Annotated in this window: 92 protein-coding genes, 1 pseudogene and 1 riboswitch; of the genes and pseudogenes, 33 read left to right on the top strand and 60 right to left on the bottom strand. The window is 67.2% G+C overall.

Annotation, left to right across the window (positions count from 1 at the left end; translation table 11 throughout):
• The 3 genes and pseudogenes from CFB82_RS25165 to otsA form a co-directional block, all read left to right on the top strand.
• Positions 1 to 193 (top strand): annotated as a pseudogene (locus CFB82_RS25165) (transposase); the annotation flags it as partial.
• Between the two features lie 513 nt (positions 194 to 706).
• Positions 707 to 2,326, top strand: coding sequence for a methyl-accepting chemotaxis protein (locus CFB82_RS25160; protein ID WP_089485733.1), 1,620 nt, complete (start codon positions 707 to 709; stop codon positions 2,324 to 2,326).
• 661 nt (positions 2,327 to 2,987) lie between these two features.
• On the top strand, positions 2,988 to 4,394 hold the full coding sequence (gene otsA, locus CFB82_RS25150; protein WP_069251635.1) for an alpha,alpha-trehalose-phosphate synthase (UDP-forming): 1,407 nt from the start codon (positions 2,988 to 2,990) through the stop codon (positions 4,392 to 4,394).
• Between the two features lie 16 nt (positions 4,395 to 4,410).
• Here the strand turns inward: otsA and CFB82_RS25145 are convergent, their stop codons facing one another.
• Positions 4,411 to 4,878, bottom strand: a complete 468-nt coding sequence (locus tag CFB82_RS25145; RefSeq protein ID WP_069251636.1) for an OsmC family protein — start codon at positions 4,876 to 4,878, stop codon at positions 4,411 to 4,413.
• Between the two features lie 87 nt (positions 4,879 to 4,965).
• Complete coding sequence (ftsH, locus tag CFB82_RS25140) at positions 4,966 to 6,948, bottom strand: ATP-dependent zinc metalloprotease FtsH (RefSeq protein ID WP_089485731.1); 1,983 nt, start codon at positions 6,946 to 6,948, stop codon at positions 4,966 to 4,968.
• 481 nt (positions 6,949 to 7,429) lie between these two features.
• On the opposite strand from ftsH, the gene CFB82_RS25130 reads away from it, so the two are divergent.
• Positions 7,430 to 9,094: an acid phosphatase gene (locus CFB82_RS25130; protein WP_089485730.1), complete on the top strand. Its 1,665-nt coding sequence runs from the start codon at positions 7,430 to 7,432 to the stop codon at positions 9,092 to 9,094.
• 109 nt (positions 9,095 to 9,203) lie between these two features.
• On the opposite strand, the gene CFB82_RS25125 is transcribed toward CFB82_RS25130, so the two are convergent.
• A complete protein-coding gene (locus CFB82_RS25125; protein WP_089485729.1) occupies positions 9,204 to 10,700 on the bottom strand; it encodes an FAD-dependent oxidoreductase in 1,497 nt (498 codons plus the stop codon).
• 319 nt (positions 10,701 to 11,019) lie between these two features.
• Positions 11,020 to 11,229 (bottom strand): hypothetical protein, encoded by a 210-nt coding sequence (locus CFB82_RS25120; RefSeq protein ID WP_089485728.1) that lies wholly within the window; start codon positions 11,227 to 11,229, stop codon positions 11,020 to 11,022.
• A 461-nt stretch (positions 11,230 to 11,690) separates the two neighbouring features.
• Between CFB82_RS25120 and CFB82_RS25115 the strand changes: the two genes are divergently transcribed.
• Genes CFB82_RS25115 through CFB82_RS25095 form a run of 5 tightly spaced genes read left to right on the top strand, consistent with a single transcriptional unit; the run spans position 11,691 to position 15,608 of the window.
• Positions 11,691 to 12,107 carry a nuclear transport factor 2 family protein gene (locus CFB82_RS25115; protein ID WP_089485736.1) on the top strand — a complete coding sequence of 139 codons (417 nt, stop codon included), beginning with the start codon at positions 11,691 to 11,693 and terminating at the stop codon, positions 12,105 to 12,107.
• A gap of 3 nt (positions 12,108 to 12,110) precedes the next feature.
• A complete protein-coding gene (locus CFB82_RS25110) occupies positions 12,111 to 12,968 on the top strand; it encodes an SDR family NAD(P)-dependent oxidoreductase (RefSeq protein WP_089485727.1) in 858 nt (285 codons plus the stop codon).
• A 40-nt stretch (positions 12,969 to 13,008) separates the two neighbouring features.
• Positions 13,009 to 13,767 (top strand): SDR family oxidoreductase, encoded by a 759-nt coding sequence (locus CFB82_RS25105; protein ID WP_089485726.1) that lies wholly within the window; start codon positions 13,009 to 13,011, stop codon positions 13,765 to 13,767.
• Between the two features lie 40 nt (positions 13,768 to 13,807).
• Complete coding sequence (locus CFB82_RS25100; RefSeq protein ID WP_373558846.1) at positions 13,808 to 14,641, top strand: SDR family NAD(P)-dependent oxidoreductase; 834 nt, start codon at positions 13,808 to 13,810, stop codon at positions 14,639 to 14,641.
• A gap of 58 nt (positions 14,642 to 14,699) precedes the next feature.
• Entirely contained in the window at positions 14,700 to 15,608 is a 909-nt protein-coding gene (locus tag CFB82_RS25095) for an NAD-dependent epimerase/dehydratase family protein (protein ID WP_089485724.1), read from the top strand.
• A 96-nt stretch (positions 15,609 to 15,704) separates the two neighbouring features.
• On the opposite strand, the gene CFB82_RS25090 is transcribed toward CFB82_RS25095, so the two are convergent.
• The 5 genes from CFB82_RS25090 to CFB82_RS25065 form a co-directional block, all read right to left on the bottom strand.
• Positions 15,705 to 17,570, bottom strand: coding sequence for a phosphoenolpyruvate carboxykinase (GTP) (locus tag CFB82_RS25090; RefSeq protein ID WP_089485723.1), 1,866 nt, complete (start codon positions 17,568 to 17,570; stop codon positions 15,705 to 15,707).
• Between the two features lie 525 nt (positions 17,571 to 18,095).
• Positions 18,096 to 18,872, bottom strand: a complete 777-nt coding sequence (locus tag CFB82_RS25080; protein WP_069251645.1) for a glucose 1-dehydrogenase — start codon at positions 18,870 to 18,872, stop codon at positions 18,096 to 18,098.
• 111 nt (positions 18,873 to 18,983) lie between these two features.
• The gene (locus CFB82_RS25075) at positions 18,984 to 19,739 is read right to left on the bottom strand and encodes an SDR family NAD(P)-dependent oxidoreductase (protein WP_089485722.1); all 756 of its coding nucleotides are present in this window, start codon (positions 19,737 to 19,739) and stop codon (positions 18,984 to 18,986) included.
• A gap of 9 nt (positions 19,740 to 19,748) precedes the next feature.
• Positions 19,749 to 20,615 carry an SDR family NAD(P)-dependent oxidoreductase gene (locus tag CFB82_RS25070; protein WP_089485721.1) on the bottom strand — a complete coding sequence of 289 codons (867 nt, stop codon included), beginning with the start codon at positions 20,613 to 20,615 and terminating at the stop codon, positions 19,749 to 19,751.
• A gap of 55 nt (positions 20,616 to 20,670) precedes the next feature.
• A complete protein-coding gene (locus CFB82_RS25065; RefSeq protein WP_069252944.1) occupies positions 20,671 to 21,171 on the bottom strand; it encodes a nuclear transport factor 2 family protein in 501 nt (166 codons plus the stop codon).
• 212 nt (positions 21,172 to 21,383) lie between these two features.
• On the opposite strand from CFB82_RS25065, the gene CFB82_RS25060 reads away from it, so the two are divergent.
• Positions 21,384 to 21,896, top strand: coding sequence for a nuclear transport factor 2 family protein (locus CFB82_RS25060; protein ID WP_089485720.1), 513 nt, complete (start codon positions 21,384 to 21,386; stop codon positions 21,894 to 21,896).
• Positions 21,897 to 21,946: 50 nt separating this feature from the next.
• A complete protein-coding gene (locus tag CFB82_RS25055; RefSeq protein WP_046547904.1) occupies positions 21,947 to 22,663 on the top strand; it encodes an EthD domain-containing protein in 717 nt (238 codons plus the stop codon).
• A gap of 211 nt (positions 22,664 to 22,874) precedes the next feature.
• On the opposite strand, the gene CFB82_RS25050 is transcribed toward CFB82_RS25055, so the two are convergent.
• The 5 genes from CFB82_RS25050 to CFB82_RS25030 form a co-directional block, all read right to left on the bottom strand.
• Positions 22,875 to 23,240, bottom strand: coding sequence for a hypothetical protein (locus CFB82_RS25050; RefSeq protein WP_089485719.1), 366 nt, complete (start codon positions 23,238 to 23,240; stop codon positions 22,875 to 22,877).
• A 53-nt stretch (positions 23,241 to 23,293) separates the two neighbouring features.
• The gene (locus CFB82_RS25045) at positions 23,294 to 23,683 is read right to left on the bottom strand and encodes a lysozyme inhibitor LprI family protein (protein ID WP_089485718.1); all 390 of its coding nucleotides are present in this window, start codon (positions 23,681 to 23,683) and stop codon (positions 23,294 to 23,296) included.
• Between the two features lie 77 nt (positions 23,684 to 23,760).
• Complete coding sequence (locus CFB82_RS25040) at positions 23,761 to 24,687, bottom strand: alpha/beta hydrolase (protein ID WP_089485717.1); 927 nt, start codon at positions 24,685 to 24,687, stop codon at positions 23,761 to 23,763.
• Positions 24,688 to 24,935: 248 nt separating this feature from the next.
• Positions 24,936 to 25,787 (bottom strand): hypothetical protein, encoded by an 852-nt coding sequence (locus CFB82_RS25035; RefSeq protein ID WP_089485716.1) that lies wholly within the window; start codon positions 25,785 to 25,787, stop codon positions 24,936 to 24,938.
• A gap of 239 nt (positions 25,788 to 26,026) precedes the next feature.
• Positions 26,027 to 26,614, bottom strand: a complete 588-nt coding sequence (locus CFB82_RS25030) for a TetR/AcrR family transcriptional regulator (RefSeq protein WP_143750964.1) — start codon at positions 26,612 to 26,614, stop codon at positions 26,027 to 26,029.
• A gap of 513 nt (positions 26,615 to 27,127) precedes the next feature.
• Here CFB82_RS25030 and CFB82_RS25025 point away from each other — a divergent pair.
• From CFB82_RS25025 to CFB82_RS25010, 4 genes are all read left to right on the top strand, one after another.
• Positions 27,128 to 27,631, top strand: coding sequence for a YbaK/prolyl-tRNA synthetase associated domain-containing protein (locus tag CFB82_RS25025; protein ID WP_069251653.1), 504 nt, complete (start codon positions 27,128 to 27,130; stop codon positions 27,629 to 27,631).
• 63 nt (positions 27,632 to 27,694) lie between these two features.
• Positions 27,695 to 28,333, top strand: coding sequence for a helix-turn-helix transcriptional regulator (locus tag CFB82_RS25020; RefSeq protein ID WP_069251654.1), 639 nt, complete (start codon positions 27,695 to 27,697; stop codon positions 28,331 to 28,333).
• A gap of 61 nt (positions 28,334 to 28,394) precedes the next feature.
• A complete protein-coding gene (locus tag CFB82_RS25015) occupies positions 28,395 to 29,369 on the top strand; it encodes a threo-3-hydroxy-L-aspartate ammonia-lyase (protein WP_089485715.1) in 975 nt (324 codons plus the stop codon).
• A gap of 117 nt (positions 29,370 to 29,486) precedes the next feature.
• On the top strand, positions 29,487 to 29,735 hold the full coding sequence (locus CFB82_RS25010) for a hypothetical protein (protein WP_089485714.1): 249 nt from the start codon (positions 29,487 to 29,489) through the stop codon (positions 29,733 to 29,735).
• Between the two features lie 35 nt (positions 29,736 to 29,770).
• Here CFB82_RS25010 and CFB82_RS25005 read toward each other — a convergent pair whose 3' ends face one another.
• Genes CFB82_RS25005 through CFB82_RS24985 form a run of 5 tightly spaced genes read right to left on the bottom strand, consistent with a single transcriptional unit; the run spans position 29,771 to position 33,516 of the window.
• Positions 29,771 to 30,595, bottom strand: coding sequence for an SDR family NAD(P)-dependent oxidoreductase (locus CFB82_RS25005; RefSeq protein ID WP_089485713.1), 825 nt, complete (start codon positions 30,593 to 30,595; stop codon positions 29,771 to 29,773).
• A gap of 5 nt (positions 30,596 to 30,600) precedes the next feature.
• Positions 30,601 to 31,476 carry an SDR family NAD(P)-dependent oxidoreductase gene (locus CFB82_RS25000; protein WP_089485712.1) on the bottom strand — a complete coding sequence of 292 codons (876 nt, stop codon included), beginning with the start codon at positions 31,474 to 31,476 and terminating at the stop codon, positions 30,601 to 30,603.
• Between the two features lie 31 nt (positions 31,477 to 31,507).
• Entirely contained in the window at positions 31,508 to 32,500 is a 993-nt protein-coding gene (locus CFB82_RS24995; protein WP_089485711.1) for an NADP-dependent oxidoreductase, read from the bottom strand.
• Positions 32,501 to 32,549: 49 nt separating this feature from the next.
• The gene (locus tag CFB82_RS24990; protein WP_089485710.1) at positions 32,550 to 33,182 is read right to left on the bottom strand and encodes a Dabb family protein; all 633 of its coding nucleotides are present in this window, start codon (positions 33,180 to 33,182) and stop codon (positions 32,550 to 32,552) included.
• Positions 33,172 to 33,516, bottom strand: a complete 345-nt coding sequence (locus CFB82_RS24985) for a hypothetical protein (RefSeq protein ID WP_089485709.1) — start codon at positions 33,514 to 33,516, stop codon at positions 33,172 to 33,174. Before CFB82_RS24985 ends, CFB82_RS24990 begins: the two co-directional genes overlap by 11 nt.
• Before the next feature lie 167 nt (positions 33,517 to 33,683).
• Between CFB82_RS24985 and CFB82_RS24980 the strand changes: the two genes are divergently transcribed.
• From CFB82_RS24980 to CFB82_RS24960, 5 genes are all read left to right on the top strand, one after another.
• Positions 33,684 to 34,742, top strand: a complete 1,059-nt coding sequence (locus tag CFB82_RS24980; protein ID WP_089485708.1) for a helix-turn-helix domain-containing protein — start codon at positions 33,684 to 33,686, stop codon at positions 34,740 to 34,742.
• A gap of 89 nt (positions 34,743 to 34,831) precedes the next feature.
• Positions 34,832 to 35,024: riboswitch (cobalamin riboswitch) on the top strand.
• Between the two features lie 342 nt (positions 35,025 to 35,366).
• On the top strand, positions 35,367 to 37,295 hold the full coding sequence (locus CFB82_RS24975) for a TonB-dependent receptor domain-containing protein (protein WP_089485707.1): 1,929 nt from the start codon (positions 35,367 to 35,369) through the stop codon (positions 37,293 to 37,295).
• Positions 37,296 to 37,531: 236 nt separating this feature from the next.
• A complete protein-coding gene (locus CFB82_RS24970; protein WP_089485706.1) occupies positions 37,532 to 38,101 on the top strand; it encodes a YdeI/OmpD-associated family protein in 570 nt (189 codons plus the stop codon).
• A 114-nt stretch (positions 38,102 to 38,215) separates the two neighbouring features.
• On the top strand, positions 38,216 to 39,061 hold the full coding sequence (locus tag CFB82_RS24965) for a GNAT family N-acetyltransferase (protein ID WP_089485705.1): 846 nt from the start codon (positions 38,216 to 38,218) through the stop codon (positions 39,059 to 39,061).
• Between the two features lie 35 nt (positions 39,062 to 39,096).
• Positions 39,097 to 39,522, top strand: a complete 426-nt coding sequence (locus tag CFB82_RS24960) for a DUF6331 family protein (protein WP_089485704.1) — start codon at positions 39,097 to 39,099, stop codon at positions 39,520 to 39,522.
• Here the strand turns inward: CFB82_RS24960 and CFB82_RS24955 are convergent.
• Positions 39,519 to 40,151: a LysE family translocator gene (locus CFB82_RS24955; RefSeq protein ID WP_089485703.1), complete on the bottom strand. Its 633-nt coding sequence runs from the start codon at positions 40,149 to 40,151 to the stop codon at positions 39,519 to 39,521. The two genes, CFB82_RS24960 and CFB82_RS24955, sit on opposite strands and share 4 nt — an antisense overlap.
• 116 nt (positions 40,152 to 40,267) lie before the next feature.
• On the opposite strand from CFB82_RS24955, the gene CFB82_RS24950 reads away from it, so the two are divergent.
• Complete coding sequence (locus CFB82_RS24950) at positions 40,268 to 40,729, top strand: Lrp/AsnC family transcriptional regulator (protein WP_069251667.1); 462 nt, start codon at positions 40,268 to 40,270, stop codon at positions 40,727 to 40,729.
• Positions 40,730 to 40,851: 122 nt separating this feature from the next.
• Here CFB82_RS24950 and CFB82_RS24945 read toward each other — a convergent pair whose 3' ends face one another.
• Positions 40,852 to 42,183 (bottom strand): collagen-like triple helix repeat-containing protein, encoded by a 1,332-nt coding sequence (locus CFB82_RS24945; RefSeq protein ID WP_089485702.1) that lies wholly within the window; start codon positions 42,181 to 42,183, stop codon positions 40,852 to 40,854.
• 396 nt (positions 42,184 to 42,579) lie between these two features.
• Here CFB82_RS24945 and CFB82_RS24940 point away from each other — a divergent pair, with 396 nt between their 5' ends.
• Positions 42,580 to 42,999: a cupin domain-containing protein gene (locus CFB82_RS24940; RefSeq protein ID WP_089485735.1), complete on the top strand. Its 420-nt coding sequence runs from the start codon at positions 42,580 to 42,582 to the stop codon at positions 42,997 to 42,999.
• Positions 43,000 to 43,095: 96 nt separating this feature from the next.
• Here CFB82_RS24940 and CFB82_RS24935 read toward each other — a convergent pair whose 3' ends face one another.
• The 9 genes from CFB82_RS24935 to CFB82_RS24895 form a co-directional block, all read right to left on the bottom strand.
• Entirely contained in the window at positions 43,096 to 43,887 is a 792-nt protein-coding gene (locus CFB82_RS24935; protein WP_089485701.1) for a DUF2182 domain-containing protein, read from the bottom strand.
• Positions 43,884 to 44,528 (bottom strand): DUF1326 domain-containing protein, encoded by a 645-nt coding sequence (locus CFB82_RS24930; RefSeq protein WP_089485700.1) that lies wholly within the window; start codon positions 44,526 to 44,528, stop codon positions 43,884 to 43,886. Before CFB82_RS24930 ends, CFB82_RS24935 begins: the two co-directional genes overlap by 4 nt.
• A gap of 188 nt (positions 44,529 to 44,716) precedes the next feature.
• Entirely contained in the window at positions 44,717 to 45,016 is a 300-nt protein-coding gene (locus CFB82_RS24925) for a hypothetical protein (RefSeq protein WP_043186617.1), read from the bottom strand.
• A 277-nt stretch (positions 45,017 to 45,293) separates the two neighbouring features.
• Positions 45,294 to 45,542: a hypothetical protein gene (locus tag CFB82_RS24920; RefSeq protein WP_069251672.1), complete on the bottom strand. Its 249-nt coding sequence runs from the start codon at positions 45,540 to 45,542 to the stop codon at positions 45,294 to 45,296.
• 95 nt (positions 45,543 to 45,637) lie between these two features.
• Positions 45,638 to 46,165 (bottom strand): acyltransferase, encoded by a 528-nt coding sequence (locus CFB82_RS24915; RefSeq protein ID WP_089485699.1) that lies wholly within the window; start codon positions 46,163 to 46,165, stop codon positions 45,638 to 45,640.
• 3 nt (positions 46,166 to 46,168) lie between these two features.
• Entirely contained in the window at positions 46,169 to 47,170 is a 1,002-nt protein-coding gene (locus CFB82_RS24910) for an electron transfer flavoprotein subunit alpha/FixB family protein (protein WP_089485698.1), read from the bottom strand.
• Positions 47,171 to 47,186: 16 nt separating this feature from the next.
• Positions 47,187 to 47,936, bottom strand: a complete 750-nt coding sequence (locus CFB82_RS24905) for an electron transfer flavoprotein subunit beta/FixA family protein (RefSeq protein WP_089485697.1) — start codon at positions 47,934 to 47,936, stop codon at positions 47,187 to 47,189.
• A 38-nt stretch (positions 47,937 to 47,974) separates the two neighbouring features.
• Complete coding sequence (locus CFB82_RS24900) at positions 47,975 to 48,763, bottom strand: SDR family NAD(P)-dependent oxidoreductase (RefSeq protein ID WP_039350771.1); 789 nt, start codon at positions 48,761 to 48,763, stop codon at positions 47,975 to 47,977.
• A gap of 66 nt (positions 48,764 to 48,829) precedes the next feature.
• Entirely contained in the window at positions 48,830 to 49,666 is an 837-nt protein-coding gene (locus CFB82_RS24895; protein ID WP_089485696.1) for an alpha/beta fold hydrolase, read from the bottom strand.
• 137 nt (positions 49,667 to 49,803) lie between these two features.
• Here CFB82_RS24895 and CFB82_RS24890 point away from each other — a divergent pair, with 137 nt between their 5' ends.
• The 6 genes from CFB82_RS24890 to dmpG all read left to right on the top strand — a co-directional run bounded on the left by CFB82_RS24890 (position 49,804) and on the right by dmpG (position 56,582).
• The gene (locus tag CFB82_RS24890) at positions 49,804 to 50,583 is read left to right on the top strand and encodes an SDR family oxidoreductase (protein ID WP_089485734.1); all 780 of its coding nucleotides are present in this window, start codon (positions 49,804 to 49,806) and stop codon (positions 50,581 to 50,583) included.
• A 157-nt stretch (positions 50,584 to 50,740) separates the two neighbouring features.
• Positions 50,741 to 52,306: a DUF1302 domain-containing protein gene (locus tag CFB82_RS24885; protein ID WP_089447746.1), complete on the top strand. Its 1,566-nt coding sequence runs from the start codon at positions 50,741 to 50,743 to the stop codon at positions 52,304 to 52,306.
• 40 nt (positions 52,307 to 52,346) lie between these two features.
• Positions 52,347 to 53,729, top strand: a complete 1,383-nt coding sequence (locus tag CFB82_RS24880; RefSeq protein ID WP_089485695.1) for a DUF1329 domain-containing protein — start codon at positions 52,347 to 52,349, stop codon at positions 53,727 to 53,729.
• A 109-nt stretch (positions 53,730 to 53,838) separates the two neighbouring features.
• Complete coding sequence (gene dmpE / locus CFB82_RS24875; protein ID WP_089485694.1) at positions 53,839 to 54,621, top strand: 2-oxopent-4-enoate hydratase; 783 nt, start codon at positions 53,839 to 53,841, stop codon at positions 54,619 to 54,621.
• A gap of 13 nt (positions 54,622 to 54,634) precedes the next feature.
• Entirely contained in the window at positions 54,635 to 55,534 is a 900-nt protein-coding gene (locus CFB82_RS24870; RefSeq protein WP_069251681.1) for an acetaldehyde dehydrogenase (acetylating), read from the top strand.
• 16 nt (positions 55,535 to 55,550) lie between these two features.
• Positions 55,551 to 56,582: a 4-hydroxy-2-oxovalerate aldolase gene (gene dmpG / locus CFB82_RS24865; protein ID WP_089485693.1), complete on the top strand. Its 1,032-nt coding sequence runs from the start codon at positions 55,551 to 55,553 to the stop codon at positions 56,580 to 56,582.
• A 223-nt stretch (positions 56,583 to 56,805) separates the two neighbouring features.
• On the opposite strand, the gene CFB82_RS24860 is transcribed toward dmpG, so the two are convergent.
• The 3 genes from CFB82_RS24860 to CFB82_RS24850 form a co-directional block, all read right to left on the bottom strand.
• Entirely contained in the window at positions 56,806 to 57,054 is a 249-nt protein-coding gene (locus CFB82_RS24860; protein ID WP_089485692.1) for a hypothetical protein, read from the bottom strand.
• The gene (locus CFB82_RS24855; RefSeq protein WP_089485691.1) at positions 57,051 to 58,298 is read right to left on the bottom strand and encodes an alkaline phosphatase family protein; all 1,248 of its coding nucleotides are present in this window, start codon (positions 58,296 to 58,298) and stop codon (positions 57,051 to 57,053) included. Before CFB82_RS24855 ends, CFB82_RS24860 begins: the two co-directional genes overlap by 4 nt.
• Positions 58,299 to 58,467: 169 nt before the next feature.
• Positions 58,468 to 59,367, bottom strand: coding sequence for an AraC family transcriptional regulator (locus CFB82_RS24850; protein ID WP_089485690.1), 900 nt, complete (start codon positions 59,365 to 59,367; stop codon positions 58,468 to 58,470).
• 166 nt (positions 59,368 to 59,533) lie between these two features.
• Here CFB82_RS24850 and CFB82_RS24845 point away from each other — a divergent pair, with 166 nt between their 5' ends.
• Together CFB82_RS24845 and CFB82_RS24840 are read left to right on the top strand one after the other, a co-directional pair.
• Complete coding sequence (locus CFB82_RS24845; protein WP_089485689.1) at positions 59,534 to 60,313, top strand: SDR family NAD(P)-dependent oxidoreductase; 780 nt, start codon at positions 59,534 to 59,536, stop codon at positions 60,311 to 60,313.
• Positions 60,314 to 60,427: 114 nt separating this feature from the next.
• Positions 60,428 to 61,225, top strand: coding sequence for an alpha/beta fold hydrolase (locus tag CFB82_RS24840; RefSeq protein WP_089485688.1), 798 nt, complete (start codon positions 60,428 to 60,430; stop codon positions 61,223 to 61,225).
• Between the two features lie 176 nt (positions 61,226 to 61,401).
• Here CFB82_RS24840 and infA read toward each other — a convergent pair whose 3' ends face one another.
• From infA to CFB82_RS24725, 22 genes are all read right to left on the bottom strand, one after another.
• On the bottom strand, positions 61,402 to 61,665 hold the full coding sequence (gene infA, locus CFB82_RS24835; RefSeq protein ID WP_006483034.1) for a translation initiation factor IF-1: 264 nt from the start codon (positions 61,663 to 61,665) through the stop codon (positions 61,402 to 61,404).
• Positions 61,666 to 62,134: 469 nt separating this feature from the next.
• Positions 62,135 to 62,338, bottom strand: a complete 204-nt coding sequence (locus CFB82_RS24825; protein WP_006483056.1) for a cold-shock protein — start codon at positions 62,336 to 62,338, stop codon at positions 62,135 to 62,137.
• A 288-nt stretch (positions 62,339 to 62,626) separates the two neighbouring features.
• Positions 62,627 to 63,706 carry a Rieske 2Fe-2S domain-containing protein gene (locus CFB82_RS24820; RefSeq protein ID WP_089485687.1) on the bottom strand — a complete coding sequence of 360 codons (1,080 nt, stop codon included), beginning with the start codon at positions 63,704 to 63,706 and terminating at the stop codon, positions 62,627 to 62,629.
• Between the two features lie 68 nt (positions 63,707 to 63,774).
• Entirely contained in the window at positions 63,775 to 66,234 is a 2,460-nt protein-coding gene (locus CFB82_RS24815; protein ID WP_089485686.1) for an efflux RND transporter permease subunit, read from the bottom strand.
• Between the two features lie 55 nt (positions 66,235 to 66,289).
• Positions 66,290 to 67,261: a WD40/YVTN/BNR-like repeat-containing protein gene (locus tag CFB82_RS24810; RefSeq protein WP_089485685.1), complete on the bottom strand. Its 972-nt coding sequence runs from the start codon at positions 67,259 to 67,261 to the stop codon at positions 66,290 to 66,292.
• Between the two features lie 150 nt (positions 67,262 to 67,411).
• On the bottom strand, positions 67,412 to 68,617 hold the full coding sequence (locus tag CFB82_RS24805) for an acetyl-CoA C-acyltransferase (protein WP_089485684.1): 1,206 nt from the start codon (positions 68,615 to 68,617) through the stop codon (positions 67,412 to 67,414).
• Positions 68,618 to 68,634: 17 nt separating this feature from the next.
• Complete coding sequence (locus CFB82_RS24800) at positions 68,635 to 69,120, bottom strand: MaoC family dehydratase (protein ID WP_089485683.1); 486 nt, start codon at positions 69,118 to 69,120, stop codon at positions 68,635 to 68,637.
• Entirely contained in the window at positions 69,120 to 69,920 is an 801-nt protein-coding gene (locus CFB82_RS24795) for an SDR family oxidoreductase (protein WP_089485682.1), read from the bottom strand. Before CFB82_RS24795 ends, CFB82_RS24800 begins: the two co-directional genes overlap by 1 nt.
• Positions 69,917 to 71,119: an acyl-CoA dehydrogenase family protein gene (locus tag CFB82_RS24790; RefSeq protein ID WP_089485681.1), complete on the bottom strand. Its 1,203-nt coding sequence runs from the start codon at positions 71,117 to 71,119 to the stop codon at positions 69,917 to 69,919. Before CFB82_RS24790 ends, CFB82_RS24795 begins: the two co-directional genes overlap by 4 nt.
• Positions 71,116 to 72,354, bottom strand: coding sequence for an acyl-CoA dehydrogenase family protein (locus CFB82_RS24785; RefSeq protein WP_089485680.1), 1,239 nt, complete (start codon positions 72,352 to 72,354; stop codon positions 71,116 to 71,118). Before CFB82_RS24785 ends, CFB82_RS24790 begins: the two co-directional genes overlap by 4 nt.
• A gap of 3 nt (positions 72,355 to 72,357) precedes the next feature.
• Complete coding sequence (locus CFB82_RS24780) at positions 72,358 to 73,236, bottom strand: SDR family oxidoreductase (RefSeq protein ID WP_089485679.1); 879 nt, start codon at positions 73,234 to 73,236, stop codon at positions 72,358 to 72,360.
• A 33-nt stretch (positions 73,237 to 73,269) separates the two neighbouring features.
• Positions 73,270 to 74,421, bottom strand: a complete 1,152-nt coding sequence (locus tag CFB82_RS24775) for an acetyl-CoA C-acetyltransferase (protein WP_089485678.1) — start codon at positions 74,419 to 74,421, stop codon at positions 73,270 to 73,272.
• On the bottom strand, positions 74,421 to 75,488 hold the full coding sequence (locus CFB82_RS24770) for an acyl-CoA dehydrogenase family protein (RefSeq protein WP_089485677.1): 1,068 nt from the start codon (positions 75,486 to 75,488) through the stop codon (positions 74,421 to 74,423). The genes CFB82_RS24775 and CFB82_RS24770 overlap by 1 nt, the downstream gene beginning before the upstream one ends.
• A gap of 35 nt (positions 75,489 to 75,523) precedes the next feature.
• A complete protein-coding gene (locus tag CFB82_RS24765) occupies positions 75,524 to 76,693 on the bottom strand; it encodes an acyl-CoA dehydrogenase family protein (RefSeq protein WP_021159434.1) in 1,170 nt (389 codons plus the stop codon).
• The gene (locus tag CFB82_RS24760; RefSeq protein WP_089485676.1) at positions 76,690 to 77,499 is read right to left on the bottom strand and encodes an enoyl-CoA hydratase family protein; all 810 of its coding nucleotides are present in this window, start codon (positions 77,497 to 77,499) and stop codon (positions 76,690 to 76,692) included. The genes CFB82_RS24765 and CFB82_RS24760 overlap by 4 nt, the downstream gene beginning before the upstream one ends.
• A 24-nt stretch (positions 77,500 to 77,523) precedes the next feature.
• Complete coding sequence (locus CFB82_RS24755) at positions 77,524 to 78,612, bottom strand: NAD(P)H-dependent flavin oxidoreductase (protein WP_089485675.1); 1,089 nt, start codon at positions 78,610 to 78,612, stop codon at positions 77,524 to 77,526.
• Entirely contained in the window at positions 78,609 to 79,535 is a 927-nt protein-coding gene (locus CFB82_RS24750) for an enoyl-CoA hydratase (protein ID WP_089485674.1), read from the bottom strand. Before CFB82_RS24750 ends, CFB82_RS24755 begins: the two co-directional genes overlap by 4 nt.
• An 8-nt stretch (positions 79,536 to 79,543) precedes the next feature.
• Positions 79,544 to 80,341 (bottom strand): CoA-transferase subunit beta, encoded by a 798-nt coding sequence (locus CFB82_RS24745; protein WP_089485673.1) that lies wholly within the window; start codon positions 80,339 to 80,341, stop codon positions 79,544 to 79,546.
• A 10-nt stretch (positions 80,342 to 80,351) separates the two neighbouring features.
• Entirely contained in the window at positions 80,352 to 81,245 is an 894-nt protein-coding gene (locus CFB82_RS24740) for a CoA transferase subunit A (RefSeq protein WP_089485672.1), read from the bottom strand.
• Between the two features lie 9 nt (positions 81,246 to 81,254).
• Positions 81,255 to 82,151: a VOC family protein gene (locus CFB82_RS24735; RefSeq protein ID WP_089485671.1), complete on the bottom strand. Its 897-nt coding sequence runs from the start codon at positions 82,149 to 82,151 to the stop codon at positions 81,255 to 81,257.
• Between the two features lie 199 nt (positions 82,152 to 82,350).
• Positions 82,351 to 82,767, bottom strand: coding sequence for a type II toxin-antitoxin system VapC family toxin (locus CFB82_RS24730; protein WP_226203062.1), 417 nt, complete (start codon positions 82,765 to 82,767; stop codon positions 82,351 to 82,353).
• On the bottom strand, positions 82,754 to 82,990 hold the full coding sequence (locus CFB82_RS24725) for a FitA-like ribbon-helix-helix domain-containing protein (protein WP_039351245.1): 237 nt from the start codon (positions 82,988 to 82,990) through the stop codon (positions 82,754 to 82,756). The genes CFB82_RS24730 and CFB82_RS24725 overlap by 14 nt, the downstream gene beginning before the upstream one ends.
• A gap of 391 nt (positions 82,991 to 83,381) precedes the next feature.
• Between CFB82_RS24725 and CFB82_RS24720 the strand changes: the two genes are divergently transcribed.
• On the top strand, positions 83,382 to 84,608 hold the full coding sequence (locus CFB82_RS24720) for an acyltransferase family protein (RefSeq protein ID WP_089485670.1): 1,227 nt from the start codon (positions 83,382 to 83,384) through the stop codon (positions 84,606 to 84,608).
• 12 nt (positions 84,609 to 84,620) lie between these two features.
• Here CFB82_RS24720 and CFB82_RS24715 read toward each other — a convergent pair whose 3' ends face one another.
• Positions 84,621 to 85,304: a hypothetical protein gene (locus CFB82_RS24715; protein WP_089485669.1), complete on the bottom strand. Its 684-nt coding sequence runs from the start codon at positions 85,302 to 85,304 to the stop codon at positions 84,621 to 84,623.
• 732 nt (positions 85,305 to 86,036) lie between these two features.
• On the opposite strand from CFB82_RS24715, the gene CFB82_RS24710 reads away from it, so the two are divergent.
• Together CFB82_RS24710 and CFB82_RS24705 are read left to right on the top strand one after the other, a co-directional pair.
• Positions 86,037 to 86,702 (top strand): class I SAM-dependent methyltransferase, encoded by a 666-nt coding sequence (locus tag CFB82_RS24710; RefSeq protein WP_179254230.1) that lies wholly within the window; start codon positions 86,037 to 86,039, stop codon positions 86,700 to 86,702.
• 179 nt (positions 86,703 to 86,881) lie between these two features.
• Positions 86,882 to 88,237, top strand: a complete 1,356-nt coding sequence (locus tag CFB82_RS24705; RefSeq protein WP_089485668.1) for an acyltransferase family protein — start codon at positions 86,882 to 86,884, stop codon at positions 88,235 to 88,237.
• Between the two features lie 76 nt (positions 88,238 to 88,313).
• Here the strand turns inward: CFB82_RS24705 and CFB82_RS24700 are convergent, their stop codons facing one another.
• From CFB82_RS24700 to CFB82_RS24685, 4 genes are read right to left on the bottom strand one after another with little or no spacing between them, the layout of a single operon-like run.
• Positions 88,314 to 89,087 carry an SDR family NAD(P)-dependent oxidoreductase gene (locus CFB82_RS24700; protein WP_089485667.1) on the bottom strand — a complete coding sequence of 258 codons (774 nt, stop codon included), beginning with the start codon at positions 89,085 to 89,087 and terminating at the stop codon, positions 88,314 to 88,316.
• Positions 89,088 to 89,119: 32 nt separating this feature from the next.
• Positions 89,120 to 90,700, bottom strand: coding sequence for a FadD3 family acyl-CoA ligase (locus CFB82_RS24695; protein WP_089485666.1), 1,581 nt, complete (start codon positions 90,698 to 90,700; stop codon positions 89,120 to 89,122).
• Between the two features lie 45 nt (positions 90,701 to 90,745).
• Positions 90,746 to 91,801 carry a ferredoxin--NADP reductase gene (locus CFB82_RS24690; protein ID WP_089485665.1) on the bottom strand — a complete coding sequence of 352 codons (1,056 nt, stop codon included), beginning with the start codon at positions 91,799 to 91,801 and terminating at the stop codon, positions 90,746 to 90,748.
• Between the two features lie 15 nt (positions 91,802 to 91,816).
• Positions 91,817 to 92,335 carry a flavin reductase family protein gene (locus CFB82_RS24685; protein WP_089429085.1) on the bottom strand — a complete coding sequence of 173 codons (519 nt, stop codon included), beginning with the start codon at positions 92,333 to 92,335 and terminating at the stop codon, positions 91,817 to 91,819.
• Positions 92,336 to 92,495 lie beyond the last annotated feature (160 nt).

The following is a 92,495-nucleotide window of genomic DNA, read 5'->3' as shown; positions in this document are numbered from 1 at the left end:
CAAGACACTGAGCGAGAAGCAGCGCAAGTGGCTCAAGCGACGTCAGGCGGTCGAACCGATCATCGGCCACGTCAAACAGGATCACGGACTGCGGCGCTGCTGGCTCAAGGGTGCCACCGGCGATGCGTTGCATGCGGTGCTGTGCGCGACGGGCTTCAACCTGCGCTGGTTGCTGCGCGCGATTGCCCGACTGGGCATCGGGCCAGTCTCGTTGCGCTTGCTTCGGCACGTCAAAAGCGCGGCTTTCGCGCATTATTTCCTCACCATAACCCGGCAATTACGGGTTGGCGTACCCATGCACTTGCCATTTCGATGGGCGGCGGTGTTGACGCGCGCGATTCAACTCGCGACGAGGTCGCGTTGCGCGCAGCTCGAAACGACCGCCTGAATTTCGCATGTCCGACTAAATAACAAGCATTCATCAGACAATTATTAGCAAAACAACGGCTATTGTTTCATCGACGAAAACCGGTTTCAAATTCCACGTATAAACCTTTTAATTACGGGCACTCCGCCGATTCTTGATCGAAATCAGGAGCGCCCGCCTGGAAACGACTCCAGCGCTAAAAAAACTAATATCAGGGTTTTCGAAGGGTAAAGAATCATCCCGCATACCCGTTAATTCCGGCACGAGCCCGTATCTGGTCGAACAATAAATCCAATTCGTCAACCACACGCACAGAGGCACACTGTGAAAATCGCCAGAATGAGCATCAAAACAAAACTCCTTGGCGGCTTCGGCCTGCTCGCCGCGGTCGTCGTGATCGTGTCGGGCATGGCACTCAAGGCGCTATCCGATACCAACGCCGAGTTTTCCCGCTACATGAACGGCATCAATGCGCGGGCGGCCGTTTCCGCGCAAATCCGCACCGCGGTCGACCGGCGCGCGATCGCCGCGCGCAATCTCGTGCTCGTGACCAAACCGTCCGACCTCGAGCTCGAACTGGCCGAGGTGAACCAGGCGCACAAGGACGTGCAGGCGCACCTCGCGACGCTCAAGGACCTGATGGCGAACGCGACGGACACCTCCGATCGCGCGCGTGAACTGGTGGCCGACATCGTGCGCATCGAAACCGGCTACGGGCCCGTCGCGCTGCGCATCGTCGGGCTCGCGCAGGCCGGCAAGAAAGACGAGGCCACCGCCGACATCGACGACAACTGCCGGCCGCTGCTCGCGCAACTGGTGCGCGCAACCGACGCCTACGCCACCTATACGCATGAACGCGAACTCGCGATCGCGCAGCAATTCGCGGATCGCTATGCCATGGAACGCAACCTGCTGGCCGGCATCTGCCTGATCGCCGTCGCGCTCGCGGTATGCGGCGGCCTGTGGCTGACGCGCAAGATCACGGTGCCGATCGGCTCGGCCGTGGACGTCGCCCGCACGGTCGCGAACGGCGATCTCGGCAGCCGCATCAACGTGAGCGGCAACGACGAGACGCGCGATCTGCTCGACGCGCTGCGAACGATGAACGAGCGGCTGATCGGCATCGTCGGCCGCGTGCGCGATTCATCGAACAGCATCGCGCATGCGGTCAGCGAGATCGCGTCGGGCAACCTCGACCTGAGCCAGCGCACCGAGGAACAGGCCGCATCGCTGCAGGAAACCGCCGCGACGATGGAGGAATTCACGTCGACGGTGCGCTTGAACGCCGAGAACGCGCAACAGGCGAGTTCGCTCGCCGCGAATGCGTCGGACGTCGCGCAACGCGGCAGCTCGGTGGTCGGCCGCGTGGTCGACACGATGACGGAGATCGGCCAAAGCTCGTCGAAGATCGCGGACATCACGGGCATCATCGAAGGCATCGCGTTCCAGACCAACATCCTCGCGCTGAACGCGGCCGTCGAAGCCGCGCGTGCGGGCGAACAGGGCCGCGGCTTCGCGGTGGTCGCGAGCGAGGTGCGCAGCCTCGCGCAGCGCTCGTCGACGGCGGCGAAGGAGATCAAGGAGCTGATCTCCGCGTCGGTGCAGACGATCCGCGACGGTTCCGAACTCGCGGGCGAAGCCGGCAAGACGATGTCGGACGTCACGCAGGCCGTCGCGCGCGTGACGGACATCATGGGCGAGATCGCGGCCGCGTCGGCCGAGCAGAGCCGCGGCATCGACCAGGTGAACCTGACGATCACGCAGATGGACGAGACGACCCAGCAGAATGCGGCGCTCGTCGAGCAGGCCGCGGCCGCCTCGAAGTCGCTCGAGGCGCAAGGCCGCGAGCTGTCCGAAACGGTTGCCGCGTTCCGGATGCCGTCCGGCACGTACGTGGCGTCTCCGGGCACGTACGCGCAAGATCCCGCCGCACCTCACTGGCAACCGGCTACTGCGTAACCGCTGACCGCGTATAACCGATACCGCAAGGAGACGACGAAGCGCCTGCTGTTGCGCCGATCCGCGTGCGTCACGCTTGCGCGCACCGCGCGAAGCGCGGCCGCATGCGGCACACGGTGCTGCTGTGCATCGTCGCCGTCCGGCCCGGCCGGTTCGCATGCACGACGTCGCGCTGCACCGATTCGCGTCGCGCGTGCGCGGCACGCAGACGTGTCGCTCGGTGTCGCTCGCGCGTCGGCGCATCCGCGGCGGCGCCGGTCGCTTCTATCGACCGGCGCGGGCCTCGTGCACACGTCATGACATGCCCATCGTCACGCTCGATCGCGCGCGACGTCCCCGCTTCCGCATCACACGGCGCACGCTGAACGTGCAGCGTTGCGCAAGTTTCGATCCCGCTCGGGTTTCTCACGTTGCCATACCGGCGACATGGAGATCACGCTGCATTCGCACGCGCGTCGCTCGCCGACGCACACTTTTAAAACGAACGAATGACGAGTATGCTTAAAAAAGCACTCCCCGGTCGGACGGCGAATCGCGTGCCCTGACTCCCGTCCGATCGCAGTGCGGCCCTGTCGCCGCGCGCACCGCGCAACGACGGCGGCGTCTGCTTCTCGCGCCACGGCCGCACGAACCTTTCCCTCAACAATCGTCAGGAGAGCTGGTGAGCCGACTCGTCGTCGTATCCAATCGTATTGCAGATCCCCGTAAAGCCGCGGCCGGCGGGCTCGCCGTCGCCGTGAAGGACAGCCTGCAGGAATCCGGCGGCGTCTGGTTCGGCTGGAGCGGGAGGCTGCGCGGCAGCGACGACCAGCCTGCGCACGGCGACGAGGTGCAGATCCAGAACGTCGGCGGCATCCAGCTCGCGACGATCGATCTCGACCCGCAGGATTACGACGCGTACTACCTCGGTTATTCGAACAACGTGCTGTGGCCGGTGTTTCACTACCGGCTCGACCTCGCGCAGTTCGACCGCCGCTTCGCCGATGGCTACCGGCGCGTGAACCAGTTGTTCGCGCGCAAGCTGCGCACGCTGCTGCGCCCCGACGACACCATCTGGGTCCACGACTACCAGCTGATTCCGCTCGCCGCCGAGTTGCGCGCGATGGGCTGCACGAACCCGATCGGCTTCTTCCTGCACATCCCGATGCCGCCGCCGCCGATCATGGCCGCGATCCCGGAACACGAATGGCTGATGCGCTCGCTGTTCGCCTACGATCTCGTCGGCTTCCAGACCGAGTCGGATCTGCTTCACTTCGAGCATTACGTCGAAGCGGAAGCCGGCGCCGCGCGGCTGCCCGACGGCCGCCTGCGCGCGTTCGGCCGCACGCTGTCGGCCGGCGCATTCCCGATCGGCATCAACGTCGACGAGTTCGAATCGCTCGCGCGCGATCGCGACGGGCTCGACATGTTCGACCGGATGCGCGACGAATATTCGCGCCGCCAGCTGCTGGTCGGTGTCGACCGGCTCGACTACACGAAGGGGCTGCCGCAGCGTGTGCATGCGTTCCGCCAGCTGCTCGAACAATATCCGGAGAACCGCAATCGCGCGACGCTGATCCAGATCGCCGCGCCGAGCCGCGAGGATCTCGGCGCGTACGACGACTTGCGGCGCGAGATGGACAGCCTGTGCGGCGCGATCAACGGCGACTACGGCGAACTCGAATGGATGCCGATGCGCTACATCCACCGCACCGTCGCGCGCAAGCGCTTGCCGGGCCTCTATCGCGCGAGCCGCGTCGCACTCGTCACGCCGCTGCGTGACGGGATGAACCTCGTCGCGAAAGAATTTCTCGCCGCGCAGGACGCAGCAGACCCGGGCGTACTCGTGCTGTCGCGTTTCGCCGGCGCGGCCGAACAGTTGAAGCCTGCGCTGCTCGTCAATCCGTACGACACACAAGGCACCGCGCAGGCGATCCAGCGCGCACTCACGATGCCGCTCGAAGAGCGTCGCCAGCGTCACGCGGCGCTGATGGCGATCGTGCGCAAGACCGACGTGCACTGGTGGCGCACGCGCTTTCTCGACGCGCTCGCCGAGGCGGCCGAAGTCGCGGCCGCGGCTGAGTCCTGACCCACCTGACGCACGCTCACGCGTCCGTCGCCGCGTATTCGAGCGCCGCGCCGTTCACGTCGCGCAGGTCGACCGCAACCGGAATGCCTTCGCGCAGGCTCTCCGTCAGTACGCAATACGCGTCGAACTGATCGAGCACGCGCGTCGCGACCGCGAGATCGGCCCACGTCTTGCCGATCGACAGCCGTACCGACATCGCGCCCACGCGCACCCTGCCCGCTTCGTTCTGCACCATGTCGACGTCGATATGCGCGGCAATCGGCTGCGGATCGACATGCTGTTTTTCCAGCGCGAACTGCAGGCTCGCCGCGAGACAGGTTGCAACGGCCGCGGCCAATAACCGGATCGGGTTCGGCCCGCGTCCGCCGCCGTGCGGCGGCGGTTCGTCCGTGAGCACCGGCGCCAGCGTCGTGCCGGCAAATACCACTTCGAAACAGAAACGCGCCTGCTGCGCGACATCGACCGATACGTGCGCCTCGCTCATGGCGACTCCGTGGAGATCAACGGGGAAAGGAATGACGGCACGCCGTCGCTTCGACGCGCGCCGCTCGCAGGTTCATGGCGTCTTCATTCAGCGATCGGGTTCGCGTGGCGGCCCGTACGCGACGAAATCGCGCTCGACCGCGGACGCCTGCTCCGTTTCGACCGCGCCGCCGCGTGCGCCGGCTGTATCGTCCGGAGCCGACACCGACGCCGTTGCGGACGACGGTTCGGTACGCCCGTCGATCAGCGCCTGCAGCGCATCACGTTCGAGCACCTCGCATTGCAGCAGCCTGCGCGCGATGCGTTCGAGCGCCTCGCGGCGTTCGCCGAGCGTCGCCGCGACTCTTGCATGGGCGTCGGCCAGCAGCGTGCGCACCTCGTCGTCGATCATCCGCGCGGTGTGCTCGCTGCAGCGCCCGTCGCCCGCATGCCAGGCGCCCGGTATGCCCTGGCGCGCATCGCCGTCGTCGAACGTCGCGAGCCCGATCTTCTCGCTCATCCCGTACTGCATGACCATGTGGCGCGCCATCGCGGTCGCGCGCTCGAGATCGTTCTGCGCGCCCGTCGACACGTCGCCGAACACGAGTTCTTCGGCAGCGCGGCCCCCGAGCAGCGCATCGATCCGGTCGAGCAGCTCGCTTCGGCGCAATACGTAGCGATCCTCGGTCGGCACCTGCTGCGTATAGCCGAGCGCCGCGACACCGCGCGGAATGATCGACACCTTCTTCACCGGATCGCAATGCGCGCGGCTTTCCGCGACGAGCGCATGACCGGCCTCGTGATACGCGATGGTCAGCTTCTCCTGCGCGTTCATCACGCGGCTCTTGCGCTCGAGGCCCGTCAACGCGCGGTCGATCGCCTCGTCGAAATCGGCCATGCCGATCGCCGGCTTGCCGAGTTCGGCCGCATGCAGCGCCGCCTCGTTGACGACGTTCGCGAGATCCGCGCCGACGAAGCCCGGTGTGCGCGACGCGAGTTCGCCAAGATCGACTTCGGCCGCGAGTTTCACGCGCTTCACGTGCACGCCGAGGATCTGCCTTCGGCCATTCACGTCGGGACGGTCGATCGCGATGTGACGATCGAAGCGGCCTGGCCGCAGCAGCGCGGGATCGAGGATCTCGGGCCGGTTCGTCGCGGCCATGATGATCACGCCGGAGCCGGCCTGGAAGCCGTCCATCTCGACGAGCAACTGGTTGAGCGTCTGCTCGCGTTCGTCGTTGCCCGACATCGGGCCGACGCCGCGCACCTTGCCGAGCGCATCGAGTTCGTCGACGAACACGATGCACGGCGCCTTCTGCTGCGCCTGCTCGAACAGGTCGCGCACGCGCGCCGCGCCCACGCCGACGAACATCTCGACGAACGCCGAGCCGCTGATCGAGAAGAACGGCACGGCCGCCTCGCCGGCCACCGCGCGCGCGAGCAGCGTCTTGCCGGTGCCCGGCGCGCCGACCACGAGCACGCCCTTCGGAATCTTGCCGCCGAGCCGCTGGTAGCGGTCGGGGTTGCGCAGGAATGCGACGAGCTGCTGCAGTTCGGCCTTCGCTTCGTCGATGCCCGCGATATCGTCGAACGTGATGCCGGTTTCCTGCTGCACGTACACCCGCGCCCGGCTCTTGCCCATCCCGGTGAAATCCTGCAGCCCGCCGCGCCTGCGCAGCATCATGTTCCAGATGAACACGAACAGCACGAGCGGCAGCAGCCACGACGCAAGCGATGCGACCCAGCTCGTGTCGGGCGCACCGTGATAGCGGATGCCGGCGGCGGTCAGCGCGTCGGTCAGGTGCTCGTCGGTCACGCGGTTGGTCGTGAAGCGCCACGGCGCGCCGGCCTGCCGCACGGCCGCGGCTTCGGACGCCGGCAGCATCGTGCCGGCCTGCGGCATCTTCAGCGTGCCCGAGATCGAGACGGGGCCGACTTCGAGATCGTCGACGAGCCGTGCAGCGACGAGCTGGTGGAAATCGCTGTACGCGATCGGCGCCGACGTCGGACGCAGCATCAGCAACTGCGCGGCGAACAGCACGAAGAAGCCCGCCGCGATCAGCAATCCCGGGTAGTCGAATTTCTTGTCCATGGCATCGGGCCGGACGTGCGCGCTACGCTTGCGTTGTGCGGCACGGCGGACGGGTGCGGGCACGCGCGCAGCCGGCGCGCGCCATCGGCGGCCATGCGGACGCGGTATTCATGCGCGCCATCGTCGCCTCGCTTCATCGAGTCGTTCATCGCATCAATGGCACCGCGACGACGCCGTGAGCCGGCGCCGCCGGGCAATCCTCGCCCGGGCGGCACGCTGCGATGCGCCGCCCCTGATTCCAGTCTAGCTCTCGCGCGGGCGTCGCGCATCGCCCGAGGCGTGACTCGAATCGTCCGACAAACACCTTTCATTCGCCGCCGTTGGCGCGTTATAGTCGCGTTCGTGACATTTTTGTGACAGACGCATCGCGCCTGCCCGTATGCCACGCGGGCCGTTGCTTTCCATCCCGCGGCGCGGCAGCCGGTGCGACGCCGCCGCACATCACGCCCCCGTCCACCCGCCCATTCGAGGAACCCACGACGTGAACGACACCCCCGATCGCCCCGACGACCTTCCCGCCGATCCCGACCGCCGCCGAATGCTCGGCGGCCTCGCCGCGCTCGGTGCGGGTGTCGCGCTCAGCGGCTGTGAAACCACGGCGGGCAGCGCGCCGCGTTCGGCCACCGACCTGCGCATCGACGAAGCGTTGCGCCAGCGCGTGCGCCACATCGTCGTGATCTATGCGGAAAACCGCAGCTTCGCAAACCTGTACGGCGATTTCCCGGGCGTGCGCCATCCGCTGAGCGAGGTGCGCCCCGAGCATGCGCAGCAGCTCGATCGCGACGGCAAGACGCCGCTGCCCGTGCTGCCGAAGATCTGGGGCGGGCTCGTGCCGCAGGCACAGGAAGTGGACGGCAAACGCTACGCGATCGCCGAGCGCGACATCGACAAGCTGCCGAACGCGCCGTTCCTGATCAAGGACGCACAGGGCAACGCGCTGCCGAACGGCGTGATCACGCGCGACCTGTGGCACCGCTTCTACCAGAACCAGATGCAGATCGCGGCCGGCCGCAACAACCAGTTCGCCGCGTGGGCCGATTCGGGCGGCCTCGTGATGGGCCACTATCGCAACTCGGCCGACACGCTGCGGCTGTGGAATCTCGCGCGCCAATACACGCTGTGCGACAACTTCTTCATGGCGGCCTTCGGCGGGTCGTGGATGAACCACATGTTCCTGATCTCCGCGCAGCCGCCGCTGTATCCGGATGCGCACAAGCATCCGCATGCGGCGAAACTGCTGTCGAAGGTCGAAGGCGACGATCCGGCCGGTACGCGCCTGAAGCTCGCCGACGATTCGCCCGCGTCCGCGCTCGACGGCCCGCCGAAGTTCGTGGCCGACGGCCCGCTGACGCCGGACGGCTACGGCGTGAACACGATGGCGCCGCCGTACCAGCCGAGCTACGTGCCGCCGCCCGACCCGGGCAACGCCGCGTATGCGGATCCGGCCGACCATCGCGTGATGCCGCCGCAGGGCTATGCGACGATCGGCGATCGCCTGTCGGAGAAGAACGTCGACTGGGCGTGGTACAGCGGCGCCTGGCAGTACGCGCTCGAGCATCGCGACACGGGCACCGTGCCCGATTTCCAGTACCACCACCAGCCGTTCAACTATTTCGCGAACTACGCGCCCGGCACCGACGCGCGCAGCAAGCACCTGCGCGACGCGGGGCTCGGCGACACACCGTCGACCAACCACTTCATCGCCGACATCGACGCGGGCCGCCTGCCGGCCGTCACGTTCTACAAGCCGCAGGGCAACCTGAACATGCACGCGGGCTACGCGGACATCGAATCGGGCGACCGGCACATCGCAACCGTGATCGACCATATCCGGCGCGGGCCGCAATGGGACAACACCGTAATCGTGATGACGCACGACGAGAACGGCGGCTGGTGGGATCACGTCGCGCCGCCGGAAGGCGACCGCTGGGGCCCGGGTTCGCGGATTCCCGCGCTCGTGATCTCGCCGTTCGCGAAGAAGGGGTTCGTCGATCACACGCTGTACGACACGAACTCGATCCTGCGCTTCATCAGCCGCGTGCACGGGCTCGCGCCGCTCGACGGCGTGGTCGCGCGCAACAAGGCGTTCGCCGCGCGCGGCGCGACGCCGCCGGGTGATCTGACGAATGCGCTCGATCTCGGTTAAGGGTCGACTGGCCTGACTGGTTGGCTGCTTGGCCGCTCGGCTGCTTGAAACGACGACGCCCCGGGCGATGTGATTGCCCGGGGCGTCGTTCATTTCCGGCCTGAAAACGCTAGGCGGCGCGGCGCACTGCGTCGCGTCCCGCTTGCGCGGCGTGACGCCCGGCCTGCCGGCCGAAGAACGTCGCGTCCGCCAGCGACAGCCCCGAGCTGTACCCGGCGCCCCAGCGCGGCAGCCCGCAGGTCGTGCGGCCCGCCGCATAGAGCCCCGGCACCGGCGCGCGCGCCGCATCGACCACCTGCCCGGTCGGCAGCGTGTCGAGCCCGCCGAGCGTGAAGTGCGGATAGAACGCGTAGTCGATCCGGCAATCGAGCGCAACGAACGGCGGCTCGATCAGCGGCTGCAGCCACTTCTTCGCCTTGTGGAACAGCGGATCGACACCGTCGGCCGCATGGCGGTTGTAGACGTCGACGGTCGCCGTCAGCGTGCCGGCCGGCATCTGCAGGTCGCGTTCGACTTCCTCCCACGTTTCGCCGGCCGCCGCGATGCCGATTCGCGCGATCGCGGGCGGCTCCTGGTAGGTGGCCTGGTCAACGAGCAGGTAGATCCGGTCGTCGGCCTGGTGGAACGCGTGATGGCCCGTGCGGCCGTGATAACCGTCCTCGTTGATGAAGCGTTGCCCGCGCGCGTTCACGAAGATCCCCTTGATCAGCGATTCCGGCGCGTAGAACGGCAGGCTGACGAAGCCTTGATCCATGTGAATCGCCGCGCCGCCCGCGCTCTGGCCGAGCAGGATGCCCGAGCCGTCGTCGCCGGGGCTGCCGATCGGTTCGTCCGAGCGCAGGAACTGCGGCGCATGCCGGCGCACCATGTCGCGGTTCATCGCGAAGCCGCCCGCGCACAGGATCACCGCGCGACGCGCCCGTACGAATGCCGTCTCGCCATAGGCGCGCAGCACGACACCGCGCACCGCACCGCCGTCATCGACGATCAATGCAAGCGCGCGCGTGTCGTAGCGCGTCGCGACGCCGAGCGCCGCCACGCGTTCGGCCAGCACGCGCATCAGCATCTGCCCGCCGCCCCAGCCCGGCCATTGCGGCGTGTGCCCGCGCGGGCACGGCTTCGCGGCCTCGCTGAACGGCCAGGCTTCCTCGCTGCCCGACCAGATCAGGCAATCGTCGGTTTCCGGTTCGACGATCCGCTCGGCGATGAACGTGTTCTTGTACGTGAGGCCTTGCGCGACGAGCCAGTCGTGATGCGCCAGGCTTTCGTTCGCGTAGAGGCGCACTTTCGCCTCGTCGGCGTCGCGGCCGCCGGCCAGCATCAGGTAGCGGTACAGATCCTCGGTGTCGTCGGTAAAGCCGGCCTGCCGCTGCGCGGGCGTGCCGCCGCTGCCGCCGAGGTAGATCTCGCCGCCCGACAGCGCGCTCGTGCCGCCGTAGCTCGACGCGCGCTCGACGATCAGCGTGTCGGCGCCGGCGCTCGCGGCTTCGATCGCCGCGCAGGCGCCGGCCGCGCCGAAGCCGACGATCACGACATCGTGTTCGGCATCCCAGCGATGCACGTCGCGGGTATTCAGGGGGTGAGTCAGGGAATAGTCGGATGACATGAGGAATGGGTCAGCGTTTGGGAAATCTGCGGAAAGCGGTGGGTGTGGCGAGGGTTCGCGGCCCTGAAGCGGACGCCGCTGCGCCGTCACGTCACGATGGCGTTACCGCGATACCGCGTTGCCGGTACTGGCACGCGGCGGCGCCAATGCAGGTCGCGTGCCCTGCCGGACGCAACGGCAGTCGAATCGCGCGAAGCCGGACCCGCCGTGCCAGCCTGGCCAACGCACGACGACTGCGCGGCGATTTCGGCGAATGCGGGTAATGAACCGCCGCGCGACGACGTCCGGCCGGTTGGCGCGGCGCGCGGCCGCGCCGGCGTCACATGCCGCGCATCGCGGCGAAACCGAAGTGCGACGGATCGATCGGCACGCAACCGGTCGGCAAACCGTTCGCGTCGACCGAGCGGCATTGCAGGATGCCGGCCGCATACGGCGGCGACGGGACCTGATCGGCGCCGTATCGCGCCAGCGCCATGGCAGCGAACGTGCCTATCGCCAATACGCACAGCTTGCGAGTCGTCAGTCTCATGATCGTCGTCCCCTACGGTTGTCCGCTGGTGCGGTTCGTGTCCGGCGTGCATCGCATGCGGCACCGGATGACTGCACGGTAGCCAGCGCCCGGCCGTCGGCCATCGTCCGTTTCGACTAGGGGCAAACGCTGAGCGGACGATGCGCGGCCTGACGCATCGCAACATCACGTGCCACGGCTTCGCCCACGCGAATGAAACGCCGCACGTCGCGCGCCTGTCGCAGCCGGCCGCACGAATCGCCAGACGCATGTTCCGCACCGGCCGCTGCGCCGCACCATCCATGCGCCCTCGTGTGACACGTGGCGGCCTGTCCCGGTGTTTTCCCCGACCTTCGCCCTGCTCCGTATGGACGATGAACTCCGGCCTGCCCGATGCGAACCTGCGCGTCGACGTCGCAATGCCGCCGCGTCGCCCCGCCTCGCGCGGCCGACGCGTTCCGTTCTTCCACGGGAGCCCACGCATGACCGATTCCAATCCCCGCCACGTGCTGTACGAACTGGCGTGCCGCTACGCGCAAGCCGTTGACCGGCGCGACTGGCCACGACTCACCGCACTCTTCACCCCCGATGCCACGCTGGCCGGCCCCGGCTTCCGCTTCGGCGACCGCGACGCGATCGTCGCGGGCATGCGCGTGATCGAGCGCTACGAAGCGACCCAGCACCACGTGCACAACCAGCTCGTCACGCTCGACGGCGACGAGGCCGACGTCGAGACCTACGGCGTCGCCTGCCACGTCTACGTGCGCGACGGCGTGAAGCGCAAGCTCGACTGGGGGCTGCGCTATCGCGACCGCTGTGTGCTCGACGGCGACACGTGGCGCTTCGCCGCGCGCACGCTGCACGTCGACTGGGCGCAAGACCTGCCGCTGGAGGGCTGAACGATGCGCACCCCTGCTCCCCTCGACGGCCGCACTGCACTCGTGACGGGTGGCGCCGGCAGCATCGGCGCGGCCTGCGCGCACGCGCTCGTCGCCGACGGTGCGGCCGTCGTGCTGATGGGCCGCCGCCGCGACGCGCTCGAACGCACGCAGCGGCAACTGACCGACGCCGTGCCCGGCAGCCGCGTCGCGATCCATGCGGGCGACGCCTGCGACGAAGCCGACCTGCAGGCCGCGCTCGACTGCGCCTGGGCAATCGACCATCGCCTCGACATCGTCGTGCCGACGGTCGGCGGGGCGGGCTTCCGGCCGCTGCTGCTGCACGACGCCGACACGTTCCGCGCCGAAATCGACCTGAACCTGCACAGCGCGTTCGCCGCGATCCGTCATGCGGCGCCGCGGCTCGCCGACAGCGGCGGCGGTGCGATCGTCTGCATTTCGTCGACGGCCGCGCAGATCAATTTCCGCTGGCTATCCGCGTACTGCACCGCGAAGGCCGCGCTCGAAGCGCTCGTGCGCGGCGCGGCCGAGGAACTGGCCGGCGCGAAGATCCGCGTGAACGCGGTGCGCCCGGGCCTCACGCGCTCCGAAGCCACCGCGCCGATGTTCGACAACCGCGCACTCGTCGACAGCTTTCTCGAACAGATCCCGCTCGGCACACTCGGCGAACCCGAAGCGATCGCGCATGCGGTGCGCTATCTCGCCGGCCCCGAGTCGGGCTGGGTGACCGGCCAGAGCTTCGCGGTCGATGGCGGCCATGAACTGCGCACCAACCCGCGCGTCGACGACACGATCGCGCAGCTCTACGGCACGGCCGCGCTCGACGCGATCAAGGCCGGCCGCACGCCGGGCGCCGCATGAGCGCCTGCCCTTTTTCAACGTCAAAGGAATCCGACCGACCATGAATCGAGTCGCAAACAAGGTCGCGCTGGTCACCGGCGCGGCAAGCGGCGTCGGCCGCGCGGATGCGCTGCTGCTCGCCGCGGAAGGCGCGCGGGTCGTGCTGACCGACATTGACGAGGACGCAGGCCGTGCGCTCGCCCGCGAGATCGGCGACACGGCGCTGTTCGTTCGCCACGACATCGCCGACGAAGCAGGTTGGCAGCAAGCGATCGCATCGACGCTCGACCGCTTCGGCCACCTCGACGTGCTCGTCAACAACGCGGCGATCTGCCCGGTCGGCTCGATCGAGGACACGAGCCTCGACACGTGGCGGCGCGTGATGCGAACCAATGCCGATGGCTATTTCCTCGGCTGCAAATATGCGATCGGCGCGATGAAGGGCAACGACACGCCGGGCTCGATCGTGATGATGTCGTCGGTCGCCGCGCTCGGCGGGCTGCCGATGATGTGCGCGTACACCGGGTCGAAAGGCGCGGTGACGGCGCTCGCGCGCAGCGTCGCCGTGCACTGCAAGCGCACCGGCTACCGGATCCGCTGCAATTCGATCCATCCGGACGGGATCTGGACGCCGATGACACAGGCGCTGATGCCCGATCTCGACCCGGCCGCGCTCGGCATCGGCAGCGATCCGATGGCGCGCATGTGCGACCCGCAGGACGTCGCAAATCTCGTGCTGTTCCTCGCGTCCGACGAATCGCGCTTCGTGAACGGCGCGGAGCTACGGATCGACAACGCGCAACTGGTGTCGTCGCTGTGACGCGGCTCACGGCTTTCGCGTTCAAAGGAGTCCATCGATGATTTCATTCACCGGCAAGACCGTGCTGGTCACCGGCGGCGGCGCGGGCATCGGCCGTGCGTGCGCGGAAGCGTTCGGCGCGGCCGGCGCACGCGTCGCGGTGGCCGAGATCGATCCGGCCCGCGCGCAGGACGTGCGCCAGGCACTCGAAGCGGCGGGCGTCGATGCGCTCGTCGGCACCGTGGACGTCACGCGTCGCGACGAGGTCGATGCATTCGCGCGAACCGTCGACGCTCGCTTCGGCGGACTCGACGTGCTCGTCAACAATGTCGGCGATTTCCTGCAGATCGCGAAACCGTTCGACGACTGCACCGACGACGACATCGCGCGGCTGTTCGACGTGAACCTTCGCCAGGTCTTCATCGTCACGCGCGCGATGCTGCCGTTGCTGCGCACGCGCGGCGCGGGCAGCAGCATCGTCGGCGTGTCGTCGATCGAAGGCTTCCGCGCGATTCCAAACTGCACCGTGTACGCGTCGTTCAAGGCCGCGCTGACCGGTTTCACGAAGAGCCTTTCCGTCGAACTCGGCCCGGCCGGCATTCGCGTGAACCAGATCGCACCCGAAACCACCGAGACGCCGCAAGTGCCGGTCAGCGCGATGGTCGCGGCCGAGCATCACGGCCATATCCCGCGCTGGATCCCGCTCGGGCGCTTCGGCGCGGCCGGCGATGTCGCGGGCGCCGCGCTGTTCCTCGCGAGCCCGCTCGCCGCGTGGGTCACCGGCACGACGCTGCATGTCGATGGCGGCGCGCTCGCGGCGGCCGGCTGGTATCGCGACCCGAACGGCTTCTGGACCAACCTGCCCGTCGTCACGGGCAACGGCTTCAATTTCTGAGCGGCACCGCTCGCCTGTTCATTTCACGCGGCGCGGTTGCGCCGCTACGGGAGACATCATGAAGATCCTGATCGTCGGCGGCACCGGCCTCATCGGCGGCCATGCCGCCCTGCACCTGCACGCGCAGGGCAACCACGTCACGCTCGCCGCGCGCAAGCCGCCCGCGCCCGGCAGCGCGCTCGCGCAGTTCGACGTGCTGCTGCGCGACTACGTGGCCGGCAATTTCACGCGCGACGATCTCGCGTCGTTCGACGCTGTGGTGTTCGCGGCCGGCAACGACATCCGCCACCTGCCGCCCGGCACCGACGAAGCCGCGCACTGGGAACGCGCGAACGTCGACGCGGTGCCGCGCTTCTTCGCGCTTGCGCGCGACGCGGGCGTGAAGCGTGCGGTGCTGGTCGGCAGCTTCTATCCGCAGGTCGCGCCGGCGCTCGTCGACACGGTGCCGTACGTACGCTCGCGCCATCTCGCCGACGAACGCGTACGCGCGCTCGCGACGTCGTCGTTCGCCGTATGCAGCGTCAACGCGCCGTTCGTCGTCGGATCGGTACCGGGGCTGCGCAACGAGATGTTCGCGGCGTACACCGGCTATGCGCAGGGCCAGTTCGCGGGGCTGCCCGTGTTCGGGCCGGCCGGCGGCAGCAACTTCATCTCGACGCAATCGCTGTCGGAAGCGATCTGGGGGGCGCTGCAGCGCGGCGAAGCGGGCAAGGCCTACCTCGTCGGCGACGAGAATCTCAGCTTCGCCGATTACTTCGCGGCCTTCTTCCGCGCGGCCGGCAATCCGCAGGACGTACCGTCGCTCGACCAGGAGCATCCGCTGCTGCCCGACATGGCGATCTACACGGGGCGCGGCAATGTCGTGTCGTACGAGCCCGATCCGGCCGACAGCGCGCTGCTGCGCTACCGGCGCGGCGACGTGCAGCGTGCGGTGGACGAGGTTGTCGCGCATTGCCGCGCGCAGTAAGCGAACGGCGCGTGTGCAGAGCCGATGCAAAAACGTCCCGCCGCCGGCGATGCATGCCGGCGGCGGGACGTCGGGGGACGACGTCGATGCGAATCGTCAGGCGCCGATGCGCTGCTCGATCTTCTTCATCGTGTCGGTCATTTCGGCCGGCAGGCGCAGCTTCAGCGTATCGAACAGCTCCGCGTGCAGCTTCAACTCCTCGCGCCATTCATCGACGTTCATCGACGTTACCGCGTCGAACTGATCGCGCGTGAAATCGAGGCCATCCCAGTGCAGGTCCTCATACGCGGGCGACACGCCGAACGCATGCTCGCCGCCGCCACCGGTGCCTTCGAGCCGATCGAGCATCCACTTCAGCACGCGCATGTTCTCGCCGAAGCCCGGCCACACGAACTTGCCGTTCGCGTCCTTGCGGAACCAGTTCACGCAGTAGATCTTCGGCAGTTTCGCGCCCGCGCCTTCGAGCTGCTTGCCGAGCTTGAGCCAGTGCGCGAAATAATCGCTGACGTTGTAGCCACAGAACGGCAGCATCGCGAACGGATCGCGGCGCACGATACCCTGCTGGCCGACCGCCGCGGCGGTGGTTTCCGAGCCCATCGTCGCGGCCATGTACACGCCTTCGACCCAGTCGCGCGCCTCGGTCACCAGCGGCACCGTCGTCGAACGGCGGCCGCCGAAGATGAATGCGTCGATCGCCACGCCGGCCGGATTCTCCCAGTCGTCGTCGATCGATGGGCACTGCGCGGCCGGCGCCGTGAAGCGCGAATTCGGATGCGCGGCCTTGCGGCCCGTTTCCTTGCCGATTTCCGGCGTCCACGGGTTGCCCTGCCAGTCGGTCAGCTTCGCGGGCGGCGTGTCGGTCAGCCCTTCCCACCACACGTCGCCGTCTTCCGTCAGCGCAACGTTCGTGAAGATCACGTTTTCGGTGAGCGTCGAGATCGCGTTCGGGTTGGTCTTCACGCCGGTGCCCGGCGCGACGCCGAAGAAGCCGGCTTCCGGGTTGATCGCATACAGTCGGCCGTCGCGGCCCGGCTTCAGCCATGCGATGTCGTCGCCGATCGTCGTGACCTTCCAGCCGTCGAAGCCCTGCGGCGGAATCAGCATCGCGAAGTTGGTCTTGCCGCACGCGGACGGGAACGCAGCCGCGACGTGATACTTCTTGCCGGCCGGCGACGTCACGCCGAGGATCAGCATGTGCTCGGCGAGCCAGCCCTGGTCGCGGCCCATCGTCGACGCGATACGCAGCGCGAAACACTTCTTGCCGAGCAGCGCGTTGCCGCCGTAGCCCGAGCCGAAGCTCCAGATCTCACGCGTTTCGGGGAAATGCACGATGTACTTGACCGGGTTGCACGGCCACGGCACATCCTGCTGGCCGGCTTCGAGCGGATGGCCGACGCTGTGCACGCACGGCACGAACTCGCCGTCCTCGCCCAGCACGTCGTACACCTCACGACCCATGCGCGTCATGATCCGCATGTTCACGGCGACGTACGGGCTGTCGGACAGTTCGACGCCGACGTGCGCGATCGGCGAGCCGAGCGGGCCCATCGAAAACGGCACGACGTACAGCGTGCGGCCGCGCATCGCGCCGCGGAACAGGCCGTTGAGCGTCTCGCGCATTTCGGCGGGTTCGATCCAGTTGTTGGTCGGGCCGACGTCGTCGCGCGAGGCCGCGCAGATGAACGTGCGATCCTCGACGCGCGCGACGTCGGACGGATCGGATTGCGCGAGATACGAGTTCGGGCGCTTCGCCGGGTTCAGGCGCGTGAGCGTGCCCTGGTCGACCATCGCCTGGCACAGCGCGTCGTATTCTTCCTGCGAACCGTCACACCACACGACGCGCTCGGGCTCCGTCAGCGCCGCGATGCGCGACACCCAGTCGATCAGCTTGCGATGTTTGACGAAAGTCGGCGGAGCGATCAGTGGGCCGTGTGTTGCTTCGGCCAAAGTGTTTTGCGACATGAGGATGTCTCCAGATTATTGGGCGGGGATGGGGGTTGCGGGGCGAGCCCGCGAGATGGGGTATGCGATTGGAGCGCAGGGTGCGGCGGCACGCAGGACGGGACGCGCGAGCGGAGCGCGCGTCGATGCCGCGATGCATGCGAGAGAAGGTGATGTCTCTTTAGTTGGTGCGAACGCGAGTTTCGCCATACAAGCAACCTGCCGTACAACTCCATGATGGCCAGCATACCATCGCCGTTATTCGGCAAACGTTGCGTTGCAACAAGAAACAACTATGTCGGCAAGCCGGCACGCCGGTTGCCTGTGAGTCCTTTTTACAGCGGCATGGCGCGCGTTTTGGGGACGAATGGGCCGGAACGGCCGTCCGGCAAGGGTTTTGCGGGGGCGGCAAAATCGGCCTGCCGCTCCCACGCCTGGCAAACGCGAACGCACGCTGTGCGAATTCGCGTTTTCGCTACTGCGGGAAACCCCGAATTAGGTTGCGTACACAAACATCTGATGTGAGCGCGCGGCAAGCGCCCCTGCTCAAAACGGTGCGCCCGGCAATCCGGGGTAATACGCGCCCGCCGCCATCCCGCCGTCGACGGCCAGCTCGGCGCCGTTGCAGTACGACGCTTCGTCGCTCGCGAGGAACAGCGTCGCGCGCGCGATTTCGTCGGGCAGGCCGACGCGTTGCAGCGGCACGTTCGCATAGTGCTTGTTGATTTCCTCGAGCGGCGCGCCGGTCGGGTTCGACATCGCGGTGTTCACGCCGCCCGGATGGATCGAATTCACGCGCACGCCCTGATGGCCGAGTTCGAGCGCCGCGACCTTCGTCAACCCGCGCACGCCCCACTTGCTCGACACGTACGCGGCCAGTGCGTTCACGCCGCGCAGCCCGTCCACCGACGAGATGTTGACGATCGAACCGCTCTTCTGCGCGATCATGCGCGGCGCGATGGTCCGGATGCCGACGAACGTCCCGACGAGGTTGATCGACACCGCGCGCTCGAAATCGCGTTTCGACAGTTCGGTGATACCGCCAAAGGTCAGCACCGCTGCATTGTTGACCAGTACGTCGATCCGGCCGAACTGTTCCATCGTCGCTTCGGTCACGCGCACCCAGCTCGCTTCGTCGGCGACGTCGAGCCGCATGAAGCGCGCCGCGTCGCCGAGCTCGCGCGCGAGCGCTTCGCCTTCCGCGTCGAGCACGTCGCCGATCACGACGCGCGCGCCCTCCGCGACGAACAGCCTGCACGTCGCCGCGCCCATGCCACGCGCACCGCCCGTGACGATCGCTACCTTTCCTTCCAGTCGACCCATGTCGTCCTCGCTTCGATTCCCGTTTGCCGGCTGCCGCGCGCATGCGTGCGCGTGCTTGCCGGTTCATGATTGGCACGCCGCAGCAAGCGCCGCGCGCCGTCGGCCTTGCCGTCAGCCCCAGTAAGCCTGCCCGCCGTCGAGCGGCAGCGTCGCGCCCGTCAGGTATGCCGCGTCGCGGCTCGCCAGAAACACGATCGCGCGCCCGATGTCCTGCTCGCAGTCGCCGACGCGGCCGAGCGGAATCGTGCGGAAAAACGCCGCGGCTTCCTGCGGATTCGCGTCGACCCAGCCTTTCAGGCCCGGCGACAACGCGTGCGGCGCGACCGCGTTCACACGGATGCCGTCCACGCCCCATTCGCAGGCCGCCGCGCGCGTCAGCGCACGGATCGCCTCCTTGGTTGCCGCATACGCGCCGTAGCCGGACGCATCCCAGCGCACCGCGGCCGACGACGCGAAATTGACGATCACGCCGTCCCCCTTCAGATGCGGATGACACGCGCGCATCATGCGCAGCGTCGCGATCGGTCCCGATTCGAGCCCCGCCAGGAAACTCGCATCGGTCACGTCGAGCAAACGGCCGAGCGGTACGACCTGCGCGTTGTTGATCAGGATCTGCACGCCGCCGAACCGCGCGACGACGCTGTCGACGCATTGCTCGATCTGCTCCGCGTCCATCACGTCGCACATGAACGGCTCGGCCACGCCGCCGCGCGCGCGGATCGCCTCGCAGGTCGCGAGCAGTTTGTCGAGGGTGCGCCCGACCACCGCGACGTGCGCCCCTTCCGCCGCGAGCGCCTGCGCGACGCCCTGGCCGACGCCCTGCCCCGCGCCCGTCACCAGCGCGACCTTGCCTGTCAGGATGCCCATGCGTGCTCCTCAGGCGACGATCGCCGGATGCGCCTGCACGGGCCCGCCGAGCAGTTCGCGGTAGGACGGCGGCTGCTTGCCGTCGAGATCGGCGATGCCGTACCGCAGCGCGGCTTCCGCGCCGACGAGCACCTGCCCCGACAGCGCCATGCGCTGCGGATCGCCGTGAATCGCGTGAATCACGCGCCCCGTGAATTCGGGGCTTTCGGCGACGAGCGAGAATTCCTTGTACAGATCCGGGTGTTCTTCCCACACGCGCGTCGTGCGCTCGGTGCGCAGCGGGCCCATCCAGATCGACACGGCCGCGACGTCGAACGGCTTCAGGTCGACGGCCATGTCCTTTGCGAACTTGTCGACGCCGGACTTCTGCGCGCCGTACGCCGCGCCGTGCATATAGCAGCTCGCGCCGAACGACGACGTGAACGCGATCAGCCCGCTGCGGCGCTGCGCCATCAGCCGCGCCGCGTGCCAGCTCGCGACATAGGCCGAGCGCAGCCCGACATCGAGGATGTTGACGAGATCGAGCGACTTCTCCCAGAACGGGCCAGGCAGGATCAGCTGATCGTGCAGGTAGGTCGCGTTGTTGACGAGGATGTCGAGCCGCCCGCTTTCGCGTTCGACACGCTCGAACAGCGCCTTCACCTGTGCGTCGTTCGCGTGGTCGCAGGCCACCGCGATCCCGCGGCCGCCGAGCGCATCGATCTCGCATGCGGTCTCGTGGATCGTGCCGGGCAGCGGCGCATCGCCTTCGTTCTGCGAGCGGCCCGTCACATAAACGGTCATGCCGGCCGCGCCGAGCGCGCGCGCGATACCCTTGCCCGCGCCGCGCGATGCGCCCGTCACGACGGCGACCGGCGCATCGTGGTTCTGTGTCATGTTCGATGTCTCCTGTGGAATATGCTGGATGCCACGTCAATGGCGTTCGCGTGCGTCACGCGGCCGGCGGCTGTGCGCCGGCGAACAGCACGCCCGGTGCTTCGCCTTCGTAGCGGGCCGACAGCGTCGACGTGACGACGCAGCGCGTGCCCGCGATCCTCCATTCGCCGTCGACCTTCCGGTATTCGTCGTCGTAGTACGCGCCGAGCTGCGTGAGCGTGCGCGCGTTCGTGTCGATCATCTGGTAGTGCAGGCCCCACGTGCCGCGTGCATGCGTCGCGTCGAGCACATCGATCTCGGGATTCACGCCATGGTGCATCTCGACGATGTGCGGATGGCAGCCGAGTTGCGCGAAAACGTCGACGAGCGCGTCACGCGTGTCGAACGTGCCGATCCGGCCGTAGTCGATCTGCACGGGGCCGGGCGCGAAGCAGTCGCGCATCCCTTCCGGATCCTTGCGGTCGCAGCAGGTGAAGTAGCGCGCCTTCAGCCGGCGGATCGCGTCGGCGTCCTCGAGCCGGCGCACGCGCGCTTCCAGCGATTCGATGAGGGTCATCCTGTCTCCTTGTTCGGTGCCGGCGCGGTTCGAACGCCGCGTCGATGCCACGTTACCGCCGCGCGATGCGTCGGCCATCACCCGTTCGGATGAAACTGGCGATTCGTCTCGGCGGAGCCGGCCGCATGCGTGCGACGCGTTCGTCCGAACAGACGATGTGATGCAACGGGCTTCGTTCCTACCATCGAACGACACCACCACGAGACCCGGCGATGGACGACACGACCCGCACGCTCCATGAGTACGAGCAGATCCGACAATTGAAGTACCGGTATTTCCGCGCGGTCGACACGCACGACTGGGCGCTGCTCGCCGATTGCCTGAGCGAAGACTGCGAGGCGCGGCTGTATGGCGGCCGCTATGCGTACGACGGCCGCGACGCGTTCGTATCGAGCCTGCGCGCGCTGATCGGCAAGCCGACCTTCCTGACGATGCATCACGGCCATCACCCCGAGCTCACGCTGGTCTCGGCCGATCACGCATGCGGCGTGTGGTTTCTCGAGGATCACGCGATCAATCTCGAGGATAACTACCTGCTGCACGGCACTGCGTTCTACGACGACCAGTACGTGAAACGCGATGGCGTGTGGCGCATTCACGCGACGCGCCACGAACGGCTGTTCGAAACCGTCACGTCGCCGATTCCGCCGTCGTTCACGCTGACTGCGAACCGGTTCGCACCGGGCGCGCACCAGGCGGCCGGATCGCCTGAAACCGCTTCCTGAACCCCGGCGGCACCGCCGCCGATCCCGTCATTCCCCCTGGAGCCGGAGCAATGGAGAAAGTCATTTACGTGTTGTGGCGCGATACGCAGGCCGCGCCCGATCAGTGGAGCCGCACGGTGCGGGCGCAGCTTGCCGACAAGCTGCTGTCGCTCGGTGCGCACGGCGTGCAGGTGAACGTCGCCGATGCGGATGTCGCGCCGGCCGCCGGCCTGAAGCAGACCAACACGCACCCGGGCATCGACGGGATCGTCGCGGTGTGGGTCGATAGCGCGAATGCGATGTTCCGTCAGCCGTTTGACGACGCGGTGCGCGCCGTGGTCCCGCACATGGCGGCGTATCTCGTCACCGAGTCGCAGCCGATTCCGAATACGCGCTTTCCGGCACGGCCGGGTGAGCGGACGACGGGTTTTTCGCAGCTCGCGTTTTTGAAGCGGCCGCCGCGGCTGACGCACGAAGCGTGGCTAGACGTGTGGCACGGACATCACACGCGCGTCGCGATCGATACGCAAGACAACTTTCTGTACGTGCAGAACGTCGTCGTGCGTGCGCTCACGCATGCGGCGCCCGGTTACGACGCGATCGTCGAGGAGTGCTTTCCCGCTGCGGCGATGACCGATCCGCATGCGTTCTTCGATGCGGTCGGCGATGACGAGAAGTTTCAGCGGAACGTGGCGGAGATGATGGACAGCTGCGGGCGCTTCATCGATTTCGACAAGATCGATGTGGTACCGACGAGTCAGTATGTGGTGAAGGCTGTGCGGGGGTGAAGTCGGGCGATCGCGTGGTGCGGTCGCCTGCCTCTGGATTTATTGCGGTGTTACGTTGTGGGCCGGTGGAGCGCGTGTGCGAGTCGCCGGCTTGCTTTTTTCTGTTTCGCGGATTTCCGTCGTTGAGGTTGATCGACCTGGAGAGATCCTTGCGGGTTCCCGGGAGCAGTCGTTCGTCGCAGTTGTGCAAGCGTTCCCGGATTCTTTCAACTCACTGGAACCTGCTGAAATCCACGTCTTCCTTGACGAACTTTCCCGTCGACAGAAGTGCGTTTTCGACATCCGCGACGACACGCGCGTTGTCGAACGTCGGCGTGACGAACAATCCCCAGATATCGTCGTCTATTTCGTAGTTGCCCTGGGCATATGTCCAATAGCTGAAGAAACGGTCCTGGGACAAGGCGATCTCTGGCTCATCCAGGCCATCCGGATGCGGAACCTGGACCGAATGCAGCGCGTCTTTCAGGATCGCGGCGACGTCTGGAAAATCCGCTGCGCGATGGTCGTCGAGTACCTCGACCAGAAGATCGCTGCCGTGAAATACCGGTCGAACGCGGAATCGAATCAGGTTCGTCATGGTGAGTTTTTTGCGTTGACCGGTTGAATCTGCAACTCGACGCGGTCCTTCAACTAAGGCAGCCAAAGTGCTTTCAGCTCTTTCGTTCGTTGTTCTGTCAAGTTTTTCAGACACGACTCTACGATCGCCGCGCGTAATGTTCCATGTTGAAAGATGCGATCCTGAACCTGACAGTCAGCATCACGGAACTTGATCCATTGTCGTTGTGCCGCCACTAACGCAGCTCTCGCATCGGCCCGCTCGGTGTCGCCACCCAGGAGATCAAGGGCGGCCCGGTAAGCGTCGTTTAGCTGCGCGTCAGCTCTAACGAAACCTTGGTGCGCACAAACAGCACTATCGGCACCCGATCCGTCGTTGTGACAAACAGGCTCTTGCGAGTTTGCCGTTGCAGTGACGCTTGCGGCAGCGAGGCAAAGGATCATCGACAGCTTGCGTCTCTTCATTTGGGAGCCTCTGTTCCGTAACGGTGACCGAACGCGAATGACGTGCTTCTGTCATGCAAGCGAGCGAACCCCCAGCCTCACGATTTCGATGGCGTGGAGATTGTCGTCGCTGTCCGTGCGTGCACGAACGCTGAAATTGCCTCCACGACACCATCCGCGAGCGGCAGATCCGGATTCGAATAGGCGGCGAGGTTTTCTTGCAGATCCTCCGTGCGAACCGTCTTGAGTGCATGATTGGCGTCGGCAATCAGCGCCATTTCGGCCTGCGGATTTGCTCGCTGTAACAGTTCCGCGTCTTGTACGGTAACCTGGATATCGCGCGCTCCCTGCACGATGAGCACCGGCTTCCTATAACCGGCCAGCAGCGCTGCAGGATCGACGGTCAATTCGCTCATCAGGAATCGCTGGACTTGCGGCCTGAACAACGGCATGAGCACCGGATCGATGTGGGTCGCTTCGACCCGCTCCCCGGCTTCCAGGGATTCGAGAATCGACAATGCATTTTCCAGCACCGGAGCATTGGCCGGGTTCGATTGCAGTTGCTGCCTCAATACGGGCCCTAGCGGGCGTCCCGCCGCAGATACCAGGATCAGGCCGGCGATGTCGGCCGATTGCCGCGCCGCCAGCAACGCCACCAAGCCACCCTCGCTGTGCCCCAACACCCAGACGCTGGAAGCACCGGTCCGCGCCCGGATGGCGGCTACCCATGAATGGATGTCGGTCGCGTACTCGTCGATCGTGACGTCATTTGCATCCGGTACTGCCTGCGCGCTGCCGTACATGCCGCGCTTGTCGATTCGAACCGACGCGATACCTTGACCGAGCAATCCTTCCGCGAGCAATTGGTACGTCGATGCCTGAAGCCAGTTCGGCGCGTTGCCATTTCTGTCGGTCGCGCCCGAGCCCGGTACGATCAGTACCACCGGGACGTCGCCGGTGCCCGGTGACAAGAGCGTGCCTTCCAGCGGGCCGGCCGGGCCTGGCGCTTCGATTTCCGTCTGCATGGTTTGTAACAGACCTCCTTGGCAATGAGCCACTGACAACCGCTCCAACAGTGCATGAGACCGTCGATTTGGTTTAACGATGGAAGCAACCGCGTCGACACGCTGCACGGGGCCGACTCCTGCTCGATGCGATCGACCGAGCCCCTTCCCGCCGCCTGGTCGCGACCGGAACTGGCCGCCCCCTTTCACCTGCTGCGAGCCTTCACGAAACGGCAACCACCTCACCGCGCCCCACACCCATCCCGTCTTCAGTGCCAGTCACCGGCGAATCGACGCGGCTGATAAGTCTTCCCGTTCCAGGTAAACCGCGTGGATTTGCCCGACGCGGCCTTGCCCTTCGGACGCACAACGAGGTCGTAATGCCCGTTGGTCATGTGAGGGCTGAACGACAGCACGTAGTGAACCTCCGTCGTGTTTTCCGCATCACACGCGTCCTGCTGTGCGTCGCCCTGATTTTTGCCTTTGCCCGCCTTCTCCGCTACACACTCCGCAGCCGCGTCCCTGTCATAGGTCGACCAGTCGGTCATGGCGGTGAAGATCGGCGTCACACGAGCATCGGCGTAGCGATACAGGCTCAGCATCTCGGTCGAATCGCTATGTGAGGTCGATGTGTAGTTATTGTTGAAGCGAACACCAAAGGCGGTTTCCTGCGCACTGATTCGATAGGGAATGACGTCCATGGTCAGGAATACACTCCATAACATCGGTGACGTATCGACGCGCTCGCTTCGATCGCTCGCCAGCAGGCGGAACCGTTGCCCGTCACGGGTCAGGACACCCGTCCACAACTCCGCGTCGACGTTCTCGGTCGAGCGCTGCACCAATGCGGCCACGACCCACAGCGGCCCGGAAGCCGATGGCCCATGCGCCCACGGCGACAGCGCGACACCCTTGACACTATCCGACGGCGCCGGATCGTTGCCCATCAGGGTTCGCAACGCGGCTTGTTGCTGATCGCCGTCGTTCACGTCGCTTGCGGCAAACGCGCAATGTGCAACCAACGCCAATATGAACGCCAGCACCGTTTGTATACGGAAATAGCGTTTCTTGTCTTTTCGGATACCTTGATATCGTCGCATTTTCCGCATGCTGAACAACATTGCCTGTGTACTCCTCGTAAATCCACTGTGCAGCCAGTTGCAGGCAAGCCTCGTCGGATCGATGTCTCTGCACTCGACTGGATGAATTCCGGTCACTCGGGCACATACCGAATACGTCGAACCGCATCTCGTGGATCGGCGTGGAATGGCACAACGCCACGACCAGCCTTGGCCGTGGAGCGTTTCCGTCTTCTAAAGCGCCCCAATTCGCATCGACACCAAGCCTGCTGCAACTCGGCTCACGGCGCCTTGGCCAAAGCCAGAATGGCCATCACCGCATCGTCCTCGATTCCCTTGATATCCGACGGGAACCGATTCCTTTGCGGTATCAACACGATAAGCCCCTCGATCTGCGCCGTAACGAGTGCCGCGCGCCGGATGCGCACCGCTTGTGGCAGCGCCGGGTTCACGGCTTCGATGAGGCCGGCGATCACGCCGCGTTGAAATTCATACCCCTCCTCGAGCATCTTCCGCGCGAACTCCTGCGTTTGGGCCAGTGCCCAGAAGTTCACGAACAGGCTTTGAGTCCTGGGCTGCTTTCCGTCTTCGAGCAACAGTCGGACCACTTTCTCCAGCCGGCCCTCGGGTGTCAGCGACGTGTCCGCGTGCACGCCGTCGTACGTATTGGCGTATGCCTCCCTCGTCACGGTAAGGATGGCCGCGAAGATGTCTTCGCGCGTGGGAAAGTAGTGCTGCAGGTTCGACAGCGCCAATCCCGCCTTTGCCGCGACCTTTCGCATGGTCAGCCCGCCGTAGCCTTCGTCCACGAAGATCTCGATCGCACAGGCCATGATTTTGTTTACTGCGTTCTTGCCGCGTTCGGTCAAGACGCGTCCGTTATCGAGAGCCGCCCTCTTCAAGAATTCCTCCTGCTGCCCCGTGAGCGCATGCCCGGGGCGATGGTGCTGATGACGCTTCGGCGTCGCTCATGCCCGGTCGCATGCCGCCCCGCCGTTTCCGCTCGATAGACGTGGAGCGGAGATATAGGTTGGTCGACCGGATTGTGCAAAACATCGATACCTGTCATGGAGCCGTGCCGGTTCCACTACAGGGGCCAAAAGGCCGAACCTGACGGCCGACATTCTACGCAGGATTGGAAATCCGGGGAGAGGCGTCGATATCGATTGGCGGGCGCACACATGACTGGCTCGATACCCGTCACAAAACCGGTCGAGCGACATATTTTTGTCGAGGCGACCGAACGCCGTTCACTCCTCGCCCTCCGCCCCTTTGCCACGCCCATGACGAAACGTCTATACTTGGACGATCCATCGACCGGCACGCTGAAGCATGCGAACCCGCGCGCGCCTCGATCCCTGGCCTCACCTGCCCGGAGCGACATGAGCGACTATCCCGTTTTCGACACGCTTTGCGATCTGCTGAACACGTCCGGCGCGCGGTTCCGTGTGCTGGAGCATCCGGCCGAAGGGAAATCCGACGCCATCGCCGCGCTGCGCGGCACGCGCCCCGAACAGGGCGCGAAGGCGATGCTCTGCACGTTCAAGGATGGCGGCGACACCACCGCGCTCGCGGTGATTCCCGGCCACCTGAAGATCGATTTCCGCAAGGTCGCCGATGCGGTCGGCCGCCGCAAGGCCACCCTCGCGTCGCCCGACCTCGCGGCCACCGTCACGCGCTGCGTGATGGGCGCCGTGCCGCCGTTCGTGTTCGACGCCAGCGTGACGCTCGTCGTCGATCCCGCCCTGGTCGAGCGCAACACGGAGATCGCCTTCAACGCGGGCCGCCTCGATCGCTCCGTCGTGCTCGACGCGTCCGACTACGTGCGGATCGCACAGCCGCTGCTCGCCGACATCACCCGGCCGGAAGCGGCGGACGGCGAGTAACGCGCCGGTTGCCCCTTCCCCCGCTGCCGTCGCATCGATCCGAAACCTGACCGCGAAACCATCATGACCACCACCCAGAAACTCGTGCTGTCCGAACAGGCGTCGCTGATCGAACAGGTGCAGCGCATCGCTGAAGGGCTCGGTGCGATGTTCGCGCCGTTCACCGAAGTCGTGGTTCACGACCTGCGCACGCCGAAGCACGCGATCCTCGCGATCCACAACAACCTGTCGGGGCGCGCAGTCGGCGATCCCGCGACCGAGCTCGGCCTCGCCCGCATCGCGGACGACGATTTCCCGCCAGTGCTCGCGAACTACCCGAACCGCTTCGCCGACGGCCGCACCGCGAAAAGCACGTCGATCGGCATCAAGGATTCGACCGGCCGCTATGTGGCCGCGCTGTGCCTGAATGCCGACGTCACGCTGTTCCGCGGCTTCCAGGGCATGCTGAACCAGTTCTGCAGCACGGACGGCGAAGCCGTCGCGGAAACGCTCGACCCGGCCGGCGCGGACGCGATCCGCCAACGCATCGACGCGTTCGCGATGCGTCTCGCGACGACGCCGCGCGAACTGAAGACCGACCAGCGCCGCGAGTTGATGCAGACGCTGAAGGCCGACGGTTTCCTCGAAGTACGCCGCGCGATGGAGATCGTGTCGCAACATCTCGGCGTCTCGCGCGCGACCGTCTACAACGATGCGAAATGACGCAAGCGCGATACCCGCGCTGCTTTCCCGCTGACCGATTCCTAAGACCACCGGACCACCCATGAACGCTCCGACTCTCCCTACCTACGACGACGTTGCTGCCGCCGCCGCCCGGCTCGAAGGCCATGCGCACCGCACGCCGGTGATGACCTCGCGGACGATCGACGAAGCGCTCGGCGCGCAAGTGTTCTTCAAGTGCGAGAACCTGCAGCGCATGGGCGCATTCAAGTTCCGCGGCGCGTTCAACGCGCTGTCGCGCTTCGACGCGGCGCAGCGCCGCAACGGCGTCGTCGCGTTCTCGTCGGGCAACCATGCGCAGGCGATCGCGCTGTCGGCGCGCATGCTCGGCATTCCCGCGACGATCGTGATGCCGCAGGATGCGCCGGCCGCAAAGATGGCCGCGACGCGCGGCTACGGCGGCAAGGTCGTGACCTACGACCGCTACACCGAGGATCGCGAGCAGATCGGGCGCGAACTCGCGGCGCAGCACGGGCTCACGCTGATCCCGCCCTACGACCACCCGGACGTGATCGCCGGCCAGGGCACGGCGGCCAAGGAACTGTTCGACGAAGTCGGTCCGCTCGATGCGGTATTCACGCCGCTCGGCGGCGGCGGCCTGCTGTCGGGCACCGCGCTCGCCACGCGCGCGCTGTCGCCGCACGCGACGCTTTACGGCGTCGAGCCGGAAGCCGGCAACGACGGCCAGCAATCGTTCCGCTCCGGCGCGATCGTGCATATCGACACGCCGCGCACGATCGCCGACGGGGCACAGACGCAGCACCTCGGCAACCTGACGTTCCCGATCATCCGTCGCGACGTCGACGACATCCTGACCGCGACGGACGCGGAACTGATCGACTGCATGCGCTTCTTCGCCACGCGTATGAAGATGGTGGTCGAGCCGACCGGCTGCCTGTCGTTCGCCGCGGTGCGACGGATGAAGGACGCGCTGCAGGGCAAGCGCGTGGGCGTCGTGATCAGCGGCGGCAACGTCGATCTCGAGAACTTCTGCGCACTGGTGTCGGCACCGGCATGAACGTTGCGGCGCGCATGAACATTCCGTCATGCGCGCCGCATCACTCCTTCACGTCGCGTTAAGTTTCGCGCCCTAGACTGATTACGTTGTCCCGCAGTCAGTCGTGAAGGAGCCACCATGAATTCGCACGCGATCGTCGCCGCCGCCCTGGCGGCTGCTTCCCTTTCGGCGTTCGCTCAACCGGGCGTGACGTCAACCGGTTTCCCCCCCGCGTCGCCGCACGACGCCGTCGCGCAAGCGACGCACCGCTCGCCCGGCGCGTTGCCGCACGCCGGCTTCGTGCTCGCGAAGATCGATCAGAACAATACGCCGCCCGATCGCGGCGGCGACCCGAGCGGCCGCACGCATTCCGGCTCGCACATGTGACGGCACGCGCCGGGCGTGGCTGCCGCGCCCGGCCGTCAGAACGCTGGCAGCGACGGATCGCGTGCAGCGAGGATGTCGTCGGTGCGCCGCTGCAGCGCGCCGTCGATCGTCTCCGGTTGCGGAATCAGCCAGTAGCGCCCTGCCCGGATGCCGTCGAACACCCGCGCGGCGAACGCGTCGGGCGTGAGCCCGTGCGCGTTCAGCATCGAGCGCATCGTATCGACGAAGCCGCGCACCTCGGGCCGGTCGTGCGCCGCGCCGAACGGGTCGTTGAAGATGCCCGACTGCACGGGGCCCGGCGCGAGCAACGACACGCCGACCGGCGCGCCCAACATCTTCAGTTCTCCGTACAGCGATTCGGTCAGCGCGACCACCGCGAATTTCGTTGCCGAGTAAGGCGACATCAGCGGGCTCGGCAGGAACCCGCCGACCGACGCGGTATTCACGACACGCGCCGGCACGTTGCGTTCGAGCATCCGCGGCACGAAGCTGCGGATGCCGTTCAGCACGCCGTGCACGTTGATCGCGAAGCTACGCTCGAAGCGTTCCGGCGTGATTTCCCAGCTGAAGCCGGTCGCCATCACGCCCGCGTTGTTGAACAGCAAGTCGACGCCGCCAAAACGCTGCCAGGCCGCTTCCGCCAGCGCGTCGACGGCTTCCGGCCGGCTGACGTCGGTCGGCACGCACAGGACGTCGGTGTCGAGCGTCGCGGCGAATGCGTCGAGCTTCGCCGGGTCGAGATCGGCCAGCACGACGCGCATGCCGATCCCGGCGGCGTGGCGTGCGAGCCCGCTGCCGATGCCGCTGGCCGCGCCGGTGATCACGGCGGTGCCGCCGTCGAAGCGAATCGAATTCGTCATGTCAATCAAAGTCCTGTCGGGTCGATGTGGGGATGCGCATACGCGGGAATCACCGGCGGCGGCAGCACCGTGCGGCCGTCGAGCGAGCGCACCGCGAGTTGCTGCGCGAGCGGAAAATGCAGGCTGTGCGTGACGAGGCCCGTGCGTTCGCGCGCCGGCAGGCTGCACAGCGCGAGCGCGGTCTCGGCGAGATACGCGACGTCCTCGGTCGGATAGCCTTCGGGGATGTAGCGCGCGGCGCCCGGCGTGCGAATCGCCGTGCTCGGCGCGACGAGATTCACCGCGATGCCGTCGGCTTCGAGTTCGGCCGCGAGCCCCTGCGTGAAGCGCGACAGCGCCGCCTTCACCGCCGCATAGACGGTCGCGCCGCCCGCACGCGAGAAATCGTCGAACGGCCGCAGCGGCGGCAGCGCCGTCACCGAGCCGACGTTCACGATCCAGCCGGCGCCACGGGCGCGCATCGGCGGGATCGCGGCCTGTGCCAGCGCGAACGGGATGCGCAGATAGTGTTCGATCGTCGAGTCGAACATCGTCATCGGCATCGTGTCGACGCACGCGTAGTCGGCCACACCCGCGTTGTTGACGAGGATGTCGAGGCCGCCTGCGGCTTGCGCCGCGCGCCCGACGAGCGCATCGCGCTCGGCCGCGTTCGACAGGTCTGCCGCAAGCGCAATGGCGCGGCCGCCGGCCTGCTCGATCAGCGCAACGGTTTCGGCGAGCGTGCCGGCGGTCGTCGCCGATTGCGTGAGGCTGCGCGCCGTCACGACGACGGTCGCGCCTTCGGACGCGAGACGCTGGGCGATCGCACGGCCAATGCCGCGGCTTGCGCCCGTCACGAGCGCGCACTTGCCGGCCAGTACGCCGGTTCGGGTATTCGTCATCGTTGTCTCCTGTGATGTGCGTGCGGGCCGCTCAGCGGGCGATATCCGCAACATGAAGCACCAGCTTCGTTTTCGCCTCGCCCGTTTGAACGAGATCGAGTGCGCGGGCCGCCTGTTCGAGCGGGAAACGGTCGAAACGCGGCACGCGCAGCACGCGCTTTTCCAGTTGCGCCGCGATCCGGCCGAGCGTGCCGCCGCTCGGCATCCGGCTGTAGGTCATCGCGGTGCGCAGGCCGCGTCGTGCAGCTTCGGCCGCCGTCGCGGCGAGCCGCTCCGCATCGCCGGCCGCGAGCGTCATGATGTTCACCAGCGTGCCGCCCGGCGCCAGCAGGTCGAGCGCATCGGGCAGCGTGTCGCCGCCGACCGCGTCGAGCACCAGATCGACGCCGCCGGGCGCCCATGCGTGCAGGGCCGCGGCGATGTCCTGTTCGCGATAGTCGATGCTGGCCGCCGCGCCCAGCGATTCGACCGTCTCGCGGTTGCGTGCCGAACACGTCGCCGCGACGCGCGCACCGGCCTGCACGGCAAGCTGGATCGCGAACGTGCCGACCGCGCCCGCGCCGCCGTGCACCAGCACGGTCTGGCCCGCGCGCAGCCCGCCGTCGTCGAACAGGCCGGCCCATGCCGCGAGCGCGGGCGTCGGCACCGTGGCGGCTTCCGCCAGGCTCACCGCATCGGGCACGCGCACGACCGAGTCGTGACGCACCGCGACGTATTCCGCGTATGCACCCCAGCGCCCCGCGCCGACGTCGGTCTGCGCGAACACGCGCATGCCGGGTTCGAAACCGTCGACGCCGTCGCCGACCGCTTCGACCACACCCGCCGCGTCGAAGCCGATCACGAACGGAAACGTGTATTGCATGAAGGCGCCGAGGTAGCCTTCGCGGCATTTCCAGTCGGCGGGATTGATGCCCGCGTAGGCCACGCGGATCAGCACGTCGCCGGGGCCCGGCGTCGGTGCCGGCACGTCGGCCATCCGCAAGGCGTCGGAATGACCGACGCGGTCGATCAACAGGGCTCGCATCTTCGTGTCTCCAGGGCTTGTTTGATGTCGGCTTGATGTGGGCTGCGCGTCACGCCGCCGTGTCCGCCAGCAGGCTCGACGCGAGCGGACAGAACGCATGCGAGATCGCATCGACCGTCCAGTCGGGGCTTTCGGCGTCGAACCGGCGATCGACCCAGCCCCAGTGATAGGGATGCATCAGGTATTCGCCGAGCAGATCGCCGACGTGCGCGAATTCCTGCTGCCACACGTGCGTCCATGCGCCGGGCGTCTCGATCCGGCTCAGCCGCCAGTTGCGGATGCCGGGCATGAACGCGGGCATCTGCAGCAGTTCACGTTCGAGCGCGGCGATCTGCGCTGGGCTGGCCTGCGGCCGCACGCGCAGCATCAGCGTGCGCCACACGCCGTCGCGCAGCGCCGGTTCGCGCAGGCCGCCGCCGATCGCGCGGCATTCGGCGCCGTCGATGCGCTCGATGCCCGGCAGTTGAGCGAGCGCCGCAAAATCCGCCCTGCCGTCGGCCGCCGAAGCGTCACGCAGCACGTCGAGCGTGTAGTCTCCCGCGCCCCAGCTGCCGTCCAGATTGCGTGCCAATGCCACGCGTTTCGTGCCAGCCAGCGTGTGCGCGGCTTCGTGCAATGCATGCTCGATCGCGCCGGCATGGCAATCCGCGGACACGAATACCTGTGCCGTGTCATGCCGCATGATCGACCTCCGTCAGCGCGTGCAGCGGCGCATCGGCATCCGTCATCACATGGCGGCGGCGCACGTCGCACAGCGCGTCGACGGCCATCCAGAATCCGACCACGTCGGCATCCGTCAGCGCGCGCATCCGGTAATAGGCCGACGCGTCGGCTATCCGCCAGGTCAGCCACAGCGTGCTCGGCTGCCCCGGCACCGCGATGGGCGGCGACACCCAGCGGCCGGCCGCGCTCAGCCCGCGCGCCGCGTGGCTCGGCAGGTAACGGTCGCGCAGCAGTGCAAGCACGTCGGGAATGCGCTCGGGCGCGAGCGTGATTTCATCTACGATCTGGATCATTCGCATGTCGTCCGTGGTCGTTCGTGACAGGGATGCGCAGCCGGCCTACGCCGTTCCGGCGAGGCCGAAGGCGGTCGGCGTGGATAGCATTTTTGCGTGGCGACGGTTCGCAGACCCCTACCGGTCCGCTCACCGCCCCCTGTCGCAACGATCAGATCGGGAAACTCATGAAACAGCGCGCCATCCCGGCCCGCGGCCGCATCCTGCCTGGCTTCGGTGCGCGCCTGCTGAGCGAACTCAGGCGCAGCGGCGCGCCGCCGGCCGACCGTGATGCACAGCCGCCGCAACCGGCAACGACGCCGGGCGATTTCGTCGCGCTGTACCGCGACGCGATCGAACGCCTCGAGGCCCAGGTCGCGCGCGGCGACGGCCACCCGCCGATGCGCAAGCGTGAAGTCGACCTGATGTGCCGCTGCCTGCTGAGCTGCGCGACGCTGGCCGACGCAATCCGCTGTGCGCGCGAATTCGGCGAGATGCTGACCCCGCGCGCCGGCGCGCTGTCGCTCTCCGTGCGCGACGGGCGCGCGACGTTCCGGATGGATTCGCTGCGCCGCACACGCAGCCCGGCCGCGTGCCTCGTCGACCTGACGGGGTTGTTCTGCTATCTGCAGCTGTTCGGCTGGCTGATCGGGCAGCCGCTGCGGCCGACCGACGTCTGGCTCGGCCATCCGCGCCGCGACGACGCGATGCCGCTGCTCGGGTTGTTCAACGCGCCGGTCGAGGTCGGCCGTCAGACCTACGGCTTCGCGTTCGATGCCGCACGGCTCGCGTGCCGCGTGATCCGGCAGCCGGCCGAGCTCGACGCGTTTCTCGTCGATTTTCCGTTTCGCCTGATCGATGCGGCGCCGGCCGTCGTGTCGTGGGCGCAGCAGGTGCGTGGCTTTCTCGACGCGGCGCTCGCGCACGAGCAGGCGTTGCCGGCACTCGCCGAGCTGGCCGTGTGGCTCGGCGTCAGCGAGGCGACGTTGCGGCGGCGGCTGGCCGCCGAAGGCAGCGGTTATCACGTGCTGCGGGAGCAGTGTCTCGCCGAGGCCGCGCAACGCTGCCTGCGCGAGTCAGACTGGCCGGTCGCACGGATCGCCGCGCATCTCGGGTTCGGCGGCGAGGAAGCATTCCGCCGCGCGTTCGTCAGGTGGAGGGGTGTCGCCCCGAGTCGGTTCCGGCGCGATTGCATGGCAGAAAACCACGCCGTTTCATCAGACATGAAACGCGCCATCGACGCATGAAAGAAAGGATTTCGAAAGTTTTTGCGCGCCGATGACGTTTTTTCGCATCCCCGCACGGCCCGACAATTGACGCGCCGGAGCGCACGCCATTACCCTTGCGCGCTGATGGTTCCCAGGGATGGGATCAAAAGGGAACGCAGGAGAGGCCGCGCCTCGAATCTGCGGCTGCCCCCGCAACTGTGAGCGGCGAATCCGTGCCAATGCATGCCACTGGGAAACCGGGAAGGCCGGCGCGAATCACGACCCGCGAGCCAGGAGACCTGCCATCGACCCGAGGTCCAAGCAGCCGCACCGGGCGGGGTGTCCCGGCGCGCCAGGCACCGCCATTGGCGGTCGCCCGTTGCATGGACGGCCCGACCTCAGGATCCGCCCGATGTCCACTGTTACCGCATCCGCTTCCTCACCGGAAGCGTCGCGCCGGCACGCCGCCGGCATGCACGGCCCGCCTGCTCGCGCGCGCCGCTCCGTATTGATCGCGTCCGCCGGCATGTGCCGCGCCGATGCTCGCGACCGCGGCCCGCTCGGCCTGATCGCGCGATAACCCGCTCACCGATAACAAAACCGGCGCTGCCCGCCGCCCGCCCACGATCGACGCATGCGCAGCCCGACCACAACGACAGCCTCATGAAGATTCGACACCTCCTTGCCACGTCCGCCGCGACCGCGCTCCTCTCGCCGCTCGCCCACGCAGCCGGTGACACCACGGTTGCGCAACCGGCCCCGGCCGCCGAAGGCGCCGACCTGCAGACGATCAACGTGACCGACACACGCCGGCTGCCCGAGTCGTTCGACCAGCGCTATGCGACGACCCAGGTGCTCACGCGCACCGATCTCGACCGGCTGTCGCCGAGCGACCCGAGCATCACGCAGGCGCTCGCGACGCTGCCCGGCGTGACCGTCTCGCAGAACGGCGGGCCCGGCTCGTCCGCGTCGGTCAGCATCCGCGGCTCGTCGGCCAGCCAGGTCGCCGTGTTCATCGACGGCATCCGGATCGGCTCGCCGACCACCGGCATCGCGCCGTGGGCGGACTTGCCGACCGAAGCGTTCGAACGTGTCGAAGTGATCTCGGGCCCGGCCGCCGCGTCGTTCGGCGCCAACGCGCTGGGCGGCGTTGTGCAGCTCTTCACGCGCCGCGCGGCCAACCAGCCGAACCAGACCACCGTGTCGTTCGGCGGCGGCTCGAACAAGACGTTCGACACGCAGCTGCGCACGTCGGGCACGGTGCCGTCGACCGGGCCGCTCGCCGCGCTCGGCGGGCTCACCTACTCGCTCGGCCTGCACTCGTACAACACGGCCGGCATCGACGCGACGCGGCCGTTCGCGTACGGGCACGAGGCGGGCCGCAACCCGTACCACGCGCAGGATCTCGATGCGCGCCTCGGCTACGCGCGCGACAACTGGTCGATCTCGACGTTCGCGCTGTATCACCGGTCCGATCTGTCCTACGACAACCGCGGCTATGCGAACCGCCAGCTCGATCATCAGCTGACGACCGGTATCGCGTTCCACCTCGATATCACGCCGGACACGCAGTTCGACCAGTCGTTCGGTTATGCGAACGATCGCGGGTTCATCTACGCAAGCGATCCGACCATCCCGACCGACCAGATCAATTCGCAGCGCATCAGCATGTCGACGTCGCTGACGCATCAGGCGCGCGGATTCCATCTGTTCGGGCTGCCGCTGTCGGGCGAAACCAAGCTCGCATACGACTTCACGCGCGAGCAGGCCTTCCTGCCGGTCGACATTCCGAACGGCGTGCCGACGCGCAACGATTCCGCGTTCTCGCTGCACCAGTCGGCAACGCTCGGCAGCGTGACGATGTTCCTCGCAGGGCGTCATGAAATCATCGCCGGGCAGTCCGTGAATACGGGTAACGCGGCGCTGTCGTGGGCGATCACGCCGGTGTACACGGCGCGTGTGTCGTACGGCAATGCGTTCAAGCTGCCGTCGTTCAACGATCTGTACTATCCCGGCTACGGCAATCCGAACCTCAGCCCGGAACGCAGCACGTCGGTCGAGGCTGCGGTCGATGCGAACACGTCGTACGGTACGTTCACGGCCGCGATCTACGATACGCGCGTCAGCAACCTGATCGCGTACAACCCGGCGACGTTCTCGCCGATGAACATCGGCCGCGCGCATATTCGTGGCATCGACCTGTCGTACAAGGGGACGATCGGCCGCTCGACACCGGTGAGCCTCGCGGTCGGGATCCTGAATCCGCAGGACGAAACCAACGACTCGTGGCTCAACCGCCGGCCGCGCCAGACGGTCAGCCTCAACATCGATCACACGTGGGACGAGCTGCACCTGCATGCGCTGAGCACGGGGGCGTCGCTGCTTTATGGCGGCACGACGTTCGACGATCCGGCCAATTCGACCTATCTGCCTTCGTATCTGACGGTGGGCCTGCGCGCGTCGTACCGGATCAATTCACACCTGACGGTGTCGGCGACCGTGTCGAATCTGTTCGACCGGCAGTACATGACCGCGTATGGGTACAACACGCTTGGGCGGACGGCGTTCGGGAAGGTGAGTTATACATTCTGATGGGGATGGGGAGGCTTTGGCCGGATAGTTGGCGAGGCCGCCCATTTGAAATGGCGTCTCCGATGTCTGCGCGACCGATGCTTGAAACGGGTGATGCCGCCCCAAAACCGGGCGACGGACTGACGGCAACCGAGCGGCCAGTCTTTCGTCGCACCGCGCACGTTGCTGTCCGTATCAACACTGCTAGACTGCGGACGCCCTCCCCGCACATGTAGTCAACCATTCAGGACAGTGACATGACCGAATGCGCGCTAACCTTTACCAGTCAGGCCGAATGGGAAAACTGGTTAGAGCAAAACGGCACCACTTCGACCGGAGCATGGCTGCGTCTGGCGAAAAAAGGCACCGGCCAGCGCACCGTCACCTACGAACAGGCGCTGGAAAGCGCCCTCTGCCATGGCTGGATCGATGGTCAAAAGCGGACCGAGAGCGAGCAATACTGGTTGCAACGCTTCACCCCGCGCTCCGCAAAAAGCATCTGGTCCAAACTCAACACAGACAGGGCTGAAGCGCTGATCGCCGCGGGCAGAATGCGCCCGCCGGGCTTGTGCGAAATCGAGAAAGCCAGGAAGGACGGCCGCTGGCAGGCTGCCTATACGTCGGCCAGCAACTCGATCGTGCCGGACGACCTGCAGGCGGCTTTGGACGCCAATCCGGAAGCCCGCAAGTTTTTCGCAACACTGAACAGCCGTAACCGATATGCCATCCTGTTTCGAATACAGAATGCCAAAAAGCCGGAAACACGGGCGCGTAAAATCGGGGAATTCATCGACATGCTGAATCGCGGCGAAACCATCCATCCATAGATTTTTCGCTGGCGGGAATGGTGCCAAACGGGACATATCGTCTGTCAGGGCTGCTTCGGCTCGGCAGCCGGTAATGCAACGCGCAATCGCGAACGCAGCGACTGGGGGTGAACCATGGACCAAGGCAGAGACTTTATCGTGCGCACCATGTCGGCCGACGAAGTAGCGATGTCGGTCGAATGGGCCGCTGCAGAGGGCTGGAACCCCGGTCTGCATGATCCTCATTGTTTCAGGAAAGCGGACCCCGCCGGGTTCTTCGTCGGCGTCTGGCGCGGCGAGCCGGTCGCGTGCATATCCGCTGTCGCCTATGACGAACACTTCGGCTTCATCGGCCTCTACATCGTGAAACCCGGATTCCGCGGCCAAGGCTTCGGCATCCGAACCTGGCAGCACGGCATGCGTTACCTCGGCGACCGCAACATCGGGCTCGATGGTGTCGTGGCCCAGCAGGCGAACTACAGGAAGTCCGGATTCGCGCTTGCGTACCGCAACATCCGCTATCAGGGGCGCGTGGACGGCATCGGATGCGCGCACGTAGTGGCAGCGGCCGACGTGCCGTTCGAGCAATTGCTTGCCTACGATCGCCACTGCTTTCCCGTGGCACGCGAGCGTTTCGTGTCCACCTGGATCGCGCAGCCGGATGCCGTTGCGCTCGCGACGATCGACGCCGGCCGAGTCGCCGGCTACGGTGTCGTGCGCCGTTGCAGGACGGGCTGCAAGATCGGCCCGCTTTTTGCCGACGACCCAGGCGTCGCCACCGGGCTGTTTCGCGCACTCGCGGCGCGCATGCCCGGCGAGGTCATCGTGCTCGACGTGCCGGAAACGAACCCCGCGGCCGTCGCGCTGGCCGAACGGCACGGCATGGCGAGCGTGTTCGAAACCGCACGGATGTACACGAAAGAAGCGCCGGCGATTGCGATCGACCGCGTGTTCGGGGTGACGTCGTTCGAGCTGGGGTGATCGCCATAAAAACTGAACCTCTCGAGCATCAACCCATGAACGGCAGACCACACAAGAACGACATCAGCATCGGCCCGGATCGCTGGATCGAATTCGGCGATCTGATGGGCAAGCAGGCGCAGGCGGTTCCGATCGATCCCTGTCTCGCAGGGATCATGCCGTTGATCGATGCACTGGAGACAGATTGCGTCGCCGAATGCTGCGGCATCGACGCGTTCGTTTTCTGGCCGGACGAGATCGCGAGCGCGGTGGGCACGCGCGATTGCGCAGCGCTGGCGCAACTCGCCGACGATCTGCTGATGGTGCAGCGTTCGATCGACGCGTTGCCGGCCGATCTCGTCGTCAGCACGCGAATGAACCAGTATTTCCGGAAAGCGGCCATGCTCGAGTTGCTCGCGCATATCCGGACGACGGTCGACGCCATCCGGTCGCAACGCGATGCGCACGACGCATCGGCCTAGATGACCCCGCGCACGCCCGCGACGACCTGAATCACGCCAAATACAGCAATCACCGCCGCCGACACGCGCGACAGCCCACGCATGAACGCGAACGGCATCTTCGTGCGCAATGCGGCGGTCGTGCCGCTCAGGCACAGCCACCACGCCGCGGAACCGATGAACACCCCGGTAACCATCAGTGCCACGGCCGGCCACATCGCCCCTTCTCGAGCCCCCGACAGCGGGCCGAGCGCCGCGAAAATCCCGACGAACGACAGGATCGTCATCGGGTTCGACAGCGTCAGTCCGAACGTCGTCACAAAATCGCGCAGGACAGTCGTGCGCGGCAGGTCGCACTGCGCCGTCGACGCGGCCGGCGCCTGCCGCGCGATGGTCCACGCCAGCCACACGAAGAAAGCGCCGCCGCCGATTTTCAACCCGACGGTCAGCATCGGGAATGCCGTGACGACACCCGCGATGCCGAGCGCACCGAGCAGGCCATAGATCGCGTCGGCGCACGCGGCGCCGACGCCCGTCGCGAATCCCGCCTGAAAGCCGCGGCTCAGGCTGCGCTGAATGCACAGCATGCCGATCGGGCCGACGGGCACCGCAATCGACAGCCCCATCACGACGGACTTGATGAACAGCATCGCCTGCTCCTTGCAACATGCAACGGGTGGAACAGGCATCGTAGGGAAAGTCCCGTCATCGCTGAATGCGGTTTTTAAGGAAAAATGGCCACTCCGCCTAAAAAAATACCGCCGCGATGGACGATCTGGACTGGAAGGTAGTGACGCTGTTGCAGGCCAACGGCCGCATCAGCTACACGGAGCTGGCGCGCCAGGTGCACCTGTCGGTGCCGGCGGTGACGGAACGCGTGAAGCGGCTTGAAGCGGCCGGCGTCATCGAGGGCTACACGGCCCGGATCAATCCTGCCGCGGCCGGCTATCCCGTCAGCGCGCTGATCGGCATCACGGTGCCGCAACCGGCAAAAGCCAAATTCCTCCGGTTGCTGGAGACTATTCCTGAAGTCGTCGAATGCCATCACGTGACGGGCGCGGACTCGTACATGATGCGGCTCGCCGCAATCAGCATGACCCATCTCGAACAACTGATCGAACGCATCAACCTGTACGGCGAAACACGCACGTCGATCGTGATGTCGACGCCGCTGCCCGCACGCGGGCTGGCGCGGCCGCCGTCGCAGCGCGACGTCGTTCGCGATTGACGCATCGAGAGGCCCCGTCCGATCCGCTTCCCGCAGGGGATCATCAAGCAACGTTGTTCGGCGGTAGCCGGAGGCCGATTTTCGGTCGGCCGGTTACCGCCGTGACGATCCGAGTCGATCGACTACTTGCCGGCCAAGCCACCCAAGCCGCCAAGCAGGCCGCCCACCAGCCCCGTCACGGGCGCAAGCGGGTTGGAGAGACCACCCAACGGCGAGCCGCTGCCCGTGCCGGTTGCCGAACCGTCGTGGACGGCCGCCGGCATGCCGCCGACCACGCTCGTCACCAGGCCCGCGACCGGCACCGCGCCGTTCGCCCCGCTCGGGTTCACGAGGCCGCCCGCATTGGTCACGGTGTTGCCGACCGCGCGAACGAGTTCGCCGACACCGCTGACCAGCGGCTGGGGCGACGTGGACGTCACCTTCCATCCCGCCGACGTGATCGCGCCGCCGATCTGCCCGAGCAGGCCCGCGACGGGCTGTCCGAGGCCGGTCGCCGTGCCGACCTGTTGCGTGACCAGGCCGACGGTCGTGACGAGCGGTGTGATCGCCGTGCTGATCGCCTGTGTCGTCTGCTGGACCGGGCCCGACGAAAGCGCCGAGCCGAGCATCGTGCCGCCCGTCTTGAGGCCGCCGGCCACGGTGTCCAGCAGGCCGCCGACCGGCGTCGTGAGCGGCGCCAGCGGCGACAGCGGGCCGGTGCCGAGCGCCTTCACCGTGTCGCCGAGGCCAGTGACCGGATTGCTGGTCGAGTCAACGATGGAACCCAGCCCGGCGACCGTCGTGCCGACCGGGTTCACCGTGAAGCCGGTCTGGCCGATGCCGTTGCTTATGGCGTTCGTCGTGTCGCGGATGATCGTGCCCGCGCCTGTGACCGTGTCGCCGAGGCCGGTCGCCGCGCCCTTGCCCACTCCCGGCGGATTCATGCTGCCGATCGAGGTGCCCGCGTCGATGACGACCGCGCCGACGGAGCTGATGATGCCGTACGTGCCGGGGGTACCGCTCGTGCCGCTGGTTCCGCCCGTGCCGCTGGTTCCACTCGTGCCGCTGGTTCCGCTCGTGCCGCTGGTTCCGCTCGTGCCGCTGGTTCCACTCGTGCCGCTGGTTCCACTTGTGCCGCTGGTTCCACTCGTGCCGCTGGTTCCACTCGTGCCGCTGGTTCCACTCGTGCCACTGGTTCCACTCGTCCCACTGGTTCCACTCATGCCGCTGGTTCCGCTCGTGCCGCTGGTTCCACTCGTGCCGCTGGTTCCGCTCGTGCCGCTGGTTCCGCCCGTGCCGCTGGTTCCGCTCGTGCCGCTGGTTCCACTGGTCCCGCCCGTGCCACTCGTACTCGTTCCGATGGTATTACCACTCGGCTTCGGCGCCGTAACATCGCTGCCGCCACACGCCGCCAGTGCGCACGCCGCGGCAATGGCGGCGAGCGCAGCGTTCGCCTTGATGAAATGATTTTGCATGGAAGCCCCGTTCGCTTTTTTTAGCTCGATCATCCCGACAAGCACCTATCGTGCCATTGCGATCGGCATCCACGACGACTTCACGCCCACGCCGGACTGCCATGTCCCGACGGCCCTCCGGGGCCCGACGCCTGGCGTCCGGGCTCGCCTTCATCATCGTGATCGAGCCTTACGTTCCGGGTAACGCATGCGTAACGCAGGCCCGGCGTTACGTAGCGTCCCGCGGTGAAAGACGCGGCCGCGCCCCTGTCGCCAACACTCAAGCGCGCACAACGATGCGCTTGCCGACACCCGCCCCATCATTCACACTCGCCGCACCACCGGCACCCCGATACCCGGACAGGACAGACGATAAACATCCCGCGCGAAGTGCTGAAAGCCGCCGACATCGCGGCGATGGAACCGGAACACTCCGTCCATCCGTTGAACGGCAATGCCGTCCGCCTGAAGCAGTCGCTTGGCGACGCAACCGGGCTGACGCAACTCGGCATCCACCTGATGACCTTGATGCCCGGGCACGAATCCACCGAATACCACCGGCATCTCTACGCGGAGGAATGCGTGTACGTCCTGTCGGGAACCGGCGAGGCAATCGTCGATGGCCGGCCCCATGCGATCGGGCCGGGCGACTTCATGGGATTTCCGCGCGGCGGCAGCGCGCATACGATGCTGAATACCGGCGATCGGCCGCTGGTCTATCTCGTGGCGGGCGACCGGGCGGAACACGACGTGTGCGACTATCCGAAGCTCGGCAAGCGGCTGTACAAGGCGGGCGCCAGCAAGGTCTTCGTGGATCTCGGCACCGGACCTGCGTGATGCCGGTATCGCTCGACGCAGGACCGGCCGCAGCCGGCCGTCCCCCGTCCATAGCGATTCCGCACGTCCGCGCCGGCTTGCCCCCGTGACGGCCCGTCACACGATCAACGTCACACCGGCCCACGCAATCAGCACGACGCCCAGTGCGCGCCCGACAAGTTCTCCGCCGGGCAGGATCTTCTCCGCGAACACGAAGAACGACAGCGCGGCGATCCACACGACGTTCATCACGCCGCCGACGAACAGCAGCGCCATCAGCAACCAGCAGCAGCCCACGCAAACCATGCCGTGCCGCGCGCCAAGCAGGAAACTGCCGGTGACGCCCGGACGCCAGTGCGCGACCAGGAACCCGGCCGGCGCCCGGCATTGCCGAAGGCACGCGCGTTTCAGCGACGAGAATTGATAGAGCCCGGCGAGCGCCAGCACGATCGCGGAAAGGACGGCGCTCTTCGACCACAGCATCATCGCGGAGATCAGTCCGGCCGGCTGCAGCATCTGCTGAAGCAGCGCCGCGCCGATCGAGAACGCGAGCCATGCGGCCAGGTAGCCGGCCAACAGCGACAGCGACGTGAACGCCGAACCCGCCCCGTCCACGCCACGCTGCCGCAGCACCCGCCGGTACAGCAGCACGAGCGGCGCCGCGCTGGGCGTCATCATCGCGATCATCATCACCCACCACATCACGATCACGGTGGGCAGCGACGGATCCATGCTGCCCATGGCGCCCTTGAGGCGATGCGGAAAGAGCGCAACGGCGGTCATGTCCAGCGCAGACATGCCGGTTCCCGCGCCCGTCCAAAGATAGAACCAGCACAGTCCGACGAGCGCCGCGATGCCGAGCAGCGTGATGACGCGCTCGCGCCCGAGCCAGTGGTCGACGGGCGTCATGCCGCGACGCGATGCCTGACCACCCCGTGGTTGTTCAGGTGCAGCCGCGCGAACTGCGCATAGCTGCCGTCGAGGGTCAGCGGAATGTGGCCTTTCGAGCGCGACGTGCCCGAGCCGACCTCGGCCAGCTCGTATTCGAAGCCGTGCGGCAGGTCGATCCGCGCGCGATGTTCGGCGCCCGTCACCGGATTGAGGATGGGATCGCCCGCGAGGTCGAACACGCCGTCGACGTGAATCCGGCCACGCCGCGCATCGACATCGACGTCGTAATCGATCTTCGCGAAGATCGGATCGAACGCCTGCTCGAGCGTCGAAGCGTAGACCGAGAACATCGTCGCAAACGGATCGGTATCCTGACCAGTCATGATCTTCAGCACCGCCTCGCGCTGCGCCGGGCTGGCGCGCTCGTCGACGATCGGCTGGCACCGGCCCCGCCCCTCGTGGACGGCCCCCGGCCACTCGAACACGACCGCGACCTTGACGCCGTCGAGCACCACGTCGCCGTAGTGGCCGCTGTCGATCGAAATCGCCCCCATCGCCGCGCAATGGCCATGGGTCGGCAGCGCATTGAACTGGCACGGGCAACCGTATGAGCAATTGCAATTGATCAATTCGGTACCCTGAATCTCCCACGGCGTCATGGCTCCACCTCGCGCTCGGCTACACAGGAATGTTTCGAATCTAGTGCACGGCACAGGGGAAAGCAAAGCCGTCGTAGCGGCCCGAATCGACGCATGAAAACCGCCCGTCAAGCGTATGGAAGAGGTTTCGACACTCCCGTGCAAGACCACACCGGCAGACGTCGCCGCATGCGAATCCTGCACGTATCTCACACGACCAGCGACGCGACGATCGCGCACCACAACGCACTCGCGCCGCACAGAAACACGCGCCGCGCGACGAACATCCGCGATTCGTCGTCGGGGGTCTTCATCGGCGACGTGGCGAGAAACGGCACGCTGACGAGGCACGCGAACCCGGCCAGCGCCGGCAGGATCACGACGTAGTCGCCGAACCGCCACGGCAGCGGCTCGTGCCAGCCCCAGTAGCCGAGAAACAGCATGCCCATCGAAAACATCGTCGCGGCGGCCGAACTCAGCGCGACCACCGATCCCGTCGGAAATTGCATGGGAGCCTCCCCTCGCGCGGCGTGCGCGACGCCGGATCATTATCCGGGCACGGCAGGAAAGAGCACAACGACGACCGATGGCGGCGGATGGAAGGCAAGGCTCGAACCGGCGTCCGGGCCGACCCACGGGTCGACAGAGCGGAACCCGATCCTGTCGGCCGGTTGCACCTGCGGCGCGGGGATCCGGGGGCGGCGCTGACGATTGCGGCGATACCGCACCGATGATCGTTGTCACGGATTGACAGCGACCGGTTTCGCGTGACGGAAGCGCCAGGCTTCAACCCGGCTTCTTCGCGGCCTGCATGACGGAAATCCAGCCCACCACCGCCGCGGCGACCCAGCAGCACGCGATCATCAGGTCGAGATCCATCCAGCCTTCGAAGTTCGTGCTGTTTTCGAAACTGCAGCGCTGCTGGCCCCTGACCCACACGCAGCCATTGATGAACTGCTGGATGTGCATATAAACGCTGTAGACGGCAAATGCCGACGCAATGATTGTGAGCCGCAAACGGACGTGCTTTTTCATGTGACGCGGATGCCGGTGGGAAAGCCTGTGCCGATCTTACGGCAACGGCAACCTGCCCGGCAATCCGTCGCATCCTGGGCCGCCCGGATACCCGCTCACCCGTCGATCCGCCTGATCGTCCCCAGGCAGTCCGCCGCCAGCTGCTGATAGAGCCGCGTACCGTTCGCCTTCGCGTGGATCTCCGCGTCGCTCAGCCGCCGCACGACGCGCCCCGGCACGCCCGCGAGCAACACGCCGCGCGGGACGTCGTAGCCGGCCTTCACGAACGCGCACGCGGCGACGATCGTCGTGGCGCCGATCGTCGCGCCGTCCATCACGACCGCGTTCATCCCGATCATCGTGTCGGGTTCGAGCGTCGCGCCATGCACGATCGCGCCGTGGCCGATGTGGCTGTTGACGCCGAGCCGGCACGTCTCGCCGATCCCGACGTGCAGCACGCAGCCGTCCTGCACGTTGCTGCCGTCTTCGACGACGATCGCGCCGAAGTCGCCGCGCATGCTCGCATGCGGGCCGATGTAGCAGCGCGCGCCGATCGTCACGTCGCCGATCACGACCGCGCTCGGATCGACATACGCGGACGGATCGATGCGCGGCCGCATCCCGTTGAATTCGAACAGCGGCATCGGTCAGAGCGCCGCGGCCGCTTCCGGCACGAGCGTGAACAGGTCGCCGACCACACCGTAGTCGGCCACGCTGAAGATCGGCGCTTCCGGGTCCTTGTTGATCGCGACGATCACCTTCGAATCCTTCATGCCGGCCAGGTGCTGGATCGCGCCCGAGATGCCGACCGCGATGTACAACTGCGGCGCGACGATCTTGCCGGTCTGGCCGACCTGGTAGTCGTTCGGTACGTAGCCGGCGTCGACTGCGGCACGCGACGCGCCCAGCGCGGCGTGAAGCTTGTCCGCCAGCGGCTCCAGCACCTTCGTATAGTTCTCGCCGCTGCCCAAGCCGCGGCCGCCCGACACGACGACGCTTGCGCTGGTGAGCTCCGGACGGTCCAGCTTCGTCACCTCACGGCTCACGAACTGCGACTTGCCAGTATCGGCCGCCGCTTCGATCTTCTCGACCGATGCGCTTCCGCCTTCTGCTGCCACCGGATCGAAACCCGTCGCACGCACCGTGATCACCTTGACCGGATCGCCCGACTGTACCGTCGCGATCGCGTTGCCCGCGTAGATCGGACGCTCGAACGTATCGGCCGACTGTACCGTCGCGATCGCGTTGCCCGCGTAGATCGGACGCTCGAACGTATCGGCCGACACCACCGCCGTGATCTCGGAGATCTGTGCGACATCCAGCTTCGCGGCAATGCGCGGCGCGATGTTCTTGCCGTAGGCCGTGGCCGGCGCAACGACGTGCGAGTAGCCGTTCGCGACGTTCATCACCGTCGCTTCGACGTTCTCGGCCAGACCGTCGGCCAGTTGCGGCGCATCGGCCAGCAGCACCTTCGACACACCGGCGATCTTCGCCGCTGCGTCGGCTGCCGCCTGTGCGTCGTGTCCAGCGACGAGCACGTGAACGTCGCCGCCGCCCGCCGCATCGAGCGCCCGTGCGGCAGCCACGGCGCTCAGCGTCGCGGCCTTGATCGACGCGTTGTCGTGTTCCGCAATCACCAGAATCGTCATTTTCTTGCGTTCCCTGTCACAGCACCTTGGCTTCGGTCTTCAGCTTCGCGACGAGCGTCTGCACGTCCGGCACCTTCACGCCGGCCGCGCGCTTCGGCGGTTCGTTCACTTCGAGCACCTTCAGGCGCGGCGTCACGTCCACACCGAGGTCGCCGGGCTTCACGGTTTCGAGCGGCTTCTTCTTCGCCTTCATGATGTTCGGCAGCGTCACGTAGCGCGGCTCGTTCAGGCGCAGATCCGTGGTGATCACGGCGGGCAGTCGAAGCGACAGCGTTTCCGCACCGCCGTCGACTTCACGTGCGACCGTCGCACGGCCGTCGGCGACCACGACCTTCGATGCGAACGTCGCCTGCGGCAAACCCGCCAGCGCAGCGAGCATCTGGCCCGTCTGGTTCGAATCGTCGTCGATCGCCTGCTTGCCGAGGATCACCAGTTGCGGCTGCTCCCTGTCGACCAGCGCCTTCAACACCTTCGCGACGCCGAGCGGCTCGACACGGTCATTCGACTCGACGAGGATCGCGCGATCCGCGCCGATCGCGAGCGCCGTGCGCAGCGTTTCCTGCGTCTGCGCGACACCGACCGACACGGCCACCACTTCGGTCACGACGCCGGCCTCCTTCAACCGCACGGCCTCTTCCACCGCGATCTCGTCGAACGGGTTCATCGACATCTTCACGTTCGCGATGTCGACGCCCGTCCGGTCGGATTTCACGCCGACCTTCACGTTCGCGTCGACCACGCGTTTCACTGCCACGAGCGCTTTCAACTGCCTGTCTCCTGTTCCGTTGCGTGCATCGCGCCGCGTCAGCGCGCGGTAAAGCCACCGTCGATCACGAGCTCCGCGCCTGTGACGTAACGGCCTGCCGGCGACACGAGATACAGGATGCCGGCCGCGATGTCGCGCGGGCTGCCGATCTTCGCCATCGGCACGTTGGTCTGCATGTACTCGAAGGCGCGATCGGGGTCCTGCCCCATCTGGCGGAACGCTTCCTCGAGCATCGGCGTGCGGATGTAGCCGGGATGCACCGAGTTCGCACGGATGTTCTTCGCCGCGTACAGCATCGCGTCGACCTTCGCCATCATCCGCACCGCCGCCTTCGACGCGTGATACGCGGGCACGTCGGGCCCGCCGACGATCCCGTACATCGACGACAGGTTCACGATCGAGCCGCCGCCGGCCGCGTCGATATGCGGAATCGCCGCACGCGTGCACAGGAACACGCCGTTCACGTTCACGTCCTGCACGCGCTGCCACTGTGCGAGCGTGAGCTCGTGCGTCGGCACGTTGTGACCTTCGATGCCCGCGTTGTTCACGAGCACGTCGAGGCGCCCGAAGCGCGCGACGATCTCGCCGAACACGCGCGCCACATCGGCCTCGTGCGTGACGTCGAGCGACCAGAACGCGGCCTGGCCGCCCTGCGCGCGGATTTCCTCGACCAGCGCTTCCGCCGGTTGCGACAGCACGTCGAGAATCGCGACGCTCGCGCCGGCGGCAGCCAGCGTGCGCGCGGTCTCCGCGCCGATGCCGCGCGCGCCGCCGGTGATCGCGGCCACCTTGCCGCGCAGGTCGAACAGGTCTTCGATGAGCTTCATGTCGTCTCCAGGTATTCGTTCAGACAGGCCGCCCGCATCGAGGCCGGCCTTCAAGGGCATCCGGCGTTATCGCGGATTCCGCGTGGCAAGAAAATCGAGGCATTCCCGATTGAAATAGTCGGCGTGTTCCACCATCACCCAGTGGCCGCACCGGTTCATCAGCACGAAGCGCGCGTCGCGGCAGCGTTCGAGGAACTTCAGCGCGCCGCCGACCGGATTGAAGCGGTCGTCCGTGCCCCAGAAACCGAGCACCGGCGTATGCAGGTCGCCGAGCGCGTCGGTCAGGTTCGGCACGCTCATCGTCGAGAGCACTTCGGTCGGCTGTTCGACGCACACCTTCATCCGCTCGGCGACGAGCGCGTCGGTGACGATCGCCGGGTCGTGCACGAGCAGCGTCAGCAGCTCGCGCATCGTGTCGTCATTCATCTGGCGGTTGGTGAACAGCTTCACCATCCGCTGGATGCCTTCCATCCGGAAATAGGTGTCGCGATCCTCGACGCCGCCCGGCGCCATCATGATCAGCCCGTCGACTTCGTCCGGGTAGTCGAGCGCGTACTTGAGCGCGATCGCGCCGCCGAGCGAGTTGCCGAGCAGCACGGCCGGGCCGATGCCGAGCGCGTTCAGCTGTGCATGCAGTGCGCCGACGAAGAAATCGAGCGTATAGGCGACGTCGGACGGCTTCGACGACTGCCCGTAGCCGGGCAGGTCGACGACGATCGCGCGATGGCCGGCCGCCGCGAACGCGGTCACGTTGTGCTTGAAGTTGCTGAAACCGCTGGCGCCCGGGCCGCTGCCGTGGATGAACACCACGGGCCGGCCTTCGCCCGCCTCGTAGTGGTGCAGGCGCAGGCTGCCCGGCACGTCGGTGAAGATGCCGGCCGGCGGCGTCGTGGGGATCGTCATCGCGGGGTGTCTCCTTCGTCGTTCGATGGATGTCTGCCACGATGATTGCGCCGCCGGCGCCGGCCGGCATCATCCTTTCAGACTACGAAGCCGCGCGCGCTTCTTCCTATCATCGGCCCACCGAAACGGAGGCAACGATGAACGGATTCGACTACAGCGGCAAGACGGTGCTCGTGACGGGCGGCACCAAGGGCATCGGGCGGCGCATCGCCGAACGGTTTCTCGCGGCGGGGGCGCGCGTGTTCGTCTGCGGACGCAGCGCGCCCGACGCGCCGCCTTCGGCCGGCGGACGCATGGCGACGTTCGTCGCGGCCGACCTGCGCGACATCGAACAGGTCGACGCGATGCTCGCGACGATTCGCGCCGCGGCCGGCAGCCTCGACGTGCTCGTCAACAACGCGGGCGGCTCGCCGTTCGCGCTCGCGGCCGACGCGTCGCCGCGCTTCACCGAATCGATCGTGCGGCTGAACCTGATCGCGCCGCTGCAGCTCGCGCAGCGCGTGAACGCGATCATGCAGCCGCAGCCCGAGGGCGGCGTGATGCTGTTCATCGCGAGCGTCAGCGCGTCGCGGCCGTCGCCCGGCACGGCCGCGTATGGTGCCGCGAAAGCGGGCCTCGTCAACGCGGTCACGTCGCTCGCGGTCGAGTGGGCGCCGCGCGTGCGCGTGGGCGCGATCAGCCCGAGCCTCGTGCAGACGGAATCGGCCACCGAAGGCCACTACGGCGACGACGATGCGCTCGACGCCATTCGCGCGACGATTCCCGCCGGACGGCTCGCGACCCCCGACGACGTCGCCGCCGCGTGCCTGTTCCTCGCATCGCCCGAAGCGTCGTACACGTCGGGCACCAACCTGCGGCTCGACGGCGGCGGCGAACGGCCCGCGTTCCTGTCCGCCGCGCAGGCCGCCGCGCGCTGATGCACGCATTGCCAACCGTACGGTGCGAATTGTTCGCCAGTCCTAGGGAAGTCATCTAGTTCATTTTGACGATTCCCTGCTACCGCGATCTCCCTACTCTGCCTCTCACGACAACACACATAGTCGACCGTCGTCGATACCCCCAAGAGGAGACACCATGCATCAACGGATTTCGCGCCGTACCGACAAGCGGGCAACCGCCACGCTGTCGACGCTGGCCGCCGCGCTGCTGGCGTGTGCCGCTCCCGGCGCACACGCAGGCAGCACGATCGAGCTGGGCGCCGACACGACGCTGGACTACACGTTCACGCTCAGTTACGGCCTCGGCATGCGCACCCGCGCACCGAGCGGCAATCTCCTCACGCCGGCGAACATCAACGGCGACGACGGCGACCGCAACTTCGCGAAGAACAAGCTGATCGAGAACCAGGTCAGCCTGCTCGGCGAAGTGAACCTGAAGCACGACGACTGGGGCGTGTTCGTGCGTGCCGATACGTTCTACGACCAGGCGTATCACCGTCCGAACTACAACGACGCGCCGGGCACCGTGAACCAGTCGGGCCAGTACAACAACTTCACGAGCGACGCGCGCTACTGGTCGGGCGGCCACACGACGCTGCTCGCCGCGTATGCGTACAACACGTTCAAGATCGGCTCGACGAGCCTGAACGTGAAGGTCGGCGACCAGGTCGTCGCGTGGGGTGAAAGCCTGTTCTTCCCGAACATCGCCGGCGCACAGGGGCCGTCCGATGCGACCAAGTCGTACATGGCCGGCGCCGAAGTGAAGGACATCCTGCTGCCGGTGCCGCAGATCTCCACGCAGTGGCAGATCACGCCGAACTTCAGCCTGCTCGGCTACTACCAGTTCTCGTACCAGCAGAACCGGCTGACCGCGCCCGGCACGTACTGGAGCTATTCGGACGTCACGGGCCCCGGCGCGCAGTTCATCATCGGCCCGGGCGGGATGATCATTCCGCGCGGCCCCGACGACAAGCCGAGCGCGCGCAACCAGTGGGGGATCGGCGCGCGCTTTCGCGTCCTCGGCGACACGGAGCTCGGCCTGTACCACCTGCACTACAACGACATGAACCCGAGCGTCGTCACGACGTACTTCCCGACGCTCCAGTACCAGCAGAAGTATTTCAGCAACATCAAGCTGACCGGTGCCAGCTTCTCGACGCAGGTCGGCCCCGTGAACGTCGCCGGCGAAGTGTCGTACCGCCAGGGCGCCGCCGTGCTCGTCAACACGCCGACCGGCCCGCAGTCGACCCGCGCGAACGTGCTGCAGACGAACCTGTCCGGCATCTATTCGATCGGGCCGAGCTTCCTCGCGAATTCGCAGTCGCTGATCGGCGAACTCACGTACGTGCATGCCGGCAGCATCTCCGAGCTCGACGGCTCGACCACACTCGCGAATTCGCGCAATGCGCTCGCGATGGAGATCGCGTGGACGCTCAGCTACAAGAACGTGTTCAACGGCTGGGATCTCGACGTGCCGCTGACCTACACGCACGACCTGACGGGCACGTCGCCGCTCGCCGGCGCGCTCGGCTCGCTGACGGGCCAGGGCGACCACCGCGTGACGGCCGGCGTGACCTTCACGCGCCTGAGCAACCTGCAGCTGTCGCTCGTCTACGCGAAGTTTCTCGGCTCGCCGAACCCGGTCACGCGCCCGCTCGCGGATCGCGACTACGTGCTGGCCACGGCGACCTACCACTTCTGAGCGGCCCGGCCGCTCGTCATTCAGCACTATGAGGATCGACATGAAACGCATTCATCTCCCCCTCCTGCGCGCGTCGGTGATGGCCGCATGCGCGGTCGTCGCGACGGCGTCGTTCCCGAAGGTCACGCCGGACGACCTGAAGGCGCTCGACGGCCCGCTGACGCCGATGGGCGCGGTGCGCGCCGCCAGCAAGGACAGCGGCGTGCCCGAGTGGTCGGGCAAGTGGCTCGGCACGCCGCCGGACGTGCAGTACAAGCGCGGCAGCCGCTACCCCGATCCGTTCGCGAGCGAGAAGCCGGTCGCGACGATCACCGCGGAAAACATGGCGCAGTACGCCGAGCACCTGACCGACGGCCAGAAGGCGATGTTCAAGCGCTACCCGGCCACGTTCAAGATCAACGTCTACCCGAGCCATCGCGACTTCCGCTATGCGGATTCCGTCTACAAGGACATCCGTGCATACGCGCCGGATTCGACGATGACGTCCGACGCGAACGGCCTCACGAATGCGCCGCCGACGGTGCCCTATCCGATCCCGAAAACGGCTGCCGAGCTGCTGTGGAACCAGCGCTTCTCGTCGGCGATCGGCGCCGAGCAGGCGACCTACGACCAGGCGGTCGTGTACTCCGACGGCAACATCGCGTGGGGCAAGGTGCGCTACGACATCTACTCGCCGCGCAATTCCGGCAAGTTCGACGTGAAGAGCGACCTGAACAACCGCACGTACTACCGCAACGCGACGGAACTGCCGCTGTCCGACCGCGGCTCGCTGATCGTCGGCTTCACGAACTGGGACAAGGCCGGCGCGGACAACTCGTCGCGCACGTGGATGTACAACCCCGGCACGCGGCGCGTGCGCCAGGCACCCGAGTACGGCTATGACCAGCCGCAAGGCCCGGGCGGCTTCCGCACCGTCGACGACGACCGCCTGTACAACGGCCCCGGCGACCGCTACGACTGGAAGATCGTCGGCAAGCGCGAGATCTACGTGCCGTACGACAACTACAAGGCGATGGACAGCTCGGTGAAGTACGCAGACCTGCTGACCAAGGGCCACGAGAACCCGTCGTATATCCGCTATGAGCTGCATCGCGTGTGGGTGCTGCAGGCGACGCTGAAGAGCAACTACCGTCACCAGTATGCGAAGCGCGTGCTGTACATCGACGAGGATTCGTGGATGACGCTGCTCGCCGACAACTACGACGCGCGCGGCCAGCTGTGGCGCACCAACGTCGCGACGACGCTGTACGCGTATGACGCGAAGGTGTTCTATCCGGGCGTCGTGTTCTTTCACGACCTGATCTCCGGTGCGTACATGGCCGACCGCCTGACGAACGAAGGCCCGATGCCGAAGCTCGACAACAGCCCGCAGTTCAACGAGGCGTACTTCTCGCCGGACGCGATCCGCAGTTCGGGTAACTAAGCAACCCGCTGACGCGGCACGCCCGCGACCCACTCGCCGGAGCCTCGCTCCGGCGCCCGGCGCCGCCCGTGACGGCGGCCTGTTCCATTCGAGACTCGAGGGTCCTTTCATGTCTTCCCGCCTGCATACGACACTCGGCGACGAGCTGTACGCCGCGTGGCACGCGCGTGCGCCGGTCGCGCCGCTGTCGAGCCGCCCGCGCCGCCTGTCGCTCGACGACGCCTACCGCATCCAGCAGCGCTTCATCGAACGCCGCATCGAACGCGGTGAGGCCGTGGTCGGCAAGAAGATCGGCGTGACGAGCCAGGCCGTGCAGGACATGCTGAACGTGCGCCAGCCCGATTTCGGCATCCTGCTGTCCGGCATGCACTACGCGGCCGGCGAAGCGATCGCCGCCGATTCGCTGATCGCGCCGCGCGCCGAAGGCGAGATCGCGTTCATCCTCGCGCGCGACCTGCGCGGCCCCGGCATCGACCGCACCGACGTGATCGCCGCGACGGCCGCCGTCGCGCCCTGCTTCGAGATCGTCGATTCGCGCATCCGCGACTGGGCGATCCGCATCGAGGACACCGTCGCCGACAACGCGTCGTGCGGCGTGTACGTGCTCGGCGACGCGCGCGTCGATCCGCGCACGCTCGATCTCGCCGCGTGCGAGATGACGATCGACAAAAACGGCGAGCCCGTCGCGCAGGGCCGCGGCGACGCAGCGCTCGGTCACCCCGCCGACGCGGTCGCATGGCTCGCGAACACGCTCGCCGCGTACGACGTGCCGCTGCTCGCCGGCGAGATCGTGCTGTCCGGCTCGCTTGCCAAACTGATTCCGGTCACGGCCGGCGACGCACTGTCGATGCATATCTCCGGCATCGGCAGCTGCGACGTCCGTTTTATCTAAAGGAAGATTCCCGATGAAGAAAATCAAATGCGCACTGATCGGGCCCGGCAACATCGGCACCGACCTGCTCTACAAGCTGCGCCGCTCGCCGGTGCTCGAACCCGTGTGGATGGTCGGTGTCGATCCGGCGTCCGACGGCCTCGCGCGGGCGCGCGAGTTCGGCCTCAAGACCACCGACCAGGGTGTCGACGGGCTGCTGCCGCACGTGGCCGCCGACGACATCCGCATCGCGTTCGACGCGACGTCCGCCTACGTGCACCGCGACAACTCCGACAAGCTCACCGCGCTCGGCGTGAAGATGATCGACCTGACGCCCGCCGCGATCGGGCCGTACTGCGTGCCGCCGGTGAACCTCGACGCGCATCTCGACAGCGCGCAGGCGAACGTGAACATGGTCACGTGCGGCGGCCAGGCGACGATCCCGATGGTGTACGCGGTATCGCGCGTGCAACCGGTCGCGTACGGCGAGATCGTCGCGACCGTATCGTCGCGCTCGGTCGGCCCCGGCACGCGCAAGAACATCGACGAATTCACGCGCACGACGTCCGGTGCGATCGAACAGGTCGGCGGCGCACGCAAGGGCAAGGCGATCATCGTGATCAACCCGGCCGAGCCGCCGCTGATCATGCGCGACACGATCCACTGCCTGACCGACGGCCCGCCCGACGTCGACGCGATCACCGCGTCCGTGCATGCGATGGTCAAGGAAGTGCAGCGCTACGTGCCCGGCTACACGCTGAAGAACGGCCCCGTGTTCGACGGCAATCGCGTGTCCGTCTTCATGGAAGTCGAAGGGCTCGGCGATTACCTGCCGAAGTACGCGGGCAACCTCGACATCATGACCGCCGCCGCGGCCGCCACGGCCGAGCGTTTCGCCGAACAGATGCTGGCCGCGACGGCCGCCACCGCTTGAGTTGAGGAGTCACGCGATGTCACTTGCAGGCAAGAAGATCACCGTCCACGACATGTCGCTGCGCGACGGGATGCACCCGAAGCGCCACCAGATCACGCTCGACCAGATGCGCAACATCGCGCGCGGACTCGACGCGGCCGGCGTGCCGCTGATCGAGGTCACGCACGGCGACGGGCTCGGCGGCGCGTCGGTCAACTACGGTTTTCCCGCGCATACCGACGAGGCGTACCTGAGCGCCGTGATTCCGGAGCTGAAGCAGGCGAAGGTGTCGGCGCTGCTGCTGCCGGGTATCGGCACCGTCGAGCATCTGCGGATGGCGCACGAACTCGGCGTCGGCACGATCCGTGTCGCGACGCACTGCACCGAGGCGGACGTGTCGGAACAGCACATCGGCCTCGCGCGCACGCTCGGGCTCGATACGGTCGGCTTTTTGATGATGGCGCACATGTCGTCGCCGGAGCAGCTCGTCGTGCAGGCGAAGCTGATGGAGTCATACGGCGCGAACTGCATCTACATCACCGATTCGGCTGGCCACATGCTGCCCGAAGACGTGACCGCGCGCATCAGCCAGGTGCGCGACGCGCTGAAGCCGGAGACGGAACTCGGCTTCCACGGCCACCACAACCTCGCGATGGGCGTCGCGAACTCGGTCGCGGCCGTTGCCGCCGGCGCGAACCGGATCGATGCGGCCGCGGCCGGCCTCGGCGCCGGCGCGGGCAACACGCCGATGGAAGTGTTCGTCGCGGTGTGCGACCGGATGGGGATCGAGACGGGTGTCGACGTGTTCGCGATCTCGGACGTCGCCGAGGATCTCGTCGTGCCGATCATGGACGCGCCGATCCGCCTCGACCGCGATGCGCTGACGCTCGGCTATGCGGGCGTCTACTCGTCGTTCCTGCTGTTCGCGAAGCGCGCGGAAGCGAAGTACGGGATTCCGGCGCGCGACATCCTCGTCGAGCTGGGCCGGCAGCGGCTCGTCGGCGGGCAGGAGGACATGATCGAAGATGCGGCGCTGACGATGGTGCGGGCGCGGGCGGTGGCGGCGTAATCGACGGCCGCGACCGTATCGGGCGCCATCGCCCGATCCGGCGGCAGTCGCGCGGAACGAGGCGCGATGCGCCCCGTTTCTTTTCATGCTTGCATCCGGTCGTTACACCAGCGGCATCCCGAATGCTCGTTGCGACACGCTGGCGGGTGGCTCGCGGGCGTGGCGATATCGTCGGTCGATGCCCGCGTCGGGCAATGTAACGGCCGCCCCTTACCGCCCTCCGTCAGCGATGCTTCCCTCCGTGCCGCTTGCGCCGATGCGCTTCACGCGCCTGCAACAGCGACGGCATCAGTTCCTCGATGTATTGCCGCGCCTGCCCGCGCGTCACGATCTCGCTGAAGCGCTGATGGGCCTTGTCATGGCCGACCAGCGCCGCATGCGCTTTCTTCAGGATGTGCAGAAACGCGATCAGGCTCGTGCCGTCGCGCACGGGCAGCACATCGCGCGGGTCGGGGGCCGATGTCGTACTCATGATCCGATCCTTTGTGGGCAGTCGGTGCGACACGTCGGGGAGACCAGCGCCAGCAGGTCGTTCGCGAGGCGGTCGCGATCCGTCAGCGGCGCGAGGCCGAACAGCCGCTCGAGCGTCGCGGCGACCGATGCATGATCGTACGGCGTATGGTCGACCTGCCCGGCCGCGACCCACGGCGAAATCACGATCGCCGGCACCCGCACGCCATACACGTCGAACCCGAAGCCGCTCGCGTTCAACGTCGCCGCCGCGCCGTCGTTCGGCGGCGGCGCGGCGCCCGGCCTGACCGAATCGTAGAAGCCGCCGTGCTCGTCGTAGCAGATCACGAGCAGGCTGCTGTTCCACACCGGCGAATTGCGGATCGCGTTGTACACGCGCGCGGCGAGTTGGTCGCCACCGGCGAGGCCATCCATCGGATGCTGCGAGCTGCCGTTCTGGTAAGTGCCGTGCACGATGTCGCCATAGCCGGGCTCGATGAACGTGTAGCGCGCCGTATAGCCGGCCGCGAGATCGGCCTCGAAATGCGCAAGGTCGTCGATGTCGAAGAAGCTGATGCCCTTCAGCGACGCGACCTGCGGCACGTGGCCGAGCGGGTCGCCGGTCTGGTCCTGGTAGATGCGCCAGTTGCCGTCGCCGAGCGCGGCGAAGATCGACCCCTTCGGATACGGAAAACCGTTGAACGCATCCCATCCGGCCATTTCCTCCCTGGTCGGCGAATGGTCGAGCCCGGCCGACGACGCACCGTGCAGGAAAAAACGGTTCGGCCAGGTCGGCCCCGGCATCGACGCATGCCACGCGTCACACAGCACGAACGCGTTCGCGAGCGCGGACAGCGACGGCGCCTGCTTCGCGATATCGACGCCCTGCATGATCTTGCCCGCGTCGGCCGGCTGCGGCGGCGTGCCTTCGGAATGCGAGGTCGCGTAGTTCGACACGAACCCGGTGTTGCCGACCGGCGGATATGGCTGCCCTTTCACGAACGGCACGCCCGCGCCGCACAGCTGTTCGAGCACGTCCTTGAATTCGTGGCACGGATCGGTCGGCATCCGGTCGGGCGCGCCGCCGCCGAACGGATAGATCGCATCGCCGTACGCGTTGCTGTTACCCGGCGACGCGGCAACGATGTCGGGATAGCCCGACAGCGCGAACAGGTGATCGAAGGAACGGTTCTCGAGCATCAGCACGAACACGTGCTGGATGCGGTCCTGAACCGACGGGGATGCGGGGGCTGCGTCTGCACTCATGGCGCCTCCTGGCGTCGCGCGACGAAAGTCCTGCTGGCACGGTCGTTGGCCCGCTGAAAGCTGCTGAAGGGATTGAAAGCCACGGCGCGGGCCGCGAGTTGCCGACGAGTGTACGACCGCCCCGGCCCGCGCGTAAAGCCGCACGCGAACCGTGTTGAGGCGTGCGCGTTCAACTGTCTGCGGAGGCGGTTTTCAGCGTGACGACATCGCGCCGCGGCGGCGCACCGAACATCCGCGCGTATTCGCGGCTGAACTGCGACGCGCTTTCGTAGCCGACGCGATACGCGGCCGTTTCCGCGTTCGCCGCGCCCGTCACCATCAGGTGCCGCGCTTCCAGCAAACGCAACTGCTTCTGGTACTGCAGCGGCGTCATCGACGTGAGCGCCTTGAATTGCCGGTGAAACGCCGACGGGCTCATCTGCGCGACGGCGGCGAGATCCTCGACGCGGATCGCCTCGGCAAACTGGTCGCGCAGCGCATGGATCGCCGCGACGACGCGCTGCGCATGGCCGTTGGCGAACACGACGCGCGACACTTCGCCGCCGTGCGGACCGGCGAGCAGCCAGTAGCAGATCTCCCGCTTCACGAGCGGCGCGACGACCGGAATCGCGGCCGGCGTATCGAGCAGCCGCATCATCCGCAGCACACAATTGGCGAGCGGCCCGCCGAAATCGGTCACGCACACACCGTGGCCGATCGCGCCAGGTGGTTGCGGCGGCGGCGTGTCGAGTCGTTCGAGTACTTCGCGCATCATCGCGAGATCGAATTCGAGCACCAGGCCGAGGAACGGTTCGGTCTCGCTCGCCTTGACGATCCGGCTCGTCGCCGGCATCTCGACGCTGACGACCAGCGCGCGGCCAGGCCCGTAGTCGTAGCGCCGCCCGCCGAACGTCGTCCACTTCGCGCCCTGCACGACGACGCACAGCGCCGGTTTCATGATCAGCGGCGCGGGCAGCTTCTCGCGGTTGGAGCGCAGCAGGATCAGCCCGTCGATCGCCGTCGCGAACGGGCTCTCTTCGCCCGGCGCATCCGTCAGGCGCGCGACACGTTCGACCAGTTCGTCCGACATGCAGCCCCCTCCGTATCCCGATGTCCGGATGGTACACGCGGTGCCACGCTTCCCGGGGCGGTCGGGCAGGATCAGGCAAGAACGCGGCCGGTTCCGGCATTCAGCCGCGGCGGCCGCCACCGTACGCTGGGCGCTGTTCGTCACCGACTTCGATCAGGAGCCCAACATGACCGCAGCACAATCCACGCCTTCCACCCCGAAAATCGCCGTCGTCACCGGCGGCAGCCGCGGGCTTGGCCGCAATACGGTGCTTCATCTCGCGCAACGCGGTGTGCGCTCGATCTTCACGTATCGCGCGAACCGCGCGGAAGCCGACCAGGTCGTCGCGCTGGCCGCCGACGCCGGACAAGCGGCGATCGCGCTGCCGCTCGATACGGGCGACAGCGCGACGTTCGCCCGCTTTGCCGACCAACTCCGCGAAGCGCTGGCCAGTTGGGGCGCCGACCGGTTCGATTTCCTCGTCAACAATGCAGGCACGTCGCATCACGCGCCGATCGCCGAGACGACCGAAGCCGATCTCGACGCGCTCTATCGCGTGCACTTCAAGGGCGTGTTCCTCCTCACGCAGGCGCTGTTGCCGCTGATCCGCGACGGCGGCCGCATCGTGAACGTGTCGTCGGGCCTCACGCGCGTCGCCGTGCCGGGCAGCGCGGCGTACGGGTCGATGAAGGGGGCGGTCGAGGTGCTGACGCGCTATCTGGCCCAGGAGCTCGGCCCGCGCCGCATCGCGGTGAACGTCGTCGCGCCGGGCGCGGTGGCGACCGACTTCAGCGGCGGGATGGTGCGCGACAACCCCGAGGTCAACCGACGCGTCGCGGAATGGACGGCGCTCGGCCGCGTGGGCCAGCCCGACGACATCGGGCCGATGATTGCGTCGCTGCTGTCGGACGACAATCGCTGGGTCAATGCGCAGCGCATCGAGGTGTCGGGCGGGATGGCGCTCTGAGCGTTGACTTTCGCCGATCGGCCCGATACGATCGATCCACTTTCAAGACGCCCTCCCGGTCCGCCGGGAGGGCGTTTCGTTTTGGTTCCGCCAACCAAAAGGAAACCCCTTGAAATGAACCGTATCGACACCCTCGCCTCCGGCCCGACCAGCGGCCTCGGCTACCTGCGGCACGGCACCGGCCCCGAATGCGTGATGGTCCTGCACGACTGGCTCGGCGACCACACGAACTACGCGGCGCTGCTGCCGCATCTCGACGAAGCGGCGTTCACGTACGTGTTCGTCGACCTGCGCGGCTACGGCGAATCGATCCACCTGACCGGCGCCTGCACTGTCGACGAAATCTCGGCCGATTGCCTGGCGCTCGCGGATCGTCTCGGCTGGCCGCGCTTTCACGTGATCGGCCATTCGATGACCGGCATGGCGACGCAGCGCCTCGCCGCCGACGCGCCATCGCGCATCAGGAGCGCGATCGCCGTGTGCCCGGTGTCGGCAGCCGGCAATCGCCTGAACGACGACGCGCGCGCGTTCTTCGCGAGCACGACCGTCAACGACGATGCGTTTCGCCGGCTCGTGCGATTCGTGACGGGGGGATTGTCGGCGCGCTGGGCCGACGTGAAGCTGCGGCAGAACCGCGCGCGGGTGGCGCCGGATTGCCGGCTCGCGTATCTCGACATGCTGACCGGCACGGATTTCGTCGACGACATCCGCGGGCTCGACACACGCTTCCTGGTGATCGTCGGCGACAAGGATCCGGGGCTCGACGCAGCGGCGATGCAGGCGACGTTCCTGGCGTGGCATCCGAACGCGCGGCTCGTGACGATACCGAATTGCGGGCATTACCCGATGCAGGAATGTCCGCCGTATTTCGCGATGATCGTCGAGGATTTCCTGCGGAACGCGGCCGCCTGAGCGTTGCGCACGCGCGGCGGCCGGTGAAGGCGGTATTGGCCGCCACGGCATGACGATGCCGCCGGCGACCGGTGAACGGCACGCGATGTGTCGTCCACCCGGTTCGTCCGGCCTCGTCGGCCGGACGGGATTCGATCGGCAAGGCGGTGCGGCATGCCCGCGCCGATCGTTGCCGCTTAACGGCGCGGCTGGCCGCTGCGCGGCGGACGCGGCGAATTCGCGTCCTTGTGACGGAAGTTGATGCGGCCCTTGGTGAGGTCATAGACCGACAGTTCCAGCGTCACGCGGTCGCCCGCGAGAATGCGGATGTGGTTCTTGCGCATGCGGCCCGACGCGTACGCGCCGACCACGACGCCGTTTTCCAGCGTGACACGGTATTTGCTGTCCGGCAGCACTTCGTCGACGATTCCGTCCAGTTCCAGCAGTTCTTCTTTTGCCAAACCAATTCCTCCAGACAAGGTAATTGACCGCGGCCGCGGCGATCTGCCCGGCGCCGTGCCCACAACGGGACGGCGGCCGGCAGGCTTGCCGGGGATCGGTTCGTTCAGACGGGCCAGAGGCCTGTCTTGCGATCGGAGCCCGGCGCGTTGCGGCGTTCAGGCGGTCGGTGGCGGCGGCGCATGGAGCGCCGCGCAAGTCGGGACCGCGCCTGCTACGGCATGGCGGCGGTCTGCTCAGGTTGATGCGTTGAAGCGGTGATGCGCTCGCGAAGCGACCGGCGCTTCACGAAGGCGTTGCGTCGCACGCGGGTCACGCATGCGATGAGGGAGGCGTCACGACCGATGCATCGTGAATGTCGCGATGCATCGGTCGTGCGCATCGGAATCGCGCCGGCTGCCGCCAAGGCGGCGCCCTGCGCGCAAATCCATCCGGCAGCGGCCACCGTGTGGCGGCCGTTGCCGATGCGGCTTACTGCGGCGTGATGTTCGACGCTTGCAGACCCTTCGGGCCGCGCTTCACTTCGAAGCTGACCTTCTGGCCTTCGGCCAGGGTCTTGAAGCCCGTGCCGCGAATTTCCGAGAAATGGGCGAACAGATCGTCGCCGCCGTTGTCCGGGGAAATGAAACCAAAGCCCTTGGTTTCGTTGAACCACTTGACGGTACCGGTATCCACAAATACTTCCTTAATACAAATGACGAATAATTGAACATGCGCCCGCGACGGGCACATAAAGAATCAAAAGAGGGAGAGACCAACGACCGCCGCACGGAGTGCGGCCAATGATGAGCAATCGAACTTCTTGGACACTTCGGTCATGGACACTACGCGCTAGTGGCCGTTTCGTCAAGTGTTTTTGATGCGGCGCACAAGCCCCCCGCCGCGTGCGCCTTGCGCAGCGGGGGTTGCCGGCCGACGGCACGCATTTCGATGCGCCCCCTTTTTCGGCCGGCCCGCCGGTTTTTACTGCGGCTCGAACACGTGATGCAGCGCCGGCGGCGCGTCGCCTTCGCGAATCCGCATTTCGAATGCCTTACGCGCGACGCTCGTCGACCGCACGTCCGCCACGTCCAGGTAGAACTGCGAATACCAGTCGCGCATCTGGTACAGCGGCCCGTCGCCTTCGCACAGCAGCGGGTTGTCGATCCGCGTCTTGCTGTGCCAGATGTCGACGTCCTCGTAGAACGCGCGCTGCGCTTCCTTCACGTACGCGTTCGCGATCTCCATGTTCTGCGCGTCGGTCAGCCCGGCCACTTTCTTCACGATCACACCGTAACGCAGCTCGAAGCTGTTCATGTCGATCGGCACGTGGCAGTTCAGCAGCACCGAATGGATCGGCTGCCCGCCGCTCTGCCCCGTCATCTGCGTGATGTGCACGGCCGGCCCGAAATACGTCGACAGCGCGGTCAGGGCATCGCCGCCGAGCTTCTCGCTGCGGCCGACCATCAGTTGGGTCGCCTTGTGACCCTCGAACAGGTTCGCGAAATAGTCGATCGGCGCACGGTGCACGGTGGCGAAGTGCGCGACGTCCGAGATGTTGTCGACCAGTTCGCGGCAATTCGCCTGGATCACCATCTTGTCGACGACCCAGTCCGACCATTCGTCGGAGAAGCACACGTCGAGGCGCGGAATCGCGACTTCCGGCGGCGGCGCATTGCCTTCCGGGTCGTTCCACACGAACAGCAGGTTGTTTTCCTCGCAGGTCGGCCATGCGCCGATGCGCGCCTTCGGCGGGATCCGCTTGCAGTACGGGATCGATGCGCACTGCCCTTCGCCGCTCCACGCCCAGCCGTGGAACGGGCATACGAGGTGGTCGCCCTGCACCGTGCCGAGGCTCAGGTCGGCGCCCATGTGCGGGCAGTACGCGTCGACGACGTTGATCTTGCCGGTCGAATCGGCGAACGCGGCGAGCTTGCGGCCGAACGCGTTCAGCGTGTGCGGCTTGCCGTCCTTGAAATCGCGGGCGAGCCCGAGGCAGTGCCAGCCGCGCGCATAGCGCTGCGCGAGCGGCTGGGCTTCGATCTTGTAGGGGCGTGCGGACATGTGGGTTGACTCCTCTTGTGGAGAGCGCGCGGCGGCCGGCCGCGCGCGGGGGAAATGGGAGGCGCCGGTCAGCGCATCGGGTTGCCGGGTTCGAGCGCGGGCGACGGCTTCAGCGGCGCCGGGGCCGCCGGCGGCGGCTGCCGGTGCAGCGCGCGACGCTCGGCCCGCTCGACGCCGAGCCATGCGGCGAGTGCGGGTAGCAGGAACACCGCGCCGAACAGGTTCACGAGGAACATGAACGCGAGCAGCACGCCCATGTCGACCTGGAACTTCAGCGCGGAGAACGCCCACGTGCCGACGCCGATGAACATCGTGACGGCCGTGAACAGCGCCGCCGTGCCGCGCTGGCGCATCGCGTCGGCGAATGCGTCCGGCAGCGTCGCGCCGTGGCGGATGTCGTGCTGCAGGCGCTCGTACAGGTAGATGCCGTAGTCGACGCCCACGCCCACGCCGAGCGTGATCACCGGCAGCGTCGCGACCTTCAGCCCGATGCCGAGCCGCGCCATCACCGCGTTGCACAGGATCGACACGAGCGTGAGCGGCACGATGATGCACAGCACCGCGCGCCACGAGCGGAACGTCACCGCGCAGAGCAAAGCGATCGCGCCGAAGATCGACAGCAGCATCGCGATCTCCGCGTCGCCGACGGCCTCGTTGGTCGCGGCCATCACGCCGACGTTGCCGCCCGCGAGCCGGAACGCGACGTTCGGCGTCGGGCTCTCGGCCGCGAAGCGCTTGATCTCGTCGACGATGTGCGCGATCGTCGTGCCTTCGTGGTTCTTCGTGTAGATCAGCACCTGGATCGCCTTGCAGTTCGCGGTGTTCATCCCGTTGTCGGGGTCGAACGCGTTGGAACCCTGCGTGAGCCCGTCGCTGGAACGCGGCAGCGCGGCCCAGCGCGGGTTGCCCTCGTTGAACGCGGCGATGAACACCTTGCCCTGCGACGACACGCTCGTCACCGACTGCACGCCGGCCACGCCGCGCAGGGTCATCTCGAACTTCTCGATCGCGCTCATCACCGGGTAATGCAGGCACGCATCGTCGAAGCCGGTCGTCTCGACGATCACCGACAGCACGTCCACGCCGATGTTGTACTGGTGCGTGATCGCCGCGTTGTCGAGGTTGTAGCGCGAGTTCGCGCGCAGTTCCGGCGCGCCGGTGCCGATGTCGCCGATCTCCAGCTTGCGCGATTCGAGCGTGCCGTACGCGAGCAGCGCGAGCGCCACCGCGAACACGCCGAGCGCCGGCGCCGGCCGTGCGAACACCGCGAAGCGCGACCACATCCGGCTGCCGCCGGCCGCCGCCGTGCGCTGCGCACGCGCCAGCGTGCCGCGCTCGAGGCGCGTGTACGACAGCAGGATCGGCAGGAACACCTTGTTCGTCACGATCATCAGCAGCACGCCGAGGCACGCGGTGATGCCGAGTTCGCGCACGATGTCGATCCTGATCCGCATGATCACCATGAAGCCGAGCGCGTTGGTCAGCAGCGCCACCGTGCCCGGCACGAACAGCTTGCGGAACGCGTCGCGCGCGGCATCGACCGACGACGCACCGCGCACCAGCGCCTGCTTCCACGCGTTGGTCATCTGCACCGCGTGCGACACGCCGATCGAGAAGATCAGGAACGGCACGAGGATCGACATCGGGTCGATGCCGAGGCCGAGCAGCGGCAGCGCGCCGAGCAGCCACACGACCGGAAGCAGCGCGACGACGAGCGCGAGCACGGTGGTCTTCAATGAGCGTGTGTACGCGAACAGCAACGCGGCCGTCACGAGGAACGCGAGCGCGAAGAACGCCATCACGCCCGCGATGCCGCTCTCGACGTCGCCCACCAGCTTCGCGAAGCCGATGATGTTCACGTCGATGCCCTGCTTCGCGTACTTCGCGCGGATCTCCTCCAACTGGCGCGCGACCGCGCTGTAGTCGAGCCGCTTGCCGGTGGCCGGGTCGGTCTCACGCAGCTCCGCGCGGATCAGCGCCGACTTCAGGTCGTTGCCGACGAGGCGGCCGATCTGCCCGGAACGCGCGACGTTGCGGCGCACCTTCGCGAGATCGTCCGGATTCGCGCTCGAGAACTGGCCCGGCACCACCACGTCGCCGCGAAAGCCGGCCTCGGTCACCTCGGTGTAGTGGACGTTCGGCGTGAACAGCGAGAACACGCGCGAGCGGTTCACGCCGGGGATGAAGAACACGTCGTCGGTCGCATGGCGCAGCGCGTCCATGAACGTCTGGTTGTAGATGTCGCCGTCGCCCTTCCAGCGCAGGCTCACGAGGATCGTGTTCGCGCCGGGGAACGCGCCCGCATAGCGCTCGAACACCTGCATGTACGGGTGCTGCATCGGGATCATCTTGTTGAAGCCCGGATCGAGCTTCAGGCGCGTCGCGGACAGCCCGAGCGCGAGCGTCACCGCGACGCACAGCAGCATCAGCAGCTTGCGCCGGCGGACGATCGTGTCGGCGCAGCGCTCGACGAACGCGGCGAGGCGCGACGCGGGGACGGCTTCAGGGGGGCGTGACAGGTCGTTCATGGAATTCTCTTGTCGATGCGAAACGAACGGGAGCAGGCAGCGGAACCGCCGCGCGTCAGGACGGGGTTGACGCAGCCGCGCCGGCGAGCGGCGCGACGCCGGCCTCGCCGCCGAGCAGCAGCGCACCGTGGCCCATGTCGAGCACGGCCGCGAGGCTCTGCACGCCGCCGAGCTTGCGCACGTCGAAGGTCAGCCCGCCGTCGCGCGACGCGACGATCGCGCCGCCCTGGCCCACCAGCACGAGTTCGCCGTCGGCAAGCTGGGCCGCGCCGAAGTACGACACCGGCACGTGGCTGTCGACATGCGTCCAGGTCATGCCGCGATCGGTGCTGCGCACCACGTTGCCGCGCATCCCGTACGCGATCCAGTCCCCGTTCGCGAGCATCAGCGCGCCGAACAGCGAACCGGCATAGGGCGACGGCAGCTTGTCCCACGTCGCGCCGTTATCGGTCGAGCGCAGCAGCGTGCCGCTCTCGCCCGCGACCAGCAGGTTGCCGTGGCCGTCGCCGACGATCGCGTTCAGGTGACGGTCGCCGGCCGGGGTCTTCACGGTTTGCCAGTTCAGGCCCGCGTCGTCCGAGCGCAGCAGCTGGCCGAAGCTGCCGGCCGCGAACAGCGGGCCGTCGGCCGCGCCCCACACGGACAGCAGCGGATCGGAATGCGCGGGGTCCATGCGCACGTCGCGCCAGTGCAGGCCGGCGTCGTCGCTGCGTACGATCCGGCCGTCGTGGCCGACCGCGATGCCGAGCGTCGGCGTGATGAAGCGCACCTGCGTGAGCGTCGATGCCTGGTCGGGTGTAGTCGAGGCCGGACGCCAGTGGGCGCCCGCGTCATCGCTCAGCAGGATCACGCCGCGTTCGCCGACCGCGACGATGCGCGCGCCGGCCCGGGCGAGCCCGTTGATCTGCAGCCGGTCCGCGTGGATCGCGGTGACCGGGAACGCCGGCAGCGGGCGCGGCGAAAACGCGAACAGCGCGGCGCCGAGCACCAGCGCCGACATCGCGAGTCCGGGCAAAGTTCGTTTCATCGCTTGTCTCCTGTGTCTGCGTGCGACAACGGTTCGCGCCATCGCGCCCACCGCCGTTGCCTGCAAGTCTCCGGGCCGTCGGTCGTTGCCGCGGCCTCGAATGGTCCTGAATGACGGGCCGCCCGAGCGGCGCGGCCCGTCAGCGCGCCGCTACGCGCCGACTTCGAACAGCGCGGCGGCGCCCATCCCGCCGCCGATGCACATCGTCACGACCGCGTGCCGCACGCCGCGCCGAGCGCCTTCGAGCAGCGCGTGCATCGTCATCCGCGTACCCGACATCCCGAACGGATGGCCGAGCGCGATCGCGCCACCGTCGACGTTCAAACGGTTGTCGGGAATGCCGAGCGTGCCGCGGCAGTACAGCGCCTGGCACGCGAATGCCTCGTTCAGCTCCCACAGCCCGATGTCGCCGACGGTCATCCCGAAGCGCGCCAGCAGCTTCGGAATCGCGAACACCGGGCCGATGCCCATCTCGTCGGGCTCGCAGCCGGCCACCGCGAGGCCGCGGAATACGCCGAGCGGCGTCAGCCCGCGGCGCACCGCCTCGCTGCGCGACATCACGACCACGGCTGCCGCGCCGTCCGACAGCTGCGACGCATTGCCGGCCGTCACGAACTCGCCCTGCTCGACGACCTTGCCGCCGCTCCACGACGGCTTCAGCCCCGCGAGCCGCTCGGCCGTCGTGTCGGCGCGCACGCCTTCGTCGCGCGCGGCGTTCACGTCCTCGTAACCGGCCGGGTTGCCTTCCTTGTCGAACAGCGCGCGCCGCACGTCGAGCGGCGCGATTTCCGCGTCGAAGCGGCCGGCCGCCTGGGCGTCGGCCGTGCGCTGGTGGCTCTGCAGTGCGAATTCATCCTGTGCGGCACGCGAGATCCCGTAGCGGCGCGACACGATCTCGGCCGTTTCCATCATCGCCATGTACGCAGCCGGCTGGTGGTCGAGCACGGCTTGCGAGCGCGCGCGATATGCGTTCTTGTGCTTGTTCTGCGTGAGCGAGATCGACTCGACACCGCCCGCGACGACGATCCGTGCGTCGCCCGCAGCGATGCTGCGCGCGGCGCTCGCGATCGACATCAGGCCCGACGAGCACATGCGGTCGATCGCCATGCCGGGCACCGACGCCGGCAGCCCCGCCGCCGCGGCCGACAGGCGGCCGATGTTGTAGCCCTGCGTACCCTGCTGCGCGGCGCAGCCGATCAGCACGTCGTCGACGTCGGCCGGCGCGACGCCCGCGCGTTCGAGTGCGGTGCGCACGACGTGGCCGCCCAGCGCGGGCGCCTCGGTGTCGTTGAACATGCCGCGAAACGCCTTGCCGATCGGCGTGCGTGCAACGGATACGATGACTGCGTCTTCCATGTCTCTGCTCTCTGAATCTAGAAGTAGTAACGGCTGATCGTGTCGGCCACACAACCGGGCTTCGCTTCGCCTTCGATCTCGACGGTCACGCGAATCCATGCCTGCACGCCGCCTTCGAGCGGCTCGACGCGCAGCAGCTCGCCAACGCCGCGCACGCGCGCGCCGACCTTCACCGGCGCCGGGAAACGGATCCTGTCGCAGCCGTAGTTGACGCCGAGCCGTGCGCCGTCGATCCGCACGATCTGCGGCAGGAAGCAATTGACGAGCGACAGCGTCAGGTACCCGTGCGCGATGCACGCGCCGAACGGGCCGTCCTTCGCGCGCACCGGGTCGACGTGCACCCACTGGTGGTCGCCCGTCGCATCGGCGAAGCCGTCGATGCGGATCTGGTCGATCGCGAGCCATGCGCTCGCGCCGAGCGTGTCGCCGACGGCCGCTGCCAGTTCGCCGGGATGCGCGAACACGCGGGGCGTCGCGCGCACGGGGTCGAGGGTCGTGCTCATCATGCGTGCTGGCTGCTGACCGACAGCACTTCGCCGGTCATGTACGACGCGTAATCGCTTGCAAGGAACACCATCACGTTCGCGACCTCCCAGACTTCGGCGGCGCGCCCGAAGGCTTCGCGCGACGCCAGTTGATTCAGCAGGTCGGCCGGGGCCGACTTCTTCAGAAAATCGTGCATCGCGATGCTCGGTGCGACCGCGTTGATGCGCACGCCGTACGGCGACGCCTCGAGCGCCGCGCAGCGCGTGAGCGCCATCACGCCCGCCTTCGCGGCCGCGTAGTGCGCCTGTTCCGCCTGCGCGCGCCAGCCGAGCACCGACGCGTTGTTGACGATCGCGCCGCGGCCTCGGGCCTGCATGTGCGGCAGCATCGCGCGCGTCATCCGGAACGTCCCGGTCAGGCTAATGTCGATCACGCGCGACCATTCGGCATCGTCCATATCGACGATGCGGGTCGACCCGCCGAGCCCGGCGTTGTTGATCAGCACGTCGACGCCGTCGAGCTTGTCCTGAGCTTCGGCGACCAGTGCCTGCACGTCGGCCTCCACCGCGACGTTGCACAGACGGCCGTAGACCCGTTGCAGCCCCGTTTCGGCGCGCAGCGTCTCGACCGCCTGTTCGAGGCGCTTTTCGTGGATGTCGGAGATGAACAGCGCGCGGCAGCCTTCTTCCGCGCAGCGGCGCGCGGCCGCGAAGCCGATGCCGGCGCCGGCAGCCGCCGTGATCAGCACCGATTTGCCGGCGAGCAGCTGGTGGCCCGGCACGTAGGCCGGCGCTTTCTGGATCTGGGGTTCGGTCATGCTGTTCCTCTGGCTTCCCTGGGCATGCCGAGCCCACGCTCGGCCATGATGTTGAGCTGGATTTCGTTGGTGCCCGCGTAGATCGTGTCCGCACGGGAGAACAGGAATACGCGCTGCAGATGGGTGAGCTTTTCGTCGGCCGGATCGATCACGTTCGCGCGCGGGCCCAGTGCATCCATCGCAAGCTGGCCGAGGTCGCGATGCCAGTTCGACCAGAAATACTTGTAGATCAGCGCCTCGCGACGCAGCGGCGTGCCGGCGCCGGCATCGGTGTGGTCCGCGCCGGACAGCATCCGCAGCGCGTTGTAGCGCATCACGCGCAGCCCGGCCCACGCGCGGCCGATCCGCTGGCGCAGCACCGGGTCGCGGTCCGCGCCCGATTCGCGCGCGGCGTCGATCACCCATTCGAGTTCGCGGACGAACTGCATCTGCTGGCCGAGCGTCGACATCCCGCGCTCGAAGCCGAGCAGCGTCATCGCGATCCGCCAGCCGTCGCCGGCTGCGCCGACGAGGTCGCGGGCTTGAGCGCGCGCGCCGTCGAAGAACACTTCGTTGAATTCCGCGCCGCCGTTGAGCTGCTTGATCGGCCGGATCTCGATGCCCGGCTGGTCGAGCGGCATCAGCAGGAACGACAACCCCTTGTTGCCCTTCGACGCGGGATCGGTGCGCGCCAGCATGACGATCCAGTCGGAATCGTGCGCGAGCGACGTCCAGACCTTCTGGCCGTATACACGCCACGTGCCGTCCGCATCCTGTTCGGCCCGCGTGCGCACGTTGGCGAGATCGGAACCCGCGCCAGGCTCCGAATAGCCCTGGCACCAGAACTGCGTGCCGGCCAGGATGCCGGGCAGGAAGCGCGCACGCTGGTCGTCGGTGCCGCACGCGACGAGCGTCGGCCCGAGCAGCCCTTCGCCGATGTGCCCCATCCGCCCGGGGCCGCCCGCGCGGGCATATTCCTCGTGGAAGATCACCTGCTCGGCGACCGAGAAGCCGCGCCCACCGGCCTCGGTCGGCCAGCCGAGCCCGGTCCAGCCGCCCTTCGCCAGTTCCTGCTCCCACGCCTTGCGCAGTTCGGGCCACGCTTCCTCGTCGCCGGGGCCGCCGCGGTATTTCAGGCATGCGAAGTCATTGGTCAGGTGCGACTGCACCCAGTCGGCCACTTCATGCCGCAATTGCTGTTCGCGCGTTTCGCTGTTCATTGGAGGGCTCCTGCGCGTGCGGCCGACGGCCGGGATGCCACCGCGGCGGCGGGTGCGAACGCGTCGTCGCGATGCGATGCGCGGCCGTCGATCGCATGGGACGCGATCCATTCGAGCAGCTGCGGCGTGCTGCCGAACTGCGCACCTGACGCCTGCGCGCGCTTGAAATAGAGATGCGGGTCGTATTCCCACGTGAAGCCGACGCCGCCGTGCAGTTGGATCGCTTCCTGTGCGCAGAACGCATACGCGTCGTTCGCGGCGGATTTCGCGGCGGCGATGTCGGCGCGCAATGCGTCGCTCGGCACCGCGCTGCCGACTTCCGCGTCCCACGCATGTGACGCACCGAGCACGGCCGATCGCGCGGATTCGATCAACACCATCATCTGTGCGCAGCGGTGCTTGACCGCCTGGAACGACGCAATCGCACGGCCGAACTGCACGCGCTGGCTCGTGTAGTCGAGCGTCAGGTCGAGGCATTGCTGGGCGCCGCCGAGCTGTTCGGCGGCGAGCGCGAGTGCCGCGAACCAGGCGGTGCGTTCCAGCAATTGCGCTGCCGCCGTGCCGCATGCGAGCAGCGCGTCGCGGCTCATGCGGGCTTCGTCGAATACCACGCGCGCGATCGGCCGTGTTGCGTCGAGCGTGTCGAGCGGCGTGACTTTGAGCCCCGATGCCGCTGCGACCTCGATTGCGAACAGCCCGATCGACTGCCCTTCGTTCGCGATCCGCGCAGGCACCAGCAGCAGGTCGGCACGCGCGCCGTCGATCACCTGTTCGAGCGTGCCGGACAGCGCGTAGCCGCCCGCCGTTTCCTCCGCGACGACCGGCAGTTGCCATGCGCCGGTCGGCACGTCGAACGGCAGCGCCAGCGTCGCGCTACACGCGCCTTCTGCGATCCTTGCAAGCCCGTCTTTCGCCAGCGGCGTCTCGGCACATCCCGCGAGCGCGGTCGCCGCGAGGCACGCCGTCGAAAAATACGGCACGCACGCCACGCGCCGGCCGAGCTGTTCCATCAGTACGGTTTGCTCGATCGCACCGAGCCCCAGCCCGCCGGCCGCCTCGGGGAGCGCGAGCGCATTCCAGCCGAGTTCGCCGGACAGCGCGGCCCACAGCGCATCGTCGCGGCCGGCCGACTGCTCGAGCGCGCGGCGCACGTCGGCGGACGCGCTTCGTTCGGCGAGCACGTCGGCCGCCGCGTCGCGGATCATCGCCTGTTCGTCGGTGAGCGCCAGATCCATGGGTCAGCTCCCGTACACGCGCTGCGCGGGACGCGCATCGGCGAGCAGCTGTGCCACCGCCGGGCCGACCTCGGCCGCTTCCCAGCGCGCGCCGCGATCGACGCTCGGGCCGGTACGCCAGCCTTCCGCGACCGCGATCATCCCGCCCGCGACCTCGAACACCTGGCCCGTCACGTCAGCCGACAGCGCGCTGCCGAGCCACACGACCAGCGGCGCGACGTTGGCCGGATCGAAATAGTCGAAGCCGCCGTCCTCGGGCTTCTTCATCATGTCGGCGAACACGCCTTCGGTCATCGACGTGCGCGCGGCCGGTGCCAGCGCGTTCACGCGCACGCCGTAGCGCTGCAGCTCGGCCGCCTGCATCAGCGTGAGCGCGGCGATCCCGGCCTTCGCCGCGCCGTAGTTCGACTGGCCGATCGAGCCTTGCAACCCGGCGCCCGAACTCGTGTTGACGATCCGCGCATCGACCGGGTTGCCGGCCTTCGCCGCGTCGCGCCACACGCGCGCCAGCACGCTCGACAGGCAGAAGTGGCCGCGCAGGTGCACGCGCATCACGTCGTCCCAGTCGGTTTCGGTCATGCTCGTGAACATCTTGTCGCGGCAGATGCCCGCGTTGTTGACGAGCACGTGCACGTCGCCGAACGCTTCGCGTGCCGCGTCGACGATCCGCTGCGCGGTGTCGACCTGCGTGATGTCGTCCGCGTTCGCGAGCGCGTGGCCACCGCGTTGCGCGATCGCGTCGACGACCGCTTGCGCGGCATCGCGCCGGATGTCGTTGACGACGACCGCCGCGCCTTCGGCCGCGAACGCGAGCGCGTATTCGCGCCCGAGCCCGCCGCCCGCGCCGGTGATGATGACGGTGCGTCCGTTACAGATTCCCATGCTTGTGCCTCGTGGATCGTGAAGGTGACGCGCTCACAGGCGCTCGATGATCGTGACGTTCGCGAGACCGCCGCCTTCGCACATCGTCTGCAGCCCGTAGCGGCCGCCCGTGCGTTCCAGTTCGTGCAGCAGCGTCGTCATCAGCCGTGCGCCGGTCGCACCGAGCGGATGGCCGAGCGCGATGCCGCCGCCGTTCGGGTTGGTTTTTTCGTGCGGGAACCGCGTGTCGGCGAGCCATGCCTGCGCGACCGATGCGAACGCCTCGTTCATCTCGACGACGTCGATCTGCGACCAGTCGAGGCCGGCCTTTTTGAGCGCGGCCTTTGTCGCGGGAATCGGCGCGGTGAGCATCCACAGCGGATCGTCCCCGAGCACGCTCAGGTGATGGATGCGTGCGCGCGGCGTGAGGCCATAGCGCTTCAACGCCTCCTCCGACACGATCAGCAGCGCGGCGGCCGCATCGCAGGTCTGGCTCGCGACGGCAGCCGTCAGCGAGCCGCCCGGCGTCAGCGGTTCGAGCGTCGCCATCTTTTCCAGCGACGTGTCGGGGCGCGGCGTTTCGTCGTGCATCACGCCTTCGAGCGGCACGATTTCCCGCTTGAAATGCCCGGCCTCGATCGCCGCGACCGCGCGGCGGTGGCTTTCGAGCGCATAGCGCTCCATCGCGTCGCGCGACAGGTTCCAGTGATCGGCGATCCGCTGTGCGGCGACGAACTGCGACACCGGCGCATCGCCGAAGCGCGCGCGCCAGCCGGTGCTGCCCGAGAACGGGTCGTTGAAGCCAAGCGGCGCGGCGCAGGTCATCGCGGACGAGATCGGGATCTGCGTCATCGTCTGCACGCCGCCGGCCACCACCACGTCCTGCACGCCGCTCATCACCGCCTGCGCGGCGAAGTGCACGGCCTGCTGCGACGAGCCGCACTGGCGATCGACCGTCACACCCGGCACCTGCAGCGGCAGCCCGGCCGCGAGCCAGCAGGTGCGCGCGATGTTGCCCGCGAGCGGGCCGATCGTGTCGACGCAGCCGAACACCACGTCGTCGTATTCATCGGCGGGAATCGCGTTGCGCTCGACCAGCGTCTTCAGCACGAAGCCGCCGAGGTCCGCCGCATGCACGTGCGCGAGCCCGCCCTTGCGGCGGCCGGTCGGCGCGCGCAGCGCGTCGACGATATAGGCTTGTTTCATCAGTTCAATTCCTCGAGGTCGAAGGTCTGCGCGGGGCCGATCGGCAACGCGTCGCCGAGGATCGCGTCGGCCACGCGGGCCTTGTGGAACGCGCTGTCGCCCCAGCTGCCGGAGAGCGCCCAGATGCGTTTCATGAAGATCTGCAGGTCGAGCTCCCACGTGTAGCCGATCGCGCCGTGCACCTGCATCGAGTGGCGTGCGGCGAGCTGCGCGGCCGACGTCGCGGCGAGCTTCGCGTGCGACACGAACACCGCGCGCCGCGGGTGATCGTCGGCGATCGCCTGCGCGGCGCGCGCGACCACCGGCCGTGCGAACTCGTAGCGGATCGCGACATCGGCGAGCAGGTGCTTGAGCGCCTGGTACGAGCCGATCGCCTTGCCGAACTGCTTGCGCTGCGCGCTGTAGTCGATCGCGACGTCGAGCACGCGCTGCGTGAGGCCGAGCAGTTGCGCGGCCACCGCGAACGCGCCGTGGTCGAGCGCGCGGTTCAGCAGCGGCGCGGCCTCGTCGGCGCTCGCGATGCGGGTGGCCGCCGACGGCTCCCAGTCGAGCGTGAACAGCCGCCGCGACGGGTCGACGCTGTCGACCGCACGCCACGCGCACTGCACAGGATCGACGCGGTGCAGCTCGCCGCGGTGCTCGCACAGCAGCGTCTGCGCGACGTGCACGTCGGCCGCATACGGGTTCACCGGATGCACGAGCGCGACGCGCGCACGCCCTTCGGCGATGTCGTGCAGCAGCGCGTCGCGCCAGTCGCTCGCCGGCAGCCGCGCCAGCACGCCGGCCGACACGAGCGCCGTGTCGAGCAACGGTTCGGGGCTGCCGAAATAGCCGTAGGCCTGCGCGAGCAGCGCCCATTCCGCTTCGGTCAGTCCGAGGCCGCCGTGCGCCTCGGGCACCGACACGGCGGTCAGCCCCTGCGACGCGAACAGCGCCCACAGGTCGTCCGAACGCCCGGTCGGCGTGGCCCACAGCTCGCGGATCAGCTCGGGCGTCATCTCGGTCATCAGCAGGCGCTTCACGCTGTCCGCGAGCGCTTCCTGGTCTTCATCGAATACGAAATCCATACGATGTCCGTTCTGTAAGAGTGGCGCCGGCACGCTTACGCGCGCGGCATGCCGAGCATCCGTTCGGCGACGATGTTGCGCTGGATCTCGTTGGTGCCCGCGTAGATCGTGCCGGCCTGCGCGAACAGGAAGCCGTCGAGCCAGTGGCCGAGCGTCGCGTGCTGCGCGGCCGTCTGCGGGACGACCTCGCCGTGCGCGCCGAGGATGTCGAGCGCGGTCTGGTGCATGCGCAAATCGAGTTCCGACCAGAACACCTTGTTGGTGCTCGACTCCGCGCCGATGTGGCCGCCCTTCAGTAGCCGGCTCGCGGTCGCGTAGGTCGACAGCGCATAGGCCTGCGCATCCATCCACGCCTGCACCACGCGCTCGCGCAGCGTCGGATCGCGGTCGGCGCTGTCACGGTGCGCGAGATACAGGTCGCGCAGCGCCTGTGCCGTGCGCTGGAACCGTGCCGGCGAACGCAGCATCAGCCCGCGCTCGAAGCCGGCCGTCGCCATCGCGACCTGCCATCCCGCGCCTTCGGCTGCCAGCCGGTTCTCGACCGGCACACGTACGTCGTCGAAGAAGATTTCCGCGAAGCCGGTCTGCCCGTTCAGCTGGCGGATCGGTCGCACCGTGATGCCCGGCGCGGACAGCGGCACCATCAGGAACGTGAGCCCGTGGTGGCGCGACGATTCGGGATCGCTGCGGAAGAGGCCAAACAGCCAGTCGGCCCATACCGCGCGCGTCGACCAGATCTTCTGGCCGTTCAGCACGTATTCGTCGCCGATGCGGGCGGCCGTCGTGCGGATCGCGGCCATGTCGGAGCCCGCGTTCGGCTCCGACCAGCCCTGCGCCCACACGTGCTCGCCGGCCGCCATCGCGGGCAGGAAACGCGCCTTCTGCTCCGCCGTGCCGAAATCCATCAGCGTCGGGCCGAGCAGGAAGATGCCGTTCTGGTTCACGCGCATCGGCGCGTCGGCACGCCAGTACTCTTCCTCGAAGATCAGCCACTCGATCAGGTCGCAGCCGCGCCCGCCGAGTTCGCGCGGCCACGTGACCATGCTCCAGCGGCCCGAGTGCAGCGTGCGCTCCCATTCGCGGTGCGCGGCGAAGCCTTCCTCGGTGTCGAAGCTCGGCAGCCGCTCGCGCGGCACGTGCGCGGCGAGCCATTCGCGGATCTCCGCGCGGAACGCCTGCTGCTGCGGCGTATAGGTCAGGTTCATGCGCGTGCCTCCTCGGCGGTTGCCTGCGCGTCGAAACGCGCATCGCGCTTCTCGACGAACGCGGCGCGCGCTTCCGTCGAGTCGTTCGTCATGTACGCCTGCAGCGTGAAGCCCTGCTCCCAGCGGTACTTGCCCTCGAGATCGCCATCCTCGACGCCGTTCAGCGCCTCCTTCGCGAGCCGCACCATCGCCGGGCTCTTCTCCGCGATCTTGCGGGCGATCGCGAGCGCCGCGTCGCGCAGCGTGTCGCGCGTCACGACCTGCTCGACCGCGCCGAGCCGGTACGCTTCGGCCGCGTCGATCATGTCGCCGGTGAAATACATCATGCGCACCTTCTGCACGCCGAACAGCCGCTGCAGATGCGCGCCGCCGCCCATCGCGCCGCGGTCGATCTCGGGCACGCCGAAGCGCGCGCAATCGGCCGCGACGACGATGTCCGCCGCGCCGCAGATGCCGATCCCGCCGCCGAGCACGAAGCCGTGCACGGCCGCGATCACCGGCTTCGGGTTGCGGTGCACCGCACGGAACGTCTCGTAGTTGCCCGCGTTGACCGCCACGATCCGCTCCGGATGCGCGGCCAGTTCCTTGATGTCGACGCCCGCGCAGAAGCCGCGCCCTTCGCCGCGCACGACGATCACACGCACGTCGTCGTCTTCGCCGAGCGCATCGAGCGCACGCGAGAGCGCATGCCAGCCCCGCGCGTCGAGCGCGTTCACGGGCGGATGGGCGATCACCAGTTCGGCAATGCCGTCGGCGCGATCGATCCGGAACGGCGTCGCGCCGGCCGGTTGGTTGGATGCTGTCATCTCCAAAGCCTCCCTGTTATGTTTTCATGCGGCCTGTGCGGCCGGCGCAGCGCGCAGCGCGGCCAGTGCGTCGAGCCGCTCGCCGGCTTCCGCGACGATCCGTGCGATCAACGCGTCGCATGATTCGATCGCGCCGATCATCGCGGCCGCCTGGCCGCTCGGCAGCACGCCTTCATCCGGGCGGCCCTCGACGATCGCGCGCTGGATCAGGAACGGCGCGTTCGCGGCCATCAGCGTCTGGCTCGCGGTGTAGTCCTGCGAGCGCAGCGCCTTGAGCGCGAGGCCGAGCATGTCGCCCGTGCTCAGCCCGTTCTGGCGCCGCCACGCTTCGGCGGTCTTCAGTGCGAACCACGTGCGGCGCAGCGGACCGAAGCGTTCGAGCTTCAGCAGATACGGGTTGTCGATCATTCGTTGCGGCAGCCCGTCGAGCGCGTCCGATACGCGGATGCGCGCCGGGTCGCCGACCGCGACGTAGCGATCGAGCGTCTCGCGCGGCACCGGCGATTCGGCGCTCATCAGGAAGCGCGTGCCCATCGCGATGCCGGCCGCGCCATACGCGAGCGCGGCAGCCAGCCCGCGCCCGTCGAAGAAGCCGCCGGCCGCGATCACCGGCACGCGCACCGCGTCGAGCACCTTCGGCAACAACAGCGTGGTCGGCACCGAGCCCGTGTGGCCGCCGCCTTCCGCGCCCTGCACCGTCACGATGTCCGCGCCGAGTTGGACCGCTTTCGCCGCATGCTTCGGCGCGCCGACGGTCGGCATGCAGACGATGCCGGCATCCTTGAAGCGGCGGATCGTCTTCGCATCGGGCCCGCGGCCGTAGCTCACCGCGCGCAACCGGTGCTCGATCGCCAGTTCGACGACCTGCTGCGCGTTCTTCTGGAACATGTGGAAGTTGATGCCGAACGGCTGGTCCGTCAGCGACTTCACTTTCAGGATCTCGGCCTCGACCTGCTCGGGTTCGAGCGTCGCACCGGCCAGGAAGCCGAAGCCGCCGGCATTGCTGGTGGCCGCGACGAGCCGCGCATCGGCCACCCAGCCCATCGCGGTCTGCACGATCGGGTAACGGCAGCCGAGCAGGTCGCACAAGGGCGTATGCAGCGTCGTACTCATGCGGCGGCTCCGTTGACGGCAACCGGTGCCGGTGCCTGCGCGTCGCTGCGGTCCGCGCCGTTCGGCTGGCGCTGCGAGCTGGCCATGCTGCGCGCGTCGTAGCCGCCGAGGCGGTCGCCGCTCACCAGCTCGTTGTGCGCATGCGCGAAGTGATGCCACGCGAACGCCGCATCCATCGCCGCGCGCTTGCCCTGCAGCTCCTCGACGTGGTTCAGCGCCTGCTTGGTCAGCGTGAGCCCGAGGCGCGGCATCGTCGCGATCTTCGCGGCGATCGCATAGGTCGCATCGCGCAGCCGCTCGCGCGGCACCACACGGTTGACCATTCCCATCTGGTACGCGCGCTCGGCCGGCATCCGCTCGCCGAGGAACAGGAATTCCTTCGCGATGCGCGGGTTCAGCTCGTACGCATGCGCGAAGTATTCGACGCCCGGAATCCCCATCCGCACGACCGGATCGGCGAAGAACGCATCCTCGGACGCGACGATCAGGTCGCACACCCACGCGAGCATCAGCCCGCCCGCGATGCACGCGCCCTGCACCATCGCGATCGTCGGCTTCGGCAGGTCGCGCCAGCGCCGGCACATCCCGAGGTACACCTCCTGCTCGCGCGCATAGAGGAATTCGCCGCCTTCCTTGTCGACGTGGTCGTACCACAACGATGCGCGGTCGAACGACTCGTGGATGTCGCGGCCCGGCGTGCCGATATCGTGCCCTGCCGAGAAATGCTTGCCGGCGCCCGCGAGCACGATCACCTTCACCGCGTCGTCGTGCGCCGCGCGCCGGAACGCCGCGTCGAGCGCATACGTCATCTTCGAGTTCTGCGCGTTGTGATACTCCGGGCGGTTCATCGTGATCGTCGCGATGCCATCCTCGACCGCGTAGTCGACGACACCGTCGCCGAAGGTCACCTGGGTCGCTTCCATGTCGGACCTCATCCCCGGCGCGGCGCCGGATTGTTGCGCACGATCGTCGCGCGCAGGTTGTGCGGATCGAGCGCGCGCATGATGCGCAGGTCTTCCGCGTTCGGAGCGGCCGTCGTGCCGAGGTCGGGTGCGGCGACCAGCGGGAAGCCCGTCGCGTCCTGCACCTCGTCGAAGCTCACGCCCGGATGCAGCGAACGCACGCAGATCGCGTGGTCGGACCCGCCGAAATCCATCACGCACAGGTCGGTGACGATGCTGCGCAGGTCGACAAAGGTTTTCATGCCAGGCAGCCGGCGCGCCGGGTTGTATCCGACCGTGCACACCATGTCGACTTCGCTCTCGACGAACGTGCGCTTGCCGTGGCCGCTGACGAAAAACGAATTCGCATGGTTCGTCGAGTTGCCGGGGAAGCCGCGTGCGCCGAGCAGTTGCGTCTTCGGCCGCGCGTAGTCGTCGCCGAGCCACGAGATGTTGGCCTGGCCGAAGCGGTCGATCTGCGTCGGCATCACGAGCGCATGGCGGCGGCCGTGCCACAGGCAGTCGAACACACGCTCGTAGGTCATCCAGCCGCTCGCCTTCACACGATAGCCGTCGGGGCGGGGCCCAAGCGGCACCGGCTCCTCGACGAGATACGCTTCGCCATCGGTCAGCATCAGCCCGTTGTTGTACGCGAGCCGCGCGAGGCCGGCCGCGAGCCGCGGGCCCGTGCCGATGCCGGTTGCCAGCACTTCGCCGTCGTCGCGCCAGAGTCGCGCGGACGCGACGATCATCAGTTCCGCGAGGGAATGGTCGAGAGATTCGCTCACAGGCGCTCCTTTACAGAATCGGCAACGACAGCGTCGTCACGTGCGACAGGCCGCCGACGCCTTCGAAGTACTGGCGTTCGTCCTGGCCGACCACGTCGCGCAGGTACGCCGTCGTTTTCGCGTCGTCTTCCGCGCTGGCGCAGTACGCGCGCAGGTGCGGCAGGTCCCAGCCGTAGGCCGGCCCGCACGACGTCGGGTGCGCGCCGCCCGGCGCATGCACGACGCCGGTGACGAGCGAGCGCTCGAACGGGTTGCGTCTGGCGGCGTCGAGGTCCTCGCTCGCGAGCGATGCGTCGACCGCTTCCGCCGACACGTAGCAGCGCCGTGCAGCGCGCGCCATCCACGCATCGAAGAACGGATCGGGGCCGTCGATGCGCGTGTTGCCCATCCGGTCGGCCGCGTTCACGTGCAGCAGCGCGGCGTCGAGTTCGATCGCGGGCATCGCGAGCAGCGTCTCGCCGTCGTCATACGGCGATTGCACCGTGCGCAGTTGCGGCGCGTGATCGAGCAGCGCGGTGCCGAGCCCGGCGCGGGTCGGCAGGAACGGCAGGCGCGCGGCGGCCGCGCGCAGGCCGAGCTGCAGCATCCCTTCGTCGAGTTCGAGCACATCGACGCGGCCCTGCTCGCGGGCCCGGCGGAAATGCGGTTCGAGCGGAATCACGTCGAGCGACACGAAGCCGAACACCACCTTGCGCACCTTGTCCGCAGCGCACAGCAGGCCGACATCGGCGCCGCCGTACGCGACGATCGTCAGGTCCTTCAGGTTCGAGCGCGCGATTTCGCGCACCAGCGCCATCGGCTTGCGCCGCGGCCCCCATCCGCCGATGCCGATCGTCATGCCGTCGGCGAGTTGCGCGACCACGTCGCGCGCGGACATCGTCTTGTCGAGAGGTTTCATCGTCATCGTGCTGGCTTACCGGTATCCGATGCTGAAATCGTGGCCCCACTGGCTCACCTTCGTGGCCTCGAACACCGCATGCTTCGACCAGTCGACCGTGAGGCCGCCGAAGCCGTATTCGAGATCGAAGCCGCCGGGGGTCTTCATGTAGAAAGAGATCATCTGGTCGTTGCAGTGCCGGCCGAGCGTCGCGGACAGCTTCACGTCGTGCGCGGCCACGCGGTCGAGCGCGCGACCCACTTCGTCCATCGAGTCGACTTCCGCCATCACGTGCACGCAGCCCGACGGCACGGCCATCTCGAACAGCGCGAGGCTGTGATGGCGCGCGTTGCGGCAGTGCATGAAGTGGATGCGTTTCTCGGGTTCGGCGGGATCGGGCGTGAACTTCACACGGAAGATGTCGGACAGCTCGAAGCCGAGCACGCCGCGCACGAATGCGTCGGTCGCGTCGAACTGCGGCGCGGGCAGCACCGCGTGGCCGAGCCCCATGTCGCCGGTGACGAAGCGCGCGACGCCGAGCGGCGACACGAAGCGGCGGAAGTCGCAGCGCGCGCCCCAGTACAGCTCGTGGCGGTTGCCGGACGGGTCGGTGCACCACGCCATCGCCTGCACGCGGCGCAGTGCGGCTTCGTCGCGCGTGGCGTGCACGGCTTCGACACCCGCTTGCTGCAATGCCGCGAGCGCGGCGTCGAACGCGGGGCCATCGGGCAGTTCCCAGCCCGACGCGAAATAGCGGTCGGTCGAGCCGGGAACGATCACGTAGCGGAAATCGCGCTCGTCCATCTTCAGGTACAGCGCGCCGTCGGGCGCGTCGAGCGCCTGCATGCCCAGCACGTCTTCCGCGTAGCGGCGCCACGCATCGACGCGCGTCGCCTCGACGACGACATAGCCAAGCGCACGGACATCGATCATGTCGGCCTCCTCCTGGTTCAGAATCCGTTGTTCGTGAAAGGATTCTGGCCGGTCGGGGGTGGTGTTACATCGTCTGTTGGGACGAGAGGCGGCGGGGAATCGGCGTGGCGCAGGCGCGCGTGGAAGCCCGGCGGGACGGGCCGTGCTTGCGGGAGGAGACGGTGAGCCGGTACCGGTTGCCGCAGCGCGGCAACGAGGGTCAGTCGAACGGGTTCAGCAGCCTGACGCCGGTGCGGGCGAAATCCGCGACATTGCGCGTGACCACCGTGAGATCGTTGATCAGCGCGGTAGCCGCGATCAGCTTGTCGAGTTCGTGCGTCGGATCGGGCACGCGCAAATGCCCCCACATCTGGCTGATCTCGATGTCGACCGGCAGGATGTTCGGCGCATAGCCGGACAGGATGGTCGCCATCCAGGCCTCGAGCGCCGACGCTTGAGGATGATCGCCGCGATGACGAATCAGATCGACGCCGCGGCGAAGTTCAGCAACCGTCACGACGGACAGGTAAAGCGGGCTCGCGTCCGCCGCGGCCTGCGTGAAGAACGCCCGCACGCCACGGTTGGTTCGCTTGCCCTTCCTGATTTCGCTGATGATATTCGTGTCAATCAAATACACGCCTGGCCTCGCCGGAATCCTGAACACGTTGAAAATCCGCGTCGTCGCCGACATCGGGCATGCTCATCAGCACTTGCGCAAATGTCTTTCGCTTCGGCCGGCCGAGCGCATCGGCCAGAATGGCCCGATGTTCGGCCTCGGCACTCCTGCCATTTGCCGCAGCCTGCTCGCGCAGGCTCTGAACGATACTGTCATCCACGTTACGCACCAGTAGATTTGCCATGAATTCCTCCGTCCTGATTTGCTATCAATGATAGCGCCAACAGGATGAAGTGCAAGCATTGCTATCATCTTGATGACGGACGGACGACGATGTCTGCGCTGGCCCTCGGTCACGGACGGCATGAATTCGCCCACCTCCCGCCGCTGGCCCGACGCGTCGAACTGCTGTCGTCCAAGGTAAACCGGGGCGGATCGATGTGAAAGACAGCCGAATGGCCAGTCTCCGACAGGCAGCCGGCCCTCACGCATCCGCGCAGCGGCCATCAGCATCGTTTGATACCATCGAAACCATGAGACCGGCGACATGACGCCGAGCAAAGCGCGCAGAAGACCTTGCATCGACGCGGATCATCCGTGCCTGAAATCCCGATCAAGACACGAGACGCCTTTCAGTGGACTTCGTTACGCCTTCTCTCGACACCCTCTTTTCCCCGACACCCGACAAACTCTACTTCCCGGCATGCCTCGCAGCCGTGGCGATCATCGCGTGGCTCGTCGCGCGGCAAACGCCGTTCTACCGGTTCGCCGTCGACCAGTCGCTGTCGATGCGCTATCACAACCTGGACGGATTCCGCGGCATCCTCGCCACTTCCGTCGTCTTTCATCACTTCGCGTGCAACCAGGGTTTGCTCACGACCGGAAGCTGGGGCACGAGCCCCGGCTTCCTGCGCAATCTCGGGACGATTCCCGTCGCGATGTTCTTCATGGTCACCGGGTTTCTGTTTTGGGAACGCGCGTGCAAGGGCACGCTCGACGTGCGGACCTTCTTCGTCGGGCGCGTGCGGCGCGTCGCCCCGCTCTATCTCGCTTACGCGATCGTCATCGTCGTCTGCACGCTGGTCTGGTTTCCCCGCAACGTCGTGGATGCGCCGACGCAGTTGCTGGCCGACGTGCTCAAGACCGTGTCGCTCGGCTGGTTCGGCGCGTTCCCGATCAACGGCGCCCAACGCACCAGCTATCTGAGCGGCGTCTGGTGGACGCTCGGATATGAATGGCGGTTCTACGCCGTCGTTCCGTTTCTCGCGTGGTTCGTCGCGACGCATGCGTGGCGCAAGCTGTTCGCGCTCGCGATCGTCACGATCTGCGCGACGCTGTTCGGGCAGCCTGGCAGCATGGCGCTGCTGTTCGCGTTCGGTGCCGTGGCATTCGAGATGTCGCGGCACCCCGCGATCCGCGCGCGGCTCGACACGAAATCGGCGGCCACCGTCGCGTTGCTGATCCTTGCCGTCGCCCCGAGCCCCGGCGAACGCTATTCGATCGAGGGCGTGCTGCCGCTGCTGCCCGTGTTCGTGTGCGTCGCCTGCGGGAACACGTTCTACGGCGTGCTCAAGACCCGTCCGCTCGCGTTGCTCGGCACGGCCAGCTTCAGCATCTACATGATCCACATGGTGATCGTGTACATGATGATCCACGCGATCAACCGGTTCGTTTTCCAGATCGGTTCCGCGGACGACCTGCAACGCTGGCTGCTCTCGCTTGGATGCGCGCTGGTCGCGGTACTTTGCGCGTTGCTGACCTATCGCTACATCGAGCATCCATTCATCGCGAAACGCAGCAACGCGCGTCCGGCACACCGACCGGTACAACCCGCGCGCGAGCGTCACACGGCCACGCTGTGACCTGCCCACCGATCAGAACCGATACGAAATCCCGATCTGCAAAACCGGGTACCACCGATAGCGCGACATCACCTGCCGCAGCGAATCCAGCCCGCTCGACGCCAGGATCTGGCTCTTCGCCGGCCCAGCCGCGGCTGCCAGTTCTGGCGACAGCGTGTACGAACATTTCGGTATCCCGTACGCCACGCCGAGATCGGCGACGAACCCCAGCCCCTTCGACGCCGGCCGATGCCCGTAGCCGATCCCGAAGTACGGCATCACGGTCGGATAGCGCGCTTCCGCCACCGCGTACATCCCCGGCATCGCAGGATAGCGTTTGCCGCCGAACACATAGGTGCCGTTGGTCGGCACCGATACGCCATGGAGATCATCGTCGTTGAAGCGCAGGCCGAGCGTCGCCCGGAAGCCGCTGCCTCGCCATGGAAAGATGTCCGCGTACAGGCCGCCCTGGCGCAGCTTCAGGTCGTCCTGATAGCGATTGCCGGCCACCGTGAAATCATGCGAAAGATCGATCGCATTGAAGTCCGCATGCGCGCCCAGCATCGAATTGAAGCTCACGGCCGCGCCGATGCCGACGCCCTGCGTGCCGCCCTGCAGGTAGATCTCCTGCGCGAGTGCATGCATGCTCGCGGCGCACGTCACCGCGACCGCTGCCCATTGCTTCACCGTCGTTTTCACGGGCGCCTCCCCCGACATGTGCCGGGTGCGCCTCGCCAACGCATGCGGCCTGCGCCGCCCTGCGTGATGCGAACCCCGGCACGACACCTTGCAAGCACGCTTGCTGTTCGACGGATCGGGAACGCGTTGCCCCGTGCGCATGACCGATACGACATGCGCGGCGCCGCGACCCGATCCGATTCCCCGTTTGTTTCGATGTCGTTACATGCCGCCGATGCCCTGATCGTTCTGGCGAGATTCGTCTGCACTGACGGCACCGGGTCAATCGCAAAGCGCGTGCCATGCCACGCCAATCCACGCGCAGCAAGCGTCGCAGCCAAACGCTCGCCGTCGTGCAGGGCGAAATCGCGAGAAATGTTTCAGGAACGCATCGATATTCGGCACGCGACGCCGCAGCGCGCGATTGTGTGCGCACGCATCGATATCGCGATGCACGCCGAACAAGGCCGGACGGCCATTAGCGCACGTCCGTCTCCGTTACCGTCGATCGAACATGGCCGCATGCATCGAAGAAACGTTGCAAGGGTGTGACCTCGCACAGAGCGCGTGCGAGGCCGATACGCAAGTGCGCCCGGCAAGTCAGGGGGAATACGGATGCCGGTTCACGCGTGCCGCGCGAAAGGGCCGTCGTGTGAGCCGCAGCCGATCAGTACACCGCACCGATTCCCGCATCGCCCGAAGTTTCGTCGACCGATGACAGCCTGCCCGCGGATGATAGAATCGTCCGTCCATACCCTCTGGACGGGCACAATGCAAAAACTGCAGTGGTCTAGCGGAATCGATAACGAAATCGAATTCTGGTCGAAGTGGTTGGATACGAAGGGCGGTGCGTGGCCGGAAGATTTTCAGTTCCGCATCAACCCCGACGCCGAAGTACATCCGTGGATGGCCGAGCTGCTGAACGGCATCCCGAATCCGAAGATCCTCGACGTGGGGGCCGGCCCGATGACGGTGCTGGGCAAGAAGATGAACGGCATGCCGCTGGACATCACCGCCGTCGATGCGCTGGGCGATCTGTACAGCCGCCTGGATTTCCCCGCAGGGCTTCCCCTCATCAAAACCCGGCAGTGCGAAAGCGAATGCCTGACCACGATGTTTCCGGCAAACACGTTCGACCTGACCTACGCGAAAAACACGCTCGACCACAGCTACAATCCGGTCGAAGCGTTTCGGCAGATGGTCGCCGTGACGAAACCCGGTGGCTTCATTGCGACCGAGCATGCAGCGAACGAGGCGCTGAACGAGAACTGGGAAGGCTTCCACCAATGGAATTTCCACGTCGACGGGCGCGATTTCCTGATCTCGAACCGAAACGAAACGTTTAGTATCTGCCGCGAAATCGAGGGCCTGGCGACTATCGAAACGCTCTCCCCTGATCGCGCTGACTATATCGGTTGCGTGATGCGCAAACTCTGATCGTCGACGCGGGTGCGGCTGTTCAATTCAGTCGCACCCATCGGAACGATTCACCGCTCGCGAATTCCCCCCTGAATTCGACAGTCCGAACCGGTCGGCCGGAATCGCGGCATGGCGACCGCAACCAGACATTACTACCGCCTGTCGTGCAGATCCGGCAAAGGTTTCCGGATGCAGCCATGCGTTCGATCCGTGTGCGAACCCGCATCGTCATGACATCGCAGTTCCTTCCGGGGACCCAGCGCTTCTGCCCGCCAGGTTTGATTTACACTTCGGCGTCCAACCCACCCATGTTATCGATGACGAAGTCCGCTCCGCCCCCCAATAATCAGCGCGTATTCGGACTGGATATACTGCGCGCGCTCGCGGTTCTCCTCGTTCTCGCCAGCCATACCGTGGCGCACGGGGCGCCGCCTGCATGGCTGAGATGGTACTTCTCGGCCCAGGGGACGATCGGCGTAGAGATCTTTTACGTTCTGAGCGGGTTCCTGATCGGCAGCGTACTGATCCGGTCACGGAAAGCGGGCAAGCTCAAGGCCCCTGGCGATGTTCTTGATTTCTGGAAGCGCCGCTGGGCACGCACCCTCCCGCTCTATGCCTTCTTCCTGCTCGTCTATCTGCGCTTCGACTACCACGGCCCGGCATCCCTCGACGTCGCCTGGCCGTTCTTCCTCTTTCTCCAGAATCTGGCGTGGCCGACAGCACCATTCTTCGAGCACTCGTGGAGCCTGGCCGTCGAAGAATGGTTCTACCTGTTGCTCCCGTGCGTATTTCTCGCCGCCGCAGGCGTGCTGAAGTCGAACGGACGTGCGATGCTCGCAACGTGCGCGGTGTTCATCGCTGGCCCGCTTGTCGCAAGGATCGTTTTTGGTTGGCACGCCCAGTCGCTATCGGATGTCGATCGTCATGTTCGATCCATCGTATTGTGCCGACTGGATTCCCTGTTCATCGGGGTAATCGTTGCGTATATCCGCATCGAACGACCGAAACAGTTTGCGCGTCTTGCGTCGCTCTGGAAATTTGCGTTGCCGATATTTGTCGCCCTGACGCTCTACTTCGCGTGCGGTGCGCCTTATCTCGTCACCAACGCCACCGTCCGCACCATGGCTTACCCGATGCTGTCCGTCGTCATCGCCGCGTTGCTTCCCGCAGCGATGACCATTCGCACGTCGGGCAGTCGTCTGCTCGATCGCTTCATCGACTGGACCAGCCGGATTTCGTATTCCCTCTACCTGGGACACATCTGCATGCTGACACTGGTGCTCGGCATGTTTGCAAAATACGGATGGTCAATCGAAAGTCATCGCACGACACTCGTCCTGTATGTCACCCTCGCCGGCTTCTATTTCGCATTCGCGCATCTGACATACAAGTTCGTCGAGCAGCCCTACATCCGGCTTCGCGACAAGGTCATGGGGACCAGCGACGAACGAAGCGGGTGCAATGCCGTGAGCGTTCCCTCAGTCCGGCCGGAAACCCCGGCACAGCGCTCTCCGGAAGTGCTTGCGAACGTGCAACACATCGAGCATCGGTAGCAGGGCCGCCAGGCGAATCGGAAATGCAAAGGCCGCTCGCAACGAGCGGCCAGCCCTTCGCGTTCGGTCGGCCGTGCTACAACCCATACCCACCCGACACATTCAACTGCTGCCCGGTAATGTAATTGGCCCGGTCCGACGCCAGAAACACCGCCGCCCGCCCGACATCGTGCGCCTTCCCCCAGCGCTTGAGCGCGAGCATCTTCTGCGTCTCGTCGATCCACGCCTGATCGAACTGCCCCTGTTCAAGCAGCACCGGAAACATCCCGGCCTCGATCACGCCAACCAGGATCGAATTCGCGCGAATGTCGTAACGCCCCTCCTCGCGCGCCAGCCCCTTGACCAGCGCCTCGTTCGCCGCCTTCGGCGCGACCGACAGCCCGTCGCGATCCGGCCAGCGCAGGTGCCCGGCCGAGCCCAGCGTCACGAACGATCCGCCGCCCGCCGCACGGAAGTGCGGCAACGCAGCCTTCGCCGTCACGAAGAAGCCGACCGTCTCGACGTCGATCGCGCGGCGCCAGTCATCGTGCGTCATGTCGCCGATATGACGCTGGTTCACGAACGGACCGGCCGCCCAGACGACCGTATGCACGCGGCCATGCGCGTCGATCGCGGCCGCGAGCGCGGCGTCGACCTGGGCAGGATCGGTCACGTCCACGCAGTGCGTGGTCGCCGCGACGCCTTCGCCGCGAATCTCGCGCGCCACGCGCTCGGCCACGTCGGCCTTGCTCCGATAGCCCACCGCGACCGGCACGCCGGCACGCGCAAACTCGAGCGCGACACCCTGCCCGATCCCGCCGCTGCCGCCGAACACCAGCACCGTGCCCTGCGGAAACCCGTTGTCGTTCATGCGTTCATCCCGTTCGTGTGTCGCGGCGGCGCTCAGGCCGCCGCCTCGGTCCCCGCCCGCAGGCGGTACTTCAGCACCTTGCCGGCCGCGCTCGTCGGCAGTTGCTCGACGAACGTGAAATACCGCGGCACCTTGTAGTTCGCCATGTTGCGGCGCGCCCAGTCGTTCAGTTCGTCGGCGTCGGCATGCGCGCCCGGCCGCAGCACGACATACGCATGCCCGACTTCTCCGAGCCGCGTATCAGGCACGCCGACCAGCGCCACCTGGGCGATCGCCGGATGCGCGGCGAGCAGCCGCTCGATCTCGGCCGGATAACAGTTGAAGCCGCCGACGATGAACATGTCCTTGATGCGATCGGTGATCTTCAGGTTGCCGTCCGCATCGACGCAGCCGAGATCGCCCGTATGCAGCCAGCCGTCCGCATCGACCGTCTCGCGCGTCGCGTCCGGCTGGTTGAAGTAGCCGCGCATCACGTTGTAGCCGCGCACCCAGATCTCGCCGGTCTCGTCCGGCCCGAGCGGCTCACCGCCTTGGCCCGCGATACGCAACTCGACGTCCGGCATCGGACGCCCCGACGTACAGGCAACGGTTTGCGCATCGTCGCCCTGGCGGCACAGCGTCGCGAAGCCGCACGATTCGGTCAGCCCATAGCCGGTCAGCACCGTCTCGAAGCCGAGCTCCGCGCGCATCCGCTCGATCAGGCTCGGCGCGATCGCCGCCGCGCCTGTCACCGCGATCCGCAGCGACGACAGGTCGCGCGTCGCGCGATCGGGTGCGTCGAGCAGCGCGTAGTACAGCGTCGGCGGCCCGGGCAGCACCGAGACGCGGTCGTCGGCGACGCGCCGCAGCACATCGGCCGGCTGGAACACGAGATGCGGCAGCACGGTCGCGCCGCTCGACAGCGCGGCGAGCCAGCCGGCCTTGTAGCCGAACGTGTGGAAGAACGGATTGACGATCAGGTAGCGGTCGTCGGCACGTACGCCGGCGATCGCCGCCCACGCCTGCGCGGCGCGCAAGTTCTGGCCGTGCGCGGTCATCACGCCCTTCGGGCGGCCCGTCGTGCCGGACGTGAACATCAGGTCCATCACGGTGTCGGGCGTGACCCGTGCCTCGCGTTCACGCACCGCGGCCAGCGGCACCTCGGCACCGCGTGCGAGGAACGCGTTCCAGGTCTCGTCGCACGCGCCTGAAGGCGGCTCGCCGTCGAACACGACGACGCGCTCGAGCGTCGCGGGCCGGTGCGGCGCGAGCATCGCCGGATAGGATTCGCCGAGGAAGGTGCCGCAGCAGAACAGCAGCCGCGCGCCGCCGTCGTGCAGGATGCCGCCCACCTCCATCCCCTTCATCCGCGTATTGACCGGCACGAGAATCGCGCCGACGGTGTGGATCGCCAGCGCCGCGACGATCCATTCCGGCAGGTTCGGCGCCCACACCGCGATGCGGTCGCCCGCCGCGATGCCGCTCGCGAGCAGCGCGCGGGCCGCGTCGACCCGCGCCGCGTCGAGTTCCGCGTAGGTCAGCCGGCCATGCTCCGACTCGATCGCCGGATGCGCGCCGTGGCGCGCGGCTGCCCGGGCGATCAGCGCGGGCGTGGTCAGGATTTCGTTGTCCATCGTCTTAGATCAGGGTGGCCGTGCGCGCCGCCGGCGCGCGACGGCTCAGTCGGGAAACACGACGCGCAGCGCGTCGCTCGCGGGCCGTGCGCAACAGGCGAGCGTCCAGCCGGCCGCGATCTCGTCGTCGTCGAGCACGTGGTTGCTGTCGAGCGCCACCTCGCCGCGCTCGATCCGGCACATGCACGCGCCGCATTGCCCCATCCGGCAGGAATTCGGCGCCGGCACGCCCGCGCGCAGCATCGCGTCGAGCAGCGTCTCGCCGGGGGCGCTGTCGAACGCGAACGCGTCGCCGTCGAGCACCGTCTCGATCGCCGCGCCATCGCCGGATGCAGAGGCCGCCGATGCGACACTTGACGCCGTCGTATCCGCCGACGCCGGTGCCGGTGCATCGGGCAGCGACGCAAAACGCTCGACATGGACCCGCGAACGCGGCAACCCGAGGCCGAGCATCGCGGCCAGCGCGTTCTCCATGAACAGCGCGGGCCCGCAGATGAACGTCTCCTGCTGGCTGAACGGCCGCGCGAGTTCCTCGAGATGGCGCTGCTGCGGGATGCCCTGCACGCTGTCGAGCCAGTGGATCACGCGCACGCGGCCCGGATGGCGCTGCGCGAGATGCTGCAGCTCTGCGCGGAAAATCACCGCGCGTTCGTCGCGGTTCGCGTAGATCAGCGTCAGCATCCCGCGTCCGTGCACGAGCGCCGATTTCAGGATCGACAGCACCGGCGTGATGCCACTGCCGCCCGCGAACAGCAGCAGGTCGCCGTCGAGCGTGCGCGGCGTGAACACGCCGGCCGGCGGCAGCACGTCGAGCGCATCGCCCGCCTTCACGCGGTCGCACAGCCAGTTCGACGCGCGGCCGTCGCGCACGCGCTTGACGGTGATCTTCGGCGCGGCGTCGATGCCGGGCGCGCTCGACAGCGAATAGCAGCGCGCGACGGTGGCGTCCGCGCACGGCACGTTCAGCGTCAGGAACTGACCGGGCCGGTATGCGAATGCGTCGCGCAACGCGGCCGGCACGTCGAACACGAACGAGCACGCGTCGTCGCTTTCGGCAATCACGTCGGCAACGGTCAGCCGATGGAAGCGCGAATCGCTCATGGCCGGCTCCTCACGTCACGCGGCCGCACGGGCCACCGGCGCGCCGGGCGTCGTGTAGGCCCCGTCGAGATAGACGAGCGGATCGACGTCGCCGCTCATCAGCACCTCGCGGATGCGCCCGATGAACACCGTATGCGTGCCATACTCGAAGCGGCCGTCCTGCTCGCACACGAGGCTCGCCTGTGCGTCGCGCAGATACGGCACGCCGAGCGCCGATGTGTGCCAGTCGCCGGTCGTGAAGCGCGCCTCGCCCTTCAGGCGGCCGCTGCAGTCGATCGCGATGCCTTCGTGGGCCGCCGACAACACGTTCACGCAGAACCCGGCGCCCGCGTCGAGCGGCGGATACAGCGACGCGCTGCGGTTGATGCAGATCAGCAGCGAAGGCGGATCGGTCGACAGCGAATCGACCGCCGTCGCGGACATCGAGTAGCGCCGGCCGTCGTGCGCACTGCTGATGACCGTGACGGAGCGCGCTAGGCGCCGCATCGCGAGCAGCATGTCGGTGCGCAGCGGATGGGTGGTGAGATCGCTCATCATTGGACTCCGTCAAGTTCAGTCGTGGAGGGCCAGGGCTTCCGCATGAAGGCCCTTGTCAGGCAAGGCCCAGAACGGACTCGCGCATAGCGGTGTCCCATGCGGCGAGGTTGCGAATGTTTTTCAGGCTGACCTTTTTGGGCTGCTGCTGTTGTGCCAT

The sequence above is a fragment of the Burkholderia sp. HI2714 genome (assembly GCF_002223085.1).
Lineage (GTDB): Bacteria > Pseudomonadota > Gammaproteobacteria > Burkholderiales > Burkholderiaceae > Burkholderia > Burkholderia lata_D.
The sequence above is the reverse complement of the archived record's forward strand: the minus strand, read 5'-3'. Positions and strand labels throughout refer to the sequence as shown.

Coding starts and splice junctions, on each gene's coding strand:
- CFB82_RS25160 (WP_089485733.1), top strand. CDS start 707: ATGAGCATCAAAACAAAACTCCTTGGCGGCTTCGGCCTGCTCGCCGCG.
- CFB82_RS25145 (WP_069251636.1), bottom strand. CDS start 4,878: ATGAGCGAGGCGCACGTATCGGTCGATGTCGCGCAGCAGGCGCGTTTC.
- ftsH (WP_089485731.1), bottom strand. CDS start 6,948: ATGGACAAGAAATTCGACTACCCGGGATTGCTGATCGCGGCGGGCTTC.
- CFB82_RS25125 (WP_089485729.1), bottom strand. CDS start 10,700: ATGTCATCCGACTATTCCCTGACTCACCCCCTGAATACCCGCGACGTG.
- CFB82_RS25120 (WP_089485728.1), bottom strand. CDS start 11,229: ATGAGACTGACGACTCGCAAGCTGTGCGTATTGGCGATAGGCACGTTC.
- CFB82_RS25115 (WP_089485736.1), top strand. CDS start 11,691: ATGACCGATTCCAATCCCCGCCACGTGCTGTACGAACTGGCGTGCCGC.
- CFB82_RS25110 (WP_089485727.1), top strand. CDS start 12,111: ATGCGCACCCCTGCTCCCCTCGACGGCCGCACTGCACTCGTGACGGGT.
- CFB82_RS25105 (WP_089485726.1), top strand. CDS start 13,009: ATGAATCGAGTCGCAAACAAGGTCGCGCTGGTCACCGGCGCGGCAAGC.
- CFB82_RS25095 (WP_089485724.1), top strand. CDS start 14,700: ATGAAGATCCTGATCGTCGGCGGCACCGGCCTCATCGGCGGCCATGCC.
- CFB82_RS25090 (WP_089485723.1), bottom strand. CDS start 17,570: ATGTCGCAAAACACTTTGGCCGAAGCAACACACGGCCCACTGATCGCT.
- CFB82_RS25080 (WP_069251645.1), bottom strand. CDS start 18,872: ATGGGTCGACTGGAAGGAAAGGTAGCGATCGTCACGGGCGGTGCGCGT.
- CFB82_RS25075 (WP_089485722.1), bottom strand. CDS start 19,739: ATGGGCATCCTGACAGGCAAGGTCGCGCTGGTGACGGGCGCGGGGCAG.
- CFB82_RS25070 (WP_089485721.1), bottom strand. CDS start 20,615: ATGACACAGAACCACGATGCGCCGGTCGCCGTCGTGACGGGCGCATCG.
- CFB82_RS25065 (WP_069252944.1), bottom strand. CDS start 21,171: ATGACCCTCATCGAATCGCTGGAAGCGCGCGTGCGCCGGCTCGAGGAC.
- CFB82_RS25060 (WP_089485720.1), top strand. CDS start 21,384: ATGGACGACACGACCCGCACGCTCCATGAGTACGAGCAGATCCGACAA.
- CFB82_RS25055 (WP_046547904.1), top strand. CDS start 21,947: ATGGAGAAAGTCATTTACGTGTTGTGGCGCGATACGCAGGCCGCGCCC.
- CFB82_RS25050 (WP_089485719.1), bottom strand. CDS start 23,240: ATGACGAACCTGATTCGATTCCGCGTTCGACCGGTATTTCACGGCAGC.
- CFB82_RS25045 (WP_089485718.1), bottom strand. CDS start 23,683: ATGAAGAGACGCAAGCTGTCGATGATCCTTTGCCTCGCTGCCGCAAGC.
- CFB82_RS25040 (WP_089485717.1), bottom strand. CDS start 24,687: ATGCAGACGGAAATCGAAGCGCCAGGCCCGGCCGGCCCGCTGGAAGGC.
- CFB82_RS25035 (WP_089485716.1), bottom strand. CDS start 25,787: ATGTTGTTCAGCATGCGGAAAATGCGACGATATCAAGGTATCCGAAAA.
- CFB82_RS25025 (WP_069251653.1), top strand. CDS start 27,128: ATGAGCGACTATCCCGTTTTCGACACGCTTTGCGATCTGCTGAACACG.
- CFB82_RS25020 (WP_069251654.1), top strand. CDS start 27,695: ATGACCACCACCCAGAAACTCGTGCTGTCCGAACAGGCGTCGCTGATC.
- CFB82_RS25015 (WP_089485715.1), top strand. CDS start 28,395: ATGAACGCTCCGACTCTCCCTACCTACGACGACGTTGCTGCCGCCGCC.
- CFB82_RS25010 (WP_089485714.1), top strand. CDS start 29,487: ATGAATTCGCACGCGATCGTCGCCGCCGCCCTGGCGGCTGCTTCCCTT.
- CFB82_RS25005 (WP_089485713.1), bottom strand. CDS start 30,595: ATGACGAATTCGATTCGCTTCGACGGCGGCACCGCCGTGATCACCGGC.
- CFB82_RS25000 (WP_089485712.1), bottom strand. CDS start 31,476: ATGACGAATACCCGAACCGGCGTACTGGCCGGCAAGTGCGCGCTCGTG.
- CFB82_RS24995 (WP_089485711.1), bottom strand. CDS start 32,500: ATGCGAGCCCTGTTGATCGACCGCGTCGGTCATTCCGACGCCTTGCGG.
- CFB82_RS24990 (WP_089485710.1), bottom strand. CDS start 33,182: ATGCGGCATGACACGGCACAGGTATTCGTGTCCGCGGATTGCCATGCC.
- CFB82_RS24985 (WP_089485709.1), bottom strand. CDS start 33,516: ATGATCCAGATCGTAGATGAAATCACGCTCGCGCCCGAGCGCATTCCC.
- CFB82_RS24980 (WP_089485708.1), top strand. CDS start 33,684: ATGAAACAGCGCGCCATCCCGGCCCGCGGCCGCATCCTGCCTGGCTTC.
- CFB82_RS24975 (WP_089485707.1), top strand. CDS start 35,367: ATGAAGATTCGACACCTCCTTGCCACGTCCGCCGCGACCGCGCTCCTC.
- CFB82_RS24970 (WP_089485706.1), top strand. CDS start 37,532: ATGACCGAATGCGCGCTAACCTTTACCAGTCAGGCCGAATGGGAAAAC.
- CFB82_RS24965 (WP_089485705.1), top strand. CDS start 38,216: ATGGACCAAGGCAGAGACTTTATCGTGCGCACCATGTCGGCCGACGAA.
- CFB82_RS24960 (WP_089485704.1), top strand. CDS start 39,097: ATGAACGGCAGACCACACAAGAACGACATCAGCATCGGCCCGGATCGC.
- CFB82_RS24955 (WP_089485703.1), bottom strand. CDS start 40,151: ATGCTGTTCATCAAGTCCGTCGTGATGGGGCTGTCGATTGCGGTGCCC.
- CFB82_RS24950 (WP_069251667.1), top strand. CDS start 40,268: ATGGACGATCTGGACTGGAAGGTAGTGACGCTGTTGCAGGCCAACGGC.
- CFB82_RS24945 (WP_089485702.1), bottom strand. CDS start 42,183: ATGCAAAATCATTTCATCAAGGCGAACGCTGCGCTCGCCGCCATTGCC.
- CFB82_RS24940 (WP_089485735.1), top strand. CDS start 42,580: ATGGAACCGGAACACTCCGTCCATCCGTTGAACGGCAATGCCGTCCGC.
- CFB82_RS24935 (WP_089485701.1), bottom strand. CDS start 43,887: ATGACGCCCGTCGACCACTGGCTCGGGCGCGAGCGCGTCATCACGCTG.
- CFB82_RS24930 (WP_089485700.1), bottom strand. CDS start 44,528: ATGACGCCGTGGGAGATTCAGGGTACCGAATTGATCAATTGCAATTGC.
- CFB82_RS24925 (WP_043186617.1), bottom strand. CDS start 45,016: ATGCAATTTCCGACGGGATCGGTGGTCGCGCTGAGTTCGGCCGCCGCG.
- CFB82_RS24920 (WP_069251672.1), bottom strand. CDS start 45,542: ATGAAAAAGCACGTCCGTTTGCGGCTCACAATCATTGCGTCGGCATTT.
- CFB82_RS24915 (WP_089485699.1), bottom strand. CDS start 46,165: ATGCCGCTGTTCGAATTCAACGGGATGCGGCCGCGCATCGATCCGTCC.
- CFB82_RS24910 (WP_089485698.1), bottom strand. CDS start 47,170: ATGACGATTCTGGTGATTGCGGAACACGACAACGCGTCGATCAAGGCC.
- CFB82_RS24900 (WP_039350771.1), bottom strand. CDS start 48,763: ATGAAGCTCATCGAAGACCTGTTCGACCTGCGCGGCAAGGTGGCCGCG.
- CFB82_RS24895 (WP_089485696.1), bottom strand. CDS start 49,666: ATGACGATCCCCACGACGCCGCCGGCCGGCATCTTCACCGACGTGCCG.
- CFB82_RS24890 (WP_089485734.1), top strand. CDS start 49,804: ATGAACGGATTCGACTACAGCGGCAAGACGGTGCTCGTGACGGGCGGC.
- CFB82_RS24885 (WP_089447746.1), top strand. CDS start 50,741: ATGCATCAACGGATTTCGCGCCGTACCGACAAGCGGGCAACCGCCACG.
- CFB82_RS24880 (WP_089485695.1), top strand. CDS start 52,347: ATGAAACGCATTCATCTCCCCCTCCTGCGCGCGTCGGTGATGGCCGCA.
- dmpE (WP_089485694.1), top strand. CDS start 53,839: ATGTCTTCCCGCCTGCATACGACACTCGGCGACGAGCTGTACGCCGCG.
- CFB82_RS24870 (WP_069251681.1), top strand. CDS start 54,635: ATGAAGAAAATCAAATGCGCACTGATCGGGCCCGGCAACATCGGCACC.
- dmpG (WP_089485693.1), top strand. CDS start 55,551: ATGTCACTTGCAGGCAAGAAGATCACCGTCCACGACATGTCGCTGCGC.
- CFB82_RS24860 (WP_089485692.1), bottom strand. CDS start 57,054: ATGAGTACGACATCGGCCCCCGACCCGCGCGATGTGCTGCCCGTGCGC.
- CFB82_RS24855 (WP_089485691.1), bottom strand. CDS start 58,298: ATGAGTGCAGACGCAGCCCCCGCATCCCCGTCGGTTCAGGACCGCATC.
- CFB82_RS24850 (WP_089485690.1), bottom strand. CDS start 59,367: ATGTCGGACGAACTGGTCGAACGTGTCGCGCGCCTGACGGATGCGCCG.
- CFB82_RS24845 (WP_089485689.1), top strand. CDS start 59,534: ATGACCGCAGCACAATCCACGCCTTCCACCCCGAAAATCGCCGTCGTC.
- CFB82_RS24840 (WP_089485688.1), top strand. CDS start 60,428: ATGAACCGTATCGACACCCTCGCCTCCGGCCCGACCAGCGGCCTCGGC.
- CFB82_RS24820 (WP_089485687.1), bottom strand. CDS start 63,706: ATGTCCGCACGCCCCTACAAGATCGAAGCCCAGCCGCTCGCGCAGCGC.
- CFB82_RS24815 (WP_089485686.1), bottom strand. CDS start 66,234: ATGAACGACCTGTCACGCCCCCCTGAAGCCGTCCCCGCGTCGCGCCTC.
- CFB82_RS24810 (WP_089485685.1), bottom strand. CDS start 67,261: ATGAAACGAACTTTGCCCGGACTCGCGATGTCGGCGCTGGTGCTCGGC.
- CFB82_RS24805 (WP_089485684.1), bottom strand. CDS start 68,617: ATGGAAGACGCAGTCATCGTATCCGTTGCACGCACGCCGATCGGCAAG.
- CFB82_RS24800 (WP_089485683.1), bottom strand. CDS start 69,120: ATGAGCACGACCCTCGACCCCGTGCGCGCGACGCCCCGCGTGTTCGCG.
- CFB82_RS24795 (WP_089485682.1), bottom strand. CDS start 69,920: ATGACCGAACCCCAGATCCAGAAAGCGCCGGCCTACGTGCCGGGCCAC.
- CFB82_RS24790 (WP_089485681.1), bottom strand. CDS start 71,119: ATGAACAGCGAAACGCGCGAACAGCAATTGCGGCATGAAGTGGCCGAC.
- CFB82_RS24785 (WP_089485680.1), bottom strand. CDS start 72,354: ATGGATCTGGCGCTCACCGACGAACAGGCGATGATCCGCGACGCGGCG.
- CFB82_RS24780 (WP_089485679.1), bottom strand. CDS start 73,236: ATGGGAATCTGTAACGGACGCACCGTCATCATCACCGGCGCGGGCGGC.
- CFB82_RS24775 (WP_089485678.1), bottom strand. CDS start 74,421: ATGAAACAAGCCTATATCGTCGACGCGCTGCGCGCGCCGACCGGCCGC.
- CFB82_RS24770 (WP_089485677.1), bottom strand. CDS start 75,488: ATGGATTTCGTATTCGATGAAGACCAGGAAGCGCTCGCGGACAGCGTG.
- CFB82_RS24765 (WP_021159434.1), bottom strand. CDS start 76,693: ATGAACCTGACCTATACGCCGCAGCAGCAGGCGTTCCGCGCGGAGATC.
- CFB82_RS24760 (WP_089485676.1), bottom strand. CDS start 77,499: ATGACAGCATCCAACCAACCGGCCGGCGCGACGCCGTTCCGGATCGAT.
- CFB82_RS24755 (WP_089485675.1), bottom strand. CDS start 78,612: ATGAGTACGACGCTGCATACGCCCTTGTGCGACCTGCTCGGCTGCCGT.
- CFB82_RS24750 (WP_089485674.1), bottom strand. CDS start 79,535: ATGGAAGCGACCCAGGTGACCTTCGGCGACGGTGTCGTCGACTACGCG.
- CFB82_RS24740 (WP_089485672.1), bottom strand. CDS start 81,245: ATGACGATGAAACCTCTCGACAAGACGATGTCCGCGCGCGACGTGGTC.
- CFB82_RS24735 (WP_089485671.1), bottom strand. CDS start 82,151: ATGATCGATGTCCGTGCGCTTGGCTATGTCGTCGTCGAGGCGACGCGC.
- CFB82_RS24725 (WP_039351245.1), bottom strand. CDS start 82,990: ATGGCAAATCTACTGGTGCGTAACGTGGATGACAGTATCGTTCAGAGC.
- CFB82_RS24715 (WP_089485669.1), bottom strand. CDS start 85,304: ATGTCGGGGGAGGCGCCCGTGAAAACGACGGTGAAGCAATGGGCAGCG.
- CFB82_RS24710 (WP_179254230.1), top strand. CDS start 86,037: ATGCAAAAACTGCAGTGGTCTAGCGGAATCGATAACGAAATCGAATTC.
- CFB82_RS24705 (WP_089485668.1), top strand. CDS start 86,882: ATGCGTTCGATCCGTGTGCGAACCCGCATCGTCATGACATCGCAGTTC.
- CFB82_RS24700 (WP_089485667.1), bottom strand. CDS start 89,087: ATGAACGACAACGGGTTTCCGCAGGGCACGGTGCTGGTGTTCGGCGGC.
- CFB82_RS24695 (WP_089485666.1), bottom strand. CDS start 90,700: ATGGACAACGAAATCCTGACCACGCCCGCGCTGATCGCCCGGGCAGCC.
- CFB82_RS24690 (WP_089485665.1), bottom strand. CDS start 91,801: ATGAGCGATTCGCGCTTCCATCGGCTGACCGTTGCCGACGTGATTGCC.
- CFB82_RS24685 (WP_089429085.1), bottom strand. CDS start 92,335: ATGAGCGATCTCACCACCCATCCGCTGCGCACCGACATGCTGCTCGCG.